Source organism: Arthrobacter sp. 05T420, assembly GCF_056396305.1.
This window is the reverse complement of sequence record NZ_JBFTLG010000018.1, coordinates 1-101,565: the sequence shown is the minus strand read 5'-3', so window position 1 is coordinate 101,565 and position 101,565 is coordinate 1. Positions and strand designations below refer to the sequence as shown.

Below are 101,565 nucleotides of genomic sequence, written 5' to 3'. Positions count from 1 at the left end.
CCGCCGTGCGACCGGTCCGCCGCGGTCCAGTTCCCAGAAGACCAGGGCGAACGCGATGACGTTTGTTACCCAGATCTGCAGTGCTGCCAGAAGGAGCGTGCGCCCGTCGCCGCTGCCGGAGTCGGTCAGCAGAATGATGAGCTGCACCAGGGCGATGCCGTTGGCGGCGACGAGGAGGAGTGCCTGGCCCGTGGCTAATCGTTTGGACCAGCGCGTCTCTTTGTGCAGGCGGCGGGGGTTGAGGATCAGCAGGGGAATCAGCATCACGAGTCCGATTCCCACCACCGTGTAGCGGATGGCCGGCAGGAAGGCGCTGGGAAGGGCGGCATAGAGGCCCAGCGCGATGAGCAGCCCGATTACGGCCGGCCAGCGGTGTTCGGCGCTGTCCTTCAGGTTTGCGGTCTCAGACATCCACCGAGTCTAGGCAAAGCTGCCGTGCATCCCGGTCCGGGCGCGCACTGAGCCCAGAGCAGATGGCCGTCTGGCTTGAGGGAACGTCGGGTCAGGTGGCCCAACTCGGGTGCGAAAAGCCCACGCAAGAAACTCCCACCGGATTGAGATGCTGGTTTCCGTTGCGCTCCAAACTGTGACGGGCGTCCGCTGGCGAATTCACCGCGGAATCTGCAGTCACGTGCCGATGTACCGGCTCACCGCAGGCTGAGGCATCGCTAACGGCCCGAGGAGGAGAACAGGCTAAACAGCGTGGCGAATCGAGCCAGATAACTCTGCCGCCGGCTTCTGGTCAGTCTTCGGCCCCGTGATCTTTGACGTCGGATACCAAGGGTCATTTCCGTACACGCCCCCTCGAAGTTTGGCTCCCACTTCCAGGCTCCCCGTCAGTTGGCGCCGCGGGCGGACTTGGGGTCGTGGCGTTTCGCAATCCCGTTGGATCTGTTTCAGCTGCTTACAGGGAGTGGGTGTTAGGGTGAGCTTTCCTTTATGAGGACGGCATGAACTTCAGCATTCCCCGAACCGGCCTGACATCCGGCACTGAAGAACAGGACCTGCAAATGATTGACTTCCAGAGCTCGGTGGACGGCACGAAAATCGCCTTCGAGCGGACGGGTGAAGGGCCAGCCCTGATCATTATCGGCGGTGCATTGAACAGCCGACGTTCGGCTGACGTGCTGGTGCCTTGGCTGGCCCCGCACTTCACCGTCTACGCGTATGACCGTCGCGGGAGAGGCGAGAGCTCGAACACGCTTCCCTACAGCCCCGGCCGTGAAATAGAGGATTTGGAAGCGCTGATAGCCGCGGCAGGCGGTTCGGCCTACGCCTACGGACACTCTTCGGGTGCCATCCTGGCTCTAGAAGCAGCGGCTGCCGGAGCGGGCATCTCCAAACTGGCGGCCTACGAACCGCCATATCTGACCGGGCATGCCCCCGAAGGACCTTGGGAAAATTTCAGGGACCGGGTCCAGGCGGCACTGAACGAGGGAGACCGGGAAGGTGCCGTGGAACTGTTCATCCGCCATACGGGCTCCGATTTCGACGAAGGAATCAAAACGATGCCGTGGTGGCCCGCGCTCCTCAGCGTTGCCCCGACCCTGCCGTATGACCTCACCCTGACAAGCGACGGAATCGTCCCGGAGAGGCTGTCGAACATCCAGGTCCCCACCCTCGGAATCTACGGTGGCGCGAGTCCGTCCTGGGCTGGGAATGCCATCAATGCCGTCGCCGCAGCCGTTCCTGGCTTGAAAAAAGAAAAGCTGGACGGCCAAGACCACGCAGTCGCCAGCGATGCTGTCGCACCGGTGCTGATCAAGTTCTTCAACAGCATTCCAGCCTAGGCTGGCATCCGACCCAATCCGCCGGCGCGCATCGCAGCGGGCGCGGAGCAACGAGCCTTTCACGGGACCGCTCTTCGGGCGCAGTGCGTATGTTCGCGCCGGTGCGCGAGATCCTGGACATCGTCTTTCGTGGCGAGGTGATCTCCTTGCCGGTGGTATCCCGGGCGGGAAGCTGTTCGCTGTCGAGGACATATGAGCCGCGTTGATTATGTGCTGAGTCGACCCGGCTGATGCTTTGAGGATGGCCCCGGAAAAGAATTTCTTATCAGGTGTCCTTTTGGCGGCCTCCCGGGCGTCGTAGTGGTGTAACAACGGAGAAGAAGGAGACATCGTGGAGTACATGCTTTTCATTTGTAGCGATCCGACCGCGCCGGAATATGTGGCCGCCGAGGACAACATTGTCGAATGGGGGGCCGAGATGGAAGCGCGGGGCGTCGCCCGTCACGGTGACCGGCTGCGTCCTGTCGAGGACGCAACAACGGTAGTGGTGCGTGGGGGCGAGGTGGTGGTCTCTGATGGGCCGTTTGCGGAGACGAAGGAATGGATCGCGGGCTATGACATCATCGCTTGTGCGGATCTTGATGAGGCTGTCGAGGTTGCGTCCAAGCACCCCATGGCCCGGTTCGGCAAGATCGAGATCAGGCCCGTGTGGCCGCTCGGGGAGTAGCCGTTCGCCCGGACGCCGGCGTCGATGATCGAGGCAGAGATGCCGTGGCGCCGGAGCTGACGGACGTGCGTGCCGTCGTGGAGGCCGCCTCCGCCGGCGAGACGGCACGGATCACCGCAGCCCTCATCCGCATCACGGGCGACTGGGGCCTGGCCGAGGATTGTGTCCAGGATGCGTTCGCCAGGGCCCTCGTCGACTGGCCGGAGCACGGCGTTCCCAGGAACCCCGGGGCCTGGCTGACAACCGTGGCCAAGAACAAGGCAATTGACCGCATGCGGAGCGCCGCCAGCGAAAGGAGGGCGGTCCGTGAGCTCGCCATTCTCACCGCGCTCGAAGGGCTCGAAGACGAGGCCACAGGGGCGGCTGCAGAGGATGACACGCTGCGGCTGATTCACACCTGCTGCCACCCGGCCCTCCCGCTCGATGCCCGGGTGGCCCTGACTCTGCGCACCGTCGCGGGGCTGGCGACCGCTGAGATCGCCCGGGCATTCCTGGTCTCGGAAGCAACCATGGCCAAACGGCTCGTTCGGGCCCGGGCGAAGATACGCGATGCCGGGATCCCCTACCGGGTGCCGCCGCCGCAGCTGATATCCGAACGCACCGCCGGAATCCTGGCCGTGCTGTATCTGATGTTCAACGAAGGGTACTCGGCCACCGGCGGCACCTCGCTGATCCGCGAACCACTCGCCCGGGAAGCGATTCGCCTGACCCGGCTGCTGGTTGCGTTGCTCAACAGGTCACCGCAGGAACCCGAGGCCCGGGGCCTCCTTGCGCTCATGCTGTTCCACCATGCCCGGCGGGGGACGCGGACGGACGCCGCTGGGGACCTGGTGACCCTTGAGGAGCAGAACCGCGGATTGTGGGACAAGGTTGCGGTCGCGGAGGCTGCGGCGCTGCTCGCGGCCGCGGATCAAATGGGCGTTGCACGCCGTTCCCGGCCCGGTAGCTACCGTGTGCAGGCCGCCATTGCTGCCTGCCACATGAACGCCCCGGACTCTGGCAGCACGGACTTCGCCCGGGTGGCACAGCTGTATGACCGCCTTGCGCAAATTGCGCCGTCACCGGTCATCGAGCTGAACCGGGCCGTTGCCGTCGCGATGTCCCAGGGACCGGAAGCAGGGCTTGCTCTCATCGACCAACTGGACCGGACACGGTCACTCGATGGGTACTACCTCCTGCCCGCGGCGAAGGCTGATCTCCTGCGCCGCCTTGGCAGAAAGACAGAGGCCCGCTGCGAGTATCAGCGGGCCCGCGACCTCGCTCCCTCCGAGGCCGAGCGCCGCTACCTCTCCAAACGCCTGGCCGAGACAAGCGCCGGGTCCCCGTCTCCACCTGACCCCGGCACCGCCCTGAAGGAGAAGAAATGAAACACCTCATGCTGATCCCAAACAACGCTGAGACCTGGAACGCACTCTCCCCGTCCGAGATCGAGGCGATCATGCAGGCGCATACCTCGTTGCAGCAGGAACTCAGGGCATCGGGTGAGTTCGTGGAGGCTCATGAGCTCGGTGAAGAGGCGAAGTTCGTAAGAAATAGCGGCGACACCTGTACCGTGACCGACGGTCCGTACCTTGAGACGAAGGAAATTGTGGCCGGCTACTACATCGTCGACTGTGTGGACATGGCCCGCGCCGTGGAAATCGCCGGCAAGTTGGGAGAGGCCAAGCTTTGGCCGATCGAAATACGCCGGATCGACCCCTGACCTGCGTAACGGCCATGAAATGGTTGTGATCAGAGCTCCGCCGCGCCGCGTCGTCACAACCGGGCCGGAAGCCGGAACGGGCCCATCCCGAGATCCAAGCATCATTGACGAGAATTAGGAGAGATAAATGCGCGTACAAATGAAATTGGAACTGGTACCGCTGCCGGTGGCAGACGTAGAGCGGAGTAAGACCTTCTACACGGACACCATCGGCTTCAATTTGGATCATGACGTGCAGCCCGGGAACGGCATGCGGATCGTGCAGCTCACGCCGCCTGGTTCCGCATGCTCCATTGTCATCGGCTCCGGAATGGCCAACAGCAGCCCAGAAGCCAGCACGGTCAAGGGCTTGCATCTGGTCGTCGAAGACATCGTTGCGGCGCGCGAGGAACTCCTGAACCACGGGGCTGCCGTGACCGAAATAGAGGACATGGGAGGCGTCAAGTTCGCGTACTTTAGCGATCCCGACGGCAACTCGTGGGCGCTACAAGAAATCGGACAGATGTGAGCCCCCGCCGCGACGCAACCGGCGATGAGCCCCGGCCAGGGCGGCTCACACCGACGCCGGCGCCCTCGCAGCAACCCTGCCGGACACCTACCCACTCCTGCGAATCGTGCGCACACGTTACCTGCGCTCACTCCATTGACCGTGGCCTCCATCCGGTAGATCGAAGTCGAGATCAAGGTCCTGCGGTGCTCTGAGGCGCCGCCAGGTTGAGGCGACACCGGCGCTGGGCAGGGCCGAAGCAGGCCCAACGCGCCTCGGGAGCGGACCTGATTCGTCAGGAAGGCGGCCGCGGACGATCACGAGCCAGGAGAACGAATCCTCTGGCGGTGTCGGGCCCCGTCATCATACGGGCTCGGTTCCGTCGCGGCGGCGGGTGGCGCCGCAGAGTTTTCTACTTCCAAGCCTGCAACCAATGGTTGCGCGTATCGGTGATATGCAACCAAAGGTTGCGAAATGATAGGGGAGCGGGATGGAGTACGGCAGCATCGAACGGGAGATCCACATCGAAGCGGCACCTGAGTTGGTGTATAAGGTAATCAGCACGCCAGAACACCTGCGGCAGTGGTGGCCGGACGAGGCAGAGCTCGAACCCGTTCCCGGTGCCATTGGGATTATCTCGTTTGGCGACAGGTCCGCGCCGGAGGCAAAGTTCGTTTCACTGACGGTGGTGGAGGCCGACCCGTCCCGGCGGTTTTCCTTCCGATGGGTGTACGAGGACGGTGCGACTGCGACGTCGGCCAACTCGCTCCTGGTGACCTTCGACCTGATCCCATCGGGCGAGGGAACGCTGCTGCGCTTCACCGAGACGGGGTTCCGAGAGAAGGGGTGGGAGTCGGCCGTGGTCGAGGAGCATTACCGCGACCACGCCAATGGCTGGGACCACTTCCTGCCCCGGCTCGTCACCTACTCCGCACGGCTGGTGTCGGCGCCATGAGCGTCGCCGTCGACGACGAGCTCTGGTCGGCGGTGGGCGACTCAACCCGACGCCGGATGCTGGACCTGCTGCTGACCAACAGCGGCGGCACAGCAACCACGCTGAGCAAACAGCTGCCGGTCACGCGGCAGGCGGTCGCCAAACACCTTGGCGTGCTCCATCGCGTCGGACTGGTCCAGGCCAGGACGTCGGGGCGGGAACGCGTGTACGTGGTGAGCCACGCTCAGCTGGCCCGCGCGGTCGCGGAGCTGTCCTCGGTCGGGGCCAGCTGGGACGCCCGGCTGCAGCGCATCAAGGGAATGGCCGAAGCAATCCAGCAAAGTCGCGAAGACTCAGGCCCGGCGGGTGAACACCGCAAAAGCCGTGACGGTGCCGGCCAAACAGACACGAACACACCGGCGCATAGGAGAAATGAAGGATCTAGATGTCGGACTTCACCGCCACCGTTGCCGTATAGCGGACCCCCGGGAAGCATTTGAGGCCATCATGAACGTCCGCGGTTGGTGGTCCTAGGCGTTCGAGGGGGTCACCGACCAGGTCGGGGGCGAGTTCAAGTACCGGTACCAAGGCGTTCATCGTTGCACCATCCGCGTCACCGCACTCGTGGCCGGCCGGAAAGTTGAATGGCTCGTCCTGGATAATTACTTCAACTTCATCCACGACCAGGCCGAATGGAAGAACACCCGGATCGTCTTCGAGATTTTCCCAACGGAGAAAGGGGCCGAAGTCCACTTCAAGCACCTCGGCCTGGTCCCGGGGAACGCGTGTTACAACGTGTGCTACATCGTCTGGGGCGGCTATCTGGGCGGCAGCCTGCGGAACCTGATCAACAACGGCGAAGGGCAGCCCAACCTGAGGGGGGCCGGTAGCGCCCCGACACACCAGCACGTTGCCGCCGTGTTGCGCGGCGGGGCCCTAGGTCAAGCCATCGGCCAGGCTGGCATCGGGGATGGGAATGGCTGATATGACCGCCAATCCAGGCAGCAGCGTCCTGAACGCAGATGTCCGTAGAGTGTCCCGGCCTCACGGCATCAGAAAGGGGCTGCAGCTGCTCGAACTGCGGCCTAGCAGTGAGAACTGCAATGCGCCGTTGCCGCCGGAATCGTTCCGGGCGCGCATTTGTTTGATGAATGCGAACAGATTTCGCTTCTGCGCGGAAAGGAATCGGTCCGTACTACCGGGCCACGCCCGCACAGGCCAGAGCCCAGGCCCGGGCCGCCCGGCCGAAGATCGCTAAGCTCAAGAGCAACGAACGGCTGCGCACGGAAGTCGAAGAACGGCTCGGCAAGAAGGATTCACCGGTCCAGATAGCCGGCCGGCTGCGGCGAGATTTCCCGAGTGACCCGGAGATGTGGGTGGCACACGAAACGATCTACCAGTCCGTCTATATCGAGTCCCGGGGCGGCCTGAAGCGGGAACTGGCAAGGAACCTGCGCATGGGACTGACCTTGCGCAAACCCCAGCGCCGCCCCGATGAGCGCCGCGGCAGGATCGAGGACATGGTCAGGATCGCCGACCGCCCCGCAGCGGTCCAGGACCGGGCCGTTCCCGGGAATTGGGAGGGGGACCTGATTGTAGGCAAGGACGGCAAGAGCGCCATCGCCGCACTCGTCGCGGCAAAGCCGATATTGGTGATGCTGGCTCCGACACTCCCCACCTCCCTGATTGCCTTATGTCTGACAAGGATCGCCAACGCGCTTTTCTTCGCTGCAACACTCGCCGCACGCAGTGAGTACGCACCCATCGAAGCCAGCGGCCAAGTCTTCATCTGGGTGGGCGCGCTCAAGATCGCTGCAGGATGAGCCGGGACGGCCGTCGCGGTGCAACCATCGCACCACAGCTCTGGGCCGCATTTGCTGGCGACAGCCCTCACAGCAGCAGCCGCAACGTCCAGCATCATCGAGCAATCCCGTCCACGACGGTCCAAGCCCTAGCCCGCCCGACTTCAGCAACATCCTCACTCGACGGCCCGCAGCCCCCGCGGGCGTGTATCCGGCGCACGCCAAAAAGCGCTCCCAAAACCATGCCAATTACTTCAGCAAGTCACAAAGCATCTGTACGGGATTTTTCGCGGCGGGGGGAGCGGGTCGAGGGTGTCGCGGTGGGGGACCGGCTTATGGGCAGGTGAGATGTGATGCTACGTTTGACGGCAGTGACATTCTTACTTTCTCTGTGACCCAGAGTCGATGCAGCGGTTCCCGGTCGCTTCCCTCGGAAGCGGTGATTCCGTGTGCCCTCGAAGGGGACACCCTCATGAGTTCCCTGGCAGCCGGCCCCTCACCGAATTCGTCTAGAGATGATCACATGCCCTTCATATCAAGCGACTCCACCGCACCGTCCTCACCTGCCCTTGAGCGGGAATCACTGCGCCCTGATTGTGCCAGCTGCTTCGCCCTCTGCTGCACTGCCCTAGGCTTCTCCCGCACCGCGGACTTCGCCATCGACAAACCAGCAGGAACTCCCTGCAAGAACCTTGCCTCCGACTTCTCCTGCACTATCCACGACCGCCTGCGCCCGCGAGGCTTCCGAGGATGTACCGTCTTCGACTGCTACGGAGCCGGCCAAAACGTCTCCCAGAACCTCTTCGGAGGAATCAGCTGGAAAGCAGATTCAGTAACAGCGAGCGACATGTTCGCCGCGTTCAAAGTCGTCCGGCAACTCCACGAAATGCTCTGGTATCTGATCGAAGCTACCAGCAGGACATTCGATCCGGACACCTCGCACCAGATCAGCGAGCTCAGGATGACAATCGAATATGCGATGGCCGAAACGCAGCAGATCCTGTTCCTGGACCTCGGCGATATGCATACCAGGGTTCGGTCCGTACTGATGGATGTCAGCGAAGAAGTGAGGTCCTCATACCTTGCAACCGGTGATGATCACCTAGATGCTGCGCTTGTCCCGGGAGCGGACCTCATGGGTAAGAAAATGAAGTCCAGATCGCTGTTTGGTGCGGACCTTCGAGGCGCCTATCTCATAGCTACAGACCTGCGAGACTGCGACCTCTCAGGCGCCGACCTCCTCGGCGCTGACCTCAGAGATGCCCGTCTCGAAGGAGCCGATCTTTCCAAAACCCTCTATTTGACACAGGCCCAACTCAACGCCGCCCGAGGCGACGCGCACACGCGCCTGCCCTCCGACCTCAACAGTCCTGGTCATTGGCCCACCAACAAGTGAAGGCGACGCAATAGTGCGCGCCTGCAGGCAACTAGACAGCAGTTGCCTGCAGGTCAGTACCGAAAACCTTCGGCGGAAATTGTCCGGCGGCCGACCCAGCAACGGTGGTCCATGAACGCGTAAATCAGGGATCCAACGCGGACAGCACCCTCATGCGATGCACTTGGTGGCACGGTCGATGGGATGGCCGTTGGAGGAGACGTCCGCGAGACCATTCTGGATTTGCTGCCCAGTGGGTCGGTCTCGACGGCCTGGCAGATTACTCACGCCCTTGTGCTTGACCCGGTACCCAGCGCAACCTTATTCTAAAACCATTCGGTTATAAAACAGTTAGGTTATGGTGCGTGATGGTCGATCAGCTCAGTGCAGTGTTCGGCGCTTTGGCCGATCCAACACGGCGGGCGATTCTGCAGCGACTTGCAGAAGGTGACGCGCAGGTCTCGGATCTCGCGGCTCCTTTTCAAATTAGCCAGCCGGCAGTTTCCAAGCATCTGAAGGTGCTCGAGGGTGCCGGCCTGATCTCAAGGAGCCGGGTGGCGACTGCCCGGCTCAGTCACCTGGAGCCCGAGCGGTTGAGGGAAGCGAGTGAGTACATGGAGCGGTACAAGAAATTCTGGGGTGAGTCTTTTGACAAGCTTGACGGTGCCCTCGCGGCATTTCAGCGGGGCAACCATGAGGAAAGGGGACGCGATGTCTGAGCGCCAGCACGAGGTGACGGAGCATGATGTCTTCGTTTCGCGGTCCTTCGCCGCGCCCAGGGACGTGGTGTGGCGGTTCTGGACCGAACCTGAACTCCTCGCGACCTGGTTCGGGCCCGAAGGATTCAGAGTACCTGCCGAAAGCGTGAGGGTGGACCTGGTGGAGCAGGGCCGGTGGGAGCTGACCATGGTCGATGGCCCGACCGGGACCTCCCACCCTGTCCGGGGCCGCATTTTGGCTTTCCGGGTACCGGAATTCCTCGAGATTCAATTGACAGCGCAGACCGCTGCCGGGCCGGTGGACGACGTCGTTCTGCGGCTTCAGTTCCACGATCACGGCGACCGGACCCGCATGACCCTTCATCAGGGGCCCTTCACCGACGAGATCCGCGACATGACTCTCAACGGCTGGGTTCTCTCCTTCGCCAAACTCGACACCCTCCTTGAAAGGCACCGCCCGTGAAGACCACACTCCCCGAAACCCAGGTAAGCCAGATCACCTCTGCCGACGGAACTCCAATCTCCGTCGAGCACACCGGCACCGGAGCGGCACTCATCCTGGTCGATGGAGCATTCTGCGGCCGGTCCTTCGGCCCCGCCCGGGAACTCGCGACGAGACTTGCCGATTCCTTTACCGTGTACTTCTACGACCGCCGGGGCCGCGGCGACAGCGGTGACACGCAGCCGTATTCAGTGGAACGGGAAGTCGAAGACCTGGCCGCCGTGATCGACCACGCGGGCGGAAACGCCTTTGTCTACGGTATCTCCTCCGGCGCCGCCGTGGCCCTTGAAACCGCGGCCGCCGGCGTCCCGATGCGCAGGCTCGCCATCTACGAAGTCCCCTACACCGGAGTCGGGGACCGCGAGGGGGTGCCCGTCGACCACGCCAGCCACCTGAACGGACTGCTCGCCCAGGACAAGCGCGGCGCAATGGTGTCGTACTTCCTGGTCAAGATGATCGGCGTCCCGGCGTTCGTGCCGGTCATGCTTCGCCTCATGCCCAGGGTGTGGAAGAGTCAAAAAGCCGCCGCCAACACCCTCCCCTACGAAATCGCCGTGCTGAACAATTTCACCGCACCCACGGACCGGCTGGCCAAGGTCGCCGTCCCCACCCTGGTCATGGTCGGAGGGAAGGCAGCCCTCGCCATGGCGGCCGCCCAAACAACAACAGCAAATGCCCTCCCTCACGCAGAGCGCAAAACCCTCGAGGGCCAGAGCCACCAGGTATCGGCCACGGTCATGGGAACAGAGCTCCGCAGCTTCTTCTCCGCCTGACCCAGCCGTACACTCCACCCCAATCCGCCCGCGCACATCCCGGAGTACACCATGCCCAAAATTAGCTCCCTAGAGGGGTCCCGCACGTCCCAGAGCAACGGATTCACCACCGGGGCGCTACTGGCCTGCGGCATCGCCGCCGGCCCGGTCTACCTCCTAATCGGATACGCCCAGGCGCTTCTTCGGCCCGGTTTCGACGCGGCCCATAACGACCTCAGCGTCCTCGCCAACGGCGAACTAGGGTGGGTCCAAGCCGCGAGCCTGATCATCACGGGGACCCTTACCTCGCTCTGCGCCCTCGGCATCCGCCGCGCACTCCATCCCGGGCGAGGGGCGACTTGGGGGCCGGCCCTTATCGGGCTCTACGGCGTCGGCCTGATCGGGGCGGGCATCTTCACCGCCGATCCCATGAATGGATTCCCTCCAGGCACACCCCCCGGACACCCCAGCTCCGGTTCTCTCCACGGTTTCATTCATTTCATTACATCCGGCGCAGGCTTCGTGTGTCTCATCGCGGGATGCTTCGTTCTATCACGCCGGTTCTACACCTCCGGAGACCGCCGGCTCGGTGCATTCTCCATCGCTGTCGGCGCCCTCTTCCTCGCCGCGTTCGCCGGCATCGCCAGCGGATCGACTTCCGCCGTCATCGTTCTCAGCTTCACCGCAGCAGTCATTCTCGCCTGGACGTGGCTGGCAATCACCGCCGCCCACCTACGACGAGCCAGCCGCCCACCAGTGCTGCCTGGCGGCGACGGACTCAGTTGACTCACCCCGCACCCGGAAGCCTTGCTCTCCATTTCATTCATGCTGAAGACCAGGGCCCGCCGGTCGACGGTGAGCCGGCCAAGTTGAGGCATTCTCCACGGCGACCTTTTCCGACGCGGCGCGCCCAAAGCAGCGCAAGGGACCGGCCTGGCCGGTCCCTTGCGTTTTACAGCTAAACCAGGTGCCGGCGGCAGTCAGCGCGTGGTCTCCTCGACCAGGGCGATGCGATTGCCGTCGGGGTCGCGGAAGTACGCCATCGGCGGCATCGGATCGCTCTCGCCGCCCCTCACATGGAGATCGCCGACATCGTCGCGGCCTGGACAGGCATACCGGTCGCACGGCTGAAGCAGGGCGAACGTGAGAAAGTCCTGCATCTGGACGAAATCCTGCGCGCCCGCGTCGTGGGGCAGGAAGAAGCGATTAGCGCTGTGTCGGACGCCATCATCCGCGCCCGCTCCGGTATCCGGGATCCCCGCCGGCCCATCGGCTCCTTCATCTTCCTCGGGCCGACCGGCGTCGGGAAGACCGAGCTCGCAAAGGCTCTGGCCGCGGCGCTCTTCGACAGTGAGAACGCAATGATCCGGCTGGACATGAGCGAGTACCAGGAGCGCCACACCGTGAGCCGCCTGCTGGGGGCGCCTCCTGGCTACATCGGTTACGACGAAGGCGGTCAGCTCACGGAGGCGGTACGGCGGAAGACGTACTCGGTGGTGCTGTTCGATGAGGTGGAAAAGGCCCATCCGGACATTTTCAACACCTTGCTGCAGGTGCTCGACGACGGACGGATTACGGACTCCCAGGGCCGGACCGTGGATTTCCGCAATACCGTCATCATCATGACCTCCAATATCGGCTCCCAGTATCTTCTGGAGGGTTCGGCCGAAGGCGGGGCGATCACCGAGCAGGCGCGCAGCATGGTGATGGGTGAGCTCCGGGCGCATTTCCGCCCCGAGTTCCTGAACCGCGTGGACGATACGGTCCTGTTCGCGCCCCTGGGACTGCCGCAAATCGAACGCATCGTTGATCTGCAGTTCGCACAGCTGCGCCAGCGGCTGGCCGAGCAGCAAATAGAGCTACACCTGACCGAGGAGGCGCGCCTTCTGATCGCCGAACGCGGCTTCGATCCGGTCTACGGAGCCCGCCCCCTGCGCCGCTATATTTCCCATGTGGTGGAAACGCAGGTGGGCCGGGCCCTGCTGCGTGGCAGCATCGCGGAAGGCGGAGTGGTCACGGTGTCTGCATCCGGAGGGGAACTAGTAGTTGACTACAGCACGATGGAGCTGGAAGAGGCTGGAACGGTATGAACAAGGCCATCATCAAATGTCCCCATTGCGGCAAATCCAACCGCGTTCCGGCTGTCGCCGACGGCCGGCCGCGCTGCGGAAGTTGCCACCGGGAGCTTCCCTGGGTAGTTGAAGCGGGCGACGACGACTTCGGCGAGATCGCCGAACGGTCCGGCGTTCCGGTACTGGTGGACTTTTGGGCGGTGTGGTGCGGACCCTGCCGGATGGTGAGCCCCGTGCTGGACCAGTTGGCGCACGATCGGGCCGGGCAGATCAAGCTTGTGAAGGTCGATGTGGACCACTCGCCGCAGCTCTCCGCAAGATTCGCCATTCAGGCGGTGCCTACCTTGATGGTCATCGTCGACGGCAAAATCGTTGCGAGGCAGGCCGGAGCAGCTCCCGCGCCGGCGCTGAGGTCCTGGTTGGAGGGGGCACTCACGAAGTAGCTAGGAACAGCGCACGACGGCGAGTGGTTTCCCGCCCTCGTACCTTCTGGGCCGCGGGTGTCCCCGCTTCAGACCGTTGAGAAGGCGCCCACGACGCTCTGCACTGCGATTGTCAGTGGCGCTAATTAGACTGGAGCGAAGTGGATAGCTAGGCAGTCCGAAGGGAGTCGACGAGATTCGGGACGCCTCCGAAGGAGGCCAAGGTCCGGGCGGTCTCCACGAACTCACGTGCCAGCCCGTCATTGACATCAGTGCGCCATGCAATCGACAGCGGAGAGGGCGGGACGTCTCTGACCGGGATGAAAGATAGCCCCGGACGGTCATAGAAACGCTGGGTGGAGGCCTGGGTGAACGCAATGCCCCGCTCACCCATGATGGCTTCGAAACACTCGTCGACGGTGGCTACCTGAGTGCCCAGACGGACCGGCTGCCCGCCGCGGGCCTGGGTTGCGAGCCAGAAATCCCTCCACTTATCCGGGGCCTTGCGGGCGACGAAGGACTCATCGACGACCTGTTCCACCGAGACCTCGGACAGCCCGGCAAAGCGGGAACTGCTGGCAACTACGAGGACCCGCGGCTCAATAAACAGTGTCTCCATGGCGAGCCAGTCAGCCGCCGGCAGGGGCGGCCGCACAAATGCCACATCAGCGCTTCCATCGGCCAACCCCGCTGTGGGGTCAGCGAAATCGAAGGACCTCATCTGCACGTGAATTTCCGGGTGGTTGTTCTTGAACGCGGCGAGGATTCGCGGGGTCAGTTCAGCAGCCGCGTTGGCCTGGAAGCCGACTATCAAGGTGCCCCGCACGCCGCTCGCGACTTCACGCGTCAACGAAACGGCGCGCTCCGCGGCGGATAAAAGGCGCTTAGCTTCACCCAGCAGGACATCCCCTGCGCTGGTCAGGGAGACGCTGCGGCTGGTCCGGATCAGCAGGGGAGTGCCGAGCGAGTGTTCAAGCTTCCGTATTTGGACGCTCAGTGATGGCTGCGCGATATGAAGTCGGGCAGCGGCTCGCCCGAAATGCAGCTCTTCCGCAACGGCGACGAAGTACTGCAGGACGCGCAGGTCAAGCTGTGGCTGCTGCATCGTTCAACTCTAAGCTCCGCCACAAGCGGGGTCCAATAGTTTCAGGCTATCGGTGGATAGGGGACAGGTATTGGACCGTTCGGGGCAACGGGGGCTGCAATGGAAACAGCGAAGGGTTGCATCGGAGACAGCCGCAAAGGCACTCCAGAAACCCCGCTTCCGAGGCTCGGGCAGAGAAGCCCGACCCTCCGCGAGACCAATGAGAGGAACAACGAAATGACGGTCGCAACACGTGCCCCTTCTGTAGAATCCTGGGTTCAGAGCTTCACCGAGGCCAACAATCAGGACCCGGAAATTCAGGCCCACGGAAAGTACTTCACCTGTTCCTACCTGCTGGACATGGAGGCGCACACCTTTGTTGTCCGGGTGGTGTCCGGCACCATCGCCCAGATTTCCGTGGACCCGGGACCCATCGAGGTGCCTTACCAGTTCGCCATCCGGGCCAGCGCCCACACCTGGGGTGAATTCGGCAAGCCCGTCCCGGCTCCCATGTACCACGGCATCTGGGCCGCCACTTTCCAGCGCGACATGAAGCTGGAGGGCGATGTCCTGGTCTTGATGCAGAACTTGCGCTGCCTCACCCGCCAGATCGAACTGCTGCGCTCCACCGGCGCACCCGTCTAGACCATAGGAGTTCCTGACATGAGCAAAATTTCCCCCGTCACCGGCCGCTACGTCACAGTCGACGTGGATGGCCTCGAATACAAGGTTTTCTACCTCGAAAACGGCCAGGGCCAGCCCCTGGTCTGCCAGCACACCGCCGGAGCCCACAACCACCAGTGGCGCGGCCTGCTGGAGGACCCGGAGATCACCGCCAACTACCGCGTCATCGCCTACGACCTCCCCCGCCACGGCAAATCAGACCCGCCTGAAAACACCCAGTGGTGGACCGAGGAGTACCAGCTCAGCGCGGACCACTTCGCCAACTTCATCGTCGCCCTCGTCGATGCACTGGAACTGGTTGACCCCATCTTTATGGGATCCTCCTTCGGCGGGAACGTAGCGCTGCAGCTCGCCCACCGCTTCCCGGAGAGGTTCGACGCCGTCATTCCGGTAGAGGGGGCGGACTACTCACCGGGGTTCTACCTCGACTGGTGGCAGCACCCACACGCCAACGCCGCTCAGGTCTGCGGCAGCGGTACCTGGGACCTCATGGCCCCGCAATCGCCGGAGGCCGACCGTTGGAAGACCTGGTTCTACTACACGCAGGGTTCCGAGGCGTTCAAGGGTGATCTGTACTTCTACTCGGTGGACCACGATCTGCGCGGCAAACTGGGCGAAATCCAGACGAACAAATGCGCGGTGGTCCTGATGACCGGCGAGTACGACTACCTCACCACACCTGAAGACGGAGCCCGCACGGCCAGCCAGATCCCGGGTGCCGAGTTCATCGAGATGAAGGCTATCGGGCACTTCCCGATGAGCGAGAACTACCCGGTTTTCAAGGGATACCTCGTTCAGGCTCTGGACTTGATCCGTACCAAGACCAGCGTCCCAGCCTAGCCGGCTCTCACCTAAGGCGTCGGTGCCGACCCCAGCGGGTCGGCACCGACCCTGCCACCTCACTGGTGAAAGACACACAGAAGATTTAACCCCACATGCCCTGCCCCTGGCAGCCGGACCGCACCAAACCGCTGAAGGTCGGGCTGCAGGCCCACCTACCGGATCCTCGGCGTCACAGCGCGACTTGAGGAACTGAGGATCAACCGGCGACTGGCGCACCTGCACCTGACTCAGGGCTCGCTCGAGGCGCTGGAATCCCTCGCCGACCGCGAACCCGCCAAAATCTCCGACCTCGCGGCCCTTATGTCGGTCAGCAAACAAAGCCTCGGCAAAGTTCTCCGGCGACTCGAAAGCCTGGGCTTTCTGAGCAAAAAACGCGGCAGCGACGCCCGAAGCACCAGCATCAGGCTCACCCCGCACGGCCGCACAGTCCTGGCCACCGCGGAAAAACTGCTGGCCGCTATGGCCCAGCCCGGTGCCGGTGAAGAGGCGGCCCTACGGCGTAGTCTCCAACAGCACCTGAACGACCTCAGGAAGAACTAGGCAACCCCAAGCTTTCCGGGGCCGCGTCAGCTATGTCAGCGACGGGGCGGGGAAAGCTGGCCAGTCAGGGGTGTGTCGACCTTTCCGACAGACCCGGAATCCGCACCGTGGTCCTCAGGACTTGGCGGTCGCAAGCTTTGACCTGACCCGCACGAGAGGTGCCTTCGGATCTTGGGGCTGGGGGATAGCGGTCAGGGCGAACTGGTCGATAACACCGGGCCGGAAGATGAGGCATTCCGTAGAGCCACCGAACTGGAAGTAGCCCAGCTCGTCGCCCTTATTTACATGGTGGCCCGGGACGATCGCCGGATCGATGACGCAGGACGAGACTTCAATCATGCCCACGGGGATCACCGCCATGAGACCGATCACGGGGTCGTCGGCCTGGATCAGGATGATCGCCCGGGCTGCTACATGGGCCAGATATGACTGCGAGAGGGTCGGCTCGACGGCGTCGGCGCCCTCGGAGTCCGCCTCGGAGAAGTACGTGCCGTCCTTGAGGTACGCACGCACGATCGTTCCGGCGACGGGAGCGTGCCAGCGGTGATAGTTCAGCGCGCTCAGGAACGCCTGGTACACCGTTCCGCCGACAAAGTGCTCCACGGCCTCGTCGCGGGCGAGCAGGTCATCGAGTGAGTAGGGCTGGTTCTTGACCCAGAACCGGCTCTGGCGTTGCACATCGGAGCTGATCTTGTAGGGGGTCGACTCGCAGGCACTGACGATGACCTTGTCATCTTCTGGTGCGGCGACGGGTCTGGAAGTCGCTGTGAGCCGGCGGGAGAAGAAATCGTTCCACGACGTGAAGCCCCAGTGCTCGGCGAGGGCATCGTGTTGGTAATCGTCCATCCCGACGGCCTGCCGCGCCTTCTCCGACATCCACCCGGACGGCGAGGTGTTCAAGACATACAGGGAGTCCGCGCTGGTCAGGAACACGCACCAGGCGTCCAGAATCTTGCGGAACATGGCGACGATCCGCGGATCGCGGTGGGCCGCGAACCCGGCCTCGGTTCCCATGGTCCAATCGAGGATCGCCGTCAACGGCGTGGTGACCATGCCGCCTTCGCTGAATTCCGGGGCCATCGTCAGGACTTCGTTGATCAGCCGGAGCATCTGGTCAACGCTGGTGAGGTGCCGTTTGCGGTAGGGCTTCGACTTCGGAACCTGCTCGATCATCTCCGTCATGTAGAGGCGGACAACCGGATCGCTGGCAATCAGCTCCTGGAACTCCACGATCACCGGATGCAGGGGAACGTCTTCACCCCGCGCCTCCACCCGTTCCCGGTGGCCGGCGATCCAGTCCTCGAGGTCGTCCTGTTGCTCGGGCAGCCAGCCACCTGGTCGTCGGACACGGTCGGATGAAGAGTTAATGGTCATAGTGCCGAGCCTACCCGTCTCCTTCTGACCGGAACCAGGGACATATGCTCTGCCTCACGGGGCCGGAGGCCGACTTCAAACCCAGCCTGAGAACGCCGCCCCCGGCCGAGGGGCTCCCGGCACAGAGGAAAGCCCCTCGGGGGAGGGGCTTTCGCGGATGAAACAGTGGGTTGGTGTGTTGGTCAGCGGTGATGTGCGCCCCCTTTCCCGGACGTGGTGTCCGTTTGCCTGCATTCGATACCGCAAGACTTTAATAAATGATCCGCGGATCGTCCAGCCGCGGTGTGGCGTGTCGTGCCGCGCCCGGGTCCACCTTCCGTTGACTGCGAGGTGGGGCACAATGAATCCCTGTGCAGGCAGTCTCACGACAGCGAATTGTGCGGGATTAAGAGAACCTGCGGCGGCTCAGAAGATCCGTAAATGGGCCGCTGAGAACGGATACAGCCCCAGCCCTCGTGGCCGCATCATTCAGGCCATAAAGCAGGCCTTCGACGCCGCCCAAGGCTAGCCAGAGCTCAGCGGGATCGATGTCTTGACCCGATATGGGCGATGTCGTCGGCTCCACGCATGCGCTGTTACCGGTGTTTGGGGCGATTTCCCGGTGACCGTTGATGTCTCTCCCATCGCCCATACCTTCGGAACAGAGTGGTTGCCTGCCGGGGCCCGGCTCCTTGGAAAATCGCCAGCCGGGCTCGCGCTCAGGCATGATGAGCTCCGTCGCTCCCTTAAGATCCATGCCATCAACCTGACACAGCCGGCAAAGCCCCGTAGTCGTAATTCCCTTAGAACAGCGGCCAGGGCACCGCCGGCATCTCACCGCTCGGAGCCGGAAACCGCCCTGCCAAGCGCAACCGCTCGCAGCGCGCGGCAAGCGAGGCGATTTCTTCGGCGCTGAGGAAGTCCGCCAGGTTTCGGCCCAGCCCACCGTTCAGCCCTTCGCTGACACGATCGATGCCGTCGCGTTCCTCGGCAGTCAGAGCGTCTCCCAGCCATCCCCACAGCACCGTGCGCAGCTTGTGGTCACGGTGAAAGGTGAGGCCATGGTCCACGCCGTGCCGGTGTCCGTCCGTCATGGCAAGAATGTGGTTGCCTTTGCGGTCGGCATTGTTGATGACCATGTCGAACACCGCCATGCGTCTGAGCGCTGGGGAGTCTTCGTGAACGAGGGCGACTATCCGCCCGTTCTCATCTCGTCCCTCGAGAACGTGTTTCCAGCCCGTTTTCGGGACGTGGTCCGTCGCGACCAGGTTCACGGCGCTTTGGGCGGGGTCTGGCTCCTGCCAGAGCTGCACCATTCCTTCGCCCATCGGACCATCGCGCAGCCAGGTGTGCGGCACGATGTCCCAGCCGAAGACCTGCGAGACCAGGTAGGCGGCCACCTCGCGGTGAGCCAGAGTGCCGTGGGGAAAATCCCACAGCGGACTTTCGCCTGCTATCGGCTTATAGACGACCACCACGTCGCCGATGCTGCCCAGAAATGTGGCGTTTGAAGCCGTCATGATGCGGCCGGTGAGCGTCAGCTCGGCGGTCAACAGGTCCGGCGCCGGCATCAGGCCTCGGGAAGGGTGCAGATGTGCCCGTCGGCGTCTATGGGGTAACCGCAGAGCGGGCACGTCGGACGCCCGGCGCCCACGATCTCACGGGTGCGCTTGGCGAAGGCGCGGGCGGTGCCGACCGGCATTCGCACCAGCAGCATTTCGGGCTCGCTAGCGCCGTCCCCATCAAGCGATTCGTCGTTGTCATCAACATCGACATCGGTGATGGGGTGGGCCTCTATAACGACCTGGGCCGTGGTTGGGTCCCACCCTAAGCTCATGGCGCCGGTGCGAAACTGCTCCTGAACGGCCTCGAGCTGGTCATTGTCGACAAGCTCAATGGGAGTACCCGTGGGAACGCTGAAGGGGTTGCCCTCGACGGTGATGAGCTGGTCGAGAATTTCGTCGATCTTCTCCGCAAGCAGCGCCGACTGCTGCTTCTCCAGGGCAACACTCACGATCTGCGTCCCTGCGCGCACCTGCAGGTAGAACGTGCGCGCCCCCGGAAGCCCAATGGTGCCAACGACGATCCGATCAGGCCAGGCAAACTCGTGAACACGTGTAGGCATGTCAGTATTCTAGGCACATGAGGTTCATGGCGCCTTTTGCCCTGCACCGCCGCCCACCGGCGCCTCGCCAGAGTGGATGCCGTTCGAAAGCCACGACAGATCACCTGCGTCCGTGTTGGTCGCGTAGACGCTCGGCCGACTAGCGCCGTAGCGCACGATCGATACGGAGGCGGGGCCCACGTTAATACGCTGGAACAGGTCAAGGTGCATGCCGAGCGCGTCGGCGAGGATTGACTTGATGATGTCACCGTGACTCACCGCCACCCATACGGCCCCTGGCCCGTACTCGGCTTCGAAGGCTGCATCGTGGCGTCGAATCGCGGCCACCGACCGAGCCTGCATCCCGGCCATGGATTCACCGCCGGGAAAGACGACGGCGGACGGTTGCGACTGCACAACCGGCCACAAATCCTCGGTCGCGAGATCACTGAGCGTGCGGCCCTGCCACTGGCCGTAATCGCACTCGGTGAGATCGAGATCGACCGGCGCGTACGGCGTGCCAGCCTGGCGATCGAGGATGAGCTGGGCGGTCTGCTGACAACGTTCAAGAGGGCTCGACACCACCCCGACCAAGGGCACGGCAGCGAGCCGGTCTCCGGTCAGAGCCGCCTGGTCCCGCCCGATCTGGTCCAGGCTGACGCCGACGGCCCGACCGGCCAGCAGTCCAGTGGCATTGGCTGTGGTGCGGCCGTGCCGCACGAGAATAACTGTCGCCATCCACCCAGCCTAACCACCCGCGCGATGGCGGTGTGAACCGTACCGGGTCGCGCGTCGAACAGGCAGATAAAGCACCGGCGGAACCCTTCAAGCACGCCGACGCGCTCAAAGCCGCCAGACGGGCTCGGCACGCATTGACCAACTCATGGCCGACGCAGCAAAACCGGAAGAACCGGCACAGCCAGAACCCTCGGCCGAAGTCGCCCCCCGCATGGAGGACGTCCTGTACCCGCTCCGCGTCGGCCCCAGCGGTTCCCGCCCGCTCAGAGCGGAACGCCCCCTCGCACGATGGCGGGCCCGCACCTTCGCGCTGAAGGTGGGGCCCGTCGTCGTTCCTTACTGCATAGTCGTCAGCCGGCGGCGTTATCCGTCGGAGCCGGCCAGCGTCGTGGTGGGCGTGTAGCCCTCGAGCTTGAGCGCGGCCTCCGCGTACTTGCTGGTGAACGTGCCGCCGAAGGTGACCTTGGACGTGTCCACGCCGTTCTCCTGCTCCATCGCAAAGATCGTCTTGGGGCCGCCGGCGGGCATGAGTCCGTCGGGCAGGAACTGCCCCTTGTCGGTGTCCAGCGCCTTGACGTACATCTCCTTGGAGATGGTGCTGTTCTGGACGAAAGAGGTGGGCAGCTTGTCCGCGATATCGGCCGCCGAGTGGGTGCTGATCCAGTGCATGGTGTCAACGAGGGCGTTCACAACCTTCTGGGCCTCATCCTCGTGAGACTTGACCCAGTCGGACTGGGCAAGGACGCTGGCCGCCGGCCAGGAGCCGCCGAGCGCGGCCTTGGTACCGTCCGAGGTCGCGAGGTCGATCGCGGAGACGGCCAGGTTTTTGCTCTCGAGCGCGCCGACGGTGGGCTGAGTTGTCATGACGCAGTCAGCGGACCCGCGCTGGATTGCAGCGATGGCAGTGGAGCCAGCGCCCACGGCGATGGTGTGGTAGTCCTTCTTCGTGACTCCGGCCTTGGCAGCGATGAACTGGGTGAGCTCATCGGTTCCGGAGCCGAGGTCGGTCACGCCGACGGTCTTGCCCCTGAGGTCCGCCGCCGAGTGGACGTTGGCTTTGGGGCTGCACATGATGCGCTCGCCCGGGGCGCTGGAGAGTTGCACGAGGTCGATGACATTCTTGCCCTTGGACTGGAAGTCGACGGTGTGGATGTACCACGCCCCGGCCATGTCCACCTGTCCGGACGCCATGGCTTCCTCTGCGCCGACGCCGCCGTGCTGCTCCGTGGAGAGCTCGACATTCACTCCGTACTTCTTGTAGTTGCCGAGGCTTTCCGCGAGCTGGTACGGAAGGTAGATCTGCTTGTCGATGCCGCCGACCATGAGCTTGACCGTGGGCATCGTCGAGGTGTCCGCAGACGCCGTGCTGCCGGAACCGCTTGCGGCGGTGGAGCTGGCCGAAGTGCTGCCGCCGCAGGCGGCCAGGCTGAGCGCAACGACTCCCAGGGCGGCGGTGGCGTAGATTCTGTGCTTCATCATTGGGGCACTTTCCTTATTCTCTTCGTGGATATTGCTTTGCTAGCGGGTGAAAAATTTCTTCAGATGGCCTGGGCTTCGGAACGGTTTGGCGGCCGCCACTTGAGGAGTGAGTGTTCCAGCAGGCCGATCAGGTATTCGGCCGCGAGCGTGATCACGGCAATGATCACCATGCACGCGAATACCGTGTTCGGATCGAAGGTGCCTTGGGCCTGGCTGATGATCAGGCCGATACCCTGCTGGGCACCGAGCACCTCCGCGACCAAGGCGCCGATAATCGCGAACCCGAAGGCTGTATGGAGGCTTGCGATGATCCACGTCATCGCCGAGGGGATGGTCACGTGAACCGCGACTTGGACCGGGGATGCCCCGAGCACTCGGACGTTCGCGACGAGGTTCTGGTCCACCTCACGCACGCCCTGGAAGGCGTTGAAGAAGACGACGAAGAACACCAGCACCGCGGCTAGCAGGACCTTGGGGAACACGCCGAGGCCGAAGGCCACGATGAAAATCGAGCCGAGGACGATGCGGGGAATCGAGTTGACGATCCGGATATACGGGCCGACGACGGCTGAGAGGTACTTGTTCGAGCCCAGCAGGATCCCGAGCACCACGCCGACGAACGTGCCGAGCAAGAAACCGAGAACCGCTTCCTCCATGGTGACCCCGAGGTTCTCCCAGATTGTCCCGAACGCTGTTCCCTCCGTGAAGAGCATCACCAGGCTGTTCCAGATCTCGCTAGGCTGGCCGAAGAAGAACTTGTCCACCCAGCCTTCCTCGGTAAACCACTGCCATCCGCCCACCACGGCCACTGCGAGGGCGGCGCGGCCCACCCAGATGGCAGTCATGCGGCGCCGGTGCGACGCTTTTCCGGACTGCACGGCCGCTGCCTGCTGCTCCTGCGAGTTCACCTTTTCCCCCTGCACAAGAGTGGTCATGCTGCTGCACCTGCCGATCGGGCGTAGGCACGGGTGACCTCGTCTTTAAGCGATTCCCAGATCTTGCCCTGAAGCTCAAGAAAGCGTTCCTCGTGGCGGATTTCCTGGACGTTGCCGCGCGGCCGGGGCAGATCGATGTCGAAGACGTCCTTGACGGTGCCGGGGCTGCTGGTCATGATGACCACGCGGTCGGAGAGTGCTACGGCCTCGTCGAGGTCGTGCGTGATGAACAGGACCGAGGGCCGGAACTCCTCCCAGAGCTTCAGTAGTTCGTTCTGCATGATGGCCTTGGTCTGCACGTCGAGGGCACCGAACGGCTCGTCCATGAGCAGGATCCTCGGGTTGTTGATGAGCGCTGCGGCCATGGCAACGCGCTTGCGCATGCCGCCCGAGAGCTGATGCGGGTAGCGGTCCTCGAAACCCGCAAGCCCCACACGGCGCAGCCAGTCCCTGGCGAGCAGGATGGCCTCGCGTTTCGGGGTTCCGAGCAGGATCGGTCCCATCATCACGTTGCTGAGCACGCTCTTCCAGGGGAAGAGCGCATCCGCCTGGAACATGTAACTCACCCCGTCCGTGACACCCTCGACGGTGTTGCCGCCGACGCGCACGGAGCCCTCGCTGGGACGTTCCAGCCCGGAAACCTGGGCCAGGGTGGTCGACTTGCCGCAGCCCGTGGGGCCGACGATCGAGCAGAACTGCCCGGGCTCCACGGAAAGCGCAACGTCCCGGATCGCCGTAAAGGTTTCCCCCTTTGGCGTGAGGTAGCGCTTGGTCAGCCCCGTGATCTCAATGCCGGCATCGTCGCCGGCATCCCCTCGTGGGCGAATTCGATGGTTTACACCCATGGCGTAAAGCCTCTCTGTTGAGTCGACGCCAGCCGCCTCATTTGCGGCGACGCCATTGTCCGGTGGATCCTTTAGTCATGCCTCGCAAACTTCGTGCCGTGTGACATGAGTCATGATCAGTGCACCCACCCTAGAAACGACTGCCGTAGTACGGCCACGCTTGCGTGCCTTGTGAGGGTTATTAGCCTTCATTCATCTTTTGAACCTTTTGCTCGAAGTGCCGTCCGGGCTGCCCTGAACGCCGTCCGGGGCCAGCAGTGAGCAGCGCCCGGGCTTGGTGGGGTGCCCGGCCGCTCGCATCGCAGATTCTCGTGTGGACGCTGGTGCTGATCGTGGTCACCGTGGCCCTCGGCGGCCTGGTGACGAACCGCATCACCGGCCAGGTACTCGACGAGCAATTCCGCCTGCGTGCCCTGGGCGTCGCGGAATCGGTGGCACAGATGCCGGAGGTGGCCACGGGCGTGGCCCGCGGCGTTGCCGGCCACGAGATCCAGGCGGTGGCTGAACAGGTGCGCACCCGTGCCCAGACGGACTACGTGGTGGTCACCGACCGGTACGGCATTCGTTTCTCGCACCCCACCCCGTCGCTCATCGGGAAGCGCCTCGAGGAGCCTGTCGCGGTCCTCGACGGCCAGACCCACGTGGGTACCGACCGCGGCAGTCTCGGCGACTCGGCCAACGCCAAGGCACCGATCCTGGACGCATCGGGGGACGTCGTCGGACAGGTCTCGGTGGGCATCCTTGAGACCACCGTCAGCATGGAGCTCGAGCGGGACGCTGGCATCGTTGGAGGCTCCTCGGTGCTCATCCTCCTGATCGGCGGTGCAGGTTCGTTCCTGCTGGCACGGGCCATCAAGCGCGCCACGTTCGGTCTCGAGCCTGCAGAAATCGCCTCGCTCCTCCAGGAACGGGAGGCCCTCCTGCACGGCATCCGGGAGGGCATGGTGGGAATCGACGACGCCGGCCGGGTCACCGTGATTAACGGCGAGGCCCGGCGCCTCCTGGGCCTCGAAGATACTTTGCTCGACCGCCCGCTGGAGGAGCTCATCCCCGAGGGACGGCTCCGCGACGTCCTCACGGGTGAGGCGCCCGGCGCTGACCAGACGATCATCACAGACGATTCCCTTCTTGTGGCCAACCGCATGCCGGTAAGCGTTGGCGGCCGGAGCGTGGGCGCTGTCGTGACCCTTCGCGACCGCACCGAAGTGGAAGCGCTAGTGCGGGACCTGCGTGCACTGGAAGGGCTCATGGCTGCCCTGCGCGCGCAGGAGCACGAGTACGCCAACCGCATGCACACGGTGGGCGCCCTCCTCCATCTGGGCGATATCGGGCAGGCACGCACCTTCATCGCGGGCATCGCGGACACATCGCGCTCCCTCGGCGAGGGACTGCGCGCACGGATCGAGCCGCCCGAGCTCGCGGCGCTCATCTATGCCAAGATCACGGTAGCGGCGGAGCAGGATGTGCGCGTGGCTGTGTCCGACGAATCGCTCCTCCGCGAACCGGGGCTCGGAACGCAGGACCTCCTGACAATCGTGGGGAACCTGCTGGACAACGCAATCGACGCCGTCTCCAGCCTCCCCGGGCCTCACGCAGTGACGCTTGCCTTGGATGATTCCTCGGGCGTCTTTGTGTCGGTGACGGACACCGGACCCGGCGTGCCCGCGGAGGCGGTAGACGACGTCGTACGCGACGGCTATACGACAAAAACAGAACGGGCGGGCCACGCCGGTGGCCCGGGCCTGCGGCGCGGCATTGGCCTGGCGCTCGTGGCGAGGATTGTGCGCCGCGCAGGTGGCACGATGGATGTGTTCGCCGGACCGGGCGGACGCTTCGAAGTGTGGATTCCGAAAATTGGGGTTGAAGAATGATCCGGGTGCTGGTTGTCGACGACGACTTCCGCGTGGCGCGGCTGCATGCCGCCCAGGTGGCTCTTGTTCCGGGGTACCAGTGCGTCGGTGAGGCGCACACCGTCGCCGAGGCGCGCGCCGCGATCGCGCGGGAGCGCCCCGACCTCCTGCTCTTGGATGTCTACCTCCCGGACGAGGACGGCATCTCGCTCCTCCAGTCATTGCGCGAGGCAGGCGAGGACGTAGACGTCATCATTATCACCGCGGCGCGGGATGTAGGGACGGTGCGTGCGGCGATGCGCGGCGGAGCGGTGTACTACCTGGTGAAGCCGTTCGGGTTCGAGCAGCTCGCCGAGCAGTTGCAGGCGTATCAGAGGTGGCGCGCGGACGCGTTGTCACGGCGGATCACGGGGCAGACGGACATTGACGCGCTGTTTGCCTCACGGCGGGCTTCTGTGGCGCCCATCGCGGGTTCCAGCTCCGCGCGGCGCCTCCCGCCGACCATGCAAAAGGTTCTCGATGCCGTGGCCGCGGCCGGCCAGCCCCTTGGCGCGCAGGATGTCTCGGACCTCATCGGCATATCCCGGCCTACAGCGCAGCGATACCTGAGCGAGCTCGAACGCAAGGACCGCGTGACCCTGCACCTCGAGTACGGAACCACCGGCCGGCCAGTTAATACCTACCTGCCGGTGAATACGTAGGCGCCAGCCCTCCCTTGCTTCCCGCCGCTGCTCCTGCAGCCGTCAGGTTTTGAGACGGATAGGGTGCTCGTGCTTCGGAGCTCTGCTGAGGGCCGCAGCACGAGCACAAGGAAGCGGCTAGCCGTTGATGATTTGGGGTGTGCCGAACGCTTTGCGCCGTTGAATGCTCCGGGATGGCCGCCGGAAAAGAATTTCCCAACAAGTGTCCTTTTGACGGCTCCCGGTCGTCGTGTGGTGTAACAACCGAAAAAAGGAGACATCGTGGAGTGCATGCTTTTCATCTGTAGCCATCCCACAGCGCCGGAATATGTGGCCGCCGAGGACAACAAGCACCCCATGGCCCGGTTCGGCAAGATCGAGATCAGGCCTGTGTGGCCGCTCGGGGAGTAGTGATTCGCCCCGAGGACGGCGTTGGTCAAGGCGGGGAGGACCTGGCGCCGGAACTGACGGACGTCCGGGCCGTCGTGGAGGCCGCGTCCGCCGGTGAGACGGCACGGATCACCGCAACCCTCATCCGCGTCACGGGCGACTGGGGCCTGGCCGAGGATCGTGTCCAGCTTTCGCCAGGACATGTCCCGCGCCGTGGAAATCGCTGGCAAACTAGTAGAGGCCAAGCTTTGGCCGATCGAAATACGCCGGATCGACCCCTGACCTGCCTATCGGCCATGAATAGTTATGATCAGAGCTCCGCTGAGTACCGTGTTCGCGGGCGCTGGAGGAGTGAAAATGGCCGAGACAAGCACCGGCACGACCACGCTGGACCAAATATTCAAGATCAGCCTGGCTCTTAAGGGGCTGGACGGGGTGCTGGAACTGGTGGGAGGGATTCTCCTGCTGCTGGTATCGCCCGCCCAGATGGCCTCTGTGGTCCATTTTCTGACCCAGCATGAACTCTCCGAAGACCCGCACGACCTTGTTGCCACCACCCTGGTGCACTGGGCCGGGGCCCTGACTGTGTCGGCGACGCTCTTCGGTGCGGTCTACCTGCTGTTGCACGGGTTGGTCAAGGTGGTCCTCGTCTGGGCGGTGCTGAGGGACAAATTGTGGGCCTACCCGTGGATGATCGCCTTTTTGCTGGCCTTCATTGCCTACCAGAGCTATCAGCTCCTGGTCGCCTTCACCTGGGGGATGGTCCTGTTGACCGCCTTCGACATCTTCATTGTCTGGCTCACCTGGCATGAATACAGGGTCCACCGTGCCCGGAATGCTGCTGACCAACCCAGCGCTCAAGCTGCCCCTAAACCCTCAGCAGCCGGGCCGCAGCCGTAGCGTCGTCCTCAGGACTTGGCGGTCGCAAGCTTGGAGCGAACCCGCACGAGAGGTGCGCTCGGATCAAGAACGCCTGGTACACCGTTCCGCTGACAAAGTGATCCACCGACTCGTCCCGGGCGAGCAGGGAGCGTCTGGTCGACGCGGGTGAGATGCCGTTTGCGGTAGGGCTTCGACTTCGGAACCTGCTCGATCATCTCCGTCATGTAGAGCCGGACATCCGGATCTTTGGCAATCAGTTCCTGGAACTCCACGATCACCGGAGGCGGGGTGTACGGGTGGTCCCCGGCCTGGAGAGCGGGGACCACCGTGCGGGAGGCGCCGTCGGGGGCCGCTTTTCGCTCCGCAACTGGCGCGGTGGCGTGGCTGCTCTGCATCGCCCTTTACTTACTGGCGGCCGGTCGCAGTGCTCCCGGTCCTGCGGGCCTGACCTCCCCCCAGGGGTGGATCAGGCGGCGTTGAGTGCCTGTGGCTCGTTCTTCTCGGAGGTGATCTCGATGCGGCGCGGCTTGGCCTTCTCGGCCACGGGGATCCGCAGCGTCAGGACCCCGGCATCATAGCTGGCCTTCACCGCTTCGGTGTCCAAGGCGTCGCCGAGGATGAGCTGGCGGCTGAAGACACCGCGGGGACGTTCTGCGGCGATCAACTCGGTGTCTTCACCCTTCGGGTCCTTGCGCTCGGCCCTGACCGTGAGGACGTTGCGTTCGACGTCGATGTCCACGGAGTCCGCGGCGACTCCGGGCAGGTCGAAAGCGACGACGAATTCTTCGTCCTCCTGCCACGCGTCCATGGGCATGGCCGCGGGGCGGGCCGTGGTGCCTAGGACCTGCTGGGCGAGCCGGTCAAGCTCGCGGAACGGGTCGGTACGCATCAGCATGGTCTTCTCACTCCTTGCAGTCGATTTCTTCTCATTCCATCCAGCCAGTTATGTATCGTGGCTGGTATAGATTTTTTATAGCACTGGTGCCAGACTGGTGCAAGACGTTTTTTGGGTTTTATGAAGGGGCCGGGATGGAGCGGAATCCGGGGAGAAGCGCGGCTGTATATGCCATTTCCGTGGCAGCGGAGCTGGTCGGGACCGGGCAGCAGAACCTGCGGCTGTATGAGCGCCGGGGACTGCTGGAACCGGGCCGGACGGTCGGTGGAACCCGCCGGTACAGCGAGCAGGACCTGGAGATCCTGCGCAGGATCGGCGCCCTGCTCGATGACGGCCTGAACCTGGCCGGCATCCGCCTCGTCCTTGAACTTGAAGCGGCCAACAGGCGCCTCGAAAGAGAGCTCGCGGCGGCCCGGACACGGGAGCAGCGGGCGAAGAGCACTTCGACCAGTGCCGCCAGCCCGGGGACTGCGGGAACGAACGGCGGTGCAGGCCGCCGCGGACCAGGGTTCCGCGTCTAGGCCCGGACGCGTCCAGGTCCGGACGGTGGGACACGGATTTCCAGGATGCCGTCACTGTAGGAAGCCCTAACCTCACATGAGGGGCGCGGTGACAGGGCTTTGAGGGCGGTGACTGCGGCCCGGGTCAGGCGCAGCGGTGAGAGTGTGTCGTCAAAGCTGCGAGGAACCAGGCGGCCCGCTGTGGCCAGAAGCAGACAGCCGCCCGGGACGTGGGCCGGGGTCGAGGGGCATCGAGGACTGCCTCCCCTCCGCGGAACAAAGGTCAATCACGAAGGGCGGGCCAGGGCCAGCATGAGCCGTGATCATGGCCGGCGTTCGCGGTTAGCGTTTCGGACCGGCGTTCATCGAAGCCGCTGACTGCGTAACGGCCCGACAAAGCGCCGATCGAACGAACTGACCGGCGCTGAGCTGCACGTATCGGGGGCCTTGGCTCGACCAGCCTTTCGCTTCACTCCTGACCAGCATGGGCGCCCCTGCTGCAAATAGCCAGCCGGGCCGCTATGGCAACGTGGATTCGATGCACGGGACGGAGCCGAACCGCCGATGTGCTGCCGCTGACCCCGCACGAACCGTTAGGATCCTTGCTTCAATGAGCCGGCCCAAACCGGGAAAACGGAGCACGCCCGAGCAGGAGGGGTCCGAGTCCGGAGACAGTGTGCCCATCTTCGGATCCTCCGACGCTGGCGGAGCAGCAGCCCTACTGCTGTATCGGAGCCGCTACCTCGCACAGGCTGACGCGCGCCCCCGGAACGCCAATCAGGGTGGAGAGCGACCCGTCGTCTGCCTCCAGATCGAGGTGGATGAGGCGGTGCCGGCGGTGTTTGGCCACGACGGCGAAGCTGGTGTCGGCCAGCCGCAGGCTTTGTCCTTCGATGACTTCACGGAGTTTGTGCTTCGCGAAGATAGGGGAGATGGCCGGTTCGGTCATGGTGTTCATCCCTTTCATAAGTGTTGATTTCCGTTACGGTCGCTTCGTTCAGCCTCGTACCGCTGAGGCATGGTTTTGAGGTCTTCGAGGTCCCGGAGCAGAAGCATCCGACGGTGTTGTGCGCGCAGGCTCGTGGAGGTGGGCTCCGGTCCCTCCTTTTCTGCGCGCACCCTGGAACACCGCCGCCGCCACTGCGGCTCGGCGCCTGATACCTCAAGAGCTTCCCCGTCCCGCCCCGCGCGGATCCTCGAAAGGGCCTGGTACGGGCCGGATGCCGGCTGCAGTGAGCCGGTCATTCAGGCAGTTCCATCTGGAAGCCGCAGACGCATCTGAGGACCCGCATGGAGAGGTATACCTCCAGGTCGTCCTCGGCCGGGCTTTCGGTGGACCGGGGTGCGGTCAGCCGGCACGGTTCGGAGCCGGCCTTTTTCATGGGCTGTCCGCAGTGCATGTAGTGGCCGCCGAGTATCAGCACGTCGCCTGTTTGTTCCATCCGGCCCAGGACCATGGACAGGTCAGCGACCCAGGCAGGATGTTCACTGAAGCGCAGGCATCGGCTACACGTGTGGGTAACCATCACGATATCGGACGGTTGGTCGGGGAGGTGGGTAACGGATCTGATGGCGAGATGGCGGTCTGTGCCGCAGTTGCCGCACATCACCGGCAGCACGCCGGGCGGCCGCCCGGTGCCGTGGGGGAGGAAGCCGGGAACTCCGAGGGACATGATCAGCCGGCGTACGGGTAGCTGGCGAGGATGTAATCCGCTGCGGCGCGCCCTTTCATCCTCAACCGGCCCTTGTGGACATTGACCCGGCACAGGCGCATCCCTGCCCGGAAGGCCGCGGCGGGCCTGGGTGTTCTGCCCTGGAGCAGGCACCAGCTTGTGTACAGCCCATAAAGACAGTCCGGACCCAGGGGGCTGTCGGTGTCGGGGGCAGGGAAAGCTGCGTCGTGAAGGAACTGCTGGAAATGCGAGGTGGCCATGGTCAGGCTCTTTCCTCAGGGTGCATGTTGGGCCGCCATGTGGCTACAGCGGCGTCACTTCCAGGCCGTGCACAAGGCCGGAAGGCGGGTCCCACGGGAAGAAACCGGCACACAGGGTCCTGCCTTGAACCTACCCCGCGTGGCAGCGGTTGTATATAACCCTCCCGGCGGTCAGTTTGGAAGGGGCATTCGTCCCCTCCGCGTCCCGGGAAGGTAGTCCGTTGGCTCAGCAGACATCAATACAACCCTGAACGGGGAAGTAGTCAGCAGCATCACCAACACCGTCAGGGCCCAAGGCGCCTGACGGGGAGTGTGCGTTCAACCGTGGATCCACCGTTAGAAGGACACTCCCGTGGAATGGTCGTATGCGACAACGACTCATTTGATGATGTGCTTCAAGAGCCCGCGTATTGGGCCACGGGGAAGGCCCCGATTGCAGCGTTGAGTTCCTCCAGGGTCGGGGGGTTCGCTCCCGGGCGCTGTACGGTAATGGCAGCTGCTGCAGCCGCGGTGTGTCCGAGCTGTTCCAGGACGGCCGGGGCGAAGCCTTCGGTTCCTCGGGTGAGAAAGCCCAGGATCAACGCGGACATGTAGGCGTCCCCGGCGCCGATGGTGTCGGCAACGTTGGACTTCACGGCCGGAATGCTGATGTTGGCGGCGGAGGTGGTGAATTGTGAGCCTTCGGCGCCCCTGGTGATGACGGTGAGTTCCGCGCCCAAACCGAGGATGTGGGCTGCGGTTTCGTCCAGGCTTTTTTGGGGGTAAAGCCACTGGGCGTCCTCGTCGCTGAGTTTGACGACGTCGGCTAAGGGCACGAGCTCCTCGAAGGTGGCTTTCGCTTCCCCGTGGCTGCCGAGCAGGGCCGGTCTGATATTCGGGTCATAAGTGATCATGCAGTGTCTGTGGGCCTGTTCGAGCAGCGATTTCACGGCGCCGGCACCGGGGCTAAGGAAAGTGGCGATGGATCCGGTGTGCAGTATTTTCGGGAAGTAGGCGGGGGCTGTCGGGGCAAGGTCCCAGGAGATGTCGAAGTCGTACCGGGCGGAGCCGTCCGGTGCAAGGGTTGCTGTCGCCGAGGCGGTCCGAGTGAGGGATTTCGATCCGGGCAGAAGTACGACTCCCGCGCTGCGGAGATGGTTTTCGATGGAGATTCCCCGTGTGTCCTGGGCAATGGCGGTGAGCAGACCTGTGGCTACGCCGAGGCGGCCAAGTCCGTAGGCGACGTTGGCCGGCGAGCCGCCTGGGTGCTCCACTTTGTCGTCTGACGTGGTGACCACGTCGATCAGCGCTTCGCCTACGACCATGACGTCGAGCGTCTGGTGAGCGTCGTGCCGGGCTGTTGTGAGGTAATCCATGGTCTGTCTCTCGTGGAAGCTTATGGCGGGGCCTGTCCGAGCCATATCAGTCCGCGGACGGGTAACCCGGTCCGCGGACTGGCATGGCGGCAGCAGTTGCTTAGGCGGTGGCTGCGCCGGTCATGATCGCAACCGCATCGGTCATGGTGTGTGATTGCGGGGTGATGGTGGCGGCACACTTGCCGAGGCGCTGGATGTGGATCCTGTCCGCGACGTCAAACACGTGGGGCATGTTGTGGCTGATCAGGATCACTGGCAGGCCGCGGTCCCGGAGGTCCCGGACCAGCTGCAGGACCTGGTTGGATTCACGGACGCCAAGTGCCGCCGTCGGTTCGTCCAGCACGACCACCTTGGAACCGAACGCCGCGGCGCGAGCCACCGCGACAGCCTGCCGCTGGCCGCCGGAGAGGTTCTCCACCGGCACGGTGACGTCCTGGAGGGTGGAGATGCCCAGCCGGGTCAGCTCCTGCTTGGCTTTCGTGCGCATGCCTTTGGTGTCAAGCATCCGGAACACGCTCCCGAGGAGTCCTGCACGCCGTTCTTCCCGGCCGAGGAAGAGGTTGGAGGCGACGTCCAGGGCCGGCGAGACGGCAAGGTTCTGGTACACCGTTTCGATGCCATGGACCCTCGCGTCCTGGGGCCGCTTGAAGTGGACCGGCTGCCCGGACACCATCAGTTCGCCCGTATCGGGAATCTCTGCACCGGTGAGGCACTTGATGAGGGTGGATTTGCCTGCACCGTTGTCGCCGATGATCGCCAGGACTTCGCCCGGATACAGGTCCAGGCTGACGCCGTCCAGGCCCACGACGCGGCCGAAGGTCTTGACGAGGTTCCTGGCCTGCAGGATGGGCTCACGGGTGGCGACGTGGGGGGTGGTAATTTCTGTCGTGGTCATGACTTGACCTTTCGGATCCACTGGTCGACGGAGACGGCGACGATGATCAGGACGCCTACGGCGAGGGTCTGGTAGAGCACGTCCAGCCCGGCGAGGGAGAGGCCGTTGCGGAAGACGCCGACGATCAGGGCACCGAGGAGGGTTCCCCAGACGGAGCCGCGGCCGCCGAAGAGGCTGGTTCCGCCGATGACGACGGCGGTGATGGAGTCCAGGTTCAGGTCCACGCCGGCGTTGGGGCTGGCTGCGTTGGTCCGGCCGATCTGGATCCAGGCGCCGACGGCCAGGACGGCGCCGGCAGCGAGGTAGACGCTCATGAGGACCTTGTTCACCGCGATGCCGGCCAGGCGGGCGGCTTCCTTGTCATCGCCCACGGCGTAGACGTGCCGGCCCCAGGCGGTTTTGCCGAGGATGAACGCGATGGCGATATAGAGCAGGAGCATCACGACGACGCCGGTGGAGATCCTGACCGGGCCCACCGGGAAGGTGGTTCCGGTCCAGGTCAGCAGGGCCGGCATGGCCGAGCCGCGCACTGTCGCTCCGTTGGAGTAGAGCAGGGTCAGGGCGACGAAGATATTCAGTGTGCCGAGGGTGACGATGAACGGCGGGAGCCGGAACCTGGTGACCAGGAACCCGTTCAGGGCTCCGGCGGCGAGTCCGACAAGCAGGCCCGCGAGCAGCGCGAGAGGCGCGGGCACTCCGTTGTTGACGGCGAGCTGGGCCATGACCATGGACGAAAGGATCATGACTGCCCCGACGGAAAGGTCGATGCCCGCGGTGAGAATGATGAGGGTCTGGGCAATGGCAAGGGTGCCGACGACGGAGACCTGCTGGGTAATCAGGGAGAGGTTTTCAACCCGCAGGAACCTGTCATTGAGGAGGCCGAACACGACCACCGCGATGAGAAGTACGAGGGCGGGGCTGGCAGCGGGGTAGCGGTGGAGGAAATTGCGGATCCGGCTGAGCGGTGTCTGGCGGTCGAGGAATTCCTCCGCCAGATCGGCATGCCCGGCGCTGGGCGGGCCGGCGGTCTGTTGCTGGGTCACGATTGGTCCTGATCTTCCGTGATGGTTGCTAGAGCGGAGCTAGCTCGGTAGATGCGGGGCGGGAGGCCGATAGCTGGCTCCGGCCTCCCGCCCCGTAGTGAAGCTGGGTGTGTTATTTTCCCCAGCAGATGTTGGAGGCCTCGGTGGTGGTGATGCTCTTGACGCCGTCGGCCGGCTTGTCGGTGACGAGCTCGACGCCGGTGTTGTAGAAGTCCAGCCCCGGGGAGTTGGCCGGCTTCTGGCCGGACTTGGCGAGGTCGACGATGGCCTTCACGCCCAGTTCGGCCATCTTGACCGGGTACTGCTGGGCCGTGGCGCCGATGACGCCGGCCTTGACATTGTTAACGCCCGTGCAGCCGCCGTCCACCGAAACCACCAGCACGTCCTTTTCCTTACCGGCGGCCTTCAGTGCCTCGAAAGCACCCGCTGCTGCAGGTTCGTTGATGGTGTAGACGACGTTGATGTTCGGGTTCTTGGCGAGGAGGGTTTCCATGGCGGTGCGTCCGCCGTCCTCGGCACCCTGGGAGGCCTGGCTGCCGACGATCTCGTAGTCGCCGCCCTTGCCGCCGGTGTACTTGCCGGTCTTGGCTTCGTCGCCGTTCTTCTTCTTGTCCGCGGTGTCGATACCAAGGCCGGTCAGGAAGCCCTGGTCCCGGTTGTAATCAACCGATACGACCTTGTCGTCAAAGAGATCGACGAGCGCAATGGTCGCCTTTTTTCCGTCCAGCTGGGCTGCGGTCCATTTGCCGATCAGCTCGCCGGCGGCGAAGTTGTCCGTGGCGAAGGTGATGTCGGCGGCGTCGGCGGGATCCGGCGGGGTGTCCAGGGCGATGACGAAGAGCCCGGCGTCCTTGGCCTTCTTCAGGGCGTCCACTACGGACGGGCCGTTGGGGGTGATCAGGATGCCCTTGTCGCCCTTGGAGATGGCGTTCTCGATGGCCTGGATCTGGGTGTCCTCGTCGCCGTCAGCCTTGCCGGCTGCGAGCTTCAGGTCCACGCCGCCGGCTTCGGCGGCCTTCTTTGCCCCGTCCTGCATGGAGACGAAGAACGGGTTGGTCGTGGTCTTAACGATCAGGGAGACGCCGACCTTTTCAGCGGACCCGCTTTGGGTTGATGAGGTGGAGGGGGAACTCCCGCCACAGGCAGAAAGACTAAGCGCTCCCAGGGTCAGTACTGCTCCGGCAGCGAACAGGCGGGTGGCCGTTGAACGGGGTGCTTTGGAACTCAACATTGAATCTCCTGGTGTTTGAGGCCCTCACTGGCCTCGACAACGATGTCATGTACGATGTAAGCAGCATCACACTAGAGAGTCAATAGATGCAACTTAGAAGGAGCGATTTTCTTGACAACGATGTCCGATCGTAGCCAGCCGGCCCTTTCCGCCAGCCGCCCGACGATGCGCCACGTGGCCGCACTCGCCGGCGTCGGGATTAAGACCGTCTCCCGGGTCATCAATGACGAACCTGGAGTGTCGGAAGCCACCCGTGAGAAGGTACTCAGCGCTTCCCGGCAACTGAACTACCAGTTGGACATGGCGGCCGGCAGCCTGCGGCGCGCGGGCAGAAGGACGCTCTCCATTGGGCTCCTGCTGCCGAGTGTCTCCAACCCCTTCAGCGGTGAGATCAACCGGGCAATAGAAGATGCGCTGGGGGCCAGGGGGATCGCGGTTTTTGCCGCCAGCCTCGATGATGACCCCCGGCGGGAGCAGGCCATTGTTACGGCATTTCTTGGCCGGCGCGTCGACGGGCTCATCCTCACGCCGATCGCCCGAAGCCAGGCGTACGCGATCCCGGAGCACTCCCGTGATCTGCCCCTGGTCTTCATCGACCGTGAACCGGTAGGGATCGAAGCAGACGCCGTCGTGACCGACAACGCCGCAGGCGCCGCCAAAGCGGCCGCACACCTGATCAGCCGGGGCCACACCAAACTCGCCTACCTGGGGGACCGCACAGACATCCAGACCGCACGGGAACGCCGGCGGGGGTTCATGGAGAAAATCGGCCGGCAGGGCATTCCCACCTCGACGATTCCCGTCCGTGAAAACCTTCACGACGAGGAATCGGCGAGGCTGGCCGCGCTGGAGCTCCTCACTGCCGGGGAACCACCGACCGCGATCTTCTCCAGCCAGAACCTCATCACCTTCGGCGCCATGCGCGCTCTGAGAGAGCTCGGGCTAAGCAAACGCGTGGCCTTAGTAGGGTTCGATGACTTCACGCTTGCCGACATGATGGATCCCGGGGTGACAGTTATCGCCCAGCACCCCGAGCGGATCGGGAAGCTGGCAGCGGAGCGGCTGCTGGCCAGGATTGACGGCGACCAGCAGGCTCCGCAAACCTATGTTGTCCCGTCTGAGCTGATACAAAGGGGCTCCGGGGAACTCCGTCCTCCGGCCTGACGCCGGGGAACCTCCCGAACACTCCGCCGAAGACCTTGACCTGAAAGGGATCATGATGACCAAAACCCTCTACGCCGAGTTCACCGTCAAACCCGGCAGTGAAGTCCGTGTCGCCGAGATGATGCTCGAACTGACCCGGCATGTCCGTCAGGAACAGGGCAACGAACTGTTCCTTCCCTACACGCGGGAAGAAAATCCCCGGGAGTACTTTGTCTTCGAGGTCTACAGCGACGAAGCCGCATTCCAGGAACACATCCGCGCCGATTACGGCGCCAGGTTCAACGAGGAGCTGGCCCGCCACATCGAAGGCGACGCCTCGGAGCTGACCTGGCTCCTGCCCGTGGAATAGCCCGCAGCCACGTCTCCGTCATTTCCAGCCTTGCGGTAATACCGCAAGCAGGCTCCCTAAGAGGGCTGAAGGAAATCGACGGCTAAAAACATCCTCCCCAAGCCGTCCGTTGGTGGGGAGCGTTGTGCTGCCCGCCCAACGCCTCGCCCGCCTCAGCAGAGGGATGGCGCCCCGGCCAAGAACCGTTGACTTGTCCGCTGGACATAACTTAGCGTCCTTCGCACTGACAACGTTGTCTATTGCAGACACGCGCAACGAAGGGCGAAAACAAGCAGATGAAGAGAACGACCACCCGCAGGACGCATGCCGTTTCTGCACTGACACTCGCGGGACTGACGCTGGCCGCGGCACTGGCAGGTTCCCTGCCGGCGTCGGCCGCGACGGGCCCCGGGGACGAACCCTACCGGCCGGCCATTCACTACACGCCCGCAAAAAACTGGATGAACGACCCCAACGGACTCGTTTTCTACAAGGGCGTCTACCACATGTACTACCAGCACAACCCCTCCGGCAACACCTGGGGGAACATGTCCTGGGGCCACGCCACGTCCACGGATCTGGTCCACTGGAAGGAGCAGCCCCTGGCGATCTCCACCGATGCAGAGCAGGACATCTTCTCCGGCAGCATCGTCGTCGACAAGGACAACACGTCCGGTTTCGGAACGAAAAAAAATCCTCCACTGATCGCGATCTTCACCAGCGCCTACAAGGAAGCCTCTGCGCACCGCGGCCTGCAGGCCCAGTCCCTGGCCTACAGCCTCGACGACGGCCAGACCTGGACCAAGTACTCCGGCAATCCTGTCCTGAACCGGAACTCCGCCAACTTCCGCGACCCGAAGGTCTTCTGGTACGACAAGCCCGGCGGCGGAGGCTACTGGGTCATGACCGCAGTGGAAGCCACCGAGCACAAGGTCGTCCTGTACAAGTCCGCCAACCTCAAGGACTGGACCGCGTTGAGCGAATTCGGGCCCGCCAACGCCACCGGCGGCCAGTGGGAATGCCCTGACCTGTTCCCCCTGGCCGTGGACGGCGACAAGAAGAACATCAAATGGGTCATGGTGGTCAACATCAACCCTGGCGGCGTGGCCGGCGGCTCCGCCGGCCAGTACTTCGCAGGTAATTTCGACGGCACCACCTTCACCTCCGAAACGACCAAACCCGTAACTGCGCTTCCTCCTGGAACAGTCCTGGCCGGTTTCAACGAAGGAAACTACAACGGCTGGACCGTAAACAACGAACCGGGCAACTGGAAAAACGGTCCTTTCGGTGACGCCCCCGCCTCCGGCGCTCTTCCCGGCCAGAGCCCGGTGACCGGATTCGGCGCCACCGGCCTGATTAATTCCTTCAACGACGGCGACTGGCCGCTTGGGTCCGCGCAGTCACCAACCTTCACGGTCACCGACGACTACTTGAACTTCCTCGTGGCCGGCGGCAAGCACCCGCGAGTCTCCGACAAGCTGGACAACACCCCACCGGAGGGGGAGCTCAAGTTCAACGGCTTCGAGATTCCCCCCGGGACAACACTGGCCGACGCCGGCTGGTCCGGGTCCGGCGACCTCACCCCCAACTTCCAGCCCTCCACCAGCGGTGGGGACTTCTATATCGGGGCCAAACGGATTAACACCTTCGAGACCGGCACCACGCCGAGCGATGACCGGCAGGGCACCCTGACATCACCGGAATTCCCCATCACCAAGAATTTCATGAGCATGCTGGTCGGCGGCGGCAACCGCTCCGCTGACTCCGGACAGACCCTGGCGGCCCAGTTGCTCATCAACGGCAAGGTGGTCCGCTCTCTTGCGGGAGACAATTCCGGAGTCCTGAACTGGAAAGGCTGGGACGTCTCCGAATTCGCGGGACAGAATGCACAGTTGCGTGTTGTTGACCAGGCCACCGGCGGGTGGGGACACCTGACCCTTGACCACGTCATGCTCACCGACGCCGCCGCTGTTCCCAGGTCCGATGAAGAATCCGTGAACCTGGTAGTCAACGGACAGGTGGTGCGCACGGCCACAGGAAACGACAGTGAAACGCTCGACCGGGCATCATGGAACGTTAAGGAATTCGTTGGCCAACAGGCACAAATCAAAGTCGTCGACAACAACCGATTCGGCTGGGGCCACATCCTCGCGGACGAATTCGAGCTCTCCTCCCAACCGGCACTATCGGCCCTCGAGACCTACGACTGGCTGGACTTCGGCCGCGACTACTACGCCAGCGTGTCCTTCGGCAACATGCCCGATAACAAGCGGGTCATGCTGGGCTGGATGAACAACTGGGACTATGCCAACGACATCCCCACCAGCCCCTGGCGCAGCGCCATGGCACTTCCCCGAGAGGTCAACCTGACCCAGACACCCGATGGTCCCCGCCTCACCCAAAGCGCCGCCAAGCAAGTGGACAAACTGGACGGCAAAGTCTCCTACAACGACAAGAAGGGCGGCTCGATCCCCGCAGGGGTTCACCAGCTGCCGGCGGCCGCGTCCGGCCAGGTCCAGCGGGTGGACATCACCTTCGCACCCGGCACGGCGAAAAAATTCGGCATCACGGTGCTCGGCGACGGAAACTCTTCCACCGTCATCGGTTACGACGCCACGGCCGGGAAGATGTTCGTTGACCGCACAAATTCCGGCAACACCGCCTTCCACCCGGCGTTCGCCTCCATTGAGGACGCCCCCGTCACCTTGGACAAGAAGGGCAACATCACGATGCGGATCTACCTCGACCGCTCTTCCGTCGAGGTATTCGCCCAGGACGGTCTGCGGACCATCACCGACCAGGTATTCCCCAACGCCGGAGCCGACAAGATGGCCCTCTTCGCAGAAGGCGGGACCGCCGAGCTCAGATCACTCAGCGTGACACCGCTGGAAAAGGCCATGTTCCTCCCCGAAAAGAAGTAACCCGAGTCTGGCACCTGACCTGCTCCGTGAGAGTTGGTGCTGAAGGATTTGCGCCCGGTATTGCACCGGGCGCAAATCTTTCAGCCGGCACAAAGTGAGCAAACGTCAGACCCCTTTAATCGGAACCCTCGATCCCCGACGGGTGCGTCTGGGGGCGTCATTGCTGGGGGCCGGGCGGCGGCGGGTTGGTCATGGACTTGGGCGGCGCAGGGAAGGCCGCGGCCGGGTAGAGTCCGGCGACCTGAACCATGTAGTTGGCCCATTGCGGGCCGGCGAGCATGTACCCGTCAATGGCCTTGTAGAACTTGCCGTTGACGGTGATGTTCCGGCCGGGCCGCTTCTGGCCTTCCAGAGTGTCGCCGAAGAAGGAAGCCGTGGCGAGGCCGGAGGTATAGCCGGCGACCCAGGTGGCGCCGTTGGTGTTCGACGTGCCGGTCTTTGCTGCCACCGGGACCTTGTCCTGGACCTTGGGGGCGATGTAGACGCCGGAGCCCTTCTTCAGCACGTCCTGGAGGACAAGGTTCACGCCCCTGGCAACCTCGGGTTTGACGGCGTCGCGGCAGTTGCTCTTCTCGGCCGACAGCTTCTGTCCCGCTGCGTCGGTTACTGCCGTGATCGCAATGGGTGTGCAGTATTTGCCGTCGTTGGCGAAGGTGGCAAAGGCATTGGCCAGATGGAGCGGGGCCACGCCGATGGCACCTAGCAGGTTGCCGAGCTGGTGCATGTTCATCTGGGCGTTGTCCACGCCGCTGTGGAGCCCCACGGCGTCCACCATCTTTTGGATGCCGCAGAAATCCAGCTGGGCGGCCTCGGCGAAGGTCGCTGTGTTGATGGAGTTGTAGAGGCCGTAGTTGACGGGCATCTTGCGGTAGTAGCCTTCATCGTTGTTCTGCAGGTCATCCGCGGCGCCGAGGGCTTTCTGCGCCGTATTGTAGGCGCCGAGGACCTTGCCGCAGCTGGACTTCCAGGGGAAGTCCAGCGGATAGGTCCGCCGGGACGCATCCACCTCGGCGACGAGGGATTTGCCCTCGTTGAGCCATTCGGCGAAGGTGAACGGTTTCATGGTGGACCCGGGCTGGAAGCCGCCGGCGCCGTTGAGGTCGTTGCCGTTCGCGTCCTTGGAGTCGACGTTGAAGTTCAGCTGGGTATCGAATTTCCCGGCTTTGGGAAGAAATACGGTATTTTGCGCCATTGCCAGGATTTTGCCCGTGCCGGGTTGGATGGAAACGAGCGCGGCACCCCACTTGTCCGGATTAGGCCCGGCTGTGGCGTCCACCTGGGCCTGCGCGGGACCCTGCAGCCTGCTGTCCAGGGTCGTGGTGATGGTCAGGCCGCCGCGGTACAGTTTCCTCTCACGCTCGGCAACATCCACGCCGTAGGCAGGGTTGTTGAGGATGAGGTGGGAAACGTAGTCACAGAAGTACGGCGCCATTTCCGCTGCGGCGCAGCCCTGCTTCGCGGGAGCGATCTTCAGCCCGACGCTGCTGGCTGCCGCAGCGTCATGGTCAGACTGAGTGATTTTGCCCTGCTTGAGCATCGCCTCCAGGACCTGGTTGCGCCGCTTGACGGAGTTGTCCGGATGGACGGACGGATCATAGAAGGTGGGGCTGTTGACCAGCCCCGCAAGTAGTGCGGCCTGAGGCAGGGTGAGGTCCTTGGCCGTGGTGCTGAAGAAATGCCGTGCCGCGGCTTCGATGCCGTAGGCGTCCCGGTTAAAGAACACGATGTTGAGATAGCCCTCAAGGATCTGGTCCTTGGTGTAGTTCTTCTCCAGTTCGAGGGCGAGCTTCATCTCGCGCACCTTGTCGCCGATACTCTTCTGCCCGCTGAGGACGACCTGGTCGCCCCTGCCCTCCGACATCAGGGTTTCATTGACCACGTTGGTCACATACTGCTGGGTCAGTGTGGAGGCGCCCTGCCGGCCGCCGCTGGCCACGTTGGAGGTCAGCGCCCGGAGGATCCCCTGCGGGTCGATGCCGGCGTGCTCGTAGAAGCGGCTGTCCTCGATCGCGACGATGGCGTCCTTGATGTACGGGGACATCCGGTCCAACCCGACCTTCACACGGTTCTCCGCGAAGAAGGCGGCGATCGTTTTCCCATCCGCGCTCAGCACTTTGGTTGACTGCGAGGGCGGGACAACCACCAGCTCAGACGGGAGGCCATTGAAGAAGGTGATCGAAGTCCTGACCGCAATACCGGCAGCAGCGACACCCGGTACCACCAGGCTGGCGACCAATAGGCCGCAGAGCGCGCTCACAGTCAAGAATCCGAGGACCCTCCAGAGGGCCGCGGCCAGATGGAACCTTTTTCGGTTCTTCGGCGCCATTTTCTGTCCAGCCTTCGCGCACGAAACGTGTGTTCAGAATACGCGCGAACCCCCTCAGGGGCCAGTGCGCGGAAGGGGATCGATCAACGTGGTGCCGTCCATTCCGAGCGCGGTGAGGGCCGCAAGGCGCTTGTCCAGCCGCATGGGAACGGAAAATTGGGTGTCGGGGAGCAGGACCGACTCGACGCCGGCCAGGTACGGAATGCCAACCCCGACACCCAAAAACTGTTCATCGAACCCGGGCAGCCCGGAAAGATCCTCCGTAGTTCATGCGTGCAGACAGGAGGATTCTCGCGAACGGCGGCCCTGCCGGTGCCCGATTCGACGTGTCCTGGAAATCCTTCGTTTTTGAGAACGACACGACGCCGGCGTACGGTGACGGTGCTCTGGCCTAGGTCCTCAAGGGCCACCTGATGAAGCAGCGCGACCGGCGTCGGCAGCAGGACGGCCCGGGAACCCATCCTGCTGGGTCCGCGGTCAGTGCTGTCCCAGGCTTCCTCCGGTGGGCGGGACAGGGCCTGGCCCGCGTTCCGTACCCGCCGCCCGGTCGGCCGCGCTGGAGGAGTCGCCCACGGCTGTCCCATCCGAATCACCCTCGGTGTCGATGAGGCCATTGGTCTGGTCGAAAGGCTTCGCTTCGGGCCGGCCAGCAGCTCCGTCCCCGGCACGAGTCGCGTCCCGGGGCAACTCCTCACCGGGAAACACGCTGCCCGCGGTGCCGGTGGGCGGAACTGCTTCAACCTCTGGGTATGGCGTGGCCTGAGCCGGCGCGTCTGGGCCGGTGGCCTTGTTGCCTGCCGCTGCAGCGACGCCCGCCGCGGCAGCGGCGGCGAGCCCAACTCCGGCAATGACCGTGCCCGAGACCCCGGCTTTGCCACTGTCCCCCCGCGACCCCGCGGCCTCATCAATGCCGGGCGTGCCTCCGGAGGCGCCCTCGCTGACGGATCCTCGCCAGGCGCCGGTCGCGTAGCCCTCGTCTTCAATGAAGGCTTTGAACCGGTTGAGGTCACTCTCGGCTTGCCTCTCTACTATGTTCAGCTTGTCGCCGACCTTTTCCACGATCCCTTCGGGCTCATATTCCAAGGACAGCTGTACCGATGTCTGCCCGCCGCCGAGGTCTTCGAACGTCACGGAGCCTGCGTTCGTTGCGCCCTCTGTGGCGGCCCATGCGACTTTTCGGTCGGGTACCTGCTCGAGGATTCTGGCCTGCCACTGCCTGCGCACCCCGCCGATTTCCGCAACCCACTCGAGCTGGTCGTCACTGAGCTGTTTGACGCTCTTCACCCCGCCCATAAAGTGCGGAAATTCTTCGAACTGGGTCCATTGGTTGTAGGCCACACTTACGGGAACGTTGACCAGAACTCGCTTTTCAACCTTGGTGCTCACGGTGTCTCCTTTGACGGGACTAGGGGAAGCCGACGAGAGCTCAATCAATCATCAGCATGCTTACTATAACTTCTTCGGCGCGTCCCGGCCAGAGAGCAGTGGCTCCGCGGCCCCGGCGGGCTCGGAGACACCGCTTCCGGCGGGCAGAGCGTGGTTCTTCGGCGCCGACGCGACCCCGCCGGCGTGATCCTAAGAGAATCCAGCAGAGGCCGGCCCGGCGATTCATACTCAATTGCCCCGTTCGGGCCCGGAGGGCCCGGCCCGAAACGGGGCGGCCATTGTTTAATAAGCAGGCTTATGGTTTTCTACTGCAAAGTCTTGCCGCAGGCTTTGAACGACTCTGGTTCAGAGGAATGAAGGACTATGGCAGAACCCCAGCGCCCGCCATCATGGACGTCGTCTGTCCCGGCCGAGTCCGGACAGACGCCCGCGACGAGGCGGGCTTCAACGGGTCAGATCCGGGAGGCCTTTGAGGCCCGGCTGATCCTTGACCATCTGGAACTGGCGGAAGCCTTGGCCTTTCGCTTCACAGGGCGTGGTCGGGAACAGGAGGATCTGAACCAGGTGGCGTATCTGGGACTGGTCAAAGCCGCGCGGCGTTTTGACGCGGCCAAGGGAGAAAGCTTCGCTGCCTACGCTGCCCCTACGGTGACGGGAGAGCTTAAACGCTATCTGCGCGACCGTTGCTGGGTGGTCAGACCGCCGCGGAGGATTCAGGACCTGCGAACGGAAATTCTGCGGTCCGAACCGGAGCTGACCCAGGCCCTAGGGCATCGGCCAAGTCCCGCTCAACTGGCTCAGCAACTAGGGGTCCCTGTCTCAGCCGTTCGCGAGGCGTTGGCGGCGGTGTCGAGCATGCGTCCGGATTCACTCGACGTCGCTGACGATCACGATGGCAGTCCGCGCAGGGCGGACGCACTCGCCTCGCGGGAGCTGCCGCTGGAACGACTGGAGGAACTCCTGTGCCTTAACCAGGCCATCGGCGAGTTGTCCGGGCAGGAACGCGAACTGCTGTACCGCCGCTACTTTTGTGAAGAAAGCCAAACCGAACTCGGAAGGCGGTTCGGCGTCTCGCAAATGCAGGTTTCACGACGGCTGTCCAAGGTGCTGGTGCGACTGCAGCAACTGCTCGCCGAAGCCGACTCTCAGAGCAATCCCAGAACCCGGACGGCGTCCAAAACCTCTTGAGCCTGGACACCTAGCAGGGCTGGATCCGGGTCCCCGGCAAACGTGTCGCCGCGGCGCAATTCCGCCTTGGTCAACACTATGTGCTGCCCCGGTGGAGGGTCCCAGTGCTCGGGTCGGGCCGGTCCGAAGAGCACCACGGAAGGGCGTCCGTAGGCCGTGGCCAGGTGCGCCGCCCCGGTATCGGCCGAGACCACCAGTCGGGCGCCCGCCACGAGGGTAATTAAGGCGCTCAGGGAGAGCCTGCCGGCTAGAACAGATTCCTCGGGCAGGCCCGCCTGTGCGGCCACGGCCAGGGAGCGTGCCCGTTCAGCGCCGCTGCCGGTCACGACGACACGGTGCCCGGATCGGGCCAGGCGGTCTGCCACCTCCGCGAACCGGGTCTCTGGCCAGTGCCTGCTGGCAAAGGCTGCGCCCACATGGACGACGGTGGCGTCCGGCCACTGTGTGCGGACGGGGGGTGGCAACAGCTGGACATCGTCGGGATCGGCGGCGATTCCGTGCCATTGGAGCAGGCGTGTCCAGCGCCGACGCTCGTGAATGTCCTCGACCCAATCCGGACCGTCCCGATGCTCCGAGGCATGTGAGATCACCTGCCGGGCGCCGACTGCCTCAATCAGCAACTGACTCTCCGGACCGCGGCCGTGCAGGTTGACCGCAACATCCACACTGTCTGGTTCCACTGCCAGCGGTTCTGACAGGCCTGCGGCCGGCAGGAGGCCGTACCCGCCCACGAGTGCAACGGCATCCCGCAGCCAGGCCGGGCCCGCGTACAGAAGGTGATGATCCGGATAGCTTCGCCGCAACGCGTGCAACGCGGGCACAGCGACGAGCAGATCGCCGAGCTGGAGCGCACGCAACACCAGCAGCAACGGCCTGCCGTCGCGCCCGGACAACGACGGCGCCGTGCCTTGGTTTCCGACCATCGATTGATCTCCTTTTCGAGGAGTGTAGCCCCGGGCAGGGCCGGTCCGGGAAGGGGGCGGGCGTTTAGCCCGGGTCCGAACGGGGAACAGGGTGGGTATGGGAACTTCTGGCACAGCGCCGCTGCGGGCCGTCTTCTTTGACCGGGACGGAACCCTGATTCATGACGTCCCGTACAACGCGGATCCCTCACGGGTCCTGCCGATGCCCCACGCACGTGAGTCGCTGCAGCGGCTGCGCAGCCGCGGAATCCTGATAGGGGTGCTCAGCAACCAGTCGGGGATAGGCCGGGGGATCCTCACAGCTGCTGAGGTGGGCGCCGTCAACGCCCGGATCGATCAGCTGTTGGGCCCCCTCGACCTCTGGAGCATCTGCCCGCACGCTCCCGCGGACCGATGCCCGTGCCGGAAACCTGCGCCGGGCATGGTCCTGAAAGCCTGCACCACTCTGGGGGTTGCTCCGTCGGAGACCGCACTCATCGGCGACATCGGAAGTGACATGGAAGCGGCGCGAGTCTCGGGCGCCAGGGGCATTCTGGTACCCACCCCGGTGACCCGGGCGGCAGAAGTGAAAGCGGCCCTTGAAGTGGCGGCGGACCTGGGAGCTGCTGTGGATCTGCTTTTGAAGGCAGCAGCCGGGAGGACGGAGCCATGACACGGGTCCTGGTGGCCCGGCTGGACAGCGTCGGTGACGTTCTGCTGGCGGGTCCGGCCATCCGGGCTGTTGCCCATGGGAGCCGGTCTGACGGCGGCGATCCCAATGACGTCGTCGTGCTGTGCGGGCCCCAGGGTGAGCCGGCCGCGTCACTCCTCCCGGGGGTCTCCGAAGCCTATAGCTGGAGTTGTCCCTGGATCGCGAACCCGGCCCCGCGGGTGGAAATGGGTCAGATGGATGCGCTAAAGGCGTTCGTCTCCGATTCGCGGATCACGGAAGCGGTCATCCTGACGTCGTTCCACCAGTCACCGCTGCCCCTCGCTTTACTGCTGCGGCTGGCCGGCGTCGGCCGTATTGCCGGCGCGTCCACAGACTATGCGGGCAGCCTCCTGGACGTCCGCCTGCGGCCTGGCGAGGACTTTCCTGAAGACCAGCCGGAATCCGAACGAGCCCTCGGGATCGCACGGGCGGCCGGCTTCACCCTACCTGCCGGGGACGACGGCAGACTCCGCGTTGAAGGGTATCCGGACGTTCGGGACCTGGTGGGGGACGAACCCTACATCGTGGTCCATCCCGGGGCCTCCGCGCCCGCCCGGGCGTGGCCCGCGCTGCATCATGCGGCGGCGGTGGAACTACTTGAGGGCGCGGGGTACCGGGTTGTGGTGACCGGTGGCCCTGCCGAAACGAAGCTCACGGCCACGGTCGCGGGACCTTCCGCCCTGGATTTGGGCGGGCGGACCGATCTGAAGACCCTGGCTGGTGTCGTTGCCCATGCCGGCGTGCTGGTCACGGGCAACACGGGCCCGGCACATCTGGCGGCGGCGCTCGGCACTCCGGTAGCGTGTCTGTTCTCTCCGGTAGTTCCTGCCATCCGCTGGGCCCCCTACGGCGTGCCGCTGGAGATCCTGGGCGACCAGGACGCGCCGTGCAAGTCAAGCCGCGCCACCGTGTGCCCGGTCCCGGGCCATCCTTGTCTGGCCTCCGTTGGACCTGAGCAGCTCCTGGAAGCCGTGGAACGGCTACTCGGGGGAGTGTCGTCATTGGCTTCGCGGAGGGTGCGGCACACATGAGGATCCTTCTCTGGCATGTGCATGGGGGCTGGACGGATGCGTTCGTGCGCGGGCCTCATGAGTATCTGCTGCCGGTGCTTCCGGAGCGCGGGGCGTGGGGGCTGGGCCGTGGAGGCCGGGATTGGCCCGCATCCGTCCGGGAGGTTGCCCTCGATGCCCTCGATCCGGGCCGCGTGGACGCCGTTATCCTGCAACGGGCGCAGGAGCTAGCAGAAGTCGAACGTGTGTTGGGCCGGATCCCCGGTAAGGACCTGCCCGCGGTGTTCCTGGAGCACAACACCCCTAAGGGCGATGTTCCCCACTCGGTGCATCCGTTCGCAGACCAACACCTCATCCCGCTGGTGCACGTCACCTACTTCAACCAGCTGATCTGGGACAACGGCTCCGCCCCGACGGTCGTCATCGAGCACGGTATCCCCGATCCGGGGCATCTCTACAGCGGTGAAGTCCCTGAGCTCGGCGCCGTGGTCAATGAGCCCGTTCGGCGGGGCCGGGTCACTGGCACCGACTTGCTGGCCCGGTTCGCCGCTGCGGCGCCGCTGCGGGTCTTCGGTATGGGCGGGGCAGGACTGCCGGAGGCTACCGGGCTGCCGGCGGGGAAGTTGACGGTCTGCGGAGACCTGCAGACCGCACGCCTGCACCGCGAACTTGCACGCTGCAGGGTCTATCTACACCCGGTTCGGTGGACGTCCCTTGGCCTGGCACTGCTGGAGGCGATGCACCTTGGGATGCCGGTTGTGGTGCTGGGAACCACTGAAGCGGCACGCGCTGTTCCAGCCGGGGCGGGAGCAATCTCCACCAACGTCGATGAACTCGTGCGCGTGGCCGCCCAGCTGGTCCGGGACCCCGCGGAAGCCCGGCAACGGGGAAACATCGCCCGGGAAGCGGCGCTGGACCGCTACGGCCTCGAGGCCTTCCTCCGCGCCTGGAATGAGCTGCTCGTCGACCTGACCTCGCCGCGCTTCCGGCGGGGGCGGATTCTGATTCCAACGCACGAAGGGAAGGGCCAGTGAAAATCTCCATGGTTTCGGAACATGCCAGTCCGCTGGCAGCACTGGGCGGGGTGGATGCCGGCGGCCAAAATGTGCATGTGGCCGCGCTGTCGGAGGCCCTGGGCCGCCGCGGGCACCACGTCACGGTGTATACCCGGCGGGACTCGGCCGAACTGCCCGAGCGGGTCCGGATCCTGCCCGATCTGGAGGTCGTCCACGTCGACGCCGGGCCCGCTCGCCGCCTGCCCAAAGACGATCTCCTGCCATTCATGGGCAAGCTCGCCGACGGTATTTCCAGCGACTGGGGCAGGCACCCCCCGGACGTGGTCCACGGACATTTCTGGATGTCCGGCCTGGCCGCGCTCGACGCGGCGCGGCGCGGATCCATCCGCGTACACGTCCCGGTAGTGCAGACCTTCCACGCGCTGGGACCCGTCAAACGCCGGCATCAGGGTGCCCAGGACACCAGTCCGCTCGAAAGGCAATGGCTTGAGCCATCTGTGGCACGGTCCGTGGACCGCATTATTGCCACTTGCTCCGATGAGGTCTTCGAACTCAAGGCCATGGGAATCGACACTGCCAGAATCTCCATCGCGCCGTGCGGCGTGGATGTTGACCTGTTCGCAGGCGACGGGGCCGTCGAGCCCCGCAACAGCGCCCACCGTATCCTCTCCGTCGGGCGGCTGGTTCCCCGCAAAGGTGTCGATTTAGCCATCAGGGCCTTGCCCCTGCTTCGGAATGCAGGCTTCGCCGACGTGGAACTCCTCATAGTCGGCGGCGGTGACGCTGCCGCACGTGGGGACGACGCCGAAGCACGCAGGCTCTCCGCCGTCGCTACGGAACTCGGGGTCAGGGACCAGGTCACGTTCCGCGGGCAGGTGCCCCGCGGTGCCATGCCCGGCATCTTCCGCAGCGCCGACGCGGTGGTGTGCACACCCTGGTACGAACCCTTTGGGATCGTGCCGCTGGAGGCAATGGGGTGCGGAATCCCGGTAGTGGCCGCAGCCGTCGGCGGTCTGCGGGACACCGTGGTGGATCACGGCACGGGACTGCACGTGCCTCCGAAGGACCCGGCCGCCCTAGCCGCGGCCCTCGCCAGATTGCTGGGTGACGCCAGGCTGCGCCGAGAACTGGGGCGCGCCGGGCAGGAGCGTGTGCGGGTCCGCTATTCGTGGGACCGCGTAGCCGCCGAAACTGAAAGTGCATATCTGCATACGCTGGCCGCCTGTGCTGACTCACTGCGGCTGGATCCCGTGGAAGGAGCGGCGCTGTGAGCGCGGAGTGGTCTCTGAGCCGGCCGAATCGTCCCCTTCTGCTGGTGCCCGAAGATGGCGACCGCACGAGCCGCCCCGGCTCTCCGTTCGCCCGGCCCGGGTCGGTGGCAGCCGTCCGATCGCACCTGGACAACGTCCTCCCGGCCCTCGAGTCACTGCGGAGCCAGTCGTTCCGGTTGGCGGTGTGGGGGGAGGAACTGGCGCGCCGGTTGGCGTGCGGAGCGAGGCTGCTCGCGGCCGGCAACGGGGGGTCTGCCGCGGAGGCCCAGCATCTGACGGCGGAGTTGGTGGGACGGTTCGACGGCGAAAGGGTGCCGTTCTCGGCAATCTCGCTGCACGCCGAGACCTCAGCCGTGACCGCCATCGCCAATGACTACGGGTTCGAGGAGCTGTTCGCCCGCCAGGTGCGGGCGCACGCGCGCACCGGTGACGTCCTGCTGTTGCTCTCCACCAGCGGGAGGAGCGTGAACCTGCTCCGGGCGGTGGAAACCGCAAAAGGACTGGGCGTCACGACCTGGGCGCTGACCGGAACCGGCCCGAACCCGCTGGCACTGAACTGCGATGAAGCTGTCACGATCGACAGTCCCGCGGCCAGTGCCCAAGAGTGTCATTTAATTGCCCTGCATGCCATCTGCCGCGCCTTCGACGCCGAGATCCTGCGGCAAGGCCCCTTGGAATCCTCGCCCGGGGCCGGGTCATGAACATCGTTGTGGTGGGCGATGTCCTGCTTGACGTTGACGTTGACGGGGTGGCCACGCGGCTGTGCCCGGATGCACCCGTGCCGGTTGTTGACGTATCCGGCGCCCGTTACCGTGCCGGCGGGGCCGGCCTCGTCGCCACAATGCTGGTTGAGGACGGGCACCACGTGGTTCTGGTGACCGTCCTCGGATCGGACGAGGCGGCTACGCGGCTCGGCGGGCAACTGGCCCGCGTCACCGTTGTCGCTGGTCCATCAGGCGTCCCCACCCCGGTCAAAACCAGGGTTCGCGCCGACGGCCACCCGATTGTGCGGTTCGATGAAGGCTGTCAACGCGCACCTGTCCCCGCCGTGACGCCGGCAATGCTGCGGGCAATGGACGGCGCGGCCGCCATTGTGGTGGCCGATTACGGCAGAGGCTTGACGAGCAACCTGTCCCTTCGGGCGGTGCTGGCCCGACTAGCAGGTCGCATTCCCATCATCTGGGATCCGCATCCCGCCGGGGCCGCGCCAGTCGAAAGCGTCGCCGTTGTGACGCCCAATTGGGCCGAGGCCCGTGCAGCTGCGGCACTCCTGTCCCCTGCACCATGCGCAGACGGCCCGGGAGAGCTGGCCCGGACACTGATGAGTCTCTGGCGCAGCAACGCCGTGCTAGTGACCCAGGGCGAGTACGGGGCAACCCTGGCGCGTTCCACAGGCCCGACCCCACTGCACATTGCGCCGCCGGAAACCCGAGTCGTCGATCCCTGCGGCGCGGGCGACAGGCTGGCAGCCAGCCTCGCTGCCCAGCTCGCGGCTGGCAATGACCTCACGGAATCGGCACGCGTGGCAGTCCGTGAAGCGGCATTGTTCCTGGCCGGCGGCGGCGTGGGGGCGCGGAATGACGCACCCCGGCCGGTTTCGTTGAACAACACCAGCCGGAGGGGCAATGACGCGGTGGCGCTGGCCCGACGGGTGCGACGCGCCGGCGGAACCGTGGTGGCGACCGGAGGTTGCTTCGATCTGCTCCATGCCGGTCACACGCGGTCGCTCGCAGCTGCCAGGGCCCTCGGCGATTGCCTGATCGTGTGCCTGAACTCGGACTCGTCCATCCGGCGGATCAAGGGGGCATCCCGTCCCATCATCAATCAGCTGGACAGGGTAGAACTGTTGCTGGCCCTTGGGTGCGTCGACGCCGTGCTCGTCTTCGACGAAGACACCCCGGAAAAATGCCTGACCATGCTGCGACCGGACATCTGGGTGAAGGGAGGAGACTACGACGTCCGGCAATTGCCCGAAACCCCACTGGTGGAGAGCTGGGGCGGCCGCTGCCTCACCGTTCCCTACCATCCGGCGCGCTCCACGACTCACCTCGCCGATGCCTTGGCCCGCGTCGGCTGACTAACCTCCCGTCCCGGGCCGGCGCCCCTCGACCGGCCGCACAGCGAAAGGAAAATCATGACCTACGAGATGCAACAAGGCAGGGTGCTGGTCACCGGAGGAGCCTCCGGACTCGGTGCCGCCGTCGTCGACGCCGTGCTGCAGGCAGGCGGAACGCCCATAGTGTTGGACCGCGACATCCGCACAGTGTCCGCGGCGAAGGCTATCGAGGTGGACGTCGCGGACCGGACCGCCGTCGGTGAGGCGGTCAACCAGGCCGCCAACACTCTGGGGGGCCTGGACGCTGTGGTCACCGCCGCAGGCATTGATCGTTGCGGAAAACTGGAGAACGTTCCGGCCGAAGACTGGGAGCAGGTCATCTTCGTCAATCTCCTGGGCACAGTGTCCGTGGTCCGTGCCGCGCTGCCCTACTTGAAGGCATCACGGGGGCGGTTGGTCACGGTTGCGTCGACCCTGGGGAAGAGGGCGCTGCCGGAGGCCTCCGCGTACTGCGCCTCAAAGTTCGGCGTGGTGGGCTTCAGCCACGCCCTAGCGGCGGAAACCAGCGGAGAAATCGGGGTGACCACGCTGATTCCAGGCGGGATGAAGACCAGGTTCTTCGACGACCGGCCCGAGAAGTACAGGCCGGAGGATGATTCCAAACTCAATGATCCCGCCAATGTGGCCCAGGCTGTCCTGTTTGTGCTCTCCCAGCCTCCGGGATGCGTGGTCCGCGAGTTGCTTATCTGCCCCGCGGAAGAGGGGTCGTGGCCGTGAACATCCGCACGTCCTGATAGACGGCGGCAGCACTGATGCCGGCCACGAGCGGGCTCTCATGTGGGCAACGCGGAGCCGTCCAGCCAACCTGGGTGACGTCGGCGCCGCACTCGGGGCAGTGAGTCAGCCATGACACGTGTACCCGGTGCTGACTGCGGCCCAGCGGGCCCGCGTTGATGACGTTCCCGGCCCAGTACAAGCCTACTGTCGGGGTACCCAGCGCCTGTGCCAGGTGTCGCGGACCGCTGTCGTTGCCCACCAGGACCGTTGCCGCGGCCAGTAGCGACGCCAGAGCCCCTAGTGCGAGTTCACCGGCCAGCGAAGTGACCTGCGCCGAGGCGGACGCCGCCACTACCGCTGCGGCCAGGTCTTCCTCGTCCCGGGTGCCCACTACGAGCACCCGGGCACCGTCCGCCGCGCAGGCCGCCGCTACCTCGCCGAAGCTTCGCGCCGGCCAGCGTCGACGCGGGTCCGTCGCGCCCGGGTGGATAACCACGACGGCGGACTCGCCTCCCAGGAAAGGTTGCAGCCCTGCCGCGTAGCGGTCCAAGGGCCGTAGCCGAGCCTCCAAGCCGGCCGGGGGAGCGCCGGCAAGTCCGGCAACTTCCAGGGCTCGGAGCGGTTCGTGCTGATAGTAGGCATAGGGAAGGTTGCGCTCCAGCCGGGCGGCATCAGGGGTCCGGGCGCCTACCGTATGCCTAGCGCCCAGGCGCAGCAGAAACGGATTAGAGAAGCGCCCTCCGCCATGCAGCTGTACGGCGAGGTCGAGCGGTTCCCCGTTCATCTGGGCGAAAAAGGCCTCCACATCCGTGCGGCCCTCGGGGCCGGGCCGGATGCCTTCCGCGAAGGGTAGGACCCGGACGTCGTAGGCTGGCCCCGCGGTGCTGGCCGCCAGTTCCTGGTGGACGGGGGTTCCCAGGACAGTGACCGAGGCGTCAGGGTAGGCCGCCCGGAGGGCAGCGACGGCAGGCAGCGCAAACAGGAGATCGCCCAGCCCGCCCCCGCGCAGCACTGCTATTCGCCTGACGCGTTCGAACTTCTCGAAGATCGGTCCGACGCCCCAGCCGACAACGTCGGCGTCGCCGGAAACTTCCGGTCCGAACCCCTTCATCGAGTCCTCCCCGTCTGTACCTGGCCCGGCGTCCGTATGGAGGGCCGTCGGTGTAGCGGCCCTCGGCCGACCGTGCCGCAACCATAGTTCCCCTCGGGGGCCGCTGGCTACACCGCCCGCCGTTGATCATCCCGGAGCATCGGGAACACTTCGGCCCCCGGCCAAGGGTGTAAACCTGCCCCTAACGGGGTAAGCGACTGGTCATAGGAGGTCCCGCGAAAAGCCCATGAGCATACCGGCAGCTGCTCAGGACCTCCCCAGGAGCTAGGGAAGGATTCCCGTGTTTGTGACCGTCAACTGCGCACGCAACAGATCCAGGGAGCGGATCTCCATCCGCGATCCGCAAACGGCGAAACCCGCTGGCAGTCTCCCGGAAGCTCCGCCGAAGACCCCTGAAATCATGGGACGCACCGCACCCGGCGGAAGACGGCAACCGTGACAACGCTGTCGGCCGGGAAGAACACTCCCGACGGCGGAGATCTGGCGGGGCAGCGTGGTCTGGAAGAGTGGCTTCCCCGACGGTTGGCCGCGATTGGTCCAGCGGTAACGGTCGTCGGCGACGCAATGCTGGACGGCTGGTGGAGCGGCACCATCGAAAGACTCTGCCGGGAAGCGCCGGCCCCGGTAGTCGACGTCGGCAAACGCAGTTTCGCCCCCGGCGGCGCCGCGAACACCGCCGTGAACCTGGCTGCGCTCGGCGCCAAGGTGCGACTCGTCGGGGTCGTGGGCTGCGACGGGGCAGGTGCGGAATTGTTGCGACAGCTGGAGGAAGCCGGAGTGGACACCGCGAATATCTGCCGGGTCCCGGGCCTGACCACCACGACGAAGACGCGGATCAGCAGCGGTGGCCAGCTGCTGCTGCGCTTCGATGAGTCCGCCGCCAAAGTTCCGGCGGCAGCCCTCGCCGCCTCGGCCATGTGCCTGCCGGAAGTACTCCAGAACCAGGACGCCGTCGTCGTCTGCGACTATGGTGCCGGATTCCTTAGCGGGCCGGTGAAAGGTACCCTCCTCGCAGCGCTCGCGGGGCGCCCCGAGTCCGTGCTGGTGGTCGTTGACGCCCACGACCCCCGGCCCTGGGCTGCTCTCAGGCCGGATCTGGCCACGCCGAATGCACAGGAGGCCGCCGAAGTCCTCGGTCTCAAGTTGTCGACCAGCTCCAGACGACCCGCCGTCGTCGTCGAGCACCGCCAAGAGCTGCTGCGCGCAACCGGGGCAGCTGCCGTGGTGGTGACGCTGGACCGTGAAGGGGCTATCCTGATGCCCACTTCCGGCGACGTCCACCGAACTTGGGCCAAGCCCGTCACGGAGAAACAGGCCTCCGGGGCCGGGGATACCTTCGTGGCTGCGCTGACACTGGCACGGGCCGCCTCGTTGCCGCTGGCGACGAGCGTGGACCTCGCCCAGGCGGCAGCCGACATTGTGGTCCGCCGGACTGGAACGTCGGTGTGCAGCACGGATGACCTTTGCCAGCACCTGGCCAGCTTCGCCGATACCGCTCTCGACGCCGGGGAGCTCGCGCGGCAGATTAGCCGCCACCGGGCCGCCGGGCAGAGGATCGTGTTGACCAACGGCTGTTTCGATGTCCTGCACCGAGGACACACCCGGTATCTCAACCAAGCCAAGCAGCTGGGCGACATCCTGGTGGTGGCCCTAAACAGCGATGACTCCGTCCGCGCGCTCAAAGGGCCCGATCGGCCGATCAACACCGCCGCGGACCGAGCCGCCGTTGTCGCGTCGCTGAGCTGCGTGGACTATGTCACCGTGTTCGACACGCCCACCCCGGCGCCGCTGATCGAGGAGCTCCGGCCCGAAATCTACGCCAAGGGAGGTGACTACACTCCGGAAATGCTCACGGAAGCCCGGGCCGTGGAACGGTACGGCGGGACGGTGGCAATTCTGGACTACGTGGCTGATGTGTCCACGACAGCCGTCGTAAAGCGCATCCGCCAAGGCAGGGGCACCGTCCCGGCCGAATGAGCGTGAGCATCGGGTCCGTTATTCCCAGGGCAATGAGACCTGTCCCGGCCAGCCAAGGCCTCCTCTTGTCCGGCAGGCGAGGGTACAAGGCCGCCGACATCTGGATAACGGGGAAGTGGACAGGGATGGATGCGGCTGCCCGACGCGTCCAAAGGCCTAAATGAGTAAGCCCTCCGCGGGAATCCCAGGACTCAAGCGCGGAGGTTGCCGACTCGCCAGAGGGGGCGAGCTGTTCGTCCGCGAACTGGACATTGCGCGGTCCCGGACGGATGAGTGGTCCGGAAGTACGAAAATTGGAGCCGGGCGGCCCATCCGGCAACTGAGGGGACGCCCCGTTGCGGGTGCTGAGACCGGCGGCGGACTGGGCTATGCAGCCGAGCCTGGAGGGCGACCGCCGCCGGCCCGATCATTGTCCCTGTGCGACCTTGGAAAAAACGGGAGCGAATCTTAATCCGGTGGGCATGGCCGGATGATGCACAGGTTAGGCGCCGTCCGCGCGCTTCGGGAGTGCGGGGTCGTAGCGGGTGAAGTCTCGCCTCAGGGCCACGGAGTCCGGGCCGATCCTGGCGATGTTTTCCCACTGGACGGGGAAGGATCCGCGGTGGCGCCAGCGAAGGGCCAGGGGCCAGGGCTGGGTCAGGCCGGTTCTTTCGTAGCCGAGGAAGGACGCTGCGCTGTGCGGGCTGACCACGAGCACGAAGAGGCGGGCCGCGGCCATGAGCTGGCCCGGGGCGCCGTCGACGACGAACCGGGCGTCGGCCACCTTGCCCAGGCGGTTGCCGTCGCCGTCGTGCACGGGGGTCCCGAGGATGTCACCGAGGATCATGGCGGCCTCCGGGTATGCGCGCGATGATCTTGTCCCGGACCCAGCGTTCCACCCAGTCGGCATCCAGGCTGCCGCCCCGTACGCCGAGGCTGATGACAATACCGACGTCTGCGACGTCCTTCCACGGGACCCGGATCAGGCGGGACGACGGCGGCCGGCCGCCGAAGACTCTGGTCCCGAGCACCGGGCCGGTATCTGGTTGTTCGTCCCCAGTCGTCAGTGCTGGGCAGCCGGCGGTCTTTGGCGTCCGATATTTCGCGAATCTACAAGCCAAACACGGATCACCTCGAACGAACCTTAGCCGCGCGTTCCGGTCACGAAAACCGGTCAATCGGCCGCTTCGCTCACCGATTCCTCGCTCCGGGTTGAGGGGCCGTCCGGGGCGAGCCTTAGCCGCCTGATTCCTCAGGGTCGGTGCTTGCCCCGTTCTCCTCCGCTGTGGCGGATTCGGGCACCAGGTCCGGGTCGACAACTGGGGAGAAGGCATCGGCGGGAACTTCGTTCCCTTGAGGGACGTCGTCGGGATCAGGAGGACTGCTCTTGGGCATCTCACTCAACTGCACACCGTAGGCCCGCGGGCCTGCCCTCTCCACGGACCGGTCTCTTCATGCGGTTTGAAACCGTCCCTAAGCGTCGAAGTGCGTCCGGACTCTCGGGTCCTGCGATAGTGACGCGACCACCGAGGCGGCGATGTCCCGGAGTTTGACGTTCCGGGTGCTGGAAGCGATTGTGAGGATCTTGATGGCCGTCTGCTGACTGCACCGGTTTTGCGCCATGATGGCGCCGGTCGCCAGGTCGATGGTGGTCCGGGATTCCATAGCAGCCGTGAGGTGGGCTTTCGCCTCGGCCAGCTGGCTGATCCGCACGGCCAGGCGAAGTGCTTTTGACGCATGATAGGAATACGTTTCGACCATGCTGACGTCTTCACCGCTGAAGCCGTGGGACCGGGTGGAGTACAGGTTGAGGCCAGCTTCTGCCTCCCCCTCAAGAACTAGCGGGACGGAGAGGCTGGATCCTACTCCTGCCTGAAGCGCGGCCGCGGTGTAGGCGGGCCAGCGGTGTTCGGTTGTCAGATTGGGTACATGCACGACGACCTGCTGGCGGATCGCTGACAGGCAGGGCCCATCGCCACTCCTGTATTGGGTTTCATCGAGCCGGAGGGCGCGCTCTTCGCTGGATGCCACGGTCACTGGTTTCTTCCGCTGGATCAGTGTGATGCTGCAGAAGGCAAAGGCGGGGTCGGCCAGGGTGACGGCGGAGAACTCGGCGAGTTCGTCCAGCAGCTCCTTCACGCCCTCGGTTTTTAGGACTAGATCCTGCAAGTGGTCGACGAGGAGGTCCGGGAACAGCAGGCGTGGTTCGGGGGCCATGACTGGCCTCATTCCTCATTGGGCCCTGACAACAACCCTTGACGGGGGCACCGGAGGACGACGAAACAGCACGTGCGGCTGTCCCTCGAGTATGCTCCGCCTCTCCTGCAAGAACCAGCAGGTCCCGTTACAACAGCCCGGGATCATGGGAACCGTACGGCTGGCGGGCCACGTGCTGACGCGATAAACAACACTTTTATAAAACGGACGAGCAGGGCCAGATCGGGGAGGCATCTCAAATACGATCCATTGGCGAATGGTCATCAAAGCAGCTGAAACCCGCAGTGCCAGGAGAGCTGGCCGGCTCCGCCGCTTCGAATCCCCCCACCAGCTTCGGAATGTCGGCCAAATCCGGCACTTACGAATTGCACTTCGTACTGAAGGGCACTCCGGGACCGAACTGTCGGTGGCGAACTGGTCCGGTGCCGTCGTCGCCCCGGTGCAACTCTGTTGCAATGGGGACATCTTCAAAAGGACAGTACAGCTGGAAGCCGGCACTGACAGACTAGATTGCACGATGAAGCCCGACATTGGTGCGGAGACCCCATGAGCATTCATGAGAACCCGGGTGTGCTTCTAGGGCTGGTAGTACTCCTCCGTCGGAGTAAAGCCCACACGGTCCACTTTCCGGTGGTAGTGAACTCCGGTGAGGCCGCCCAGCACGGCGCCTATCAGTGCTGTGGCGGCCACGGCGATGGCAGCAATGATGCCGCCTAGACTCAGCTGCCCCTCGACTAGTGGAAGGCGAAGGAAACTGTTGAGCGTGGTAAGAGCATTGTGTTGCCCAGTAATCGCCAGCAGTGCCATCGCTGCGGCTCCGATGACGCCCCACAGCCACACCATGAGTCCCTGGCCGACGCCGTTGAAACGCGCCATCCGCCCTGCCACGTAGCCACCCGAAAAATAGGCGAGGAGCTGGAGCGACAGGAGCACGATCATGCCGGTCATGCCGGTCACGCCACCGGATGATCCCTGGCCAGCTCGGGGGAGCGGGTCCGTGCCGGGCAAAAAGCCGGCGCTGCCGGCCGCCGCAACCAGAGCACCCAGCAAGACAGTCATTGCCGACGAGACCAGCCAGCCGAAGAAGCCCGCGCCGATCTTGATGCCGCCGAAGCGCTCCTCTTCCCGGGCGACCACGGTTTCACGGGTAGCGGCCGCGGCCGGGTCTCCTGGCAAAATACCGTCGACAGAGGCGGCTGTGTCATCGAAGTACCCGTCGTTCTCGCCATAGGGGAGAACACCGTCAGTGTCTTCGTACAAGCGGTCGTCAACACTGTGCTGAGAAGCGCGGTTTTCCGTTTGGTTCAGGGGTTCCGGAGTGTCGGCCCAGTCTGCGTCGAGTCGTCGCGCATCATCAGGACCATTTGCGCTGCCCATCACGCAGCCTCCCTTTCAAGGATCTACCGGGGCTCACTCCCGCGGTGGCCCGGGCCCGGACACTACTAAAACTAGGCCCACTCAGCCCGGTTCACGAGGGGCTTTGGGCCCGACTTTGACCTAGTGTCCAGTGGCCGCGCCGAGCCGTGTGTGAAGGCCGCCGGATCGGGCGCTTAGGCGGAAAACGCAAGACGATGGGGAAGCTTCAGAAGCATTAAGCCTGCTCGTAGAACGCCTTCCACGCCGACACATCGATCAGCTGCGCCCAAGTTGTGCAGGCGGCCTGGGACATTCTGTGCAGAGGACTCCGAGAGCCCACAGGATTCTTTGTGGCCGGAAGACAGTCAAATGCGTCGCGGTGGGGACAGCGCATAGGACATGAGCCTGGGGATCCACTTCGATTCTCAAAACCCGAGTCGCGGATCTTGAGCGCCAGTACGGTCTCGAGAACCGTTATCGAGGTGCCTTTCCCTCAGGGCGCGCGGGCGTTGAGTTCTCGATTGTGACCGTCCTCGAAATCCTTCGTTTTTGAGGACCGCAGGGGAGCGGGAAGGCTTGACGGGACGCACACTGCGGGTGCCTGCGAGGCCTAGGATCAGGTGAGGTGCCGGTAAGAAAGGGCGAATGCCCCTCCATGACTATCCGATCCGGCGGCTGGCAGAGGATCCAGACAACGTTCTGGTCCGCCGACAATGGCCCGCATCCCTGCCGCCCGCCGCCCGTCGCCCGTCGCCCAGGGGACCGTGCCCCGTCCCTCGTCGGATCGTGCTACAGGCCGGACTGGTCGCGCGATGTGGATTCTCCGGTGGGACGCCGGGCGGGGGAATCGTCGGTGCCCGTGTCCGTCCGGCCCGGTTCTTTGCCCTCTTCCTTGATGACGTCCTCGCCTCTGCGCGTGTCGCCGACACCGGTGCCTGCCGGCGGCAGGTCTGCTGCGCTTCCAGGAGCCGATGTTGTTCGGTGAGTGCCCCGTCAGCCCCGAGATCTCGAAGAATCGCTTGCGGGGAGACGGTTGGCCGGGGGCTGGGCCCGGGGCTCTGAATTGGGCCCGATCTACGCCTGGAGGAGTGGACAAAGAATTAGCAAGGGTACTTACTATTTGTCGGTAATCCGGCTTACTATTACCGCGTGTGCTGGTTCATCAACAGCAGCCGCCCCCTTGTAGGAAGAGAGCAATGATGACCGAGAACCCATGGCCGCAGACATCTGACCCGTACGCTGCGGAGGGCTTTGACATGACCGGAACGACTACCCCTTCTGCGGCTGAAGGCGACGCTTCAGCCAAGGCCAGGGCCGCGAAGGACGAGGCAGCGACCGTCGCCGGCGAGACAGCCGGCGCCGTCCAGGGCGTGGCGGAAACGGCGAAGGCCGAGGTCGCCAATGTTGCCTCCGAAGCGAAGACCAACGCCAAGGATCTTTTGCACCAGGCAAAGTCCGACCTCACGACCCAGGCCGAAACGCAGCAGCAGAAGGCCGCCGAAGGGATCCGTAGGGTCTCTGAAGAGCTTCGCGCCATGGCCGGGGCACCGGACGAGCAGGGTATCGCCGCGGACATCGTCCGTCAGGCCGCGGACCGCTCCGCTTCCGTTGCGTCATGGTTGGAGAACAGGGATCCGGGGTCACTGCTGGAGGAAGTTAAGTCGTTCGCCCGGCAGCGGCCAGGGACCTTTCTCCTCCTCGCGGCCGGGGCCGGGATGGTGGCCGGACGTCTGGGCAGAAGCCTTCAGGCCGGTGCCCCCACGGCGGCTCCGACAACGGGCACGGGCCTTCCCCCGCAGCCCGACCAGTTCCCGGCTACGGACAGCGGCATCGCCTACGGGGCGGGCGCGCCTGTGTACGGCGAGACCAGCCCTGCCGTTCCGGTCTACGGTGAAACCGTGTATGGCGAGCCCGCGCGGCCAGGGTTTGACGGTCCCGGTCAGGCTGGGGCTCCGCTGCGTGATCCTAACGATCCCTTTGTCCAGGGCGAAGGTCGTCAGCTGTGAGCAGCCAGATACCGGAGCCGCCTCCCACCCCCGCGCACGCCAAGGCCGACGCTACTTCCTTGGGCGATTTGCTCGGAGATGTCACCCGTGACCTGACCACGCTGATGCATCAGGAAGTGGAGCTTGCGAAGATCGAGGCGAAGCAGTCGGCTAAGCGGGCCGGTAAAGGCGGCGGTCTGCTTGCCGGAGCCGGCGTCGCCGGGCATTTCGTGCTCCTCTTCCTCTCGCTCGCCCTTTGGTACGGCATCGGCGAGGAATGGACCGGCTACGGCTGGTCCGCGGTCATCGTCGCCGTCCTGTGGGGCATCGTTGCGGCCATCCTCGCTGCCAGGGGCCGCAAGGAACTCAAAACGATCAAGGGCATGCCTCAGACCGCAGCAACCCTCCAGGAAATCCCACCCACCCTGAAACCGAACGAGGACCACCGATGAGTGAAAACCCTGACGCCATCCGCGCCGACATCGAGGCAACCCGCGCCCGCCTCGGCACCAACGTGGACGCGGTCGCGGACAAAGTGACCCCGTCCAACATCGTCCACCGCCAGACCGACAAGGTCAAAGACGCCGTATTCGGCGTGAAGGACAAAATCATGGGAACAGCAGAGGACGCCGTGGACAGCGTGGGCTCAGCGGTCGGTGACGCCGGCTCCGCCGTCGGATCCACCCTTGGGGTCGCCGGCTCCGCAATCGGCGATGCACCCCACAAGGTCGCAGTGAAAGCCCAGGGCAGCCCGCTTGCCGCGGGACTGATTGCCTTCGGCGCTGGCCTGCTCGTCTCCTCCCTCATACCGGCCAGCGACAAGGAAAGGGAAGCGGCACAGTCTCTCAAGACCGCGGCCGAACCGGTCACGACCCAGTTGGCCGAAGCAGCCAAGGACGTCGCCCAGGGCCTGCAGGAACCTGCCCAGGACGCGATGGAAAACGTCAAGAGCACCGCGGCCGACGCTGCCGAAAACGTCAAGGAGGAAGGCCAGGGCGCCGTCTCCGACGTCAAAGACAGCGCCGCGGACGCCAAGGACCACATCCAACAGGCCTGAGCAATCAGTGGTAATCCGGAGCCGCCCCTCGGACTGATCCGTGGGGCGGCTCCGGCGCACATGCGGCGCGGCGATCCAGCGCGCGCCCGTGACACGACGCAAAGGAGCTCAGCTATGGCCGCCGACGACGGAGGGGAGCCGCTTCCGTGGCCCACCTACCGGATCCTCGGCGTCACAGCCAGACTTGAGGAACTGAGGATCAACCGGACACTGGCGCCCCTGCACCTGACCCAGGGCTCGCTCGAGGCGCTGGAATCCGTCGCCGACCTCGAACCGGCTAAAATCTCCGACCTGGCGGCCCTCATGTCGGTCAGCAAACAAAGCCTCGGCAAGGTTCTGCGCAGGCTCGAAAGCCTGGGCCTCCTGAGCAAAGAACGCGGCAGCGACGCCCGAAGCACCAGCATCAGGCTCACCCCGCACGGCCGGACAGTCCTGGCCACCGCGGAAAAACTGCTGGCCGCTATGGCCCAGCCCGGTGCCGGTGAAGAGGCGGCCCTACGGCGTAGTCTCCAACAGCACCTCAACGAACTCAGGAAGAACTAGGCAACTCAGATGTCACGGGAGCATGGCCCGGCATTGCATTCTTCTCCGGCGAGCCCCGTCGGCGGCCGGCTTCAGGTGGCGGGACCGGGGTGGTTGTTCCCGATTCTGGTATCTCAACCGATATGGACTTCCTGGACTGCCAGGCAATCTGACGTGCAGATTAAGTCAGCGTGATGACCAGCGCGGCGTTGTGGGAGCCGAATCCAAATGAACCACGGGATCGCCCATGAGCGTCCGTCACGGCCGCCGTGCGGGGTGCCGTTGAAATGCGTCTCTCAACTACTGACCTGCGTACAGGACTCCCGCAGGCAGGTGCCAGGTAAGCCTTCAGCGGTGCCCCCCGTGCATGGGGTGCACGCCCCGCCGGGCTGCGGGCATGTCGGGGTGAGGGTGTCGTTGAAATCGGGCGGGCTAGCGCTTGGACCAGCCTCGGCGGGATCGCTCGATGACGCTCGTGGTCGCAGCAGCGGTAGTGAGTGCTGTGGCCAGAAGGAGGGGTGCCCAGGCCGTTTGTGTGATGGTTGCGCCCGCGACGGCTGTTCCGGCCGATCCCGCAGCGATCTTGAGTGCGCCTACCCAGATGAAGACTTGGCCGCGAGCCTCGATGGGTGCGTATTCACTGCGCGCGGCGAGTGTTGCCGCGAAGAAAAGCGCGTTGGCAATCCCTGCCAGGCAGAAGGCAATAAGGGAGGTCGGGAGTGTCGGAGTAAGCATCACCAGTATCAGCGTTGCCGCGACGAGTGCAGCAAGGGAGCTCACGAGAGGGTCTGCGTCGCGGCGAAGCGGCCGGAGCATAAGAGCTGCTGATCCGAGAAGGTTCCCTATCCCGTAGGCCGCGACCAGTGTTCCGGCGGCTGAGGCACCGCCGAATGTGGGAGCTGTTGCGACGGCGTAGATCGGCAACGCGGCGACGGAGAATGCGACGGTCACGGTGAGCCCGAGGGTGCGGCGAAGCGGACCACGTTTCCATATGAGGCTTAGTGTTCGGCCGGGCGATGGCACGTCAACGGCCTGGTCGGGCGGTTCTTGTCTGGGGAGTGCGAGGACGGCGCCCGCACCAACCACGGCGGCTCCGGCCAGAACCAGTGTCGCGGTAAGTGCGTCAGATGCTGCCGCGATCCAAGCGACTGCTGCGGGGCCGAGGGTGCCGCTGAGCCCGTAGCTTGCGACGTCCCAGCTTTGTGCTCTGCGTTGGCTACCCAGCTCGGGGCCGGCGATGGAGGGCAGACGGCTACTGACCCCGCCGGTAAGCATCGGCCCGAAGATGCCGGAGGCAAAGAGCAGCAGGGCCGGCCAGATCGGCCAGGCTATGGGCAGGAGCAGTGCAGCGGCACCGAGCAGCACTCCGTGGAGGACGGCTGAGGATGCGAACACTTTGCGCCCGTCACGGGCTGTGTCGAGGCGTCGTGCAGTGAAGGGCCCGAGCAGATGGGGTGCGGTGATTGATGCTCCCAGGAGTCCGGCCATCCAGCCCGGCATCCCGCAGGCGTGCGCGAGCAGCACGATGGCGACCACTGCGCCGCCGTCTGCGCTGCGAACCAGTGTCGCGGCGAAGACGTAGCGTGCCAGCCGCCCGGCCCGACGGTCCTTCCTGCGTGGAGCGCCGAGCTCAGCGCTATGGGTTGAGCCCGAGCTCATCGACAATCCTGCTCACCTGGGCACGCTGCTTCTCGGTCAGTCCTTGGAGGGGAAGCGGCAGACACGACTTTGAAGCGAGCCCCAGCTGTTCTGCTATTGCGGCAACGACCCGGATACTCCCGCCAAAGTCGGCAAACAGCTGCCACAGCGGTGCAAGCCGTTCGGACTCGGCGGACGCTTCGGAGACCCGCCCTTCCAGAGCGGCCCGGGTGATCCGCATCGCCAGGGCGGGCAAGGTGCCGCCGATGACCGAATACCAGGCATCGCAGCCGGCAGCCAGGCCGGCGGCGACATGGGCGTCTCCGGAAACTCCGATGGTCACGTGCGCAGGGACGGCCGCGCGGATTTCCTGGACCCGCGCCTGTGCCTGCTCCGGATCGTTCGGTACGCCGGGGATTTTGATGGAAGAGATACCGGGCAGTTCAGCGATGCGTCCGTAGAGCTCGCTGGAGAAGGTGAAGTGGGTGGTGCTGGGGTTGTCGTAGACGATGACGGGCAGCGACGAGTTCACAGTGACGGTTCTGAACAGTGCGAAGACATCATCGTCCGTGAGGGGCTGGTAGGTCATAGGAGCCAGCAGGAGCCCGGAAGCCCCTGCCTGTTCTGCCTTCTCTGCATTTGCGAGGACGTGTGAGGTTCGCAAGGCCCCGACGCCAATGAACACGGGCGTCTCGCCGGCGTGCTCGACGGCAAGGCGGGCGACACGGCTTCGTTCCTCGCTGCCCAGGTACGCGTAGGAACCCGTGGATCCGAGCGCGGTAATGGAGTCAACCTTCGCCTCCGAGAGCCGTTCGATCAGGTGAACGAAGGCATGTTCGTCGACAGCATCATTTGCCGGCGGGGTAAGGGGGAAGGCGCTCAAGCCGGTGAACATGGTCATAACTCCGTTGTTTGAATTACAGGGAAGCGAAGTCTGAGGCGCCGCCGCTGCCTGGGCGGCCTGGGCTGCGCGGCACCTCAGCCTCGGAATTCTCTCGCAGCGACAGTCTGGCGGACCCGCCTGGCTGGACGACTGTCGACTACTTCGGCCCTTGGTCGATGAGGTCTGGATCGATGAGGGCGGGGTCTATATGGGTACCGGCGTGTTCGCGGGAGCGCGGTTGCCTTCGGCCGCCGCGTTGCGCGGCCGCGCCGGCGAGGACGACGAGCGTGATGCCACCGAATTGGACTAGCGAGGGCTGCTGGTGCAGCACAAGCAGCCCGAGGAGCACGCCGAAGGCGGGTTCGAGGGCCATCAGGGTGCCGAACGCGGTGGGCGTCATCCTGCGCAGGGCGAGCATCTCGAGCGCCATCGGCAGCACCGGCATCAGAAGGGCCAGTCCCAAGGCGGCTGCGAGGATCCCGAGGTTAAGGTGTCCGGCGGACTGCGGGATGCCGATGACCGCTGCCGTGGCAGCGGCGACGGGAACGGTGAGTGAGAGCGCACCGATGCCCGTGAAGCGGTCGCCGATCCGTTGGGTGAGCAGGATGTAGACGGCCCACCCGATGGCTGCGAGCCCAGCGAACCCGATACCGGCGAGGTTGATGGCACCGGCCCAGGGTTCGGTCAGCAGGACGACGCCGATTAGCGCCAGGGCTGGCCAGATAAGCGCCCGTGCGCTGTGGGCGCGGACCGCGGCGACAGTCAGCGGACCGAGGAACTCGATCGCGACGGCGGTGCCGAGGGGGATGCGTTCGACGGAGGCGAGGAAGGCGATGGTCATCAGTCCGGTGGCGACGCCCAGCCCCAGGAGCACGGGGATGTCGGGGCGGCGCAGTGTGCGCAACGGGGGTCGGGCGATGGCGAGGAAGATGAGTGCTCCCACGCTGAGTCTGAGCCAGGCGGTTCCGGCCGGTCCCACCGCCGCAATGAGATTTACTGACAGGGCTGAGCTCAGCTGGACGAGGAGCATGGCGGCAACGGCCAGTCCCCACGGCGGCACGGGAACATTGTTGGGGACGCGCTGGCTCACGGCTGGCCCCTTCGGGCCAGCCGGTCAGCGATCGCGCGTATCCGGCGGTGGATGAGCATGTCAGTGTCCTTCGTTGGGTGGCGTGCCGGCGGCTATCAGGCGGCGGGCGGTTCTGACGTCGGGACCGAGCAGGGTCAGCCTGGCGGCCAGGTCCTCGGCTGCGGTGTGGAGCGCCTCATCGGTCATGGGTTCGAGCGCGTCGAGGATGAACAGTGCGGCGGTGGTGTCGTCGCCGAGCTGGGTACGGCGTGCCTGGCGCCAGTTCCAGCGCCGGCAGGTCACCCCGGCATCGTCGCACCACACGACCTCGCCGGGTTCCGGGTGTTCGACCACCGCGGCGCCGTCGGCGGCGGTATCGAAGGGTTCCTTTCCGGTGGCGCGGACCAGCCGGGGCGCACCGCTGTAGCGGTTTAGGTCCTCCCCGCCCAGGGGGATCTGGTGGAGCACCGAAACCGCGTTATAGAGGTCGGTGAGACGGTTCACCCGGGGCAATCCGGACCCCGCACGGCGCAGGAGCGCCTCCAGGCTGTTGCGTGTGCGGCTGGGTTTGGCTCCGAAGCCTTGGTAGGCCGCGCGCCAGGCTGCTACGTGCGGGAGCTGCTCGACCGACCGGCCTTTGAGCAGCTCGCGGGCTGAGGTCTCCGCGGCCTGGAGCATCTCTTCACTGGCCTGGTCGCTCGGGCCCGGGACGAGTCCGTCAACGGCCAGCAGCAAGGCCCGGTAGTCGGGCCGCAGCGCGAAAACAGCGGCGTCAACCTGGCCGCCGTCGAGGAATTCCTGAAGCGTGTCCGACTCAGGCATCGGACGCCTCCGGCCGGTGTCCTGTCCCGACGCCCGGCTCGAAGACGGCCAGGGAGAACCTCGCCGGCTCCGTGCCCGGATTGGCATAAGAGTGTGCCACGTCGCCGGGGAACGTCACCGCATCGCCGGCATCGAGGCTGACCGATTGGCCCGCGGCCTCCACCGTGACCGTGCCCTGCTGGACCTGCAAGAGCTCCTTGGTGCCTGAGGTGTGGGCCTCGCTCACATGACGGTCACCGGGACCCAGCGTCCAGTCCCACAGCTCTACCACGTCCGGCGACTCGGTGCCGGCCACCAACACGCCGCGGCCCCCGGACTCACCGCTCCACAACGCAGCACCCTCACCACTGCGCGTGACCTTCACCGGCTTCGGCCGAGGCGGCTCGACCAGAGCCGGCAGCCCCACGCCGAGAGCGTCGCTGATCCTCAGCAGGGTTCCTACGCTGGGATTCGCGGCACCCTGCTCCACGTTGACGACCATTCTGCGGCTTACCCCTGCAGCCTCCGCTAGCTGATCAAGCGTCCAGCCCCGAGCCTGCCTCTCCTGCCTAACTCGGGCGCCGATGGCCAGCGCCAAGGTCGTTGTACTCTCATCCATGAGTGCATCATAGTGCACTATTAGTGCACTCGACTAGTGGCCGACGTTCGGCCGCCCGTCAAGAGTGGCCGAAGACCCTCTTGACCTTCTACGTCGCACCTCGTCCCACCAACCAGGACCGAACCGTGCATGAACCTTGTAGACGACCAGCAGTGAGAAACACGGCAGCGACCGTATCCGCTGCTGTCTTAGAAAACAACAGCTTTCCAAAACACCGAACCAGGGCCCTGATGTGCCAGCCGAGTGGCTGAGAAAACCGGGCTCACCGATGTCTCGGAAACACGTCCCACCGTGGATCGTCTCGCGGGGGGGGGTGTCCCTATGCTTTTGGTCAAGCGGCCTGAGGAGTTTTTTCCTGGTAGAGCGTTCCGTTCTTGAGCATGGCGAAGAGGACGTCGCAGCGGCGCCGCGCGAGGCAGATGACTGCGGCGTTGTGTTTCTTCCCTTCGGCGCGTTTCCGCTGGTAGTAGGCCTTGGAGAGCGGGTCGTGGCACGAGGCTATCCAGGCGGACCTGAAGAGCGCGTTCTTGAGTTCTTTGTTGCCTGAGCGGGCAGGGGATTCCCCGCGGATGGAGGTCCCGGAGCGGTGGGTGACCGGTGCGATGCCGGCGTAGGCGGCGAGGTGACCGGCGGTTTTGAAGCTGCTTGCGTCGCCGATGGTCAGGAGTATGGTGGCGGCGGTCTTGATGCCGACTCCCGGCATGGACATCAAGACCTGGGAAAGAGGGAAGTCGTCCAGGAGCTTTTCGACTTCTTCGGCCACGATGGTCCGCTGGTGTTTGAGTTCCTTGATCTGGGCGGCGACGCGCGGGATGACCAGCTCCACGGCTTCGGTCCCCGCGACGGTCACCGTCTGCTCGCCCAGGGCGGCGAATACGGCGTCGATGAGCGCGGCCGGGTCTTTGCGGCTGTGGTTGCGGGCCCAGCGCAGCACGTTGCCACGTCCCGCGCCACGAAGACCGGTCGGGCCCGCATATTTGATCAGCAGTTCCAAGACCAGGGAACGGGTCAGGACTGTGCCGGGGAAGGCGCGCTCGAGCGCCGGGAAGATCTGCAGCAGCAGGGACCGGAGCCGGTTGATCGCGCGCGTGCATTCGTGGGTCAGATCCGTATCGAACCCGGAGAGGACTTTTAGTGCCGAGAGGACCTCGCTGTCACGGTCGACCGCGCGCAGGGTGCGCGGCATCGCCCGGGCTGTCTCGGCGATGATGAACGCGTCACGGGCTTCAGTTTTAGATTTGCCGGGATACAGGTCAGCTGCCTTGCGCATCGCCAGGCCGGGCAGATAGGCGACTTCGCAGCCGCAGTCCCGGGCCACCGCCACGGGAAGTGCGCCAATGGTGTTGGGCTGGTCCACGATCATCAGCACGTTCCCCTGCTGCTGCAGCGTCGTGAAAAGCTGCCGCAGCCGGGCTTCGTCCTGCGGCAGCGGCTTGTCAAAGAGACGTTCGCCGGCGCGGTTCAGCGCGGTGGCGGGGTGGTCGCTCTTGCCGACATCGAGTCAGCAGTAAACGTCGAATCCTTCATCCATATCGGCGCTCCTTTGCACCACCATATGGCCGCAGTCACGACACCCGATGCCGGCACCCACGTTACGAAGAGACCTGGACCCGTTGGTCCGGCCTTGTCCCTATCAGCGGTCAACAAGTGTCTCCGAACCCGGCGACAACACCCCCCGGATCATCAGTGACAGGGCGAGAAAGTCATACCGGGTCCAGCGACCATGTCCCCGTCGGTCAGGGACCCAATAAATGTAACGGGGGGCAGCAGGGACTTTCTGAGTCAAACTGGCCGGGTGAGGAAACTGGGTTACGCGCGCGTCAGTACGTCGGGCCAGGACGCCCATCTGCAACTAGACGCGCTCGTCGACGTTGGTGTTCAGAAGCGCGACGTATTCGCCGACGTGACTTCCGGAAGCAAAACGGCAATCGAGCGGCCCGGAATGAAAAAGCTCCTCGAGTGTGCCGAGGACGGAGACGCCGTCGTTGTGTTGAGGCCTCGCTGCGCTCGGGCAATACAAGCTTTTCCCGGCATGAATTAGAACGGGCGCTTCGCTCTCAAGTGCAGCTTGAATTGGCCGTTTTGCGGATCAGTGAGTAACACCTTTAGAAGGATTCTAGAGGCAGTCAGAAACTTGACTTGTAGGAAATGTCCTACCTATTATGGGTCGGTGCCAGTCAGAACGAAGGATTCCCCCGCGGACCTGCTCTTCGGAGCGTTGGCTAACCCCACCAGGCGCGACATTCTCATGCTTCTCCTGGACGGTCCACGAACCGCCGGCGAAATTGCCGAACGATATGACATGGCCCGGCCCAGCGTCTCCGAGCATCTAAAGGTGCTGCTCGATCGGAACCTCGTTTCGGAGGAGCGGCGGGGTCGGACGATTCGATACTTACTGACGCCCGATCCTCTTGCCGACGTCGCGTCGTGGCTGTCGCCGTTCGAGAAGTTCTGGCGCACCCGCCTGAAAGACCTAAACCATACTCTCGAGAACCTGAAGGACACCTGATGTCACCGACGTTGACAGCCATAGAGCTCGACGAATTCCTTCCCCACCCGCCCGCAAAGGTGTGGCGGGCGCTCACCGAGCCGCCCTTGATCGCGGCCTGGCTCATGGAAAACGACTTTCAGCCCATCGTCGGGCACCGCTACACCATGCGCGGAACTCCGGTCCCTGCCGTGGGATTCAGCGGAATTGTCGCCAGCGAAGTGCTCGAAATTGATCCAGAACGGCTTCTGCGCATTTCCTGGCGGGACGCGAACGCCGGCAACAGCCTGAGCAGTACGGTCACTTGGACTCTGGTCCCGGAGGGCGCCGGCACGCGCCTTTTCCTCACTCACGAAGGCTTCGACCCAGAGGAGCCCAGCCACGTTGTTGCCCACCGCATCATGGGCGGCGGCTGGCGCGGACAGATAGTCAAGAAGCTGACTGAAACGTTGGCCAGGACAGGAGCGTAGGTCCTCAGGCTGGCCGCAGAATCTGTCTACCAAGTTCGAGAAACCTCTTGGAGGTGCCCCACCTGGATTCCCGGCGAAAAGCACGGGCACTACGATCTCGCTCGCCGGGATAGTTATGGTCCCCATCTCTGGCTCGGGCGTAGGCGTCGACTTTTGAATTGCGTCGCGGACCGTTCGGGCTCTTAGGGGACTCCGGACGGATCACCGGCAACCACCACCGGCCCCGGCGCCGACTCAACGTCCTCTGGGCCATGCTCCGCGACGGCACCACATACACCCCGGTCCGGTGACGGCAGCACTACTGGCTTCCTGAGGAAGCTGTCTTCGAGCCGCTCCCGGTCAGCCGTCGGGCCGTTTGGTCCTGGAGCGGCTCGTTGGTGATGACTGCCTCGGGAGGTTCATCCAGCGTGCGCGCGAGGGTATGCATCCTCCGCGCGCGGGCCGGTGGTCAGGGTTTGATGAGGACTTTGAGGCACCGTCGTTCGTCCATGTCCCTATATCCCTGAACGATGCCGTCCATGTCCGTGGTGACGTCGAAGACCTTACCGGGTTCGATGGTGCCGTTGAGAATGTCGGGCATGAGCTCTTCGACGTAGGCCCGGACCGGGGCGGGACCGCCGGTGAGGGTGATGTTGCCGCCGAAGAGGCTGTCGAAGCCGACGGGCGCCTCGTTGTACTGGGGCACGCCGACGCGGCTGATGACACCGCCGGGACGGATGATGCCCACTGCCTGGTCGTAGGCCGGGGTGTGGCCCACGGCTTCGAGGACCACGTGGGAGCCGTGGCCGCCGGTGAGCTCGCGGACCTGGCCGATGCCTTCCTCTCCGCGGGCCGAGACGATGTCCGTCGTGCCGAATTCCAGGCCCAAGTCGGTGCGGGACTTGTGCCGTCCCATGAGGATGATCTGTTCGGCACCCAACCGCTTCGCTGACAGGACGGCCAGCAGCCCGACTGCTCCGTCGCCGATCACGGTGACGCGGGTGTGTTTGTTCACGCCGCCCTGGAGTGCGGCATGGTAGCCGGTCCCGAAAACGTCGGCGAGGGTCAGCAGAGACGGGATCAGTGCGGAGTCTGGTGCCACCGGCAGCTTGACGAGTGTGCCGTCCGCCAATGGAACACGCACTGCTTCGGCCTGGCCGCCTTCATCCGGGAGGCCGTCCCAGAAGTTCGCCTCGTGGTGTGAGCAGGAGGTGTGCAGGTTTTCGCGGCAGAATTCGCAGGTGTTGTCTGAGATCGCGAAGGGTGCGACGACCAGGTCACCCTTCTTCAGGGAGGTGACCGCGGAGCCGATGTCCTCCACAATGCCGATGAATTCGTGCCCCATCCGAGCCGGTCCGTTGCCGGCGTCCATGGAGTGGTACGGGTGCAGATCGCTGCCGCAGATGCAGGACGCGCTGATCCGGACCAGCGCGTCGGTGGGGTTCTTGATGACTGAGTCGGGGACGTTCTCCACGCGAACGTCGCCGGGGCCGTACATAAGGGTTGCGCGCATTGGCTTTTCCTTCTCTCTTTTCGGATGTGCTTAGTTGGTTCCAACCGCTGTGCGCCGGCGGCTGGCGAGGGCGAGTGCAATGGCGGGAAAAAGGGTCAACGCGGCAATGATCGTGCCGACAAGGCCGGGACCGGTGGTCCCGAGCGGGGAGACCAGGGCGGCGCCGGCGAACAAGGTGCCCACGGCCGTGCCGGCGTTGAACGCGGAGACGCTGAGGGCGGATCCGAGGCTTGCGGCTTTCCCGGCGAAGCGCACCGCTAGGTGAATCAGCACGCTGTTGGCGCTGAGACCGAACAAGCCCAGCATGACCACCAGTGCGCTGGTCAGCCATGGGGAACCGGTCAGCAGGCTGATGGCCAGAAGGAGGATGGTGGTCACGGCGGGTGTGATGATCGTGATCGGGCCGGGGTGGGCGTCGCCGAAGCGGCCGGCGAGGAGGGTGCCGATGACCGAGCCGATACCGAATCCTGTGAGCACCAGCGGGACCTGGGAAGCGGTCACACCGGCCTGATCGATGAGGATCGGGGCGATGTACGAGTAGGCGGCGAGCACCCCACCGCACGTTGTGGCGCAGGCGGCCAGCGCCAGCCACAGCCGGCCCGAGCGCAGGCCGGCGAGTTCGGCACGGAGCGACGTTGCGTGCGCGCCGGGGGCGTCGCGCGGAACAAGGCGGGCGACGAGGACGGTGGCCAGCGCGGCGGCGGCCGCCAGTGCCCAAAAGGTTCCGCGCCAGCCGACCAGCTGCGCGACGAACGCGCCCAGGGGCACGCCGAGGACGGTGGCCAGGGCCCCGCCGGCACCCACGACCCCTACCGCCCGGGCACCTGAGGAGGGTCCCGCGGCGCGGGTGGCGACCACCGCGGAGACTGCCCAGAACGCTCCGGTGGCAAGCGCGCTGACGAACCGTGCCACCAGCAGCACCGTGAAGTCCGGGCCAAGCGCCACAACTATATGGGCGGCAACGAACACGATGAGCGCCAGAACCAGCGTGAGCTGCTTGGACATGCGCATCGTCAACATCGCCATCAGCGGTGCGCCGATCACCATGCCGATCGCGAAGACGGTGATCAGCGATCCTGCCTGGGCGACGCTCACCTGCAGGTCACCAGCGATCAGCGGAAGAATGCCGGCCACCACGAATTCGCTGGTGAGCATCAGGAACGTGCCCAGCGCCAGCACATAGACCGCCAGCGGAAGCGAGGGCCGCCGTCCGTTCTCACCGGCCGTGGGATTGCCGGCAGTAACGCCGTCCTGGATTATTGTCTGCCCGCTCATGCGAACTCCTCATTGATGCAGGGGAAAATGTCTCTTATCCATTTCAACCGATTGCTCACCCTTGAAGAAGGCTGCGTTTATGGGGGTATAAACGGTCCCCCCTAAACGCCAACAACTGCGGTTGCAGGCAGGATCACCGTGGGCGCTTCGCCGAATCGAGCGGGGAGCACCTGCTGCATGCCGGCAACGGGCCCGTCGTGCTCATGGAAACGTCATCTTCAATGCCGCCCTTGGGCCCCGTGTTGGAACACGGCCGCCGGGGATCAGTGGCCACAAGGGCTTCCGAAAAGACCCCGCAGCATCTTGGTAGCTACGTTTCGTTGGGTTCCGGCAGGAGTGGCGGGGCGACGCGGGAGGGCTGATCCGCCCGTTGTTCGTCGTCGTGGTTGGTTGCGGCCCAGCTGGCAAGCAGTTTCAGGGCGTCCGCGGAGGGGGTGCCCGGCTCGGCGCCGTATGTCGTGATCGTGAGTCCGGGGTCGGCGGGCAGCTCAAGGACGTCGAAGGTGATTTCGACGAGGCCAACAACCGGGTGGTTGATCCGTTTGGTGCCGGTGAGGTGCATTCGCACGTCGTGTCCGGCCCATCGGGTGCGGAACTCCTCGCTGCGTGTGGCGAGTTCGCCGACGAGGTCGGTGAGGTCCCGGTCGTAGGGGTTACGGCCTGCTTCTTTTCTAAGCAATGCGACCATACCGTCGGCGGCTTCTTCCCAGTCGGGGTAGAAGTCGAACCTGCGTGGGTCCAGGAAGGTGAACCTGACAATGTTGGGAGGCTGGACCGGGTCATCGAAGACCGGTGCGTACAGGGCCCGGAAGAGCGGATTGCAGGCGAGGACGTCGTTGCGGGCGTTCCGCACGAAGGCCGGAGCACCCGCCATGGATTCCAGGAGACGCTTGATACTGGGGCGTACCGGGGACTTCGGCTGGCGGCGCTGGGCGGTCTTGGGCTTGGCGGCCCGGGCGAGGTTGAAGAGGTGGAGCCGTTCGGCCTCATCGAGTTGCAGCGCCCGTGCGACCGCGTCGAGCACATCATCGGAGACTCCGTTGATGTGCCCCTTTTCCAGACGGGCATACCATTCGGTACTCACCCCGGCGAGTACCGCGACCTCTTCGCGGCGGAGGCCCGGGACACGCCGGCGGCCCCCGCCCGACGGCAGACCGACGTCCTGGGGAGCCAGCTTGGCGCGGCGGGTGGCAAAGAACTCACGGATAGCGGCTCGGTTGTCGGCTGGTTGCATGTTTTCAACGCTACTCCGGCTTCCGGCGGCTATGGGGGTCGTATTGATCCCCCCTATAAACGCGCCCTCCCACGCACAGGTCAATGCTGGTTGTGTTGAACTGTCGGCGGGTGCAAGCTGCGGTATGGGTCCCGCGGAAGGGCAGAAAGCCCTTCCGGTCCAGCTCGTGGAACGGGCCGCATACCCACCCCGGCAGCCCGGTCACGCTGGCGCCGGCCACGTCGACCGCAACGACAAGGTTGATCTCATCCCGCTCGACAAGCTGAATCTTCCCATCAACCTCGGGCAAATCATCATCAGCGTATGTCTGGAAAGGCCACCTCATGCCCACCATTGCCATTGTCGGGGCCGGTAGCGGTCTCGGCACAGCCGTCGCCCGCGAATTCGCCTCCCACGGCTACAACGTCGCTTTGATTTCCCGCACACAAGAACACGTCGACGCCATCGCCGAGGAGGTGCGATCCGACGAGGTCGACGCTCAGGGGTTCGCGGCCAACGTCCGTGATCCCGAGCAGCTCGCTCGTGCTCTCGAACTCGCCGCCACGGCGCTCGGCCCGATCGAGGTGCTCCAGTACAGCCCCGTTCCCCAAAGCGATTTCATGAAACCGGTTCTCGACACAAGCGCCGAAGACCTGCTGGCGCCCGTCGAGCAATCGATCTACGGCCCCGTCGCCGCCGTCCAGCAGGTCCTCCCCGGCATGCGCGGATCCGGACGCGGCACGGTTCTGCTCATCAACGGCGGCAGCGCCGTTCGTCCCGCAGTCGGCTACGCCGGCACCTCGATTGCGTTCGCCGCCGAAAGCGCCTACGGCGAGATGCTGCACACCGCGTTGGCTGAGGAGAACATCCACGTCTCGCAGTTCATCATCCCGGGCGCGATCGAAGCCGGTGACCCCACGAACGACCCAGCAGTAGTCGCGCGCACTCTCTGGGACATCCACACCAACCGCAGCGAGTACAGACACTTCACCAGAGCCATGTCTTGAGCAAAGCAGTCCTGGAGAGCAATGCCCACCTACGGAAAATCGTCGACACAACGCCCGACGACGCCGACTAGCTAAACCGTCAAAGAAAGATAGGTCAACCTCTTATGCCCATGGTTCCTCCCGCGATCCCGCGCCCCGCCCGGGCCGTGGATTCGCTGCAGCCACAGTCTCCTTCGTGGCGATCTTCGCGGCGGGAGGAACGGCAGTCCCGTTGTACGACACCTACCGCTCGGAGAACGGCGTCACCAATACCGACCTCTCGCTGGTCGCTGTGGCGTACTTCGTGTTTGCCGTGTTCGGTCTCGTCGTCCTGGGCCGACTGTCCAATCACGTCGGCCGCAAAGCGATGTCGATCGGTGCGCTGGCGGTCGCCGCGGCAGGCTGTTTTGTGCTCTTAGCCGTCGACGGCGTGGTTCCTCTGCTCGTGGGCCGGGGCTCCAAGGGCTCGCGGCCGGATTGGCCTCAAGTGCACTAGCGGCCTACGCCGTGGACACAGCCCCGAAGAGGCCCGCTGGCTCCTGGCAAGGGTAACGAGCGCCGTTGCCGCTAGTTAGAGCTGTCCGGACCGCATGGCTGCGATCACGCCGCCGTCCACGAGGAGGTCGGAGCCAGTGATGAAGGCGCCTTCAGCTCCGAGGAGGAACGCCGCGGTGGTTGCCACTTCGGCGGGGGTGCCCATGCGCCCGGCGGCTGATGTCCGGATCATGGTGCGGTAGCCTTCGGCGAACGGCCCGGACATTTCGTCCTGGGCGAGCGGGGTGGAGATGATGCCGGGGCTCAGGGAGTTGATGCGTGCCCCGCGTTCACCCCAGGTGGTGGCTGCTGCCTGCACGCGCAGGGCGTTGCCGCGCTTGGCGAGGGTGTAGGCGGCGCCGGAGTCGCCCACTTTCTCGGCGGCGAGGAAGGGCAGATCCAGAAGTTCTGCCGTCGGTGTGTAGGCCAGTGCGTGCTCGACATCGCGGGGGTAGCCCTCGCCCATGTGGCCGGCCATGCTGGAGATGACAATGCCGGAGCCGACTGCGGCGATGACCCGCCCGAACTCCTCCAGGACGTAGGCGGTGCCGAGAAGGTCAACGTTCAGCACCCGTTCGGTGGTTGCCTGGACCGGGGACACCCCGGCGGCGAGCACGACGCGGGCGATGTCTCCCAGCGATGCGGCGGCGTCGGCCAGGGCGGTGATGGCGTCGTGGTTGGAGATGTCGATCGGGTGGGTGGTGACCTCGTAGCCTTCGCCGCGGAGCTGTTCGGCGACGGTATTCATGGTTTCCTCGCTGTAGTCAGCGAGCAGGACCTTCCGGCCGATGCCGGCGACGCGGCCGATCGCTATTCCGATGCTGCCTGAGCCGATGATGACTGCTACTTCTGCTGCCATGGTGGTTTCCTCTTAACTTTCGTTAGGTTTTGGGGGTTGCTGTCAGAAGGTTCGTGCCTGGGAGCGGCCAGGTCCCGCGGGAGCCTCCGTTATCCAGTCAACCGCCGAGCCCGAACCCGAGGTAGTGGCTGGTGTTCCATGTAATGGCAGTACCTCCCACCAGTGACTTGTTCGCGCGTACCTTGGAAAAGGTGAGCAACAACAGCGAAGTGAGCGACTTCCTCAAGTCGCGCCGTGCCCGGATCACCCCTGAAATGGCAGGGCTGCCCGTGTACGGCGGCCTGCGCCGGGTGCCCGGGCTCCGCCGCGAGGAACTCGCAGCCGTGTCCGGGATGAGCATCGATTACTACAACCGGCTTGAGCGCGGAAACCTCACCGGCGTCTCCGACAGCATCCTCGAATCCCTGGCGCGGGCCCTGAAACTCGACGACGCCGAACGCACCTACCTCTTCGACCTCGCCCGCGCATCAAACATCAAACGGCCCCGGCAGCGCCGGCGCGGGCCGCAGAAGCTCAGCTCCAGCATTCAGCACCTACTTGACGGCATGACCGGTATCCCGGCCTTTGTTCAAAACGCGCGACTCGATGTCCTCGGCATGAACGACCTCGCCCGCGCGCTCTACCACCCGAACGGCGGCGAGGCGGCACCGCCCCAGAATTTCGCGCGTTTCGTCTTCCTTGATACCGGTTCCCGGGATCAGTTGCCCGAGTGGGAATCAATGGCTCAGGATGTCGTGGCGATCCTCCGGCAGGAAGCCGCCCGCGATCCCCACAACCGCGACCTCACAGACCTCATCGGTGAGCTCTCCACCAAAAGCGAGGACTTCCGGATCATGTGGGCCGCCCAGAACGTCCGGCTCCACCACACCGGGATGAAACCCTTCCACCACCCCGTCGTCGGCGACTTCGAGCTGACATTCCAGACCATGCAACTCCCGGGCGATGAAGGCCTCACCCTGATCGCCTACAGCGCCGAACCGGGCACCCCGGGCCACGACGCCCTCAACCTTCTCGCCACCTGGGCCGCTACGGTCCGCAGCGAAACACGGCTCAAGACGAACGACTCACCGGCCCACCGTCCCGCCTAAAGAGCCCTCCCGGCAGCCATGCCGTTCCGGTTTCCCTCCCGACGCCCTTCTGATCATCAGCCTGGCTGCTACGGTCGAAATCTGATCTGTTGCGGCCCGCGGGCCTCTACACCGGGGATATACCAAAGCGCCCATGGTCCACCGGGCCCACTCCCGAAAATCTGATTTGACAGCGGGAAAAGGTGCTCCTAGATTCTTACTGCTTTGGCCGCGTTTTCTTAGCTGGTCATGCTTCACATTCATGCTGTTGTTCATTTGAGCGGCTATACCGCCGGGATGCAGGAGGCCACGATGACGAAGACACCACTGGAAGATTTCCTCAAGGAGTGCGTTGCCCCGGATCCGGACGGGAACGGTCTCAGCATGGACGAACTGTATGGCGTGTACCTGAGCTGGTGCGGGCTCGAAGGGTTTGCACCTGTGGGTGACAGGGCGTTCAGAGCCGGTTTGCGCGCAGCCAATGTCCGCACTGAACACCGTGGAAGCAGATGCCCGGGTCTGAGGATGACCGGCCCGGCGGCGTGCGATTACCTTGTCCACCGCGAACTGCCGCTCGCCGTGCTGGAAGCACCTGCCGGACGTCCTCAACTGATCTCGCACCCGGTCCGTGAACGCGTCGCGCCGCTTCCCGGCTGGCAGACTGGGGAAGCCCTTGGCGCCGTTCCGGCCGCCTGACGTTCCCCGGCCCGGCCGTTGACGGCATCTCTCCGGGACGCGTATCCGGTCTGATCACCCTCCCGGCCGTCGCGCGGTTTCTATTCGGCCTATGAGGAAAGCCTCCGCGCGAGTCCAGGACTAAAGCGCGGAGGCTCCCGGTTCTCCAAGCTGGGGGGACTGGAGAACCAAACCGAGGGTACTCGCAGGCGTGACGTCCTGGTCGATGGCCTGCCGGGAGGAGCGACCTTCGAGGTCGCTTGCCTGCTACCGTCCTGGGGCGCCCTTTGTGAGCGGGGGGTTCGGGCACGCGGAACCGGATTGGGAGCTGAGGCAGGCATCAGCGGCCGCCGCGGCAGGTCAGGCTGCCAGGAGACCAACTGGTGGGGCCGGGGACCTCGCGGGGTTCGGCGTCAGGATGCTGATCCGATAGTCGTGCTGGAGCGGGTCGACGTACACCGGCAGGTGATGCGACTGTGACAGCACGTCCGCGTCGCAGGCTGAGTCCGGCCAGCTTCACGGCCCGGGGTGGAAAGCGGTTACTGGGCGCCTTCGGGTTCAGTGCCGGCTCCTTCCGGGTCGGGTTCGCCGATGTCCCCGTCGAGTTTCCGGGCGATGTCGCCGGCAAGCGAGTCCCTGGCGGACTCGTCTTCGCCGCGGCCGTCCCTATCTTCATCTGGAATCTCAGTCATGAGGCCCAACCTAGCGGCAGTCGCCCGGCCTGTCGAGCAGGACAAAGCCGGGACGCTGCTGCCCGTCCGTGGAGTCGCCCGCCCGACGGGTCGGCCCGCACGATCATCCGGCTGGGATGGGAAAGGCCGGACGGGGAATGTCGTACAGCTGCGATCGGCAGGATAATTTCCTTGCCAAGAATACTAAGCATGCTTATGGTTAGACCCTGCGGCTGCCACACCGCGGGACGGGCCGGTCCGGCCATGAGGTATTCGGAGGCCGGTGTTTAAGAGGACGACAAGCATCAGACCAGAGTGAGGAACTAGCCTATGTACCTGCACACCCAGCAACTGATCAACGAAATCGCCGTCGACGAGCCCGACCCTGCCGCGGCCAACGCCTTGCAGGAGGGCCTGGGCGGGCAGTTCGGCGAGATGCGCACCATGATGCAGTACCTGTTCCAGAGCATGAACTTCCGCGGCGACGCAGCCTCGAAGCCCTACAAGGACCTGCTCCAGGGCGTGGGTACCGAGGAGATCAGCCACGTCGAGCTGATCGGCACCACCATCTCCCGGCTGCTGGACGGGTCCCCCGAGTACCAGGGCAAGAAGACCGATCCCGTTGACCAACCCGGAGCCAAGGGGGCCACGCCGCTGAAGATCGCGCTGGACACGAGCAACATCCACCACTACCTGGTCGGCGCGCAGGGGGCGTTGCCCGTGGATGCGGCCGGGAACCCGTGGAGCGGATCCTACGTGTACAACAGCGGCAACCTTGTCCTGGACCTGCTGTACAACCTGATGCTCGAGTCCACCGGCCGGCTGCAGAAATGCCGGATCTACGAAATGACCGAGAACAAGACGGCGCGGTCCACGATCGCCTACCTCATCGTCCGGGACCAGGCCCACGAGAATGCATTCGCGAAGGCCCTGGAAAGCCTCGGCGTGAACTGGGGCAAAGTGCTTCCGATCCCGAAGACCAACGCCGAGCAGTTCCCCGAGGTGAAGAAGCTCCTGGACAAGGGCCTGCAGAGCATCCAGTACACCTTCAGCGCAGACAACCTCAGCGAAGCGGGCAAGCTGTACCGTGGCGCATCACCCTCCAACGACGGCACCGAGCTGAGCACCGACGTCGCGCCGGCCGGCTTCCCGATGAGCATTTCACCGGAACGCCGCGAGGAATTCTCGCCCGGGCTCGATCCTGACCTGCTGGCACTGATCCAGGCCACAGCAGAAGTGGAACTCAAGGACGCCGACAATCCCAGGGAACCCACGAAGGAACCCACGAAAGAACCTAAGAAAGAACCCAAGAAGAAATAGCCTGACGCAGGGAACCGCCTCCAAGGACACCCTTGGCAGGCAGCTCCAGAGGCGGCCCGCTTTCCAGCTGGAGAGCGGCTCGCTTCCGCATCCGTGCGGTGCTGGGCGCCGGGCTTGGAGGGGAAGGAGATTCTCTGCAGATGGCTGATCCGATCGGTTCCGACGTCCGCGTCGATGAGCTCGTGGGGCGGCTGAATGTATCGCCCCTGCCCCGGGGCGCGGACCGGTCGGGACCGGCCATGGTTCTCCTTCACGGCATAGGCGCATCCCACCGCTATCTGAACCGGCTCCATTGGCACTTGGCCGAATCAGCAGATACGTATTCGATCGACCATCCCGGCTTCGGCGGGACACAGAAACCGGGTCGTCGGCTGTCGGTCTCGGACTGCGCAGGCTTCATCCAGGCCGCCCTGGACCAGGCAGGCGTTGGCCCGTGCATCCTTATCGGGCATTCGATGGGAACCCAGTTCGCCGTGGAAGCGGCCATACAACAGCCGGACCGCATCACCCAACTGGTTCTGATGGGACCCGTCGCCGATCACAAGCGCCGCACTGTCGCGCGGCAGGCCCTCGACCTGACAATTGACTGCCTCTTCTTCGAAACCCCGTCATCAAACCTCCTGGTCATGGCGGACTACACCCGGTGCGGCCCACGCTGGTACCTGACCAAACTGCCAGCGATGATGACCTATCCCACAGAGGAACGCAGCGCCGAGGTGGGCGTGCCGATCCTGCGCCCGCGGGGATCCCGGGATCCGGTAGCGTCCCGGGTCTGGTGCCGTCTGCTAGAGAAGCGCGCATTTGCCGGTGAATTCCGTGAGGTCCCCGGCTGCGGGCACGTCGTTCAACACACCGGTGCTGGAAAAGTTGCGGAGGCGATCCGGGGCTTCGATAGGGCGCCCGGCAGTGCGCGGGGAGCCCAGGCGTGAGCAGGGCAATCCGCAGGGCGATCTGGTGGATCCGCGACTACGCTTTCGCGGCCGAGTGGCAGGTCCGGGGTGCCTTGTCCCGCATCCCGGCCGACGCCTTCCATGCCGGGGACCGCAGCCCCATCGTGGTGATCCCGGGCGTATTTGAGAACTGGCAGTTCATGCTGCCCCTGATTACAGCCCTGCACCGAGCGGGCCACCCCGTTCACGTCGTGACCCTTCTCCAACGAAACCGGCTGGGCGTCCCGATCGCTGCCAGGCTCGTGGCCGAGCACATCGCTGCTGCCGGCCTGGAGAACGCGGTCATCGTGGCTCACAGCAAGGGCGGGCTCATCGGCAAATACATCATGCTTGCCCTCGACCCGGACCTGCGCATTGACCGCATGGTCGCCGTTTGCACGCCCTTCTTGGGATCGCGCTACGCCCGCTACCTGCTCATCCCCAGCCTCCGCGTTTTCTCGCCGCGCAACGCCCTAACCCTCCAAATGGCCGGGGAAGAAAGCATTAATCGCCGGATCACGTCCATCTACGGGGTTTATGACCCGCACATTCCCGAAGGCAGCGTCCTGCCCGGAGCCCGCAATATCCGGCTCGAGACGGCCGGGCACTTCCGGATCCTCGGCGATGAACAGACCGCCTGCACCATTGTGGAGCAGTTACAAACAGACCTTCCCCAGCAGTAAAGCCCTAAGCCGGAAGCTGGGGAGCACATCATGCTGCTCCCTGGGTCCGGCCACCGACTGTCAGGTTGATCGCCGGTCCCTTTCAATAACGCGGCGGGCGGTCACCGCATTGAACCGAACGCTCCGGGCATGTTTCAACGACAGCGTGCTCCCGGACACGCTGGATGGCCGGAGATGTGGACGACGCACCTGCCGGCCCCGTCAAGAACTCCGTGCTGTGCAGCCTTCCGGAAGGTGCGAGGGCCACCACCCCTAAATGGGACTGTCGCGGAGCCCGAAGTTCCGCCGTCTGCGATATAGTCAGCAGGCTTAGGAATTGCAGTTCATGGAGTTTGCCCAGCCGGAGGACCCCGTTAGCGTGAGAGTTTCCCCTCCGGTGGTTCGCACCACGCGTGCTGGACATCTTGTTGGACGATCTAGGAGGAGCACGAATGGAAACCTGGCCCGGATCGGCGTACCCGCTTGGTGCCACTTTTGACGGAACCGGAACGAACTTCGCGTTGTTCAGCGAAAGGGCCGAGAAGGTCGAACTGTGCCTCTTCGATGATGAGGGCACGGAGACCCGGATTGAACTGACCGAAGTGGACGGCTACGTGTGGCACTGCTATGTGCCGCAGATCCAGCCGGGCCAGAAATACGGCTACCGCGTGCACGGCCCCTACGATCCCGGCGCGGGCAACCGCTTCAACCCGAACAAGCTGCTCCTGGACCCTTATGCAAAGGCCATCCAGGGCCAGATCGACTGGGATCCGGCGCTCTTTTCTTATAACTTCGGGGATCCCACCTCCAGCAATGATGCGGATTCGGCACCGCACATGATGATGGGCGTGGTCATCAACCCGTACTTCGACTGGGACGGCGACCGCCAACTGCGCATCCCCTACCACCAGTCGGTCATCTACGAGGCCCACGTCAAGGGCCTCACGCAGCTGCACCCAGAGGTCCCGGAGGAACAGCGCGGCACCTATGCCGGCGTGGCGCACCCCTCCGTCATCGCCCACTTGCAGAAGCTTGGCGTCACAGCGGTGGAACTCATGCCGGTGCACCAGTTCGTCAACGACGGCACCCTGGAAGACAAGGGCCTGAACAACTACTGGGGCTACAACACCATCGGCTTCTTCGCCCCGCAGAACAGCTACAGCGCCACGGGCGACGCCGGCCAGCAGGTTCAGGACTTCAAGGCCATGGTCCGGTCGCTGCACCGGGCGGGCATCGAGGTGATCCTGGACGTGGTCTACAACCACACGGCCGAGGGCAACCATTTGGGCCCCACCCTGTCCTTCAAGGGCATCGACAACGCGACCTACTACCGGCTCGTCGACGGCGACCTCAAGCACTACATGGACTACACCGGCACCGGCAACTCTCTTAACGTCCGCCAACCGCACTCGCTCCAGCTGCTCATGGACTCCCTGCGGTACTGGGTCACGGAAATGCACGTCGATGGGTTCCGGTTCGACCTCGCCTCCACCCTGGCCCGTGAGTTCTATGACGTGGACAAGCTGTCCACCTTCTTCGAGCTCATCCAGCAGGACCCGGTGGTTTCCCAGGTCAAGCTGATTGCCGAGCCGTGGGACGTCGGACCAGGCGGCTACCAGGTGGGCAACTTCCCGCCGCAATGGACGGAATGGAACGGCAAGTACCGCGACAGCGTCCGCGACTTCTGGCGCGGTGAACCGGCCACTCTCGGCGAGTTCGCCTCGCGGCTGACCGGCTCCGCCGACCTCTACGAACATTCCGGCCGCCGCCCGGTGGCGTCCATCAACTTCGTCACAGCCCACGACGGCTTCACCATGCGCGACCTCGTCTCCTACAACGAGAAGCACAACGAGGCCAACGGCGAAGGCAACAACGACGGCGAATCCCACAACAGGTCCTGGAACTGCGGCGCCGAAGGGGACACGGAAGATGACAAGGTCCTGACCCTGCGGGCGCGGCAGCAGCGGAACTTCATCGCGACCCTGCTGCTCTCCCAGGGCGTTCCGATGCTCCTGCACGGAGACGAGCTGGGCCGCACCCAGCAGGGCAACAACAACACCTACTGCCAGGACTCCGAACTGAGCTGGATCCACTGGGACAGCGTTGACCAGCCGCTGATCGAGTTCACGGCCGCCGTGAGCTCGTTGCGCGCCAAGCACCCCACCTTCCGGCGCAACCGCTTCTTCGACGGCCGCCCGGTGCGACGAGGGGAAGATGAGCCGCTGCCGGACATCGAATGGCTCGACCCCGACGGCAACATCATGCAGCCGGAGGACTGGGACAGCGGCTTCGGCCGCTCCGTTGGAATATTCCTCAACGGTGACGGCATCCAAGGAAAGGACAACCGCGGGCGCCCCATCACAGACGTCAACTTCATGCTGTACTTCAACGCCCACGACGGCGACGTCGATTTCAGGCTGCCCCCGGACGAGTACGCTCCGGCCTGGGATGTCATGATCGACACCGCCGGAGCCAGCGCCGACTCCGAACCCCTGGCGGCTGATGACAAGGTCACCGTCGCCGCCAAATCCCTCATGGTGCTGCGGGCCGCTGCCCCGGCCCCGGAGGAGGAACCCGACCACTCGGTCGCCGCCTCGCTCGCGGCGTTGACGCAGACGGCAACCTCCGAAACCGCGTCGCTCACCTCACCCGCCGTTCCCGAGCCCCAGGACACCAGACGGGCAGGCAAGCAACCCGGAGCGGGCACATGAGGGCACCCGCCTCAGGATCCCGCCGAACCATCGACCGGCGTGGGGCCGGCCATCCGAACGCTGTGCCATCACGTTCCGGCCAGTCTGCAACGCGTACCCGGCAGTTGAAACCCGCAGCCGGACGAGGGGACGGAGTCGGAGTGCAACCAAAAACCAGATGGGCGGACGCCGCTTGATTGGGGATCGGGGCCATCGCCTGCCGGCCGGCGCGTAAGCCTTAGTGCAACGTCGATGCGGCAGGAAACCGTTCCCCGGCGCTTCCCGGGGGTTGCCGCTCTGTGGTGCCGGTAGCTGGGGCAGAGACGAAAGGTGAATCACCATGACAGAGCCCGCATGGGTGCAGCACGCCATCTGGTGGCACGTGTATCCTCTCGGCTTCACGGGCGCGGAACCGACTTTGCTGGCCGGACAGCCGACGGTGCACCGCCTCCCCAGGCTGCACGCCTGGCTCGACTACGCACTGGAACTTGGGGCATCGGGCCTGGCTCTTGGTCCTGTGTTCACCTCAGAATCCCACGGATATGACACCACGGATTATTTCCGTATCGATCCCCGGCTCGGCGATGACGAGGACTTTGAAGAACTGATCAGGCAGGCTCACGCCCGCGGCCTGAAGGTTCTGCTCGACGGCGTGTTCAACCACGCCGGGCGCGGCTTCGGCCCGTTCCAACGGGTGCTGGCTGAAGGCCCTGCCGCACCCACGGCGTCGTGGTTTCGGCTGACCTGGCCCGAGACCGGATGGAAGCCCGGCAGCGTGCCTGGTTACGAGTATTTCGAGGGTCACCGTCACCTCGTCGCCCTGAACCACGACGAACCGGAAGTGGCCGGATTCGTTGCCGAGGTCATGAAGCACTGGTTGGGGCGCGGCGCGGACGGCTGGCGGCTGGACGCCGCCTATGCCGTTCCGCCGGCCTTTTGGAAGGCAGTGCTGGCCGACGTGCGCCAGGAGTACCCGCAGGCATACTTCGTGGGCGAGTACATCCACGGTGACTATCGCCGGGAAGCGGGCGCCGGCACGTTGGACTCGGTCACACAGTATGAATTGTGGAAGGCCATCTGGAGCTCCCTCAACGACGCCAACTTCTATGAACTCGCTGCAGCCCTGGAACGGCACAACGGCTTCCTCGAGACGTTTGCGCCCTTGACCTTCGTGGGCAACCACGACGTCACCCGCCTTGCCAGCAAGCTGACCAACGCAGATCAGCTCCCGCTCGCGCTGGCGGTGCTCCTGACCGTGGGCGGAACGCCCTCCATCTACTACGGCGACGAGCAGGCCTTCCGCGGCCATAAGGAAGACCGGGCCGGGGGAGACGACGCCGTCCGCCCCGCCTTCCCTGCCGAACCCTCCGAGCTGGCACAGGCCGGCCGGCCGGTCTACCACCTCCACCAGGAACTGATTGGCCTGCGCCGCAGGCACCCGTGGCTGCACAATGCGCGCACGAAGGTGGTGTCGCTCAGCAACGAACACCTTGTGTACGAAGCGAGCAGCAATGGCGCCGCCATCACGGTCGCCCTCAACCTGTCCGGCAAGGCCGCTCAACTGCCCGTTCCGTCATCGGCCCGCACCCTGCTGGCCGGCCCGGGAACAAGGCCGCCGGCCCGCAATGAGGTCAACCTTCCCGGCTACGGCTGGGCCGTGCTCGGGACTGCAACCTAGGCCGCTGCACGCAGCACTTATCCCAGCTTTCCCCGGGATTCTCCACCGCGACAATGGGTTTCGACGATCCACCTTGACGTAGTAGCCGCCATCAATAGTCGATCGCCACCTGAGAAGGCTCAGCGAGTCAAGGCCTCACAGGAGCGGTCAAGGGATGAACTTTTCTGTCCGGTACCGATCAAACAGTTGCCGGAAGGAGTCATCGGTGCGCCGGTAGCCGGTGAAGCCGGCCACGCGGCTTTTGCCCATGTCCGCGAGGACCTCTAGGTTGCGTCCCAGGTCGGCGTCCGTGTGCCACCACGAGGCAATCCGCGAAAGGTCGGCTTCTGCCAAGCCGTGGGTGGCGGCAATCTGGGACCATACGGGTTCCATGCCGCGCATCTGTTCCTCGAGCGGACGCGGGGACCCTTCAATGCCAGCCGCTTCCACGCCAAAATAGGCAGCTATTTGCGGCCACATCCATCGCCATCGGAAGACGTCACCGTTGACCACGTTGTAGGCCTGATTGCCTGCTTTCTCGGTGGTGGCGGCCCAAATCATGTGCTCGGCAAGGAGGCCTGCGTCAGTCATGTCCGTGAGGCCGTTCCACTGCGTCTCGGAGCCGGGAAAGACGAAGGGCAGGCCCAGCTCTCTGCAGATGGAGGCTTGTGCCGCCAGGGTCAGCCCCATATTCATCGCGTTGCCCACGGCGTGGCCGATTACCGTGTGTGAGCGGTGCACGGACCAGCGGAATCCCTGCCGTTCTGCTGCTGCCCACAGTTCGTCTTCCTGCGCGTAGTAGAAGTTCGGGGCCGGGAGCCGCGGTTCTTCTTCGCGGAAGGGGGTCTCCGGGATGAAGCCCGCTCCGTAGGTCTCAAATGGGCCCAGGTAGTGCTTTAGACCAGTCATTAGTGCCACGTGTTCGACCGGGGCGTGGTGTAGTGCGCCGAGGAGGTCTCGGAGCATGGCTGCATTGACGCGGATGTTGCCTTGCTCGGTGTTCTGCCTGGACCAGGCGGTGAAGAAGATGTGCGTGGGTTTCTCGTCGCTGAGCGCCTGGGCAAGGCTGTCCGCGGACAGGAGATCGGCGGAAATGTGCCTGGCCCGCCCACCGGGAATGGGATTCCGGGACAGTGCAAGGACCGTCCAGTTTTCGCTCTGGCCCAGCTGTTCGACGATTGCCGAGCCGGCAATGCCACTGGCGCCCACAACCAGAGCTGTCTTGCTTTGAATGACGCCGGCATTGATGTCCACTGATGTCACGGGTGCCTGACTTTCTTGGTGAGGGGTTCGTACCGGAGATGGTTGGAAGCCACGCTTCGCTATTGACCACCCTTCCCAGCCATTCCATTGCCAATTGATCATCATAATCTCTGCTATCAGGCCTTTGACCCGCGGAGTGGTGGCCACGGTCAGGCAGGCAGCACACGGGCCACGCCCGGGGCGAGGACGGGACCGAAGCCGGTGATGAAGTCGATGATCCCCTGGTAGCCGGCTTGCGCGGCGGGGAATTCCTTGTCGGCCAGGCGCCGGGCGGGCGCGCACGCGACCTCTCAGATCGACCAGGTCGGGCTGAAAGTGGATTGCGAGAGGAACTGCCAGCACTCAAACTGGACCACAAGCGGACCACTGCACGGCGACCTGAATCGACGGAAATCAGCCACGGAAAGGACAACACGATGGATCCGACCTGGGCGGCACTCGAGGCACACTGGCGCACATCGGAAAGCGGGGATAGCGAAGCCGAACACGCTATCTATTCCGACGATGCGATCCTCGACTATCCCCAGTCGGGTGAACGCTTCCGAGGCCGAACGACGATTGCGGCGCAACGCGGTGAACACCCTGCCGAGAGGCATTTCACCGTGCTGCGGATCCTCGGAAGCGGGAATCTCTGGGTGAGCGAGTGCATCATCACGTATGACGGCGTGCCGACATACTCGGTGTCCGTCATGCAATTCGCTCAAGAGAAGGTAGTGCATGAGACGCAGTACTTCGCCGACACGTTTGGCGCCCCCGCATGGCGGATAGCAATCGCAGAGCCGATGCCGGGCCGGCAGATCGAAAGGGCATGATTCCGACCGGAGGGACGAGTAATGCGGCCGCAATCGACCCCAACCACGTCCTGATCATCGGAGCCGGACCGGGCCTCGGGGCCGCTGTGGCCCGTCGCTATGCAAGAGAAGGGTTCCGAATCACGCTCGTCGCGCGCCACGAGGAGTCCGTTGCCGCGCTCGCCGACGAATTGCGCGCTTCCGGGGCCAACATCGACACCGTACTCGCCGACGCCGCCGACCAAAAGGCGTTCCGTATACGGCTGCAAGCCATCGCACAGATCGACGCCCCAGGAATCGTGGTCTACAACGCTGCCCTGATCGCCAGGGACCGTGTCCTGGCCACGGACGCCGAGTATCTGATGGCCGCGTACAGCGTCGACGTGCTCGGCGCCATCACTGCTGCGCAGGTTCTCACGCCGGCTATGGCACAGGCCCGCATCGGCACCTTCCTGACGACGAGCAGCTGGCTCAGCCACGACCCACAGCCCGAGCATGCGACCCTCTCGATCGGAAAGACCGCCCTGCGCGTGGTGACCCATTTGTTGCATTACGAGCTGGTCCGGCAGAACGTGCACGTCACCGGGGTCACCATCGCCGGAGACATCGCGGATGGAACAGCGTTCGCGCCGGAACTGATCGCCGAAGCCTACTGGCGGCTTCACGCTCAGCCGGCCTCGGAGTGGAGCCCAGAGGCTGTCTTCGACGGCAACTGATCGGCGTCGCCGTGCAGGGTTCCTGCACTGCAGTTGCGGGGTCCAAATCGAAATACCCGACTGACACCGTGCCACCGCGGGTTGAATCCTCTCGGTCGGGGGTGGTGGTACTTCGATGGCCGCCGGGCCCGCGGCGGCCAGTTGAAACTGGGCCGCGTATGCGATGGCCCGTTCTCACCTCGCGTATGACGCCTGACGCCTGACGCCTGACGCCTGTGCCGGGCCTAGCCGGCTTCGCTCTGGATACGGTCCTTTACGCTTTGAGGCATGGATGAGCACGCGTCGTTGTCGGAGCGCCGGTCAGCGTGGTTCTCGGCAGTGTCAGTGATGCCGACCGTCGCGACGGCCGCCTGCCATCCGCCCAGGCCGGTGAGCTGTTGAGGAACCCAGACGTTCGCTGCCCCGTTCACCAGGTTCCACACGGCGGGGTGGACGCCTGCGCCCAGGTAGATACCACCGTTGGGATCCCGCTTGACCAGATCCGGCAGTGGTAGAACACCCATCAGTTGTGCAGATTGGTAGTCCGACAAGTTCCACGGCGGTGTTCCAAAGTAGTACCAACTGGCCGCGCAGACACCATACAGGTGGGGGCCAAACTGGGCGTAATTCAGGTAGAGCTCCAAGGTCCGCTGGGGGCTCAATGTGTAGCTGAATTGGGTTGCCAGGACGGCCTCGATCCCTTTTCGGGCGGCGCTCTGATCGTCCCAGAGGAAGATGTTCTTGACCAGCTGCTGGGGGATGGTGGAACCACTCGGGTCGGGCTTTCCCTGGAAATACGCCTGTGCCCTGGCCTGGAAGTCTCCCAGGTCGAAGGCGCCGCTGCGGGTGCCGAGCTGTTCGTCTTCATGGGCGATGGTCGCGGCGAGCAGGTGCCGGCTGATGTGGTTGATCGAGACGAACTGGTAGACGTTAGGCTCGCCGGCCTCCAGCATGTAAGCGGTGCGGGGCGGGGTCACGCCCATGCTGAACGTGAAGGCAATGATCTGGATCAGAACCAGCGGGGCGATCAGGGCCAACAGTATCTTGCGGCGCCATTTTCGTTTAGGACGCTCGCGTGGCTGACCGATCGGAGAAACCGGCTGTTTGGCCTGATCCGGCTCTGTGGCAGGCCCCTGAGGCGCCAAGGTGTCCGGCACCGGGTAAGTAATGACTCTCGCCGGCTCCTCCCGCCGACCCGCTGTAGTCCTCTGGCCAGGCTGATCGGAATGAGAGACCGGCTGCTGGGCCTGATCCGGACCCGCCGCAGACCCGCTTTCGCGAGGCGCGAACGGGACTGGCACCGGGTAAATTACAACTTTGGCCGGCCCTGCGTCCGGACGGCCCGATCGAGGCAGTCGGTCCGACGGTATATGCCGCGGCGCGATTGGTGGTTTCGGGATGTCCATCGGTCTGCCTTCGCTGTTCGCCCCCGGCTACGCCCCTAGGGATAGAGGATGGGACGAGATTCTACCGGGCCGCCCCGAGTACTACTCTCAGCCAACTACGCAGGGGATTGTCGGGGAACCTGACCTCAAGGAACGGATCAGGCAGGAATTCCGGCAATACCGCGACATGGTGCGCTGCTGGGTCCCTCAAGAATCGCTATGCCATGGTCGTGACCCATTTCACCCTTGTTCCCTTCTGCTGTTGATTACTCGGCGATGTCCTCCGCCCACAGCTCAGGGTGTTCGTCCTGGAAGGTGCGCATCATCTCGACGCATCGGGCATCATTCAACACCAGTACTTCGACGCCGCGTGAGCGCAGAAGATCGAATTCGCCGGGGAACGTCTCGGCCTCGCCCACCACCACGCGCGGAATCTTGAACTGGACGATGGTCCCCGTACACATCGCACACGGTGCCAGGGTGGTGTAGAGGGTCGTGTCCCGGTAGCTTTTCTGGCGTCCGGCAGCCCGCAGCGCAGACATCTCGCCGTGGGCGATTGGATCACCATGCTGGACACGCTCGTTGTGGCCGCTGGCAATTACTTCCCCGCCCCGGGCCAAGGCCGCGCCGATCGGGATGCCGCCCTCCCGGAGACTCTTTTGTGCGGCTTCGTAGGCAGCTTCGAACGCCGGGTCTGTGTTGGTTCGTTCAGTTTTGTTCATGGGTGCAGTCTAAATTGGCGGGCCTTTGTTGCTGTGGACCTGGAACTTGCTTACGGGCATGTTGATTGCGAACGTCGCGCACAGGTGTCTGGCCGCGTTTGGCTTACAGCCGGGTTTCGGCTCACCAGCTCATCTAGAGGCCGCGGCGCCCTACCCACAGGCCATGTAGCAGCGGGACCACCGACGCGATCATCAGCACGCTGCCGAGCACCATGTCGTCCGCTCGGACCACGGAACCTGCGATGAGCAGCGCTCCGAACACCAGCGCCGATACCGACCGCTGCGCCACGCGGCTAAGCCGTGCCACTTGCCGTTCGAGCCGCGGGTTGGCCACCGACAGCGAACCCTCCTCGATTCGGGTGAGAAGCCCATCCACCCGTTTGGGCAGACGTAAGGCGACCCCGGCGGCGTCGAACGCTTGCTGAGCCACGTCCTGCACGATGTTGCCGCGCTCGTCGCGGAGCAGCTGCCCCGCATAGGGTTCGACCGAGTCCCACAGATTGAACCGGGCGTCCAGCGAGCTGCACACGCCCGACGTCAGTGACATCGCGCGGATGATGAGCAGGAAGTTCTCCGGCAACTGAAAGGGCAACGAGCGAACCACGTCACCGAACTCCAGCGCAAAATCACGGAACTCCCGCGGGTCCACCTCACGAAGCTCGGCGAAGCCCATCCCGCCGAACCTGGCGAAGAGGTGCATCATGGCCCGCTCAAGCTCGGCCGTGTCGGCCGACGGCACCAGCACACCAACATCGCTGATCGCGGCCACCAACCCCTTGCCGTCACGCGAGGCGGCCGCGATCAGCAGCTTCCGCAGGCCACTGCGCGTTTTGGGCGGCACCTCTCCCATCATGCCGAAGTCGATAAACGTCAGCTTCCATGGGCGCTGTGCGGATGAACCGGCATTCGGAGTGACAAAGATATTGCCGGGATGCGGATCGGCGTGGAAGAAGCCAGTCGTGAATATCTGGTCGAACATCACCGACGCGAAGACCGGGGCAACCTGCACGGGATCGATGCCAGCCGCAAGAAGGGCCGCCAAGTCCGTGATCTTGATCGCCGTAACATCTTCCAGCGTGAGCACGCGGCGGGTGCTCCGCTCCCAGACGACGTCGGGCACGATCATCCTGTCGTCGTCGTCAAAATCAGCGGCAAAGCGCTCTGCATTCGCCGCTTCATGGAGGTAGTCGATTTCCTCGAGGCTGGTCTGCGCAAACTCCTCGACCAGTGCCGGCAGGTCAGCGCGATCGGACACGAGGCGCACGTGGCTGAGCCAGCCGCCAACTTTGCGTAACGCGGCCAGATCGACGTCGACAATCGCGTCGATGCCCGGTCGCTGCACCTTCACCACTACGTTTTCGAGACCGGTGTCGGCGGCATCGGTGCGAAGAAGTTGGGCCCGGTGCGCCTGCCCGAGGGATGCGGCGGCGATTGGCGTTTCCTCGACCGAGGCGAACACCCGGTCCAGTGGCGCACCCAGCTCCGCCTCGGCAAGGGCACGGATTGCTGGGAACGGGACGGGGGGCGCCTCGTCCTGCAGCCCTTCCAGTTCAGCAGTGATCTCCGGCGGGAGTACATCGAGCCTGGACGACAGGAACTGACCAACCTTGATCATCAGACCGCCAAGGTCCACCGCGAGCACATGGAAGCGCTGCGCGAAGCGCCGCATCCTTTTGGTCCGGGTGCGCTCGGCAATCCTGGCCAGCCCGATGCGAGGGAGGAACAGCTCAAACCACCACGTCACCGCGAGATGCCAAGCGGCGAAGCGCAGGATACGACGGTAACGGGCACGGGTGTTCCCGGCGCCGGGTACCGGATCTGCTCGGTCCCGGCGAACCGACGTCACCCTCGTCAGTCCTGGGCGAGGATCGCGTACAGCCGACGACGTGCCTCGTTGAGCACCGCCACGGCCTCCTGCACCTGCTTCGGGGAGCCTGTGCGACCCACCTGGGCAGCGGCCTGCGCGAGTTCGACGCCAGCCTTGGGCAGCGCCGCGAACCCTGTGCCTGATGCCGGACCCGTTGACGCCCAGAGCGCTGACGTATCGGCACCCGCTACCTCTTCCCGGCCTGCTTCCGTCAGCGAGTAAATCTTGCGCCCGTTGGATTCCTCGGCCCTGATGAACCCCTCGTCGGCCAGCAGCTGCAGCGTTGGGTAGATGGAGCCGGCGCTCGGCTTCCAGCTGCCACTGCTGCGCTCCTCGATCTCACCGATGATCTGGTAGCCGTGCATCGGACGCTCCGCGAGCAGGGCCAGTATCGCCGACCGCACCTCGCCTCGACCCACGCGGGTGCCCGAGCGCTTCTCAAACCTTGAACGCAACTCCTCAACGGCCTGCCACATGCCGTCGATGTTGGGGCCGCCAAATCCGCTCGCCGGGTACGAATTACGCATCATGCTCTCCTCTGCGAGTCGCGAACGATAGTCAACGATACATCCGATATTCACAAAACCGACAGGGGGAAGCCGGCCGCGGGGGAGTCACGCACGAGGTTCCCGCCGGTGTCGGCGACCGCGAGGAGTTGGTACATAAGCGGGAGCGCGATGCAATTGCACCCGGCCCTCGCCCAACTCATGGTCTACCCCGACCGAATCGACCCCTCTAACCAGTTCCCGACACTTACACAGAACCCTTGGCAAGCTCACAGCTCGTCGGCAGGCTGTCCTACCTGAGAGACTCCCGCAGGTGCCGTCCGGTCCGATCACCCAGAGCTGACCGCTATACGCAGGTCCCCACCCCGTGACCGGGTTCGTCCTGCTCGGTTTTCTGGCCGGTGATTCCTACGATGCTGTCGCCCGGACGGCGGCTCGAGACATCACCGCCGTCGTCGCGGGGGTCGCGGTCATCGGGTTGATCATCTGGCGGGTACGCAAAGCACGACGCGAAGCCCGTGCCTTGACCGGTTCCGCGCTGGAGGCGGAACAATGACCGCCGGCGCGCCATGTTTGGCTGCCGTGGTAGCGGGTGCCAATCCGGCCCTCCAGTATCTGTCGTCGGATGACCGTGAACACTTCCATAAGTGTCTTGCATCGTCAGGCCGCAAGTGGCAGCAGTGGCATAGTCTCGGTGGTGTCCGATTAGGCGTCCGGGTGATCCGGCCGAGGAAACGGGGATGTAATGGCGAGCAGCAGAGTCAAGCGTGTTGTGGTGATGGTGCAGGAGAACCACACCACGGATAATTATTTCCGGGGCCTGGCTCCGTATGGGGCCAACGTTGCACCGGACTGGCCCACTCAGGCCAACCCGCCCGCGTCGGATCAGCCCCACGACCGGCACGCCTACTACCGCTGGCTCACCGGGCAGCACAAGGCGACCCGAACTCAGTTCGACACCGCGACGACGATCCCGTTTTACGCGTATCTGGCGCTGACGGGGGCGTTCCTGGAAAACCATTGCAGCGGTTTCGGCACGAACTCGACGCCGAACCATCTGCTGATCGTTGGTGGCCAGTCACCGACGCTGCGCAATCCGTCCCGGGCCCAGCCGCCGCCGTTGTGGGACATGCCCTCGGTCCCGGGCCTCGCCGAGGACGCTGGCATCGGATGGGCCTGCTACACCGCGACCGGCGGCTACCCGGCCGGGTTCTACGAACAGCTCAGCGGCTCCAGAAATTTGATGCCCAGCACGCATTTCGTCCCTGACGCCGCCGCCGGGAAGCTGCCGCCTTTGACTTATCTGTGGCACGACTCGCCCGAGGACGAACACCCGACCGCCGACGTGACAATCGGGATGAATAAGATCTGGGAATCCGTGGACGCCGTGGTCAGATCCGGCGGTTGGGATGAGACGGTCTTCCTGCTGACCTGGGATGACTGGGGCGGCTGGGATGACCACGTCGCCACCCCCAACGTCGAGCACACTCCGGACGGGGTGCAGCTCGCGTACGGTCCGCGGGTTCCGCTGATCATGTTCGGCGGCCCGGTCAAGCCGGGCATCGACAGCCGCTGGTCCCACCACGCCGGCATCGCCAAGACCGTGATGCAGCTGCTGGGGCTGCCCAAACTCGGTGTGGACCGCGTCGACAACGACCCCGGCCTCGCCGACCTCATTGATCCCGCCGTTCACAACCCCGCCCCTCCCACGTTGGGGTCGATCATCACCCTCCCCGCTCCGCCGCAGCCGGACCGCAAACCCAACCCATTGCCCGCACCGTCCACGGCGACGTCCATTCCGGTACCACCGGTGGTGCTGCGCGGCGGCGGGACGCTTCCGCCGCCGAACGATGTTCCCCTGATAACAACGAAGCCCTGAACGATGACCGTCCCACGAACGGAGCACTTTCATGTCTGAGCAGAACAACACCCCGAAGGCCGAGCAAAGTGTCCCGCTTGCCGGTTCGGAACGTACGGCGGCTGCAGGGATCCAGGCCACGCACGGGCCCGTTGATCCTTCCCGCCGGATTGAGGTGACCGTGATTCTGCGCCGGCAGGAACCGCTGACGCAGATGCCCGCCGAACCGATGTCCGGCGCGGAGCTCGCGGCCCGTCACGGGGCCTCCGCCGGGGACCTGGGCCTTGCGACCAGAACGTTCACCCGGCTCGGAGCGGAAGTTATCGAAGCGGACCCGGCCTCCCGCCGGTTGCGGCTGGCCGGAACTGTCGAACAGCTGAGCCGAATCTTTGGCACGAGCCTGGAGGAAGTGACCAGCAGCGGGCCCCACAGTCAGGACATCACCCACCGGCACCGGACCGGGGGCCTGCAGATCCCGGCGGAGCTGGACGGAATCGTCACAGCCGTACTGGGCCTGGATGACCGTCCCCAGGCACGTGCGCAGTTCCATGCGGTCCCGCTGGCTGCGGCCGGGACGAGCTACACCCCGCCGGAACTGGCCAGGATCTACAACTTCCCTGCCGGCGCCGATGGCAGCGGTCAAAGCGTGGCCATCATCGAACTAGGCGGAGGCTTCGGCCACGCGGACCTGGACGCATACTTCGCAAGTCTGGGGATCGCCGGGCCAACGGTGACTGCAGTGGGGGTCGACGGTGCTGCCAACCAGCCCGGGCAGGACCCGGCCGGGGCAGACGGGGAAGTCCTGCTGGACATCGAAGTCATCGGGGCCCTGGTACCGGCGGCGGACCTTCAGGTCTACTTCGCCCCGAACACGGACGCCGGGTTCCTCGACGCGATCATCAACGCCTCCCACGCCGCGCCGACACCGGTGGCTATCAGCATCAGCTGGGGCCAGAACGAGGACGACTGGACCGCCCAGGCACGGACCGCGTTTGATCAGGCCTTCGCCGACGCCTCGGCGCTGGGCGCGACTGTCACGGCAGCGGCGGGGGACAACGGCAGCGCCGACGCGGCTACGGACGGCAAAGACCACGCGGACTTTCCGGCCTCCAGCCCGCACGTACTGGCCTGCGGCGGCACCCGCCTGGATGCCGACCCGGCCACGGGAACCATCACTTCGGAAACCGTCTGGAATGACGGACCGAACTCCGCTACCGGTGGCGGCTACAGCGACACGTTCCCCGTCCCGGCCTGGCAGCGCGGGCTGCCCGCCCACGCCCGCCGCCGCAAACCCGCACCTAAGCCCGCACGCCGGGGTCGTGGCCGCGGCGTCCCGGACGTCAGCGGTGTCGCCGACCCGCAGACCGGGTACAAGGTCAGAGTTGATGGCAAAGACATGGTCATCGGCGGCACGAGCGCCGTCGCACCCCTCTGGGCGGCCTTGGTTGCCTTATTCGCCCAGTCGACGGGACGGCCGTTCGGTCAAATCCAGCCCCTGCTCTACAGCCGGACGGGCGGGTTCCACGACGTCACCAAGGGAAACAACGGCACCTACCGGGCGGCGGCCGGCTGGGATCCCTGCACCGGGCTCGGCAGCCCCGACGGGACAGCCCTGCTCGCGGCGATCAACTCCGGTCTCTAACTTGGGTGGCGCGCAAGGTGACGGCTGGCAATGGGATGAGGAGATGGCCCGTCGAGATGCTCAAGCCCACACCTCGAGACAGGAGGGAAAAGGTCACTGTCTATGGATGATTTTCCGGCCCCGCATACGCCCATTACGACAAGGATAGGTTTCATCAGAGAATGCCCGGGGTCCCGGCCGGGATCGGCTCGTGACGTGCCACTTCGACCGGACGCTGGAGCAGCCCGTCGAGGGAGGCGTTGAGCCGCTTGACCGGATTGCCGTGTTGTATGCTCACGTTCCACCTCGTCACATCCAGTGTGTTGGTTCGTTTCCCGTTGCTACTCCACGCGGTTTTCCGGGCAGCGGACATAACTGCCACTTCGTGACCATTTCTGCCGGGTTTGGGGGTGTCTGATAGACACTGCCACCGGCCGCTTGGTCTGCGTAGCGTGGTGGATGTGGACAGAAAAGACGAAATCCGGGAGTTCCTGATCTCGCGACGCGCGAAGATTAGTCCGGAGCAGGCCGGCATGCCCAGTTACGGGGAGCTGCGCCGTGTGCCGGGCCTGCGCCGCGAGGAAGTGGCGCAGCTCGCCGGGGTGAGCACGGACTACTACACGCGGCTGGAACGGGGAAGCATCCGCGGTGTCTCGGACGCGGTGCTCGAGGCTGTCGCCTCTGCCCTTCAGCTCGACGACGCCGAGCGGGCGCACCTCATGGACCTGGCGCGGACAGCCAACACGCCGTCGCGTCGGGCGCCCCGCCGGCCACCGCAGCAGCGGGTCCGTCCGGGCGTGCTGCGGCTCCTGGATGGCATGACCGGAGTGGTGGCCCTGGTCCAGAACGGCCGTTCGGACGTGCTGGCCGCCAACCTGTTGGGCCACGCGCTGTACGCGGAGGTGTTCAACTCCGCCGTGCTGCCGGGGCCGGACACACCGGGGCGGTTGCCGAACCAAGCGCGCTACCTCTTCCTCGATCCGGGCGCGGCAGATCTCTACCCGGATTGGCGCGCGATCGCAGCTACCACGGTCGCGATGCTGCGGCTGGAAGCGGGGCGGAACCCGCACGACCGGGCACTGAATGAGCTCGTCGGTGAACTGACCACGGGCAGCGGGCTGTTCGCTGCTCTGTGGGCCGGGCACGACGTACGCATCCACACCACGGGGACCAAACGATTCCACCACCGCGTGGCCGGGGATTTGTCACTGCAATACGAGACGCTCGACCTGCCCGGCGATGAGGGACAGACCCTGTTCACCTTCACCGCGGAGCCCGGCTCTGCATCCGAAAACGCGCTGGCCTTCCTGGCCAGCTGGGCGGCCTCGCCTCCGGCAACAACCACCGCGGGCGATTCCGCCGGCGAATCCACCATCCCGGAGAGGCGTTCCTCCGCGCAACCAGGATCACAGAACCCAGGAAAGACAGAACCCTCACATGACTGAGCAGAACACCAACACAGAGCGGAACGACAACACGGCCGGCAAGAAGGTCTGGTTCATCACCGGCGCCGGCCGCGGCATGGGAACCGACATCGCCAAGGCCGCCCTGGCCGCCGGCCACGCCGTCGTCGCCACCGGCCGCAACCCGGAAAAGGTGATCCAGGCCGTCGGCGCGAGCGAAGACCTGCTGGCCGTGAAACTGGACGTCACCGACCCCGCCGATGCCACGGCAGCGATCCAGGCCGCCGTCGACCGCTTCGGCCGGATCGACGTGCTCGTGAACAACGCCGGCAACTTCTACGCCGGCTTCTTCGAAGAGATCACCCCGGAAGACTTCCGGAAACAGATCGAAACCACCATGTTCGGGCCCATGAACGTCACCCGCGCGGCCCTGCCAGTCATGCGGGCCCAGCGTTCGGGGCTGGTCGTCACGATCTCCTCCACCGCCGGCATCGCGGGCGGGGAGTTCCTCAGCGCGTACGCGGCATCGAAGTTCGGCGTGGAGGGCTGGGCGGAGTCCCTGGCCCCGGAGATCGCCCCGTTCGGCATCCGCAGCATGATCGTGGAGCCGGGGTTCTTCCGCACCGAGCTCCTCACCCCGGAATCCACCAGCTACGCCGAATCCACCATTGAGGATTACGCCGAGCGCACCAAACAAACGGTTGCCGCGTGGAAGGGGATGGACGGACAGCAGACCGGGGACCCGGCCAAACTCGCCAACGTCCTCATCCAGCTCGCCGAACTCGATCAGCCGCCTCTGCGCTTCGCCGCCGGCGCCGACGCCGTCGGGCTCTTCGAAGCCCGGGCCAAGGACCTCCAGAACCAGGCCGACGCCCACCGCGAGCTCTCCAGCAACCTCGCCCGCGACAATGCCTGACACCCCTTATCGGCGCCGGCGTCCCTGAACCCCGGGCGTCGGCCGACCGACCAATTCAAGCAACTCCCGCAAAACTTCCTGGGACGCACGTGGCTAGCACCTGCCCAAAACCGGCCCCAGCCGACGTCCCGGGGCTGAAAAACACAGCGAAAGGAAGCACAGCATGAAGAACGCACGCCTCGGAGACCTGGAAGTCTCCCGCATCGGACTCGGCGCCATGACCATGGCCGGCACCTACACCAGCGAGGGCGCCCTGGATAACGCGGAGTCGATCCGCACCATCCACCGGGCCCTCGACCTCGGCGTCACCCACGTCGACACCGCCGAGATCTACGGGCCGTTCCTGAGCGAGGAGATCGTCGGCCAGGCCATCAAAGGCCGCCGTGACCAGGTCAAGATCGCCACGAAGTTCGGCCTGGTCTCCCATTCCGGCGGCGGCCCCGGCATGATCGACAGCAGCGCGGCTAACGTGAGGTCCGCCGTCGAGGGCTCCCTCAAGCGCCTCGGCACCGATCACATCGACCTGTACTACCAGCACAGGATTGACCGGGAGACCCCGATCGAGGAGACCGCCGGTGCGGTCGCGGATCTGATAACCGAGGGCAAGGTGCTGCACTTCGGGCTGTCAGAAGCCTCCCCGGAGACCATCCGCCGGGCACACGCCGTCCAGCCGGTCACGGCACTGCAGACCGAGTACTCGCTCTGGACCCGCGACGTGGAGGCGGAGATCCTGCCGCTGCTGCGCGAACTCGGCATCGGCTTCGTCCCGTACTCACCGCTCGGCCACGGCCTGCTGACCGGCCAGATCCGCTCCGTCGACGACTTCGCCGACGACGACTGGCGCAAGACCAACCCGCGGTTCACGGGCGAGAACTTCCGCCGCAACCTCGCGATCGTCGACGAGGTGAAGGCCATCGGCGCCGAGATCGGCGCGACCCCCGCACAGACCGCCCTCGCGTGGCTGCTGACCCGCGGGAACGACATTGCCCCGATCCCCGGCACCCGGCGGGTCTCCCGGGTCGAGGAGAACACCGCGGCCGACGGCGTCGAACTCACCGGCGACCAACTGGGCCGGCTGAACGCGCTCCGACCCGCCGCAGGGGAACGCCACGACGAGGCCAACATGGCCTCGATCGACCGCTGACCGCAGGACCGGTGCACGTACCGGCCCCGATGCCCACACAGAACGATTACCCCTACGGGCCCTTCGGTGAGAAGCAACGCGGACGCTACGTTGACTCCCACCTCTTCGGGACCGTCCGGCCCCGGCCGTTGCGTAACGAACGTCCTCAATACACCGGTAGCCTCTGTGACGCTTTGTCCGGTGAGGTGTTGGATCTGGTTGATGGCGAGGGACGCGATGTCGCCTAGCGCGCCAGTGCCCGCCGTTTCGGAGCGCAGCCGCCCAGCTCATGGGTGTTGCCTCATCAGTCAGCCAGTCCTGCAGATAGCACGCCCTGACATGCCGGAGGGTACCGAGAAGTGCGTCGGGTCAAGGCTTAGCCCAGCAGGGAGACGGCGTGGGCGATCACGAGGGCCAGGAGAACGAATCCTCCGGCGGCTTCGAGTCCCATCATCATTTTGGCGCGGGGAGACAGGGGCATGGTGTCGGTGGGACTGAAGGCCATGGAGTTGGACAGGGAGAAATAGGTGTAGTCGACGAAGGAAGCGACCCAGCCGCTCTTGACTGAGGACCGCGTCGCAACTTCCGTGACGGCGTCGTGGTCTTCGTCCTGGGGAAACCGGAAGTCAGCAGCCGGGAGGTCGTCGCGGTGGGTATTCCGCCGTGCGACCGG

Annotated in this window: 101 protein-coding genes and 7 pseudogenes; 61 read left to right on the top strand and 47 right to left on the bottom strand. The window is 64.8% G+C overall.

Annotated elements, in window-relative coordinates; translation table 11 throughout:
- A pseudogene (locus AC1DEM_RS17550) lies at window positions 1-411 on the bottom strand (hypothetical protein); the annotation flags it as partial.
- 539 nt (window positions 412-950) lie between these two features.
- Here AC1DEM_RS17550 and AC1DEM_RS17545 point away from each other — a divergent pair.
- From AC1DEM_RS17545 to trxA, 16 genes and pseudogenes are all read left to right on the top strand, one after another.
- Window positions 951-1,790 carry an alpha/beta fold hydrolase gene (locus AC1DEM_RS17545; RefSeq protein WP_476885575.1) on the top strand — a complete coding sequence of 280 codons (840 nt, stop codon included), beginning with the start codon at window positions 951-953 and terminating at the stop codon, window positions 1,788-1,790.
- A gap of 340 nt (window positions 1,791-2,130) precedes the next feature.
- Window positions 2,131-2,457: a YciI family protein gene (locus tag AC1DEM_RS17540; RefSeq protein ID WP_476885584.1), complete on the top strand. Its 327-nt coding sequence runs from the start codon at window positions 2,131-2,133 to the stop codon at window positions 2,455-2,457.
- A gap of 44 nt (window positions 2,458-2,501) precedes the next feature.
- On the top strand, window positions 2,502-3,824 hold the full coding sequence (locus AC1DEM_RS17535; protein WP_476885574.1) for an RNA polymerase sigma factor: 1,323 nt from the start codon (window positions 2,502-2,504) through the stop codon (window positions 3,822-3,824).
- On the top strand, window positions 3,821-4,159 hold the full coding sequence (locus AC1DEM_RS17530) for a YciI family protein (protein ID WP_476885573.1): 339 nt from the start codon (window positions 3,821-3,823) through the stop codon (window positions 4,157-4,159). Before AC1DEM_RS17535 ends, AC1DEM_RS17530 begins: the two co-directional genes overlap by 4 nt.
- 127 nt (window positions 4,160-4,286) lie before the next feature.
- Window positions 4,287-4,667, top strand: a complete 381-nt coding sequence (locus AC1DEM_RS17525) for a VOC family protein (protein WP_476885572.1) — start codon at window positions 4,287-4,289, stop codon at window positions 4,665-4,667.
- Between the two features lie 469 nt (window positions 4,668-5,136).
- On the top strand, window positions 5,137-5,601 hold the full coding sequence (locus tag AC1DEM_RS17520; RefSeq protein ID WP_476885571.1) for an SRPBCC domain-containing protein: 465 nt from the start codon (window positions 5,137-5,139) through the stop codon (window positions 5,599-5,601).
- Complete coding sequence (locus AC1DEM_RS17515) at window positions 5,598-6,080, top strand: ArsR/SmtB family transcription factor (protein WP_476885570.1); 483 nt, start codon at window positions 5,598-5,600, stop codon at window positions 6,078-6,080. Before AC1DEM_RS17520 ends, AC1DEM_RS17515 begins: the two co-directional genes overlap by 4 nt.
- 124 nt (window positions 6,081-6,204) lie before the next feature.
- Window positions 6,205-6,564, top strand: coding sequence for a hypothetical protein (locus AC1DEM_RS17510; protein WP_476885569.1), 360 nt, complete (start codon window positions 6,205-6,207; stop codon window positions 6,562-6,564).
- A 212-nt stretch (window positions 6,565-6,776) separates the two neighbouring features.
- Window positions 6,777-7,214, top strand: a pseudogene (locus AC1DEM_RS17505) (IS30 family transposase); the annotation flags it as partial.
- 691 nt (window positions 7,215-7,905) lie between these two features.
- Complete coding sequence (locus AC1DEM_RS17500; RefSeq protein WP_476885568.1) at window positions 7,906-8,778, top strand: pentapeptide repeat-containing protein; 873 nt, start codon at window positions 7,906-7,908, stop codon at window positions 8,776-8,778.
- Between the two features lie 347 nt (window positions 8,779-9,125).
- A complete protein-coding gene (locus tag AC1DEM_RS17495; protein WP_476885583.1) occupies window positions 9,126-9,476 on the top strand; it encodes an ArsR/SmtB family transcription factor in 351 nt (116 codons plus the stop codon).
- Entirely contained in the window at window positions 9,469-9,939 is a 471-nt protein-coding gene (locus tag AC1DEM_RS17490) for an SRPBCC family protein (protein ID WP_476885567.1), read from the top strand. The genes AC1DEM_RS17495 and AC1DEM_RS17490 overlap by 8 nt, the downstream gene beginning before the upstream one ends.
- Complete coding sequence (locus AC1DEM_RS17485) at window positions 9,936-10,751, top strand: alpha/beta fold hydrolase (RefSeq protein ID WP_476885566.1); 816 nt, start codon at window positions 9,936-9,938, stop codon at window positions 10,749-10,751. The genes AC1DEM_RS17490 and AC1DEM_RS17485 overlap by 4 nt, the downstream gene beginning before the upstream one ends.
- A gap of 51 nt (window positions 10,752-10,802) precedes the next feature.
- Complete coding sequence (locus AC1DEM_RS17480; protein ID WP_476885565.1) at window positions 10,803-11,516, top strand: DUF998 domain-containing protein; 714 nt, start codon at window positions 10,803-10,805, stop codon at window positions 11,514-11,516.
- 293 nt (window positions 11,517-11,809) lie between these two features.
- A pseudogene (locus AC1DEM_RS17475) lies at window positions 11,810-12,820 on the top strand (AAA family ATPase); the annotation flags it as partial.
- On the top strand, window positions 12,817-13,245 hold the full coding sequence (trxA, locus tag AC1DEM_RS17470; RefSeq protein ID WP_476885564.1) for a thioredoxin: 429 nt from the start codon (window positions 12,817-12,819) through the stop codon (window positions 13,243-13,245). The pseudogene AC1DEM_RS17475 and the gene trxA, both read left to right, overlap by 4 nt.
- Before the next feature lie 148 nt (window positions 13,246-13,393).
- Here the strand turns inward: trxA and AC1DEM_RS17465 are convergent, their stop codons facing one another.
- On the bottom strand, window positions 13,394-14,329 hold the full coding sequence (locus tag AC1DEM_RS17465) for a LysR family transcriptional regulator (RefSeq protein ID WP_476885563.1): 936 nt from the start codon (window positions 14,327-14,329) through the stop codon (window positions 13,394-13,396).
- A 216-nt stretch (window positions 14,330-14,545) separates the two neighbouring features.
- On the opposite strand from AC1DEM_RS17465, the gene AC1DEM_RS17460 reads away from it, so the two are divergent.
- From AC1DEM_RS17460 to AC1DEM_RS17450, 3 genes are all read left to right on the top strand, one after another.
- A complete protein-coding gene (locus AC1DEM_RS17460) occupies window positions 14,546-14,953 on the top strand; it encodes a hypothetical protein (protein ID WP_026536895.1) in 408 nt (135 codons plus the stop codon).
- Between the two features lie 18 nt (window positions 14,954-14,971).
- On the top strand, window positions 14,972-15,832 hold the full coding sequence (locus AC1DEM_RS17455) for an alpha/beta fold hydrolase (RefSeq protein WP_476885562.1): 861 nt from the start codon (window positions 14,972-14,974) through the stop codon (window positions 15,830-15,832).
- Window positions 15,833-15,994: 162 nt separating this feature from the next.
- Complete coding sequence (locus tag AC1DEM_RS17450) at window positions 15,995-16,375, top strand: MarR family winged helix-turn-helix transcriptional regulator (protein WP_476885582.1); 381 nt, start codon at window positions 15,995-15,997, stop codon at window positions 16,373-16,375.
- Between the two features lie 114 nt (window positions 16,376-16,489).
- Here AC1DEM_RS17450 and AC1DEM_RS17445 read toward each other — a convergent pair whose 3' ends face one another.
- Complete coding sequence (locus AC1DEM_RS17445; RefSeq protein WP_476885561.1) at window positions 16,490-17,749, bottom strand: phophatidylserine decarboxylase associated domain-containing protein; 1,260 nt, start codon at window positions 17,747-17,749, stop codon at window positions 16,490-16,492.
- A gap of 157 nt (window positions 17,750-17,906) precedes the next feature.
- On the opposite strand from AC1DEM_RS17445, the gene AC1DEM_RS17440 reads away from it, so the two are divergent.
- Window positions 17,907-18,257: an Lsr2 family DNA-binding protein gene (locus AC1DEM_RS17440; RefSeq protein ID WP_476885560.1), complete on the top strand. Its 351-nt coding sequence runs from the start codon at window positions 17,907-17,909 to the stop codon at window positions 18,255-18,257.
- A 274-nt stretch (window positions 18,258-18,531) separates the two neighbouring features.
- Here the strand turns inward: AC1DEM_RS17440 and AC1DEM_RS17435 are convergent, their stop codons facing one another.
- The 6 genes from AC1DEM_RS17435 to AC1DEM_RS17410 form a co-directional block, all read right to left on the bottom strand.
- Window positions 18,532-19,299: an SCO1664 family protein gene (locus AC1DEM_RS17435; RefSeq protein ID WP_476885559.1), complete on the bottom strand. Its 768-nt coding sequence runs from the start codon at window positions 19,297-19,299 to the stop codon at window positions 18,532-18,534.
- The gene (locus AC1DEM_RS17430; protein ID WP_476885558.1) at window positions 19,299-19,853 is read right to left on the bottom strand and encodes a DUF3090 domain-containing protein; all 555 of its coding nucleotides are present in this window, start codon (window positions 19,851-19,853) and stop codon (window positions 19,299-19,301) included. Before AC1DEM_RS17430 ends, AC1DEM_RS17435 begins: the two co-directional genes overlap by 1 nt.
- Before the next feature lie 24 nt (window positions 19,854-19,877).
- On the bottom strand, window positions 19,878-20,570 hold the full coding sequence (locus AC1DEM_RS17425; RefSeq protein WP_476885557.1) for a histidine phosphatase family protein: 693 nt from the start codon (window positions 20,568-20,570) through the stop codon (window positions 19,878-19,880).
- 363 nt (window positions 20,571-20,933) lie between these two features.
- Entirely contained in the window at window positions 20,934-22,049 is a 1,116-nt protein-coding gene (locus AC1DEM_RS17420) for an ABC transporter substrate-binding protein (protein ID WP_476885556.1), read from the bottom strand.
- A 59-nt stretch (window positions 22,050-22,108) separates the two neighbouring features.
- Window positions 22,109-22,984 (bottom strand): ABC transporter permease, encoded by an 876-nt coding sequence (locus tag AC1DEM_RS17415; RefSeq protein ID WP_476885555.1) that lies wholly within the window; start codon window positions 22,982-22,984, stop codon window positions 22,109-22,111.
- The gene (locus AC1DEM_RS17410; protein WP_476885554.1) at window positions 22,981-23,829 is read right to left on the bottom strand and encodes an ABC transporter ATP-binding protein; all 849 of its coding nucleotides are present in this window, start codon (window positions 23,827-23,829) and stop codon (window positions 22,981-22,983) included. The genes AC1DEM_RS17415 and AC1DEM_RS17410 overlap by 4 nt, the downstream gene beginning before the upstream one ends.
- Window positions 23,830-24,086: 257 nt before the next feature.
- Between AC1DEM_RS17410 and AC1DEM_RS17405 the strand changes: the two genes are divergently transcribed.
- The 3 genes from AC1DEM_RS17405 to AC1DEM_RS17395 all read left to right on the top strand — a co-directional run bounded on the left by AC1DEM_RS17405 (window position 24,087) and on the right by AC1DEM_RS17395 (window position 27,649).
- On the top strand, window positions 24,087-25,700 hold the full coding sequence (locus tag AC1DEM_RS17405) for an ATP-binding protein (RefSeq protein ID WP_476885553.1): 1,614 nt from the start codon (window positions 24,087-24,089) through the stop codon (window positions 25,698-25,700).
- On the top strand, window positions 25,697-26,380 hold the full coding sequence (locus AC1DEM_RS17400) for a response regulator (protein ID WP_476885552.1): 684 nt from the start codon (window positions 25,697-25,699) through the stop codon (window positions 26,378-26,380). Before AC1DEM_RS17405 ends, AC1DEM_RS17400 begins: the two co-directional genes overlap by 4 nt.
- A gap of 726 nt (window positions 26,381-27,106) precedes the next feature.
- Window positions 27,107-27,649, top strand: a complete 543-nt coding sequence (locus AC1DEM_RS17395) for a DUF2127 domain-containing protein (protein WP_476885551.1) — start codon at window positions 27,107-27,109, stop codon at window positions 27,647-27,649.
- Between the two features lie 8 nt (window positions 27,650-27,657).
- Here AC1DEM_RS17395 and AC1DEM_RS17390 read toward each other — a convergent pair whose 3' ends face one another.
- Both AC1DEM_RS17390 and AC1DEM_RS17385 read right to left on the bottom strand, forming a co-directional pair.
- Window positions 27,658-28,026: a phophatidylserine decarboxylase associated domain-containing protein gene (locus AC1DEM_RS17390; protein ID WP_476885550.1), complete on the bottom strand. Its 369-nt coding sequence runs from the start codon at window positions 28,024-28,026 to the stop codon at window positions 27,658-27,660.
- Window positions 28,027-28,097: 71 nt separating this feature from the next.
- Window positions 28,098-28,526 (bottom strand): Hsp20/alpha crystallin family protein, encoded by a 429-nt coding sequence (locus tag AC1DEM_RS17385; protein ID WP_476885549.1) that lies wholly within the window; start codon window positions 28,524-28,526, stop codon window positions 28,098-28,100.
- Window positions 28,527-28,705: 179 nt separating this feature from the next.
- Between AC1DEM_RS17385 and AC1DEM_RS17380 the strand changes: the two genes are divergently transcribed.
- Entirely contained in the window at window positions 28,706-29,047 is a 342-nt protein-coding gene (locus AC1DEM_RS17380; RefSeq protein ID WP_476885548.1) for a MerR family transcriptional regulator, read from the top strand.
- 697 nt (window positions 29,048-29,744) lie between these two features.
- Here AC1DEM_RS17380 and AC1DEM_RS17375 read toward each other — a convergent pair.
- From AC1DEM_RS17375 to AC1DEM_RS17345, 7 genes are all read right to left on the bottom strand, one after another.
- A complete protein-coding gene (locus AC1DEM_RS17375; RefSeq protein ID WP_476885547.1) occupies window positions 29,745-29,984 on the bottom strand; it encodes a hypothetical protein in 240 nt (79 codons plus the stop codon).
- Window positions 29,985-30,267: 283 nt separating this feature from the next.
- Window positions 30,268-30,699, bottom strand: coding sequence for a hypothetical protein (locus AC1DEM_RS17370; RefSeq protein ID WP_476885546.1), 432 nt, complete (start codon window positions 30,697-30,699; stop codon window positions 30,268-30,270).
- A gap of 2 nt (window positions 30,700-30,701) precedes the next feature.
- The gene (locus AC1DEM_RS17365; protein WP_476885545.1) at window positions 30,702-30,959 is read right to left on the bottom strand and encodes a hypothetical protein; all 258 of its coding nucleotides are present in this window, start codon (window positions 30,957-30,959) and stop codon (window positions 30,702-30,704) included.
- A 395-nt stretch (window positions 30,960-31,354) separates the two neighbouring features.
- Complete coding sequence (locus AC1DEM_RS17360) at window positions 31,355-32,314, bottom strand: carbohydrate kinase family protein (protein WP_476885544.1); 960 nt, start codon at window positions 32,312-32,314, stop codon at window positions 31,355-31,357.
- A gap of 100 nt (window positions 32,315-32,414) precedes the next feature.
- Complete coding sequence (locus AC1DEM_RS17355; RefSeq protein WP_476885543.1) at window positions 32,415-33,209, bottom strand: ATP-binding cassette domain-containing protein; 795 nt, start codon at window positions 33,207-33,209, stop codon at window positions 32,415-32,417.
- Complete coding sequence (locus tag AC1DEM_RS17350; protein ID WP_476885542.1) at window positions 33,206-34,252, bottom strand: ABC transporter permease; 1,047 nt, start codon at window positions 34,250-34,252, stop codon at window positions 33,206-33,208. Before AC1DEM_RS17350 ends, AC1DEM_RS17355 begins: the two co-directional genes overlap by 4 nt.
- Before the next feature lie 112 nt (window positions 34,253-34,364).
- A complete protein-coding gene (locus AC1DEM_RS17345) occupies window positions 34,365-35,483 on the bottom strand; it encodes a substrate-binding domain-containing protein (protein WP_476885541.1) in 1,119 nt (372 codons plus the stop codon).
- A gap of 165 nt (window positions 35,484-35,648) precedes the next feature.
- Here AC1DEM_RS17345 and AC1DEM_RS17340 point away from each other — a divergent pair, with 165 nt between their 5' ends.
- The 3 genes from AC1DEM_RS17340 (at window position 35,649) to AC1DEM_RS17330 (ending at window position 39,896) form a co-directional block, all read left to right on the top strand.
- Window positions 35,649-36,647: a LacI family DNA-binding transcriptional regulator gene (locus tag AC1DEM_RS17340; RefSeq protein WP_476885581.1), complete on the top strand. Its 999-nt coding sequence runs from the start codon at window positions 35,649-35,651 to the stop codon at window positions 36,645-36,647.
- A 52-nt stretch (window positions 36,648-36,699) separates the two neighbouring features.
- Window positions 36,700-36,996: a putative quinol monooxygenase gene (locus AC1DEM_RS17335; RefSeq protein ID WP_476885540.1), complete on the top strand. Its 297-nt coding sequence runs from the start codon at window positions 36,700-36,702 to the stop codon at window positions 36,994-36,996.
- Between the two features lie 275 nt (window positions 36,997-37,271).
- Window positions 37,272-39,896 carry a GH32 C-terminal domain-containing protein gene (locus tag AC1DEM_RS17330; protein ID WP_476885539.1) on the top strand — a complete coding sequence of 875 codons (2,625 nt, stop codon included), beginning with the start codon at window positions 37,272-37,274 and terminating at the stop codon, window positions 39,894-39,896.
- Between the two features lie 157 nt (window positions 39,897-40,053).
- Here AC1DEM_RS17330 and AC1DEM_RS17325 read toward each other — a convergent pair whose 3' ends face one another.
- The 3 genes from AC1DEM_RS17325 to AC1DEM_RS17315 all read right to left on the bottom strand — a co-directional run bounded on the left by AC1DEM_RS17325 (window position 40,054) and on the right by AC1DEM_RS17315 (window position 43,608).
- The gene (locus AC1DEM_RS17325; protein ID WP_476885538.1) at window positions 40,054-42,222 is read right to left on the bottom strand and encodes a transglycosylase domain-containing protein; all 2,169 of its coding nucleotides are present in this window, start codon (window positions 42,220-42,222) and stop codon (window positions 40,054-40,056) included.
- 54 nt (window positions 42,223-42,276) lie between these two features.
- Window positions 42,277-42,444: a hypothetical protein gene (locus AC1DEM_RS17320; RefSeq protein WP_476885537.1), complete on the bottom strand. Its 168-nt coding sequence runs from the start codon at window positions 42,442-42,444 to the stop codon at window positions 42,277-42,279.
- 255 nt (window positions 42,445-42,699) lie between these two features.
- The gene (locus AC1DEM_RS17315; protein ID WP_476885536.1) at window positions 42,700-43,608 is read right to left on the bottom strand and encodes an SRPBCC family protein; all 909 of its coding nucleotides are present in this window, start codon (window positions 43,606-43,608) and stop codon (window positions 42,700-42,702) included.
- Between the two features lie 363 nt (window positions 43,609-43,971).
- Between AC1DEM_RS17315 and AC1DEM_RS17310 the strand changes: the two genes are divergently transcribed.
- A complete protein-coding gene (locus AC1DEM_RS17310; protein ID WP_476885535.1) occupies window positions 43,972-44,796 on the top strand; it encodes a sigma-70 family RNA polymerase sigma factor in 825 nt (274 codons plus the stop codon).
- Here AC1DEM_RS17310 and AC1DEM_RS17305 read toward each other — a convergent pair.
- Entirely contained in the window at window positions 44,754-45,719 is a 966-nt protein-coding gene (locus AC1DEM_RS17305) for a glycosyltransferase family 9 protein (protein WP_476885534.1), read from the bottom strand. The two genes, AC1DEM_RS17310 and AC1DEM_RS17305, sit on opposite strands and share 43 nt — an antisense overlap.
- A gap of 97 nt (window positions 45,720-45,816) precedes the next feature.
- On the opposite strand from AC1DEM_RS17305, the gene AC1DEM_RS17300 reads away from it, so the two are divergent.
- The 7 genes from AC1DEM_RS17300 (at window position 45,817) to AC1DEM_RS17270 (ending at window position 52,540) form a co-directional block, all read left to right on the top strand.
- A complete protein-coding gene (locus tag AC1DEM_RS17300; RefSeq protein ID WP_476885533.1) occupies window positions 45,817-46,371 on the top strand; it encodes a D-glycero-alpha-D-manno-heptose-1,7-bisphosphate 7-phosphatase in 555 nt (184 codons plus the stop codon).
- Window positions 46,368-47,441, top strand: coding sequence for a glycosyltransferase family 9 protein (locus AC1DEM_RS17295; RefSeq protein WP_476885532.1), 1,074 nt, complete (start codon window positions 46,368-46,370; stop codon window positions 47,439-47,441). Before AC1DEM_RS17300 ends, AC1DEM_RS17295 begins: the two co-directional genes overlap by 4 nt.
- A complete protein-coding gene (locus AC1DEM_RS17290) occupies window positions 47,438-48,454 on the top strand; it encodes a glycosyltransferase (RefSeq protein ID WP_476885531.1) in 1,017 nt (338 codons plus the stop codon). Before AC1DEM_RS17295 ends, AC1DEM_RS17290 begins: the two co-directional genes overlap by 4 nt.
- Window positions 48,451-49,707, top strand: a complete 1,257-nt coding sequence (locus tag AC1DEM_RS17285; RefSeq protein WP_476885530.1) for a glycosyltransferase — start codon at window positions 48,451-48,453, stop codon at window positions 49,705-49,707. Before AC1DEM_RS17290 ends, AC1DEM_RS17285 begins: the two co-directional genes overlap by 4 nt.
- A gap of 104 nt (window positions 49,708-49,811) precedes the next feature.
- Window positions 49,812-50,408 carry a D-sedoheptulose-7-phosphate isomerase gene (locus AC1DEM_RS17280; protein WP_476885580.1) on the top strand — a complete coding sequence of 199 codons (597 nt, stop codon included), beginning with the start codon at window positions 49,812-49,814 and terminating at the stop codon, window positions 50,406-50,408.
- Window positions 50,405-51,784, top strand: coding sequence for a PfkB family carbohydrate kinase (locus tag AC1DEM_RS17275; protein WP_476885529.1), 1,380 nt, complete (start codon window positions 50,405-50,407; stop codon window positions 51,782-51,784). Before AC1DEM_RS17280 ends, AC1DEM_RS17275 begins: the two co-directional genes overlap by 4 nt.
- A 57-nt stretch (window positions 51,785-51,841) precedes the next feature.
- Window positions 51,842-52,540: an SDR family oxidoreductase gene (locus AC1DEM_RS17270; RefSeq protein ID WP_476885528.1), complete on the top strand. Its 699-nt coding sequence runs from the start codon at window positions 51,842-51,844 to the stop codon at window positions 52,538-52,540.
- Here AC1DEM_RS17270 and AC1DEM_RS17265 read toward each other — a convergent pair.
- Entirely contained in the window at window positions 52,506-53,651 is a 1,146-nt protein-coding gene (locus tag AC1DEM_RS17265; RefSeq protein WP_476885527.1) for a glycosyltransferase family 9 protein, read from the bottom strand. The two genes, AC1DEM_RS17270 and AC1DEM_RS17265, sit on opposite strands and share 35 nt — an antisense overlap.
- 435 nt (window positions 53,652-54,086) lie before the next feature.
- On the opposite strand from AC1DEM_RS17265, the gene rfaE2 reads away from it, so the two are divergent.
- A complete protein-coding gene (gene rfaE2 / locus AC1DEM_RS17260; RefSeq protein ID WP_476885526.1) occupies window positions 54,087-55,628 on the top strand; it encodes a D-glycero-beta-D-manno-heptose 1-phosphate adenylyltransferase in 1,542 nt (513 codons plus the stop codon).
- Between the two features lie 481 nt (window positions 55,629-56,109).
- Here the strand turns inward: rfaE2 and AC1DEM_RS17255 are convergent, their stop codons facing one another.
- The 5 genes from AC1DEM_RS17255 to AC1DEM_RS17235 all read right to left on the bottom strand — a co-directional run bounded on the left by AC1DEM_RS17255 (window position 56,110) and on the right by AC1DEM_RS17235 (window position 59,084).
- Window positions 56,110-56,454 carry a PRC-barrel domain-containing protein gene (locus AC1DEM_RS17255; protein ID WP_476885525.1) on the bottom strand — a complete coding sequence of 115 codons (345 nt, stop codon included), beginning with the start codon at window positions 56,452-56,454 and terminating at the stop codon, window positions 56,110-56,112.
- On the bottom strand, window positions 56,441-56,638 hold the full coding sequence (locus AC1DEM_RS17250; RefSeq protein ID WP_476885524.1) for a hypothetical protein: 198 nt from the start codon (window positions 56,636-56,638) through the stop codon (window positions 56,441-56,443). Before AC1DEM_RS17250 ends, AC1DEM_RS17255 begins: the two co-directional genes overlap by 14 nt.
- A 205-nt stretch (window positions 56,639-56,843) precedes the next feature.
- Window positions 56,844-57,011: a hypothetical protein gene (locus tag AC1DEM_RS17245; RefSeq protein WP_476885523.1), complete on the bottom strand. Its 168-nt coding sequence runs from the start codon at window positions 57,009-57,011 to the stop codon at window positions 56,844-56,846.
- 69 nt (window positions 57,012-57,080) lie between these two features.
- A complete protein-coding gene (locus tag AC1DEM_RS17240) occupies window positions 57,081-57,824 on the bottom strand; it encodes a GAF domain-containing protein (protein WP_476885522.1) in 744 nt (247 codons plus the stop codon).
- A 576-nt stretch (window positions 57,825-58,400) separates the two neighbouring features.
- Window positions 58,401-59,084, bottom strand: coding sequence for a hypothetical protein (locus tag AC1DEM_RS17235; protein WP_476885521.1), 684 nt, complete (start codon window positions 59,082-59,084; stop codon window positions 58,401-58,403).
- Between the two features lie 1,352 nt (window positions 59,085-60,436).
- On the opposite strand from AC1DEM_RS17235, the gene AC1DEM_RS17230 reads away from it, so the two are divergent.
- From AC1DEM_RS17230 to AC1DEM_RS17215, 4 genes are all read left to right on the top strand, one after another.
- Entirely contained in the window at window positions 60,437-61,186 is a 750-nt protein-coding gene (locus AC1DEM_RS17230; protein WP_476885520.1) for a hypothetical protein, read from the top strand.
- Window positions 61,183-61,617 carry a phage holin family protein gene (locus AC1DEM_RS17225; RefSeq protein WP_476885519.1) on the top strand — a complete coding sequence of 145 codons (435 nt, stop codon included), beginning with the start codon at window positions 61,183-61,185 and terminating at the stop codon, window positions 61,615-61,617. Before AC1DEM_RS17230 ends, AC1DEM_RS17225 begins: the two co-directional genes overlap by 4 nt.
- Window positions 61,614-62,222 carry a DUF3618 domain-containing protein gene (locus AC1DEM_RS17220; RefSeq protein ID WP_476885518.1) on the top strand — a complete coding sequence of 203 codons (609 nt, stop codon included), beginning with the start codon at window positions 61,614-61,616 and terminating at the stop codon, window positions 62,220-62,222. The genes AC1DEM_RS17225 and AC1DEM_RS17220 overlap by 4 nt, the downstream gene beginning before the upstream one ends.
- Before the next feature lie 114 nt (window positions 62,223-62,336).
- Window positions 62,337-62,765 (top strand): MarR family winged helix-turn-helix transcriptional regulator, encoded by a 429-nt coding sequence (locus tag AC1DEM_RS17215; RefSeq protein WP_476885517.1) that lies wholly within the window; start codon window positions 62,337-62,339, stop codon window positions 62,763-62,765.
- 411 nt (window positions 62,766-63,176) lie between these two features.
- Here the strand turns inward: AC1DEM_RS17215 and AC1DEM_RS17210 are convergent, their stop codons facing one another.
- From AC1DEM_RS17210 to AC1DEM_RS17185, 6 genes and pseudogenes are all read right to left on the bottom strand, one after another.
- Window positions 63,177-64,403: an MFS transporter gene (locus AC1DEM_RS17210; protein WP_476885516.1), complete on the bottom strand. Its 1,227-nt coding sequence runs from the start codon at window positions 64,401-64,403 to the stop codon at window positions 63,177-63,179.
- Window positions 64,381-65,277: a dihydrodipicolinate synthase family protein gene (locus AC1DEM_RS17205; protein ID WP_476885579.1), complete on the bottom strand. Its 897-nt coding sequence runs from the start codon at window positions 65,275-65,277 to the stop codon at window positions 64,381-64,383. The genes AC1DEM_RS17210 and AC1DEM_RS17205 overlap by 23 nt, the downstream gene beginning before the upstream one ends.
- Window positions 65,278-65,422: 145 nt before the next feature.
- A complete protein-coding gene (locus tag AC1DEM_RS17200) occupies window positions 65,423-66,295 on the bottom strand; it encodes an EamA family transporter (RefSeq protein ID WP_476885578.1) in 873 nt (290 codons plus the stop codon).
- 120 nt (window positions 66,296-66,415) lie between these two features.
- Complete coding sequence (locus AC1DEM_RS17195; protein ID WP_476885515.1) at window positions 66,416-67,156, bottom strand: B3/B4 domain-containing protein; 741 nt, start codon at window positions 67,154-67,156, stop codon at window positions 66,416-66,418.
- Window positions 67,149-67,754 (bottom strand): helix-turn-helix domain-containing protein, encoded by a 606-nt coding sequence (locus AC1DEM_RS17190; protein WP_476885514.1) that lies wholly within the window; start codon window positions 67,752-67,754, stop codon window positions 67,149-67,151. The genes AC1DEM_RS17195 and AC1DEM_RS17190 overlap by 8 nt, the downstream gene beginning before the upstream one ends.
- A 331-nt stretch (window positions 67,755-68,085) precedes the next feature.
- Window positions 68,086-69,285: pseudogene (locus AC1DEM_RS17185) on the bottom strand (IS110 family RNA-guided transposase).
- Window positions 69,286-69,549: 264 nt separating this feature from the next.
- On the opposite strand from AC1DEM_RS17185, the pseudogene AC1DEM_RS17180 reads away from it, so the two are divergent.
- The 4 genes and pseudogenes from AC1DEM_RS17180 to AC1DEM_RS17165 form a co-directional block, all read left to right on the top strand.
- Window positions 69,550-69,750 (top strand): annotated as a pseudogene (locus AC1DEM_RS17180) (recombinase family protein); the annotation flags it as partial.
- A gap of 174 nt (window positions 69,751-69,924) precedes the next feature.
- Window positions 69,925-70,263, top strand: coding sequence for an ArsR/SmtB family transcription factor (locus AC1DEM_RS17175; protein ID WP_476885513.1), 339 nt, complete (start codon window positions 69,925-69,927; stop codon window positions 70,261-70,263).
- Window positions 70,263-70,712, top strand: a complete 450-nt coding sequence (locus AC1DEM_RS17170; RefSeq protein WP_476885512.1) for an SRPBCC family protein — start codon at window positions 70,263-70,265, stop codon at window positions 70,710-70,712. The genes AC1DEM_RS17175 and AC1DEM_RS17170 overlap by 1 nt, the downstream gene beginning before the upstream one ends.
- A gap of 158 nt (window positions 70,713-70,870) precedes the next feature.
- The gene (locus tag AC1DEM_RS17165) at window positions 70,871-71,002 is read left to right on the top strand and encodes a hypothetical protein (RefSeq protein ID WP_476885585.1); all 132 of its coding nucleotides are present in this window, start codon (window positions 70,871-70,873) and stop codon (window positions 71,000-71,002) included.
- 158 nt (window positions 71,003-71,160) lie between these two features.
- Here the strand turns inward: AC1DEM_RS17165 and AC1DEM_RS17160 are convergent, their stop codons facing one another.
- The 3 genes from AC1DEM_RS17160 to AC1DEM_RS17150 form a co-directional block, all read right to left on the bottom strand.
- On the bottom strand, window positions 71,161-72,204 hold the full coding sequence (locus tag AC1DEM_RS17160; protein ID WP_476885511.1) for a zinc-dependent alcohol dehydrogenase family protein: 1,044 nt from the start codon (window positions 72,202-72,204) through the stop codon (window positions 71,161-71,163).
- Window positions 72,205-72,234: 30 nt separating this feature from the next.
- Window positions 72,235-73,479, bottom strand: a complete 1,245-nt coding sequence (locus AC1DEM_RS17155) for an MFS transporter (protein WP_476885510.1) — start codon at window positions 73,477-73,479, stop codon at window positions 72,235-72,237.
- 310 nt (window positions 73,480-73,789) lie between these two features.
- On the bottom strand, window positions 73,790-74,713 hold the full coding sequence (locus tag AC1DEM_RS17150) for a helix-turn-helix transcriptional regulator (protein ID WP_476885509.1): 924 nt from the start codon (window positions 74,711-74,713) through the stop codon (window positions 73,790-73,792).
- A gap of 323 nt (window positions 74,714-75,036) precedes the next feature.
- Here AC1DEM_RS17150 and AC1DEM_RS17145 point away from each other — a divergent pair, with 323 nt between their 5' ends.
- Window positions 75,037-75,699 carry an SDR family NAD(P)-dependent oxidoreductase gene (locus AC1DEM_RS17145; RefSeq protein WP_476885508.1) on the top strand — a complete coding sequence of 221 codons (663 nt, stop codon included), beginning with the start codon at window positions 75,037-75,039 and terminating at the stop codon, window positions 75,697-75,699.
- 175 nt (window positions 75,700-75,874) lie between these two features.
- Window positions 75,875-76,174, top strand: a complete 300-nt coding sequence (locus AC1DEM_RS17140; protein WP_476885507.1) for an MFS transporter — start codon at window positions 75,875-75,877, stop codon at window positions 76,172-76,174.
- A gap of 75 nt (window positions 76,175-76,249) precedes the next feature.
- Here the strand turns inward: AC1DEM_RS17140 and AC1DEM_RS17135 are convergent, their stop codons facing one another.
- Window positions 76,250-77,071 carry an SDR family oxidoreductase gene (locus tag AC1DEM_RS17135; RefSeq protein WP_476885506.1) on the bottom strand — a complete coding sequence of 274 codons (822 nt, stop codon included), beginning with the start codon at window positions 77,069-77,071 and terminating at the stop codon, window positions 76,250-76,252.
- Between the two features lie 191 nt (window positions 77,072-77,262).
- Between AC1DEM_RS17135 and AC1DEM_RS17130 the strand changes: the two genes are divergently transcribed.
- Both AC1DEM_RS17130 and AC1DEM_RS17125 read left to right on the top strand, forming a co-directional pair.
- Window positions 77,263-78,159 (top strand): helix-turn-helix transcriptional regulator, encoded by an 897-nt coding sequence (locus AC1DEM_RS17130; RefSeq protein ID WP_476885505.1) that lies wholly within the window; start codon window positions 77,263-77,265, stop codon window positions 78,157-78,159.
- 291 nt (window positions 78,160-78,450) lie between these two features.
- Window positions 78,451-78,834, top strand: a complete 384-nt coding sequence (locus AC1DEM_RS17125) for a hypothetical protein (RefSeq protein ID WP_476885504.1) — start codon at window positions 78,451-78,453, stop codon at window positions 78,832-78,834.
- Between the two features lie 518 nt (window positions 78,835-79,352).
- Here AC1DEM_RS17125 and AC1DEM_RS17120 read toward each other — a convergent pair.
- Window positions 79,353-79,505 (bottom strand): hypothetical protein, encoded by a 153-nt coding sequence (locus AC1DEM_RS17120; RefSeq protein ID WP_476885503.1) that lies wholly within the window; start codon window positions 79,503-79,505, stop codon window positions 79,353-79,355.
- A gap of 309 nt (window positions 79,506-79,814) precedes the next feature.
- On the opposite strand from AC1DEM_RS17120, the gene AC1DEM_RS17115 reads away from it, so the two are divergent.
- The 5 genes from AC1DEM_RS17115 (at window position 79,815) to AC1DEM_RS17095 (ending at window position 86,763) form a co-directional block, all read left to right on the top strand.
- Complete coding sequence (locus AC1DEM_RS17115; RefSeq protein ID WP_476885502.1) at window positions 79,815-80,804, top strand: manganese catalase family protein; 990 nt, start codon at window positions 79,815-79,817, stop codon at window positions 80,802-80,804.
- A gap of 140 nt (window positions 80,805-80,944) precedes the next feature.
- On the top strand, window positions 80,945-81,733 hold the full coding sequence (locus tag AC1DEM_RS17110) for an alpha/beta fold hydrolase (protein WP_476885501.1): 789 nt from the start codon (window positions 80,945-80,947) through the stop codon (window positions 81,731-81,733).
- On the top strand, window positions 81,730-82,416 hold the full coding sequence (locus AC1DEM_RS17105) for an esterase/lipase family protein (RefSeq protein WP_476885500.1): 687 nt from the start codon (window positions 81,730-81,732) through the stop codon (window positions 82,414-82,416). Before AC1DEM_RS17110 ends, AC1DEM_RS17105 begins: the two co-directional genes overlap by 4 nt.
- 431 nt (window positions 82,417-82,847) lie before the next feature.
- Window positions 82,848-85,106, top strand: coding sequence for a glycogen debranching protein GlgX (gene glgX / locus AC1DEM_RS17100; protein WP_476885499.1), 2,259 nt, complete (start codon window positions 82,848-82,850; stop codon window positions 85,104-85,106).
- Between the two features lie 319 nt (window positions 85,107-85,425).
- Window positions 85,426-86,763, top strand: coding sequence for an alpha-amylase family glycosyl hydrolase (locus tag AC1DEM_RS17095; RefSeq protein WP_476885498.1), 1,338 nt, complete (start codon window positions 85,426-85,428; stop codon window positions 86,761-86,763).
- 147 nt (window positions 86,764-86,910) lie between these two features.
- Here the strand turns inward: AC1DEM_RS17095 and AC1DEM_RS17090 are convergent, their stop codons facing one another.
- A complete protein-coding gene (locus AC1DEM_RS17090) occupies window positions 86,911-87,996 on the bottom strand; it encodes an SDR family oxidoreductase (protein WP_476885577.1) in 1,086 nt (361 codons plus the stop codon).
- 425 nt (window positions 87,997-88,421) lie between these two features.
- Between AC1DEM_RS17090 and AC1DEM_RS17085 the strand changes: the two genes are divergently transcribed.
- Window positions 88,422-88,817: a nuclear transport factor 2 family protein gene (locus AC1DEM_RS17085; RefSeq protein ID WP_476885497.1), complete on the top strand. Its 396-nt coding sequence runs from the start codon at window positions 88,422-88,424 to the stop codon at window positions 88,815-88,817.
- Window positions 88,814-89,512, top strand: coding sequence for an SDR family NAD(P)-dependent oxidoreductase (locus AC1DEM_RS17080; protein WP_476885496.1), 699 nt, complete (start codon window positions 88,814-88,816; stop codon window positions 89,510-89,512). The genes AC1DEM_RS17085 and AC1DEM_RS17080 overlap by 4 nt, the downstream gene beginning before the upstream one ends.
- Before the next feature lie 224 nt (window positions 89,513-89,736).
- Here the strand turns inward: AC1DEM_RS17080 and AC1DEM_RS17075 are convergent, their stop codons facing one another.
- The 4 genes from AC1DEM_RS17075 to AC1DEM_RS17060 form a co-directional block, all read right to left on the bottom strand.
- Window positions 89,737-90,528 (bottom strand): biosynthetic peptidoglycan transglycosylase, encoded by a 792-nt coding sequence (locus tag AC1DEM_RS17075; RefSeq protein ID WP_476885495.1) that lies wholly within the window; start codon window positions 90,526-90,528, stop codon window positions 89,737-89,739.
- Between the two features lie 614 nt (window positions 90,529-91,142).
- Window positions 91,143-91,598: a nucleoside deaminase gene (locus AC1DEM_RS17070; RefSeq protein ID WP_476885494.1), complete on the bottom strand. Its 456-nt coding sequence runs from the start codon at window positions 91,596-91,598 to the stop codon at window positions 91,143-91,145.
- A gap of 133 nt (window positions 91,599-91,731) precedes the next feature.
- Window positions 91,732-93,444 carry an ABC1 kinase family protein gene (locus AC1DEM_RS17065; protein ID WP_476885493.1) on the bottom strand — a complete coding sequence of 571 codons (1,713 nt, stop codon included), beginning with the start codon at window positions 93,442-93,444 and terminating at the stop codon, window positions 91,732-91,734.
- Window positions 93,445-93,449: 5 nt separating this feature from the next.
- Entirely contained in the window at window positions 93,450-93,992 is a 543-nt protein-coding gene (locus tag AC1DEM_RS17060) for a PadR family transcriptional regulator (RefSeq protein ID WP_476885576.1), read from the bottom strand.
- Window positions 93,993-94,338: 346 nt separating this feature from the next.
- On the opposite strand from AC1DEM_RS17060, the gene AC1DEM_RS17055 reads away from it, so the two are divergent.
- The 3 genes from AC1DEM_RS17055 (at window position 94,339) to AC1DEM_RS17045 (ending at window position 97,471) form a co-directional block, all read left to right on the top strand.
- Window positions 94,339-94,527 carry a hypothetical protein gene (locus tag AC1DEM_RS17055; RefSeq protein ID WP_476885492.1) on the top strand — a complete coding sequence of 63 codons (189 nt, stop codon included), beginning with the start codon at window positions 94,339-94,341 and terminating at the stop codon, window positions 94,525-94,527.
- A gap of 189 nt (window positions 94,528-94,716) precedes the next feature.
- Window positions 94,717-95,850, top strand: coding sequence for an alkaline phosphatase family protein (locus AC1DEM_RS17050; RefSeq protein WP_476885491.1), 1,134 nt, complete (start codon window positions 94,717-94,719; stop codon window positions 95,848-95,850).
- A 31-nt stretch (window positions 95,851-95,881) separates the two neighbouring features.
- Complete coding sequence (locus AC1DEM_RS17045) at window positions 95,882-97,471, top strand: S53 family peptidase (protein WP_476885490.1); 1,590 nt, start codon at window positions 95,882-95,884, stop codon at window positions 97,469-97,471.
- A 154-nt stretch (window positions 97,472-97,625) separates the two neighbouring features.
- Here the strand turns inward: AC1DEM_RS17045 and AC1DEM_RS17040 are convergent, their stop codons facing one another.
- Complete coding sequence (locus tag AC1DEM_RS17040) at window positions 97,626-97,748, bottom strand: hypothetical protein (RefSeq protein WP_476885489.1); 123 nt, start codon at window positions 97,746-97,748, stop codon at window positions 97,626-97,628.
- Window positions 97,749-97,911: 163 nt separating this feature from the next.
- On the opposite strand from AC1DEM_RS17040, the gene AC1DEM_RS17035 reads away from it, so the two are divergent.
- From AC1DEM_RS17035 to AC1DEM_RS17025, 3 genes are all read left to right on the top strand, one after another.
- Entirely contained in the window at window positions 97,912-98,895 is a 984-nt protein-coding gene (locus tag AC1DEM_RS17035) for a helix-turn-helix transcriptional regulator (RefSeq protein WP_476885488.1), read from the top strand.
- Window positions 98,888-99,769 (top strand): SDR family oxidoreductase, encoded by an 882-nt coding sequence (locus AC1DEM_RS17030; protein ID WP_476885487.1) that lies wholly within the window; start codon window positions 98,888-98,890, stop codon window positions 99,767-99,769. The genes AC1DEM_RS17035 and AC1DEM_RS17030 overlap by 8 nt, the downstream gene beginning before the upstream one ends.
- Before the next feature lie 163 nt (window positions 99,770-99,932).
- The gene (locus tag AC1DEM_RS17025; protein ID WP_476885486.1) at window positions 99,933-100,913 is read left to right on the top strand and encodes an aldo/keto reductase; all 981 of its coding nucleotides are present in this window, start codon (window positions 99,933-99,935) and stop codon (window positions 100,911-100,913) included.
- Between the two features lie 65 nt (window positions 100,914-100,978).
- Here the strand turns inward: AC1DEM_RS17025 and AC1DEM_RS17020 are convergent.
- A pseudogene (locus AC1DEM_RS17020) lies at window positions 100,979-101,249 on the bottom strand (Gfo/Idh/MocA family protein); the annotation flags it as partial.
- A 19-nt stretch (window positions 101,250-101,268) separates the two neighbouring features.
- A pseudogene (locus AC1DEM_RS17015) lies at window positions 101,269-101,565 on the bottom strand (hypothetical protein); the annotation flags it as partial.

What these genes read in the sequence shown, in the direction of transcription:
- AC1DEM_RS17215 (WP_476885517.1), top strand. Translation starts at nt 62,337, where the DNA reads ATGGCCGCCGACGACGGAGGGGAGCCGCTTCCGTGGCCCACCTACCGG.
- AC1DEM_RS17395 (WP_476885551.1), top strand. Translation starts at nt 27,107, where the DNA reads ATGGCCGAGACAAGCACCGGCACGACCACGCTGGACCAAATATTCAAG.
- AC1DEM_RS17435 (WP_476885559.1), bottom strand. Translation starts at nt 19,299, where the DNA reads ATGCCGGCGCCGGACCTGTTGACCGCCGAGCTGACGCTCACCGGCCGC.
- AC1DEM_RS17305 (WP_476885534.1), bottom strand. Translation starts at nt 45,719, where the DNA reads ATGGTCGGAAACCAAGGCACGGCGCCGTCGTTGTCCGGGCGCGACGGC.
- AC1DEM_RS17170 (WP_476885512.1), top strand. Translation starts at nt 70,263, where the DNA reads ATGTCACCGACGTTGACAGCCATAGAGCTCGACGAATTCCTTCCCCAC.
- AC1DEM_RS17370 (WP_476885546.1), bottom strand. Translation starts at nt 30,699, where the DNA reads ATGTCCCTCGGAGTTCCCGGCTTCCTCCCCCACGGCACCGGGCGGCCG.
- AC1DEM_RS17355 (WP_476885543.1), bottom strand. Translation starts at nt 33,209, where the DNA reads ATGACCACGACAGAAATTACCACCCCCCACGTCGCCACCCGTGAGCCC.
- AC1DEM_RS17190 (WP_476885514.1), bottom strand. Translation starts at nt 67,754, where the DNA reads ATGGATGAGAGTACAACGACCTTGGCGCTGGCCATCGGCGCCCGAGTT.
- AC1DEM_RS17125 (WP_476885504.1), top strand. Translation starts at nt 78,451, where the DNA reads ATGACGAAGACACCACTGGAAGATTTCCTCAAGGAGTGCGTTGCCCCG.
- AC1DEM_RS17440 (WP_476885560.1), top strand. Translation starts at nt 17,907, where the DNA reads ATGAAACAGTGGGTTGGTGTGTTGGTCAGCGGTGATGTGCGCCCCCTT.
- AC1DEM_RS17410 (WP_476885554.1), bottom strand. Translation starts at nt 23,829, where the DNA reads ATGGGTGTAAACCATCGAATTCGCCCACGAGGGGATGCCGGCGACGAT.
- AC1DEM_RS17375 (WP_476885547.1), bottom strand. Translation starts at nt 29,984, where the DNA reads ATGAACACCATGACCGAACCGGCCATCTCCCCTATCTTCGCGAAGCAC.
- AC1DEM_RS17110 (WP_476885501.1), top strand. Translation starts at nt 80,945, where the DNA reads ATGGCTGATCCGATCGGTTCCGACGTCCGCGTCGATGAGCTCGTGGGG.
- AC1DEM_RS17465 (WP_476885563.1), bottom strand. Translation starts at nt 14,329, where the DNA reads ATGCAGCAGCCACAGCTTGACCTGCGCGTCCTGCAGTACTTCGTCGCC.
- AC1DEM_RS17220 (WP_476885518.1), top strand. Translation starts at nt 61,614, where the DNA reads ATGAGTGAAAACCCTGACGCCATCCGCGCCGACATCGAGGCAACCCGC.
- AC1DEM_RS17060 (WP_476885576.1), bottom strand. Translation starts at nt 93,992, where the DNA reads ATGCGTAATTCGTACCCGGCGAGCGGATTTGGCGGCCCCAACATCGAC.
- AC1DEM_RS17525 (WP_476885572.1), top strand. Translation starts at nt 4,287, where the DNA reads ATGCGCGTACAAATGAAATTGGAACTGGTACCGCTGCCGGTGGCAGAC.
- AC1DEM_RS17150 (WP_476885509.1), bottom strand. Translation starts at nt 74,713, where the DNA reads ATGCAACCAGCCGACAACCGAGCCGCTATCCGTGAGTTCTTTGCCACC.
- AC1DEM_RS17085 (WP_476885497.1), top strand. Translation starts at nt 88,422, where the DNA reads ATGGATCCGACCTGGGCGGCACTCGAGGCACACTGGCGCACATCGGAA.
- AC1DEM_RS17390 (WP_476885550.1), bottom strand. Translation starts at nt 28,026, where the DNA reads ATGCAGAGCAGCCACGCCACCGCGCCAGTTGCGGAGCGAAAAGCGGCC.
- AC1DEM_RS17290 (WP_476885531.1), top strand. Translation starts at nt 47,438, where the DNA reads ATGAGGATCCTTCTCTGGCATGTGCATGGGGGCTGGACGGATGCGTTC.
- AC1DEM_RS17540 (WP_476885584.1), top strand. Translation starts at nt 2,131, where the DNA reads ATGCTTTTCATTTGTAGCGATCCGACCGCGCCGGAATATGTGGCCGCC.
- AC1DEM_RS17385 (WP_476885549.1), bottom strand. Translation starts at nt 28,526, where the DNA reads ATGCTGATGCGTACCGACCCGTTCCGCGAGCTTGACCGGCTCGCCCAG.
- AC1DEM_RS17265 (WP_476885527.1), bottom strand. Translation starts at nt 53,651, where the DNA reads ATGAAGGGGTTCGGACCGGAAGTTTCCGGCGACGCCGACGTTGTCGGC.
- AC1DEM_RS17500 (WP_476885568.1), top strand. Translation starts at nt 7,906, where the DNA reads ATGCCCTTCATATCAAGCGACTCCACCGCACCGTCCTCACCTGCCCTT.
- AC1DEM_RS17415 (WP_476885555.1), bottom strand. Translation starts at nt 22,984, where the DNA reads ATGACCACTCTTGTGCAGGGGGAAAAGGTGAACTCGCAGGAGCAGCAG.
- trxA (WP_476885564.1), top strand. Translation starts at nt 12,817, where the DNA reads ATGAACAAGGCCATCATCAAATGTCCCCATTGCGGCAAATCCAACCGC.
- AC1DEM_RS17145 (WP_476885508.1), top strand. Translation starts at nt 75,037, where the DNA reads ATGCCCACCATTGCCATTGTCGGGGCCGGTAGCGGTCTCGGCACAGCC.
- AC1DEM_RS17490 (WP_476885567.1), top strand. Translation starts at nt 9,469, where the DNA reads ATGTCTGAGCGCCAGCACGAGGTGACGGAGCATGATGTCTTCGTTTCG.
- AC1DEM_RS17210 (WP_476885516.1), bottom strand. Translation starts at nt 64,403, where the DNA reads ATGAGCTCGGGCTCAACCCATAGCGCTGAGCTCGGCGCTCCACGCAGG.
- AC1DEM_RS17195 (WP_476885515.1), bottom strand. Translation starts at nt 67,156, where the DNA reads ATGCCTGAGTCGGACACGCTTCAGGAATTCCTCGACGGCGGCCAGGTT.
- AC1DEM_RS17230 (WP_476885520.1), top strand. Translation starts at nt 60,437, where the DNA reads ATGACCGGAACGACTACCCCTTCTGCGGCTGAAGGCGACGCTTCAGCC.
- AC1DEM_RS17495 (WP_476885583.1), top strand. Translation starts at nt 9,126, where the DNA reads ATGGTCGATCAGCTCAGTGCAGTGTTCGGCGCTTTGGCCGATCCAACA.
- AC1DEM_RS17120 (WP_476885503.1), bottom strand. Translation starts at nt 79,505, where the DNA reads ATGACTGAGATTCCAGATGAAGATAGGGACGGCCGCGGCGAAGACGAG.
- AC1DEM_RS17530 (WP_476885573.1), top strand. Translation starts at nt 3,821, where the DNA reads ATGAAACACCTCATGCTGATCCCAAACAACGCTGAGACCTGGAACGCA.
- AC1DEM_RS17460 (WP_026536895.1), top strand. Translation starts at nt 14,546, where the DNA reads ATGACGGTCGCAACACGTGCCCCTTCTGTAGAATCCTGGGTTCAGAGC.
- AC1DEM_RS17430 (WP_476885558.1), bottom strand. Translation starts at nt 19,853, where the DNA reads ATGCCTACACGTGTTCACGAGTTTGCCTGGCCTGATCGGATCGTCGTT.
- AC1DEM_RS17325 (WP_476885538.1), bottom strand. Translation starts at nt 42,222, where the DNA reads ATGGCGCCGAAGAACCGAAAAAGGTTCCATCTGGCCGCGGCCCTCTGG.
- AC1DEM_RS17445 (WP_476885561.1), bottom strand. Translation starts at nt 17,749, where the DNA reads ATGACCATTAACTCTTCATCCGACCGTGTCCGACGACCAGGTGGCTGG.
- AC1DEM_RS17425 (WP_476885557.1), bottom strand. Translation starts at nt 20,570, where the DNA reads ATGGCGACAGTTATTCTCGTGCGGCACGGCCGCACCACAGCCAATGCC.
- AC1DEM_RS17365 (WP_476885545.1), bottom strand. Translation starts at nt 30,959, where the DNA reads ATGGCCACCTCGCATTTCCAGCAGTTCCTTCACGACGCAGCTTTCCCT.
- AC1DEM_RS17255 (WP_476885525.1), bottom strand. Translation starts at nt 56,454, where the DNA reads ATGATCCTCGGTGACATCCTCGGGACCCCCGTGCACGACGGCGACGGC.
- AC1DEM_RS17545 (WP_476885575.1), top strand. Translation starts at nt 951, where the DNA reads ATGAACTTCAGCATTCCCCGAACCGGCCTGACATCCGGCACTGAAGAA.
- AC1DEM_RS17520 (WP_476885571.1), top strand. Translation starts at nt 5,137, where the DNA reads ATGGAGTACGGCAGCATCGAACGGGAGATCCACATCGAAGCGGCACCT.
- AC1DEM_RS17025 (WP_476885486.1), top strand. Translation starts at nt 99,933, where the DNA reads ATGAAGAACGCACGCCTCGGAGACCTGGAAGTCTCCCGCATCGGACTC.
- AC1DEM_RS17480 (WP_476885565.1), top strand. Translation starts at nt 10,803, where the DNA reads ATGCCCAAAATTAGCTCCCTAGAGGGGTCCCGCACGTCCCAGAGCAAC.
- AC1DEM_RS17400 (WP_476885552.1), top strand. Translation starts at nt 25,697, where the DNA reads ATGATCCGGGTGCTGGTTGTCGACGACGACTTCCGCGTGGCGCGGCTG.
- AC1DEM_RS17115 (WP_476885502.1), top strand. Translation starts at nt 79,815, where the DNA reads ATGTACCTGCACACCCAGCAACTGATCAACGAAATCGCCGTCGACGAG.
- AC1DEM_RS17030 (WP_476885487.1), top strand. Translation starts at nt 98,888, where the DNA reads ATGACTGAGCAGAACACCAACACAGAGCGGAACGACAACACGGCCGGC.
- AC1DEM_RS17295 (WP_476885532.1), top strand. Translation starts at nt 46,368, where the DNA reads ATGACACGGGTCCTGGTGGCCCGGCTGGACAGCGTCGGTGACGTTCTG.
- AC1DEM_RS17275 (WP_476885529.1), top strand. Translation starts at nt 50,405, where the DNA reads ATGAACATCGTTGTGGTGGGCGATGTCCTGCTTGACGTTGACGTTGAC.
- AC1DEM_RS17335 (WP_476885540.1), top strand. Translation starts at nt 36,700, where the DNA reads ATGATGACCAAAACCCTCTACGCCGAGTTCACCGTCAAACCCGGCAGT.
- AC1DEM_RS17205 (WP_476885579.1), bottom strand. Translation starts at nt 65,277, where the DNA reads ATGTTCACCGGCTTGAGCGCCTTCCCCCTTACCCCGCCGGCAAATGAT.
- AC1DEM_RS17270 (WP_476885528.1), top strand. Translation starts at nt 51,842, where the DNA reads ATGACCTACGAGATGCAACAAGGCAGGGTGCTGGTCACCGGAGGAGCC.
- AC1DEM_RS17155 (WP_476885510.1), bottom strand. Translation starts at nt 73,479, where the DNA reads ATGAGCGGGCAGACAATAATCCAGGACGGCGTTACTGCCGGCAATCCC.
- AC1DEM_RS17200 (WP_476885578.1), bottom strand. Translation starts at nt 66,295, where the DNA reads ATGCTCCTCGTCCAGCTGAGCTCAGCCCTGTCAGTAAATCTCATTGCG.
- AC1DEM_RS17045 (WP_476885490.1), top strand. Translation starts at nt 95,882, where the DNA reads ATGTCTGAGCAGAACAACACCCCGAAGGCCGAGCAAAGTGTCCCGCTT.
- AC1DEM_RS17160 (WP_476885511.1), bottom strand. Translation starts at nt 72,204, where the DNA reads ATGCGCGCAACCCTTATGTACGGCCCCGGCGACGTTCGCGTGGAGAAC.
- AC1DEM_RS17455 (WP_476885562.1), top strand. Translation starts at nt 14,972, where the DNA reads ATGAGCAAAATTTCCCCCGTCACCGGCCGCTACGTCACAGTCGACGTG.
- AC1DEM_RS17360 (WP_476885544.1), bottom strand. Translation starts at nt 32,314, where the DNA reads ATGGATTACCTCACAACAGCCCGGCACGACGCTCACCAGACGCTCGAC.
- AC1DEM_RS17515 (WP_476885570.1), top strand. Translation starts at nt 5,598, where the DNA reads ATGAGCGTCGCCGTCGACGACGAGCTCTGGTCGGCGGTGGGCGACTCA.
- AC1DEM_RS17330 (WP_476885539.1), top strand. Translation starts at nt 37,272, where the DNA reads ATGAAGAGAACGACCACCCGCAGGACGCATGCCGTTTCTGCACTGACA.
- AC1DEM_RS17240 (WP_476885522.1), bottom strand. Translation starts at nt 57,824, where the DNA reads ATGGCCCCCGAACCACGCCTGCTGTTCCCGGACCTCCTCGTCGACCAC.
- AC1DEM_RS17300 (WP_476885533.1), top strand. Translation starts at nt 45,817, where the DNA reads ATGGGAACTTCTGGCACAGCGCCGCTGCGGGCCGTCTTCTTTGACCGG.
- AC1DEM_RS17095 (WP_476885498.1), top strand. Translation starts at nt 85,426, where the DNA reads ATGACAGAGCCCGCATGGGTGCAGCACGCCATCTGGTGGCACGTGTAT.
- AC1DEM_RS17070 (WP_476885494.1), bottom strand. Translation starts at nt 91,598, where the DNA reads ATGAACAAAACTGAACGAACCAACACAGACCCGGCGTTCGAAGCTGCC.
- AC1DEM_RS17135 (WP_476885506.1), bottom strand. Translation starts at nt 77,071, where the DNA reads ATGGCAGCAGAAGTAGCAGTCATCATCGGCTCAGGCAGCATCGGAATA.
- AC1DEM_RS17080 (WP_476885496.1), top strand. Translation starts at nt 88,814, where the DNA reads ATGATTCCGACCGGAGGGACGAGTAATGCGGCCGCAATCGACCCCAAC.
- AC1DEM_RS17050 (WP_476885491.1), top strand. Translation starts at nt 94,717, where the DNA reads ATGGCGAGCAGCAGAGTCAAGCGTGTTGTGGTGATGGTGCAGGAGAAC.
- AC1DEM_RS17340 (WP_476885581.1), top strand. Translation starts at nt 35,649, where the DNA reads ATGCGCCACGTGGCCGCACTCGCCGGCGTCGGGATTAAGACCGTCTCC.
- AC1DEM_RS17420 (WP_476885556.1), bottom strand. Translation starts at nt 22,049, where the DNA reads ATGATGAAGCACAGAATCTACGCCACCGCCGCCCTGGGAGTCGTTGCG.
- AC1DEM_RS17345 (WP_476885541.1), bottom strand. Translation starts at nt 35,483, where the DNA reads ATGTTGAGTTCCAAAGCACCCCGTTCAACGGCCACCCGCCTGTTCGCT.
- AC1DEM_RS17310 (WP_476885535.1), top strand. Translation starts at nt 43,972, where the DNA reads ATGGCAGAACCCCAGCGCCCGCCATCATGGACGTCGTCTGTCCCGGCC.
- glgX (WP_476885499.1), top strand. Translation starts at nt 82,848, where the DNA reads ATGGAAACCTGGCCCGGATCGGCGTACCCGCTTGGTGCCACTTTTGAC.